The organism is Geomonas diazotrophica (assembly GCF_019063885.1).
Lineage (GTDB): Bacteria > Desulfobacterota > Desulfuromonadia > Geobacterales > Geobacteraceae > Geomonas > Geomonas diazotrophica.
On the sequence record NZ_CP077684.1, the window covers coordinates 3,344,125 to 3,459,128 of the forward strand.

Sequence of the window (115,004 nt, forward strand, 5' to 3'; positions counted from 1 at the left end):
TCTCAAAAAGAAAGGGGAGATGCCTGGGCACCTCCCCTTTCTACCGACTCGGCTCCGCCATCCCTGTTAGGGGAAGTTGATATCCACCTGGGTGGTGAAGGTGTTCTTGCCGGCAAGCTGCTGGTCGTTGTAGATGTCGTAGCCAAGGATCACGGAGACGTTCTTGGAGAAAGCCCAGGACGCGCCGACGCTGAAGGCACCTACCGTGTTCTTGCCTCCCTGGTAGTCGGCGGCCAGCCAGAGCTTGTCGGAAATCTCGCTCATGGTGCGGTCCCAGGAAAGGAGCACGCCGTCATCCTTGGGCCCGATCACCTTGTCATTGCCGAAGTAGTAGCCGGCGGAGAGGCGTCCAACGACCGGCAGGGTCTTGGCGGCCAGACCGTAGACGATGTTCTGGTCGGTACGGAAGGCGCTGTTCTTGTCGCCGTTGGTCCCGAAGCCGTAACCGCCGACGGCCAGTGCCGGGGAGAGCTCGAAGAGCGACCCTTCCGGGGTCCCTATCTTGGCGTTGAAGTAGATCGGCCTGCTGTCGTAGCCGTTCGAGCCGCTGGTGATGTAGTCCACACCGACCTCGGCCTGTATCTTTTCGAAGGGGAGCACCCCGGCGGTGACCCCGAGGTCGTAGACGTTGCCCACGCTGGAGTTGTTGGAGGTGCGGGTGTAGTTGTCGATACCGAGGTGCAGGCTCTTGAAGCCCTGGATGTCGGTGGAGGGGATCCAGATCTGGGTGGAGGGGGTCGCCATTGCGATCCCGCTGGTTGCGATGGTCAGCGCCGTTGCCATGATGATGCCTTTGATGGTTCTTTTCATGTCTTTACTCCTTTGTAATTTTTTCTTGTATTGGTGCTGCGATTGATCTTTACAAACCTGCCAGCCCTTGCGGCTGTCCCCCCCTTTCACTGGATTTTCCATAAAAAAAAGGCGCCTCTCACCCGTCGTGGAGAGGCGCCCTTGCCTGTCTGCCCGTGGTCTCGTGCACTTCGTTGTGCTTCGTGACCTATCCCATATTAGCAGGAGCTGTGCCACAACCCGCACGCCGCTCCAAAACAGCGGTAATACGGCTAGTTGAAGCTGACGGCCGCCGGCAACGGCCGAAACAACAGGCAAAATAAAGGCAGAACCGCCCAATCTTTGTGCACTGGCCGACCGCACCCCCACGCGCGGAGAGAGCGCCGCGCCAGGGGCTCCGCCGGCAATTGCCGGTGCCGGAAGATTGGTATTTCGTTACCTTTTTTTGTTTGTAAAGCCTGCGGAGAAAAGGTAGATTGTCCCGATTCGCATGCACCGGCAGACGCCGGTCGGGGGTTTTCTGCAATGGTAACGACCTTCATAATAATATTTGCCATCGGTGTCGTGGCGGGGGTGATCGGCTCGATCCTGGGCCTGGGCGGCGGGATCATCATCGTCCCGGCCCTCACCCTCATCTTCGACATGCCCATGCGCACCGCGGTCGCGGCTTCCACCGTCTCCATCATCGCCACGTCCACCGGCGCCGCAGTGGCCTTCTTGAGGGACCGCCTCACCAATACCCGGGTCGCGATCTGGCTGGAGATGGGAACCGCCACGGGGGCCCTTACCGGCGCCCTGGTGGCCGCCTTGGTGAACCAGCGCGTTTTGTTCATCCTCTTCGGCCTGCTGCTGGCCTACTCGGCCTACAACATGTTCCGCACCAGGAAGGAGCATTCCAAACCCGAGGTCGTTCCCGACGCCATTTCCAGAAGGCTCAGGCTCGGCGGCTCCTACTTCGACAAGGCGCTGGGGCACCGGGTGGACTACCAGGTAACCCGGACGCTGCCGGGGCTGATCATCATGTACTTCTCGGGGGCGGCTGCGGGGCTTTTGGGGATCGGGGCGGGGATCTTCAAGGTGCCGGCCATGGACCAGGTGATGGGGATGCCCTTCAAGGCGTCCAGCGCCACCTCCAATTTCATGATCGGGGTGACCGCCGCTTCCGGAGCGGTGGTCTACTTCGCACGCGGCGACGTGAAGCCGCTGGTGGCGGGGCCCGTGGTGCTCGGGGTGCTCCTGGGGGCGATCCTCGGGGCGCGCCTGATGCTGCGCATGAAGGCCGGCAAGATTCGCCTCTTCTTCATGCCGATCCTGGCCTACACGGCGCTCGAGATGATCTACAAGGGGGTGAAGTGGTGGTAGGAAACGATCCGGAGGAGAAAGCCGTACACCCGATCGAGCTGGTGCTGGCGAGGCTTTTGCGGCTCGGTTCTCTGGCGGCTGCGGCGCTGTTGGCAGTCGGCATCGCGGTCATGGTGCTCGGGCAGACCGAGCTCGCGCCCAAGCTGATCACCGCCGGCCTTTTGGTGCTGCTCGGGACGCCGGTCCTGCGCGTGGTCGCCGCCGCAATCATCTTCGTGAAGGAGCGGGACTGGCACTTCGCCCTGTTCTCGCTGGTGGTCCTCTGCGCCGTGGCCGCGGGGATCTACTTCGGCAAGGGGGGGTAACGGGGAGGTTAGGCGTCCCCCTCGCCTTTCGAGCCGCCCGCCAGCTTCTGGCGCGCCCTTTCGGCGATCTGCCGCCTGCGCGGCCCGCTCACCAGCTTCTCTTCCAAAAAGGCGATCATGGCGATTCCCGCCGTGACCAGCACTCCGATACCCAAAAGCTTCAAAAGAAACATCCTCTCCCCCGCTTTTCCCGTGTCTTTACGCCTGCCCAATCTGCCTGAAGCGCCGACGGTTGTCAACCTTCCCATCCCCGCATGCCACCCCATCCCCCCTAAAGGAGAGGTCAGATTGGACTGGCATAATATTACTTTTCGTGTAAAATGAGCCGCCCCTTTTTTTCATGACCTGCAATTGCCCCAATGAGGGCTGGACCAGTTTCGGGAGCCCACCCGGACTACATCAAAGGAGGAAAGACTATGAAGAGCAGCAAAGTAGCACGCAGGATCGCGATACTGGCAGCGGCCCTGTCCGCAACGATCGGCATCGCGTTCGCTTCCGGCGAAGGGAGCGGCATCACCGCCGACCAGGCGCTTCAGAAACTTATGGACGGCAACACGCGCTACGTGGAGAGCAAGATGTCGGCATCGGCGCTGTGCGACGCCACGGCCCGCGGCAAGCTGGCCAAGAGCCAGCACCCCTACGCCATCATCCTCTCCTGCTCCGACTCCCGCGTCCCCCCCGAGATCATCTTCGACCAGTCGCTGGGTGAGGTTTTCGTGGTGCGCGTTGCCGGCAACGTCGCCGACCCGCTGGTCCTGGGGAGCGTGGAGTACGCCGCCGAGCACCTCGGCTCCCCGCTCATCATGGTGCTTGGGCACGAGCGCTGCGGCGCGGTCACCGCAACGGTCGCCGGAGGCAAGCCGGAAGGGAACATCGGCGCCATCGTGAAGGAAATAGCGCCTGCCGCGAAGAAGGCCAAGACCACCTGCAAGGGCAAAACGAAGGAGGAGATCGTGGAGTGCGCGGTCGAGATCAACGCCAAGGCCGTTGCCGCCGAACTTCCCAAGAAGTCCAAGCTCCTGGCCAAGGAGCTGAAGGAAGGCAAGATCAAGATCGTCGCCGCCAAGTACGACCTGGACGACGGCAAGGTCACCCTGCTGAAGTAAGCCGCTCCGCATCGTATAAAAAAGCCGCCTCCGGGATCCCGGGGCGGCTTTTCCAGTTTCGGAACCGGCGTTTCAGGCGTCAGGCCGGCGCAGTTTCGGAATCAGGGCCGGGTCCAGTTCGGCCATCCGCTCTTCCCCCAAACCGAGGAGCGCCTCGCGCAGCACGCCCGACTCCGCCACCAGCGCCGCCACGTCGACCCCGAGGCAGCGTTCGGAGACCCTCCTCAAAAGGCCGGAGCCTCGCTGCAAGAGCCCCTCGGCCCCCTTGAAGTTGCCGTTGCGCCAGTGATACAGCGCCACCGCGACCTGCAAGAGCCCCTGGTAGAAATCCCGCAGCTCCCCCTTCTCGCCCACCCAGAGCTCTTCGAGCGTCTCATGGCACTCGAACCATTCGCCGGCGTTGAACTCGTCGATGGCCTGTTGCAGTTCCGGCGGAGCCGCCGACTGGCAGCGTTGGCTATCCGGCGCCCCCGGCGCTGTCACCGCTAGTCCACCAGGACCGGGCGCAGCCCCGGCAGAAGCTTCCTCGCCTGGCTGTCGCACCCGACACAGGAAATCCGGTCGATGTAGAGCCCGTCGGCTCCCGGGGTGCAGGAGGTGGCGGGGAGGTCCGCCTGGGTCGAGGACTTGCCGCACCCGGCTGCGCCGCCGGTGCAGATCCTGCTGATGCGCACCAGCGAGTACCTTGTCACGGTATGCTGCTGGTAGCTCTCGCCGGGGAGGAAGCCGGAACAGTCGGTGGCGGGAACGATCACCCACCACCCGACCAGCTTGCCGTTTCTGTCGTATTCCTTGTTGGAGCGGTCCACCTGGGGGTCGTACATCATCGCCTTGATGTCGCGCAGGACGGCGTCGTTGTTGCTGGCCGCGGCGAAGATGGGGAGGCCGCAGACCTCCTGTACCGGCATCTCCTGGCAGACCAGGTCGGACATGGAGTTGGTGATGGTCACCGGATGCAAAAGGGAGGTGTAGAGGTAGCGGCCGGAGAGGGAGCCGGCCGACTGGGGGTCCCAGGCGGCATGGCTCATGCGCCGCTCGGCGATGCCGCAGATCTGCGGGAAGGTGCAGGAGGGCTGGCACGCCTCGGAGCAGATGGCTATGTTGGAGCGGGTCCCGGGGACCAGCGCGGCCGTTGCCACCGGCGTGGAGCCGAAATCCTCGGTGCCGCTGATCTTGGCGATGAAGGTACCCAGGGTCCCAAGCCCGACCGAACTGCTCTCGGCGGTGCGCCTGGTCCTTACCTGCATGGCGTTCACCGGGGTGGCGCCGGGGGTGTAGCTGCGGCTGCTCATGTTCCAGAAGCCGACGGTGATGTCGTTGTCGCCGGTGAGGGCGTTGCCGTTGTTGTTCAAAAGCCCGACCAGGGCCGCGGCATCGTGCTTGCCGGTGACGAGGTCCACCGCGGCGGCCCTCGCCTGGGACTGGACCGGGTCCTCGGAGACGCCGGGCAAGCGGGCCGGGTCGGTCTGTGCCTGCAAAAGGTAGCGCTGCTTGATGCTCTGCGCCCCGGTCAGGGCCGCCATCTCGGCGGAATGCAACAGGTCCTCCTCGCTGACGTACATGTACCCGATATCGATGGCAAGACCTGTCACGACCAGGAAGACGACCAGCATGATGGTTACATAACTGGTATCGAAGGCGGACTCTTCTTCAGACACGATCATCTCCAGAGTGGGCGGGTTTATTAAGAGTGCGCCATAATAACATCATCCTTAAAAAAAGGGCCATGCAGAATTTGCATGGCCCTTCTTTTTTTCAGCCTACGCTGCAGAACACGTTAGGCGGAAACCTTGACGGTGACCTTCTCGCCTGCCATCTCGGTGGCCTCGACCTCGACCGCCTTCTTCTCACGCAGGAAGAAGGTGATCACGGTGCCCAGCGCCAGGCAGGAACCGGCCAGGATGAAGGACTTGTTCAGGCCGCCCGGCTGCGCGTTCATCATCTCGGAGACGCGCCCCATGACCAGGCCGCCGACGCCCCAGGCGGAGAACAGCACGCCGTAGTTGAGGCCGTAGTTCTTGAAGCCCCAGTAGTCCTTGGCGAAGGAGGGGAAGAGGGTCAGGTTGGAGCCGTAGTTGAAGCCGATCAGCGAGGCGAGCAGCACCAGCATGGCTGCGGAGCCGGAGCCGACCACCGGGACCGCGGCGAACATGAGGATCGCCTGGAAGCCGAGCATGAGGGTCAGGGTGGCGCGACGGCCGATCTTGTCGGAGAGGACGCCGGCCACGACGCGGCCGGAGGCGTTGCCGATGGCCATGATGGCCACCGCCACGAAGGCCATGGGGCCCATGCTCTTCTTGGCCAGCCCCGCGACGGAGCCGATCACCATGAGGCCAGCGCCCGCACCGATGAAGAAGGTTGCCCAGAGCATGTAGAACTTGGGAGAGCGCAGCATCTCGCCGACGTTTGCGTCGTGTACGGCCTTCTTCGCCGGGGCGGCCTTCTCGTCACCTTTGAGGGCCGGTTCCGCGGGAACGTAACCCTTGGGCGGGTTGGCGAGGGCGAAGGAGAGGCCGCAGACGATGACCGCGAAGCCGGCGGCGAGGATGTACATGGACTGCTGGATGCCGTAGGCGCCCAGGAGGTAGCTGGAAAGCGGCGCGATGTACACCGGGGCGAGACCGAAACCGGCGACCACGATGCCTGCGATGAGGCCGGTCTTCTTGGAGGAGAACCACTTAAGCGCCGGCGGGGTGGCGGCGGAGTAGCCGAAGCCGAAGCCCGAACCGGCCAGTACGCCAAAGCCGGTGACCCAGGCGGCGTAGCTGTTGGAGTACCCCATGAGGGAGAAGCCTGCCCCAACCAGGAGGCCGCCGATCAGGGCGGTCTTGGCCGGACCGATCTTGTCCTGGCACTTCCCCGCCAGGATCATGGAGAAGGCGAAGGCGAGACAGCAGAGAGCGTACGGATCGTTGATGGAGCCGAGGCTCCATTGGAAGGCATCGGGGCCACCCTTCTCGATGGACGCCTTGATGGCCCCCTTGAAGATACTCCAGGCATACAGCACCCCGAGCGCCAGGTTGATTCCGGTTCCAGCGAAGACTACCTGCCAGCCCTTGTTAGATGTTGGTTGTGACATGCCTTTATACCTCCATGTTGGGATTGACGACTCTTGTCACAGATCTTAGCAACTCGCATACCAATGTTTTACGATTTCGTATATTTTTACGAATCGCGCAAAATCAGCATGTTAGCGGGCGACGGGTGGGCGGATCGGTGCCGGGTGAGCCAGGCCTTTTTCGCACAACGGCGAAAGACCTCGCCGCCGATAAAACCGCCGGGTCACCCCGATGCGGCGTGATATCAGCACGTTGATCGTTGCCGCCGCGTCGCCGGAGTGCTTTCGCATAAATGCAAAAGGGCCCTCGGTGTTTTGCAAAACTGTAAATAATGGCGGATTTGTATAACAGGCGGGAAACCGGAGGTTGGCCAAAAGCAAAGGCCGGCTCGATGAAGAAGGCCGGCCTTGTCTCTTGCGGTGCGGGGACTTGCTCAGCAGAACAGGACGTTCCCCCTGCGCTCGGGGCCGCGATAGGTTCTCCCACCCATCCCTCTCACGCTGTCGACCCCGACCTGCACGCACTCGCCGTCGCTGCGCAAGAAGGATACTATCGCTGCCTGCTCTATCAATTTCTGGAGTTCCTCTGCTTTTACCAGCCCGCGTCTTTCATCAGCAAACACAACCGGAATTTTCATAGCCCCCTCCTCGATGATGGTTCAGCGAAGTTCAAGCATCGTTAGTACATTCTAGCAATGTAGACCGTGATGGCAAGGACGGCTCTGGTTAAATCAGGAGGCAACACTCATATCCCCTCCGGTCACAACGCCGCGAGTCGTCCCGAAAGCACGCGGCGACGATTTCCTCAATTCCTTCATATTTGCTTCATAATCGCCAGGTACCTTAGGTTCATACCGTAGCCGGAAGAGCTGGCCGCTAAGCCAGACCCAAAAGGAGAATCGATATGAAAAGACAGCTAAGGCAACTGGCACTATTCACCTGCATCACCGCAACTGCGGCTTTGGGTGCTCAAAGCGCGTTCGCCGGCTACGGCCCGGCTGAGGGGGAAGGCGGCAAAGGATGTTTCGAGCAGCAAAAACATGGGGGTCCTCGTGCCATGCTCAGGAAGATGGCCCGGGAGTTGGGACTCTCCGAACAGCAAAGGAACGAGGCGCGCGCCATCTTCGAGGCCGGGCGCGCCAAGAACGCCCCCCTGTTCGCCTCCCTAAGGCATGAGCGGCACGAGCTGCAGGCCCTGGTCCGCTCCGGCAGCGCCGACGAACCCGCCATCAGGGCCCAGGCGGCAAAGGTCTCGGCGCTGCAGGCGGACTTCGCGGTGCAGAGGGGGGCGCAGACCAGGCAGTTTCTCGCCCTGCTGACGCCCGAGCAGGCGGCCAAGTTCAAGGCGCTGCGCGAGGCACCCCACGGCGCCCCGGGTCACCGCGCCGGTCACGACAGGTAACCCTCCACAGGCGCTGCCGTCCGGCCGAGGCAGCGCCACTCCCCGGCTCCGGGTCTCCCTCTTCCAGTCAACCTCCCCCTCCCCTGCCGAACAAACTCCGTCGCCGCGTTGTGCATTACCCCCCAGTGGCGTAAAATATCAGCTGTTCGAAGGAGGTGTCACATGAGACGACCTAGACCCATCTTTTTAATATTGCTGCTCCTCCTCGGCGCCTGCGCCACGTATCCCGACCTGCAGCAGCAGCGCCTGGCAGCCCTGCCGCATCAGTACAAGCAATTCGACGTCCTGATGGGATGGGAGGTGCGGCCCGCCGGCGGGAGCACCGTCGTCCAGGGGGTGGTGAAGAACGTGCGCTACTTCCGGATGCGTAACCTGGAGATATGGGCGTCGCAGCTGGACGGCCGTGGCAAGGTCCTGGTGCAGGGGATGACCTTCGTCGTGCCGTCCGAACTGGGACTGGACGAAAGTGCCGATTTCACCATCAGGATCCCGGCTGCACTCGCTGCGGGGGATCGGCTCCGCATCACCTATAAGTACCTCGGCAGCGATGGAGGGAGCCATGGGCTCGGTGACGGCACCAACTGGATGCAGAGTTTCGAATCCGTCATCCCGGCAAGGTAGCCGGCTGCGTCCCGCGAGGTCGCAATAACGGTAGCTACAGCACAGGCACAGACAATGGTCGACAAACACGATGAAGACAAGACAACCGCCGTCGTACCGGAACCCTCGCAGCGGGCAAGGGACCAGTTGTTTCGCCTGGCGGCGGAACAGGTAAAGGACTACGCCCTGATCCTGCTCAACCTAAAGGGCGAGATCATCTCGTGGAACAGCGGCGCCGAGCGCATCACCCGGTACCTCGCCCACGAGATCCTGGGGAGACACTTCTCCGTGCTGCACCCCAAGGAGGAGATTCGCTCGGGTGCGCCGCAGCGGGAGCTCGCCATAACGGGCAGCATGGGGAGCGTCGAGCTGCAGGGGTGGCGTCTGCGCAAGGATGGCAGCCGTTTCTGGGCGGCCATCACGATCAACGAGCTGCGTGACACGGCCGACGAGCGCACGGGGTATGTGCTGATACTGCACGACAACACCGAGCGGCGGGCTTCCGAGGAGGCCATGGCGAAGAGCCGCACCATGCTGGAGCGTCTCTTCGAAACCGCGCCCGACGCCATCGTGGTGGTGGACGGCGGCGGCGTGATCCGGAAGGTGAACCAGCAGGCCGAAGTGACCTTCGGCTACATGCGCGAGGAGCTGGTGGGGCAGCGCATCGAACTCCTCATCCCCAAGCGTTTCCACAAACGCCACCGTCAGCACCTGCGCAACTACTTCGGCGATCCCAGGGCCCGCAAGATGGGGATCGGCCTGGAGCTGTACGGGCGCCACCAAAACGGCTCCGAGATCCCGGTGGACATCATGCTGAACCCCATCGAGGCGCAGGATGCAACCTGGGTCTTCGCCGTTATCCGGGACATCACCATTCAAAAGCAGGGGGAGGCGAAGATCATGGAACTGAACCTCGCCCTCAGGAACCAGCTGGAGCAGCTGGCGGCAACCAACCGGGAACTGGAGTCGTTCAGCTACTCGGTCTCGCACGACCTGCGCGCGCCGCTTCGGCATATCATCGGGTTCGTCGACCTGCTGAGCTCCAAGGCCGGGACGGGGCTGGACGAGAAGAGCCGCCACTACCTCGACGTCATCAGCGGCGCGGCGAAGAAGATGGGGCTTCTCATCGACGACCTGCTGGCGTTCTCCAGGATGGGGCGCAGCGAGATGATGAAAGGGTGGGTGGACCTGGGTCTGTTGGTGCGGGAAATCGTGGCAGATCTGCAGGGGGACCTGCAAGAGAGAGAGATCGAATGGGACATCGCGCCGCTTCCGGTGGTTTTGGGCGACGCCGCCATGTTGCGCCAGGTGCTGATCAACCTGATCGGCAACGCGGTGAAATTCACCCGTTCCCGTGCTGCCGCGAGGATAGCCGTCGGCGCGGTGGACCGGGAAAACGAGCAGGAAATCTACGTCAGGGATAACGGTGTCGGTTTCGACGAGGCCTACGCCAACAAGCTATTCGGGCTGTTCCAGCGGCTGCACGCCAACGAGGAATTCGAGGGAACCGGCGTCGGGCTCGCTATCGTGCAGCGCATCGTGCTCAGGCACGGCGGCAGGGTCTGGGCCGAGGGGGGCGTGGGCGCAGGCGCCTGCTTCTGGTTCTCCCTGCCCAAAAAGACAGGGTGACCCGCCCCCTAGAGCTTGTTCCTGAGCGTTTCCTTCAGTTCCAGGATCGCGAGGGTCTGCATGTACTCGCCTAGGAAGTCGATGTTTTTGAACGCCACTCCTTCGCCGAAGTAGTCGTCGATCTCATGTATCGCCTGTTTCATCAACTTCTGCCCCGGGGTCAGTCTAGCCAGATCTGGGTTCATCGTTCTCTCCGCGTTCTAGAATGAGTGTTGGGCCGATTAGACAATTCTAAATACAGCGCCCATTGTGTCAACAACTCCGACGCACGACGGGGAGGAGATTTGTCTTTACCCGTCGCCGCGAGCAGATAACTTCCGACCGACCTTCATCCATCCCTTCAATTATCCCCGACTGCCATGCCCTGGACGCCCATGACGTCACCACTGCCCCCCCCCGCGTTCTTGGCGCACAGCAGGGGATCATGCGTGGCGCCGATTTTAACCTGAGGCGGCATCATCGTCAAGGTTCAGGAACCTTCGGCGGCTCCCCTTTGGTCACCACCTCCTTGTCGAGGGTTACCTCAAGTGCAGGCGCTGATGTTGCTATCGAATCCCTGGTCTCCGGTGAATTTCAAACTTTGAACTGTTGCATAAAAAGGGGTTGCCTCGTCTAAGGCGTCGTTGCTATAGTGCGCTGGCATTTTTCAGCGGGGGTGAGGCATGTCGGATTTGGAAAACCAGATGGGGCTGTTCGAACTGGCGGGAATCGCGGAAGCTCCCGCGCCGGCCGCGTCGCCTGCACCGGCGTCCCGGCCGGAGGCCAAGACGCGCCCCAAGCAGTCCAGCCACTCCGCCGCCCCACCCGCGCCGAAGCCGGACGCGCCCAAGCCGCAGGGCGGCAAGCGGGGACGCCTCCCTAAGGGGGCGGTCAAGGCGGTCTCGGGCCTGGTGCCGGAAGGGGACGTGCGGCTCACCGCCAACATCAGGCAGGATCTGCACCTCAAGCTGAAGATCGCCTCCGCCTACCGCAGGGTCACCATTGGCGAGATCATTGAAGAACTGGTCGAGAGGTACGTCTAACTAATCCCTCCGGAGCAAAATAGCCGAACCGGCAAGCCGGTTCGGGATCCACAGCTGGAAGATTCCTCAAGATTCTACTTGTCGTGGCAGCTCTTGCAGAGCGCGCTGCCGTAGTCGCTCATCACCAGATGCCCCTTATCGGGATTCAGCGGGTCGTGGCAGGTGAGGCAACCAACCCGGCCATTGACGAAGATCATCTTGGTGTTGCTGCCGACGTCCTTGTAGCCCCGGGCCGCCGCAACATAGGCCTCGTAGGTCATGCCGAGAGGATGGTCACGGTTGGTGAGGGTACCCATCGACCTGCGGAACGACGGGCGATCCCTTACATCAACGTTAATCTGAGAAGCCAGAACACCGTCATGGCAGCTTAGGCAATTGACCGAGAAGGCATCCAGGTGCTGCAACGAGGACGGGGCGTACTTGGAGTCGGAAAGGATAGAGAGGATGCCGGTCGATCCGGTGGAGCTGTCATCGGAGTAGCCAGCAGCAACGATGTTTCCGTACATATCTTCGACAGAACTGCCGGACGTGTAGGACAAGCCGCGCACCGCATCGATCTTTACCAGGTAGTCCCTACGGGCCTGAACCGAGGTCTGCAGTTGCTGCGTGTAAGCACACCGCTCACCATTTCTGGAAACGTTGCTCCCGAAAGCGCCTGCCTCCTGAACCAGGCAGAGTACCGTCGCGGCCGCATATGCCAGCCCCACCATTCTCTGCAACGTTCTGTTTATGTTTTGTTCGGTTCTCATGGCTCACCTCCCGTTGCCACTACCCCTTTCAAGCGGGGTACCAAGAGCGGACAGAACCGTTCAAACCACACAAGTACTTACAGCTACTCGATTTTATGCTCTGTCAGTTTTCGTCACTGAAACTCTTTTTCAAAATTTGTCTGTGCGCATGTTGAACATCTGAACAGGGATAATTCCGGAATGATCAGCAGCCAATCGGACGGGGTAAGGGGAAATGGACGGGGGGGGTAAAGCGGGGAGGGGACAGGCTGGGGAGCCGGCTCAAAGCACTATAGGGGCTATCTATCGTAAAGTATTAATAGTTGAATCAATGAACGGGTTAGTATAAGATGCGGCAACCACAGTGTTTGCATAATGGAGCCGAAGTTGCCCCTATTCGTTTCCCGCCTGATAGCCGTCCTCGGCCTTTTCCTTCTGCTTTCATCTGAAGGACACGCTGCCGCAGCAAAGTACGTAAAGCCGATTGATTCTGTCAGCGTTACGCCTTTGGTGGGTGGCTATCTGTTCTCTTCGGTGCAGTCCTTGGATCCGGCCATCACCTACGGCGTGAAAGCCAGTTACGACCACGTCGGAACCGGAATTACGGACAGTATCGGCGTCGACGCCACTTTCAATTACCTTCCCACCACAACCAAGGAGCAGCACCTCAAAGCCCAGGCCTACCTGTTCCGCCTCGATGCGACGTACCCGATCGTGACCAGAAAGGCCGTGACCCCCTTCCTCGCGCTTGGTGCAGGTGGGATCTTCACCGACCGGGAAGGTGCACGCGACAAAAGTCCCTTGTTCAACTTTGGGTTCGGCCTGAAATACCAGTTGGAAGAGTACCTGGCTATCCGCGCGGATGTGCGCCAGCTCATGGTCTACCAACACGCAACCACTACCAGCAATTTCGAAATAACCACCGGCCTGACCTACTATTTCGGCAAGCAGCGCAGAAAGCCTGCGCCTCCCCCGCCGCGCAAGAACATCCCGCAGGCCCAGGAAGAGAAGCAGGCCAAGCCGACAGCGGAAACAGCCACCCCGGTCCCCCCCCCTCCATCCATTCTGGAGCTTCTTCGCGGGTCGGGTGCAGCGGCTATGGGCCTCAACCTCCTGCCGCCCAACCCCGGCGACGCGTTCGCGCCGGCCGCCTACCCCGCACCGGTCACGGCTCACAGCGCTGCCAGGCGGAGATTGCCAGACGCCGAGCCTCCCCTAGCACCAAATGCACCGCCGGCAGGGGCCGCGGCCGCACAACCGCGAACGGTCTCCCAGGCCGCGACGCCCGCCACACAGGCGCCTGCTCCCGCCCCGGCGTCGACGCAGCCGGTACCATCTCCCCAGGCACACGCTCCTAAAAGGAGCATACGGACCCTGACCATCGAGTTCTTGTTCAGCAGCCAAGCGATACGGCCGGTCTACCAGGCCAAGCTAGCGGCCTTCGCGTCGCTCATGAAATACAACGAGGAGTCCACCGCCGTCATCGAGGGACACACCGACAACGTGGGGAATGACCGGGCCAACCTCGCCCTGTCGCAGCAGCGAGCCCAGAACGTGAAGAATGAACTGGTCAAGTACGGCGTTGCTCCCGCAAAAATCACGATCAAGGGACACGGCTCACAAAAACCGGTGTCAAACAACCAAAGCGCCACAGGCCGCCACAAAAACCGCAGAGCCGTGGTAACTCTCACCCTGATCATCAACCAGTAGCGTCGCCATGACCAAACCGGCAGGTACGGCGCAGCACCCTCTCCGGCTGGGCCGGAGCAACAATACGGAGGAACCGTACATGAAGAACACTAGAAATCTGACCATCGCTGTGGGGCTGGCGATCCTGGCGACCAGCCTGGCGGCGTGTACCCTCCCCGGCCAGACGTCGAGGCCCGCAACAAAACCGGTCTCTGCAAAGGCGCCCAGCCTGCTCCGTGGGAAGGTACTCGATACTATGAATGCCGCGGGTTATACCTACGTCAACCTTGAGACGGAAGGGAAGACGCTCTGGGTGGCCGCCCCCCTGATGAGCGTGAGCATCGGGCAGCAGATCGAGCTGCTGCCAGGAGCCGAGCTGAAGAACTTCAACAGCAAGGCCCTCAACCGCACCTTCGACTCCATCATCTTCTCAGGAGGAATGGTAGCCACGGCCACGGGAGCCCCCCATGCGGCCGATCTTGAGGCAAGCAAGGAGGTCGGTAACCCCGTCATGGAGGGAAAGGTGCTGCAGACGATGAATGCTGGCGCCTACACCTACATCCTGCTGGAAAAGGAGGGGAGAAGGACCTGGTCTGCCATACCGGGCACGGAAGTCAAGGTGGGGGAGAATATCGAGCTGATACCCGGTATCGACATGGTCAACTTCAAGAGCACCACACTGAACCGGAACTTTCCCTATATCCATTTCTCCGGAGGACTGAAAAAGGAGTCCGACCAGCAGAAGTCCGCCGCCCCCCCTGCCGTCCCGGCGGCGGCCGTGCCTGAAGCCCCGCGGGCGGAGCAACGGTAACATCGAGCGTACTTCGGTTTGGGACGGGCACATCTGAACCCGACTGAAAAGCAGGTGCGTGCGTTACGGCACACCGATGGGCGAATTCAGCAGCAAGCCCCTAAACCGCACCTTCAAGTCCATCTATTTTGCCAGCGGAATTGAGGTGACCAAGAAAGCTGCGGTACCCTCGAGGCAGCACCTGCCACTACGGTACCTGCCGCCGCGGGCGGTGAGACCAACTTGCCAGTGTGCACATCCTGCACACCTGCCCAGTTTTTAAAAAGAAGAGCAAATCCAATCATTAAGCCAATCCACAGGCTACAAGCTGTTCAAGGGGCAACAGACCACCATCTCCACGAAATTACATAGATGGCTGAAAGGACGGTAGTTTGCTCTCATCACACATTGGCACCGAACTTGCGACACCCCAACCAAATCACAGCCGTGAGGAGGGTGCCATGAGACGGAAACTGTTAACCGCGTTAATCGGATCTATGTTGTACGTCAGTTCAGCTTTACCGGCCTTCGCTGATTACGCAGCGGGAGTCGTGGCCTACGCAGCGGGTAATTATGAAAAAGCTGCACGGGAGTTCAAATCAGACGAGACTGCAGGGTCATACTTCATTTTGAGCCAAATGTATGGCAGCGGGATCGGATTGAACCAGGACAAGAAAACAGCGCTGACCTACCTGCACCGAGCTGCAGAACTGGGACTTGATGTTGCACAGGCGGATCTTGGTCTTCTTTACCTGGAGGGAGCCGGGGTGCATGCAAATGAAGCCGAAGGGCTCAGGTGGTTGAGAAAGGCTGCTGCCCAAGGGCTTCCGGAAGCAGAAACGATCGTGCGGGCTTTTACCCAAGTAGAGGTTGCATCAAGGTGAGCAACAGATGACCAGGCAACCCTGCCTAGCGCATTGCATGACAGGTAATGCAGAAGTTGCTGATGGGTGAAATGCCATCGTAATTTTGAAGGAAAGCCGGCGTAAGTCCGGCATGGGGATTATGGCAGGAAACGCAAGTGAATTCCTTGCCCGGATGGTACGGGTCCGGCCATTTACGCACGGGGTGCGCGTTGTTCGAGAACCCGACTATGACGTGGGGTTTGGCAAGAATCTCCTCATGACACCCCGCACAAAGGTCGGCAGCTGATTTCCGTAGAAAGTAAGGTTGGTTCGACGCGTGGGGATCGTGGCAGATGGCACAGCTTCCGGCCGCAGTGGGCCCATGACCAAAGGGCATACTTGGCCAGGAATTCTCGTGACAGCTGTTGCAGAGCTTACCTTCCGGCTTAGGCACGGAGAGTTTCGGTTTTGCACCCCGGTCATGGCACCCAAGGCACCCGCCAACGGCGGCTGGGCCATGAACGTTGGCATACGTGGTGAGCATCTTCTTGTGGCACTGATAGCAAGGAGAATTTTCGGCACGTGTTTCCGATTCGGCAGTCTTGGAAAAATCGAGTTGATGGCAAGGTAGGCAAACCCGCTCATGCGTCTGCTCGTGAAAGGTGTACCCGCTGAACCCTTCTGGCGCCCTTGCTCCATCAGACGAGAGTTCTGAATGCAGGAACACCGTCGAAGTGCTTTCATCCACGGGCTTCCCCCCCTTAAGGGCGACCACCCTGATCTCGTTCTTACCGCTCGCAAGTTCTACGCCATCGAAGCAGGCCATGTACTGGCGGTACTGCCTCTTTGGCAGTCTGACACGCCTTCGGTTCAGGAAGATCTGTATTTCGTCCGGCCGATCCGTCGGCAACCGCACCGTGACCGCAGCAAGGGGGCCTTCCAGCACGGACTTGTCCGGTGGCGTGACGATTTTTATGTGGCTGTCACCCGGCTCGGCCACCGCAGCTCCACCCAAAAGGCAGACGCCAAGCGCAGCTGCCCCGATCAGACCAGTCAACCTTCCAAGCTTGACTGCACCAGACGCCTTAAAATCACTTGCCATGAACAATCCTGTCTAAAGCACGCGCGTAGGAGTCTGCGGCCTTTTTGGTGTCTTTCAAGTACTCAAACAGCTTACCTTGGTAAACATAGGTTCTGTAGTCGGAAGGGTTTAGTGCCTCGGCCTCCCTGAACATCGCCTCCGCCTCAGGCAGTCTCCTCTCCCGCCCCAAAGCATACCCCATGTAGTAGTAGCATGGCGAGTAGGCCTCGTGCGAGTTGCGCGCGTCCTCAAGCATGGCAAGGGCATCTGTATTCCTGCCTCGTTCCACCAGGACAAGAGCGACTTCGCAGGTGGCAACCGGGTGCTTCGGCTCTTTTGCGAGAACTGCACGATACTCGGCCTCGGCACGCACCATGTCTCCCCGGTCCTTGTACAACTTGCCAAGCCCCAGGCGCGGAAGCATGAAATTGGGATCGGCGTCGACGGCTTTGCGGAACCAATTTTCAGCCTGGCTCGCAAGGACCTTCGATTTAAGGCTGCGTATCCCCATCCCATAGAATCGGACCGCTGTCTTGTCAGGCAGGTAAGCAGGATGCGCGACTTGCTTTTGCGACGAGGGCCCGGCTATTGAAGAAACCACGAACTCTTCCAAAGCGTCGGCCCCGACCAGAGGGTATCCGGAGAGCTCGTACTTCACGACTCGTTGCTTGTCCACGATGACGGTTGTTGGCAGCGCTATTACGCCGTAATCGCTGAAGGCGGCTAGACCGGGATCCAGCAACATTGGGAAATCGAGCTTCAACCGGTCTCGGGTCTTGCCAACCGCCTGTAGCGTCCGTGGCCCGGCCTTTTGTTCATCAACATTGACTGCAATCACGCTGAAGCCGGAGGATCGGAAGCGGGAATACAATTGCTGCATCTTGGTCAGCAGGGCCTCCGACTTTTTCACAGAGGTAGACCAGAAAACGAGTGCAGTGAGGCCCTCTCCTTGCAATTCTGAGGATTTTTTATTTTTGCCTTCCAGCGTATTAAGAACAAAATCGGGCCCTTCGACCCCGACCTGCAATACAAGGAGAGAGGCATCAGCCGGCGCCGGGGAACCGCTCCAGCAACATAGCGCCATGATCAATAGGGTGAGATAACGCCTCACCACCCCGAAAATATCCGCTTGAAGATCACTGCCTACCCTGTTCATACTTCCTGATTCCTTCCTTGAACTGCTCGAGGGCCTTGCCTTCATCGCCCAGTTGCCGATACACCAGCCCAAGTTCATAGTGGGTACGCACAGGGTTGGGGTTCATAAGCAGGGCGCTGCGCAGTTCCCGCTCGGCCTCCTGCAATCTCCCCAGCCGGGCGAGCGCCATGCCGCGACCGGTTTTCGCCTCAAACGATTTGGGGACCAGAACAAGAACCTGATCAAACCTTGTCAAGGCCTCCTCGGGCTTGCCGGAAGCAACCAACAGATAGCCGAGATGAATGAGGGGCTGGGGCACTCCAGGCTGTCTTTCCACATCGGTACGGGCTGCCCTTATTTCGTCGTCTTCTCCTGCAGTTTGGGGCGCGGCAGGTTGTGCCCCATCCGCATTGGGTCCCCCCCCATGGCATACTGTCAACGCCAGCAGCAGGAAAAGAAGGCAAAAGATAACCGCCTTCTGCCCCCTGAAGGCATTTGCGGCGCGGCCAGCGCTTCTACACCTCATTTGCCTTGCACCTGCTTGTTGAGGACAGGTTTTACCCTGTCGTAACTGAACAATTGGTGGCACCCCGGCAGACAAGCCCCACCATTTGCACTCTTTTTGAAGCCGATGGGGAGTTGCCACTTTGCAAATGGCACCCCGTCGCGCACGTGTTTGGGGTTGTTTGTCGCATGCGCATCATGGCAAGCCCTGCAAGTACGGCCTTTTACCGCCTTGTTGACATGCACGAAATGAAGATTCTGGTCTCCGTTTCGAAAACCGGTAAGAGTGGTCGTCGTTTCTACACTCGCGATGGTCTTTTGGTGACACATGAAGCACAGTTTGTAATTGTCAGCGTTATATGGAGCATAGAAAAGCTGCGGGAAACTCTCCAGCAGTATCCTGAAGTTGTTTGAACCGTGCGCGTCATGGCATCCTGAGCAGTCCTTTTCCTGGATGGGCCCGTGCTTTTCGCTGCCGTTTCCAAGCAAAACACTCATATTCGCTATCTTACCATTCGCACCGTTGTACTCACGGTCATGACAGCTCATACACAGATCCATCGGCTGCCTTACTAGCTGTTTTGGAAAATCAGAGACGTGGGGATCGTGGCAGGCCAGGCATTTGCGGTCGGTCTGTACCCCTTTGTGGGGTACCGTAGCGCTGGCTATGGCCTTTTCCTTGTCCCTATGGCACTTGTAGCAGAGATCCATGTTGCCGTTTGCGCTAAGGGTAAAACGGTAGTCTGAACTATGTGGACTATGACAGTTTATGCAGGCCTCTTTGACCGGCGCGTGCATATATTTCTTGTCCTTGAATGCTTCAGCCTTATCGGTGTGGCAAGTAAAGCACAGGGAATTCCCCTCTGCTATCAAGAGCTTTCGATTTGGGCTTTGATGGGCGTAGTGACATGCATTGCAACCACCGACACCGAGGGGCCCGTGCAGATATTTTCCTGACACAATCGCCTTGGAGTGGCATAAAAAGCACAGGTTGCTCCCCTCTGCACGCAACTGGTACTTGTACGGCGACTGGTGAGGATCATGGCATTTCACGCACTCCAACATGCGCACAGGCGCATGTACCACGGTCATGGTATTGAGTTTTTCGTGGCACTCAAGGCATTGTTGGCCAGGGTTTATAATGGGCTCGAACTTGTGCTTGCCTATCTTCGTATGGCAGCCGGTGCATTCACCGACTGCAGCGGGCCCATGAACGAAGGCTGCTTTGCCCATGTTCGCGTGACACGACGAAGTGACACAGGCTTCCTTCTGCGCCGCCTCCCCTGCCCCAGCGGTAGTGACCGAAAGTGGGACAAGCAAATAGGTGACGATCCCCAGTAGAAGGACGGAAGTGGCAATTTTTTGTGGCATGGCTTCGGATCTCCTGAAACGGCCCCAACCGAAGTCGACAAGGGGTAGTCAAATTAGATGAGTAAACGCTACGATTAACATCAAAAAGGCCGACTGGGTTACCAGTCGGCCTTACTAGGAAGAGACTTCAGCAGACTTGACTGAGTTTCTGCTGCAGCATACGCCGCAACGACAGCTTATACGGCTGATTTTGCGCCGGATTTTATGCGGTGGCAGTTTTTTTGTCAAGCCAATAGTTCGACATGACAGGTCTTGCCGCTTGACGTTACAACCTCAGAGCCGATTCAGCGTTGCTATTTCTGCAGCGACGCCGATTCCAGGATGACTGCATACTTGTAGCCCGACCCAAAGTCTCTGTTTCTAGCGAAAGTTCCAGAAACCGTCACCACGTCGCCTACCTTCGGAAGCTCCTTTGTTGTCACGACGAGATCATTGTTTTTCTGTAGAGGCGTTCCCGTGCCGTCCTGCAAATGGAGCCAGTTCCACCCCATGATCCTCTGGGACACTTTCATGACCTTTCCAGTAACAACGACCGTCTTTTTGTCCAACTCCTCACTTTTCTGGTAGAGGTCGGCAATGCTGTACGCATTTGGCGCCTTAACCATTTCTACAACAATCTTCTCCTTTGCCTCAGGTACCAAACCGCTGCTCCCTGTGGATTTTTTACTAAGCAACTCGGTTTCAGCCTGCGAGAGAGGCATACCGCAAAACATGATGATCCCGAAAGTTTTATTCAAAGCCTTGCTCTCAAAGTTCATCATCGGCGTGCACCCCGTAAAGGCTAGTTGCTGCCCGACATTCACCTTGGTTACCGGACAGGCAACCCAGGCAGTTTTACCGTCCTTCTCCAAGTTGACATAGGTGTACTCGCCTGCTGTCGCCGTTTCGACGACCTTACCAGCTGCCCCGTCGGTAGTGGACATTACACCCCCTCCCCCTCCGGCCAAGCCGTCTGCGAAAACTAGAGTGGCCGGGATAACGGCCACAAGAAAAGCGGAGATGACAGTTGCGCGCTTGATCATGAAAGCTCCTTGCATTTAGGTGTTAATTGATGCACCAGGTTCCTTCCGAAAAATACCATTATCACCGCCAACTAACAAGCAGATTATGGGACAGGAGAGAGTCCCCTGATTCTCCAATGTGCACTGGCAGCTTTCGTTGCAATAGAGCACGCAGTTTCTTTGACTCTTGCAGCCAAATAAAGTAGAATCACCCGGCTCATTTATCGTCTCCCATGTGCCCATACCCAGCAGCGCTTCGCCGCCTCAGCGAGCCTGCCAACTCCAGGGCAACACCTGAGAAAGGGCTACTCTGCATGAAGAAACCCACGCTCCGAGGATACTTGTTAGCCTGCTCCGTACTTGTATTGGCTGCAGCGGCAATACCGTGCCATGCACGGGAACAGATCGGCGACCTCGGCGTCACTCCCGTTATTGGCGCCTTTGTCCCTGGCAATTTCGAATCGTTAAAGACCGGCCCTCTGGTCGGTCTCAAGGTTGACAAGCAGGTGACAGACAGCTTTGTTTTCGAGGGCGATATCAGTGCTGCCATGGCCGATTCCGGCGCCAGCGGTGTGACCAACCTGTATCTGCTTAGTCTGCAGACGGTCTATCCGATCTTGAGACGAGAGCAATTCACTCCTTTCGTCACCTTCGGCGTGGGGGGGCTCATAGCCGACAAAGGCCAATCGAGCCCATTCATAGATTTCGGCGTGGGGGCGAAATATTTTATCCGGAACAACCTGGCCCTCCGGTGCGAGATCAGGGACATCGCAGCTACCAGTTTAGGGAACAGCTTTGAATTGACCGCCGGTTTAAGCTTCATCTTTAACGAGCGCAAGAGCGCGCCGCCCACGAAGTACAGAAGGAATAACGTCCCTGCATCACTCCCCCCTGCCCTGCAGCCCCCTCCTGCCAATGTGAACGCAGCGCAGGCGCCTGTCGCCAAAGCTCCGCCCGCAGGTTTGGTTGCTGCCGTGCCCACGGCTCCAGTAGCGCCCGAGCCGCCCATACCTGCTCCGGCACCTGTCATAGCGGCTCCCGGCCCCGCTGCGGTTGCTCTGGCCCCACTCGCAACAAACACAAGTGACGGAACCAAAACCGAGCCGGTTGCTCAAGGCGCGCCCAGCCCGAGCGCGGAGGTTACCGTGCAACTGCCCGGTCCTTCAACAGAGTTGGCGAAAGCACCGATGCTGACCTTGACGATCGAGTTCGATTCTAAAAGCTATGCTATCCGCCCGAAATTTTCACCTGTGCTCGACCGCATCGCCAAATTCATGAAAAGTAATCGCCAAACAGTGGCAATCATAATTGGCCATGCCGACAGTACCGGATCGGAAAGTTTAAACCAGACTCTTTCGACAAAACGTGCAGAGCAAATAAAACGCTACCTCACACGGGCCTATGGCATCTCCGTCGCCCGGATACAGACCCAGGGGGGTGGCAATTCCAGCCCCATCGCTGATAATGCGACCGTCGAGGGACGCCAACGCAACCGGCGCGCGGTTACGACCGTCGTCGGCTCCTCTGAAGCAGCAAAGTAAACCGCTATCTCCGAGGGGGAGCATTTGCTCCCCCTCCTGCCGGGCCAACCACCTCCCGTCTCTGTAAATCACCGTCCGTCAACGATTGCTCAAATTCTGCACCGGCACCCAAAAAGTTGAACACCCGACCTAACCAGCTGAAAACAAGCAATAACTTTTTCCCACCAAGGCGTTCGTGTACCCCGGTCGAACAGCCTTAACTGAAACACGCTTTCAACCAACGCCGCATAACTAAGATTTTTATCATATGTTTTCGACTAGTTAGCACTAAATAACCTAACGCATGGCATATGGCTTCAGATTTGTACTAGGTACTACAACCTATGCAAGGAGGAGCAGAGCCATGACGACCCAAAGCCAGAACAGCACATTCGGTAAGCGCTCGAGAATCCCTCTTCTCATGATAACTGCTCTCGTCATCAGCCTTAGCAGCGCGCACGCTGCCTCGTTTGCTAAAGGGGAGTCTTTCCATAAGGGTGGTACCGGTGAATGCAACGGCTGCCACGCCACAGGCGCTTCCGAAATCGCACTAAGGAAGAATCGGTCTGCCATCGATCTTCTCGGCTCCGATGCAAGCTCCACCTGCCTGAGGTGCCATGAAGCCTCCGATGGAAGTTTCACCCCCCAGGGGCACTACATTGCAACCAGCGGCCTGCAACTAGGCGAAGGGATGGCGCCTGTGGAACTTACCCCGGCGGGTGACTTCGGCTGGCTTAAGAAGAACTACCGGTGGAGGGGCGAAAACGGCAGGATGGAAGAAAGCCAGGGACAGCGCCATGGGCATAACATCGTGGCCGCAGATTACGGCTACACGGCAGACTCCAAAATAACCATGGCTCCCGGCGGAAACTACCCATCTCAGAAGCTTTCCTGCACCAGCTGCCACGATCCTCACGGCAACTACCGTCGTGCGGCAGACGGAACCATCAGCAATGCTGGGCTTCCGATCATCGCCTCCGGTTCCTACACAACGAGCCCCGAACCCGGCCCCAACGGCACCGTCAGTACCTACAGGATGCTGGCCGGCAAAGGATATCAAGACAAGGGGGGAGCAGGCTTGGAATTCAGGGCGGATCCTCCCGCAGCGATCGCCCCTGTCTCCTACAACCGCGATGAGTCCGTCAACGACACCCGGGTCGCGTACGGCGCCGGCATGTCGGAATGGTGCAGCAACTGCCACGACAGGATGCACGCAGACAATTCCGGTCGCGCCTCGCAACACCCTTCCGGCAAAAACGCAAGACTGGGTGCAGAATCTGCGAGCAACTACAACTCCTACGTGGCATCCGGCAACCTCAACGGTTCGATGACCACAGCCTACAACTCCCTGGTACCTTTTGAAATGGGGACCGACGACTACCAGACTCTCAAAGCGACAGCAAACAGCAACGGTTCCAACAGAAGTGGTGCCAACATGGATTCCAACGTCATGTGCCTCTCCTGCCACAGGGCCCACGCCTCCGGGTTCGACAGCATGACCCGCTGGAACGTCTCCGCCACCTTCATCGTGTACAACGGTGCCTACCCCGGTACCGATAACGGCGCCCCCGAGAGCATCGCTCAGGGCAGGACTTCAGGCGAGGTGAAAAAGGCTATGTACGGCAAAAAAGCCCTTTCCTTTGCCTCCTATCAGCGCAGTCTCTGCAACAAATGCCACGCTAAAGATTAACTCCTCTACAAAGGTCATGACAGCGCCCCGGGCCAAGGAAGCGGTACCGGGGCGTTGTTGTTTGGACGAGGGTGGCGTAAACAGGAAATTTAAGGCTGTGCAAATTCCACCATCGGTGCTATAAAATCGACGGTTGTGAAATTCTGTATGAGGAGAAGATTGACCATGATGAAAAAACTCTTCGGCCTGCTAATGCTGGCTCAACTGGTTTTTGCCGCAAGTTCCTTCGCAGGAAACATTTTCAACGGTTACGAAGAAATCAAGTGGGGAACGTTGTTCCACAAGGTTATGGATGCGTATCCGAAGGGCAAACTTGGTGAATATAACAAGGAAATGATCTACACTCAGGACAAACCAAACGACACCATCGCCTCCAGGCTTTTCGCGTTCAAGGAAGGGCTTTTAACCAGCGTATCGGTTACCTTTGAAGCGAAGTACGTGAAGGAAACCGGGATCGAGAACCTCAAGCAAAAGTACATCAAGCTGTACGGTAAAGGTAAAGCGTCCAAGCCCAGTTCACACATGTCTTCAATCGCGTGGGAGAACAAGCAGACCAAGATATCCTTCCTCTACGTTCCCAACCGGCCGGAAATGACCGTCTTGCAGTTCGAGAAGAAATGACCTGTTTCCAGACGCTGGAGTCTCCCACCATGTATGAATGGTGGAGAGACTCCAGCGTTACTTCGCTGTTTGCGCCGAAATGTTACCGTCTGCACACTGCCGCAAATTCTTCTAGTATCCAGCTCCCGATGCCGTGTAAGCTCCGGCTCTCTTTTCCCTTTCCCCACCGCCTCCTCACTCCAAGGGCATCTTCATTTTCCCGGGATGACCGTTCAACCTTCTGACATTGTTGTGAGTCGCAGCAGGCATTTATCCAACGCCAAGGCGTACCCGCAAACGAAGGCAACATCCGTCTTGGGCCAATAACACAAAAACCCCTCCCGCAGTTTGAACTGCAAGAGGGGTTAATGTCAGCACGTGGGCATAATGTGCGGCGTCGTCTAATTCGAACTCTTCTCAAGCCTTTTCACGGCATCCTTTGCCGGGACAAACCCTTTGAAGGCAGCCTTTTTAAACCATTTAATCGCTGTGGCATCGTCCTTTTCGACTCCGACACCGTTGGAGTACATGACCCCCAGGCGGTACATCGCCTTGACGGATCCTTTTTCGGCAGCCTTGGTGTACCACTCAACGGCCTTCGCGCTGTCGTTGGGCACTCCCTCGGCATGGTCGTAGAGGTAGCCAACCATGTACAAAGAGGCGGCATCCTCTTCATACATGAAATTTTTCATCGCTCGCGCGTAGTCCTTCATCAAGTAGGCTTCCATGCCCTCGTTGTAGGTGGCGTAAACAGGAACAGCATAGAGTGATACTGCACAAAACAGAACTATGATCCCATGAACCATATTACGTCTCTTCATCTACGTCTCCTTCAGCACTGTTCTGTTGGTAAATAACAGACAGATAAAGCTGAACATACTTATTGTTTAATGAACTTGTCATCTTCGAGAAGAATGACCTTTTTACTTTCGAATTTGCCCGTTACCACCTTCGAGACAGGATGTGGAAACTTGAAAGAAATAGCAGTCTTGTCCTTAACTTCCCAGGTAAAAGGGATGCTTATCGCTTGCGGGGCTCCTTCAGGCAGACTCATAACACCAGTTTTATCCGCCTTGAAGGTAAGACTGCCCGTGGCACCTACCCATTTTCCGGGAAGATTGTCCTCCGGTTTAGAACAAGACACCAGGAAGACCAAGGTGCAAAGAGTCAGTGTCAAGAGCGATAATCGTTTCACGAAACCTCCGTTTGGCAAAGAAGCCTATTTTGCATTCTCAAAAATTTGAACACGCGAATTGCCCCGGTCCGCAATGAACACTTCGCCGTTTTTGGTGAAACAGACCTGGGCAGGGTAGTAAAGCTGACCGGTGCGCCATCCAAGGGCGAGCTGGCGACCGAGAAAACTGCCGTCCGGGCCGATGGTGATGATGGCCCCCCCGTCCTGGTCGACGAGGTATATATCTCCGCTTCTGCTGCTGGCAGTGATGTAGTTCGCGAAGTTCATGAAGTCGTGCAGGTCCTTGGTCAAAGGCGCAAAGGCAGCGTCCTTGCGTGATACGTACAGAACCGATTTGACGGCATCAAGAAGAATAACATCTCCGGCGATGGTGATCGCAAGGTCAGAGATCAGCCCGTATTCTTTAGGAAACGCGATTTGGCTGAGCACTTTACCGGTGCTGTCTACCTTCAGCACCCGCTCGCCCAAAATGTCGAGCAGGAACAGGTTGTTTGCACTGTCGACCTTGAAGCTCCTGGTCACATACTTGGCAGGACCGGTAACTCCGACCGGCTCGACAAAACCAGCGAAGCTGCCGTCCGAGTTTAATCTGCCCACCTTGTGGAGTTTGCCGTCAAGAACGAAAACATCACCCTTCGGGCCGTATTGCACCCGAACCGGCGCGCCGATCTGGTCAACCTTGAGGACCGCCCCCCCCTTCAGGTTTTTTTCCTGGAAGGTGTAGCGGAGCAGACGGGAATTCCCCGTGTCAGCGACAATCACGTCACCCTGGTCGTTGCATGCGACCCCCTCTGGCGTTTTTACCGCCCCGTCCTTCTCATCGGTGCTGATGGAACCCAGGTACCGCAGCTTTAAACTATCGGCGGCGCCGGCGGCCGCCGGAACGACGAGAACAAGGGCTAACGCAAGATGTACAAGATATCGCATGATCCTACCTCCGGAATTTTTCATGGCACTGGACGCAAAGGTCTGTCACCGTTTTAAACGGCAGCATTCCTTTGAATTCGGTACCGTGCGAGCGGTGACAACTCAGACAGTCAAGGTTGCGATTCTTGTTCCTGGGATCCTTGAACTTATCGCCGATAGGGTGGGTCGAATGCTTCATCCAGTCATGGCAGGTACCACATCCGTCCACGACCGACTCCTGCTTCATCAACAGCGGTGCATTGGAGGCATGCGGGTCGTGACAGGCGGCACACTCACCCCCCTTCACGGGCTCGTGCTTTGTCACCGACATTTCCTGCCTCTTGATCGTATCGGCATGGCACTTGCCGCACAGCTGGATCGGGGCCTCCCTCAGCAGCCCCTTCTCCTTGCCGGCGTGGGGATTGTGACAGCTCAGGCACGCCTGCTTGGTGAGCAGGGGGGAGTGAATCCTGTTTTTCCCGAACGCGGTGTTGTACATCTCGTTGTGGCACCCCTTGCAGAGCTCAGCCCCTTCACGCTTGGTTTTCAAGGCGTTAGGAGACGTGGCTTCCTCGTGGCACTGGTTACACATCATGGCGGAAACCGGCTTATGAACGTTGTTGTAGAGAATCCCCTTCCTGTCTGAACCATGGGGGTCATGGCAGTAGACGCAGTTGGAGTTGGCCACAGGGTAGTTCATGTGTTTCTTGACGAAAATGGGCTGATCGGTTTTGTGGCAACCGGCACAAAGCGCCGTGATTCTCTCCTTCAGGAGCGAAGCCTCTTTTGCTGAGCCGTGCGGGGCATGGCAGATGAGGCAATCCTTTTTGACAGGCGCGTGCTGGACCTTTGCCTTGGCGATACGCCCGCTGAGTGACTTGTGACAATCCAGGCAGAGCTCGTTGCCTGGCTTCAGCAGGTTGTTTTTGACCATTGAAGAATGCGGGTCGTGGCACTTCAGGCACTCTCCGTCAGCGACCACCTTGTGGACGCTTTTGGCGTCTTTGGGCGCGACGCTTGGGTGACACGTCGAACAGATCTTTTTCGGTTCCGCGCTCAGCAGTTTTTTGAAATCGGAGGTGTGGGGGTTGTGGCACCCCGTGCAGTCACCTTTTTTCACGGGCGTGTGCACGTTTGGCTTTTTCAATTTCTCTTCGAAACCAGGATGGCAATCCTGGCACAGTTTGCCGAACGCGCCGGGCTTCAACCTGTATTTAGCAGTATTGTCCTGGGCCTGAGCCGCTGTACTCACCAACAGCAAGCCCAGAGCGCAAAACAGACCAAGCATTTTATAACGCTTTAACATTAGATAGCTCCTCTACTGTTTTATATGACAGTCATCACAGGTTCTACCCGCGAACGGCGGATGCACCACACTCTTGAAGAACTTGGGGTCCTTTGACCCGTGGGGGTCGTGACAGGTCATACAATCCATGTCCGACGCCTTGATGCCAAGGTGCGCCTTGATGAAGCCGGGCTTCCCGGGCTCATGGCACTCGGCGCACATCGTCTGCAACGGTTCGACGATCAGCTTTTTCTCCTTGGAAAGATGTGGCAGATGGCACGTGGAGCAGTCCTTCTGCGCCGGAGAATGCGGCTTTTCCGTGTTGACTTTCGTCTTGACCGCCTTGTGGCAGTTGAAACAGAGGTCGGGGCTTTGCGCGAGCAACAGCTTGTTCAGTTTCGCCTTGTGCGGGCTGTGGCACTTGGTGCAGTCACCATCGGCATAAGGTGCGTGGGTAGACTTTGCGTCCTTGGCATTTTTGTTAAGGTCGCTGTGGCAGGTTGCGCAGAGCACCGCCTCGTTCTTGATCACCATGCCACGTATATTGCTGGCATGCGCGTCATGGCAGGAAAGGCATTCACCTTCAGCGAAGGGAACGTGGTTGGTTCCGGGATTCACCGGCTTCATCAGTTCGCTGTGGCACTTGACGCAAAGTTTCGACCCCTGGGCGGAGAGCAGTTTTTTGTTGTCCGAGCTGTGAGCCTTGTGGCAAGCACCGCAGGTGGCGTCGAGAACCGGTTTGTGCGTGTAGTTCTTCTTGAAATTCGACTCCGCATCACTGTGGCAACCGAAGCAGACGTTGTCCATCCTGTCCTTCAACATACCCGGGAAGTTGGAGCCGTGCGGATCGTGGCAGGAGACACACTCACCTCCGGCGAAGGGGGGATGGACTTCCTTGCTCTTCATCGCGTCCTTTACTTTGGCGTGGCACGAGTAGCAGAGGTCGGCCCCTTCAGCGATAAGAAGCTTTTTCTTGGTAGAGGCATGGGCCTTGTGGCAGGAAAGACAGCCCTTCCCTTGGCTCACGGCGGCATGCTTGCTGGTCATGGGACCCGACAGCTGCTTGTGGCAGGTTAGGCAGAGCTTGTTTCCTTCCTGTACCAGCAGCTTGGACGCCTGCGCCGCATGCGGATCATGGCACATGAGACAGTTCCCGTCTTTGAACGGGAGGTGCTCCACCATGCCTCCGCCAGTGAGGGCGGCCATATCGTGGCACTGCTTGCACAACTCAGCTTTTTTCGCTGTCACCTCAAAAGGCTTGGGCGAGGACGCAGGCGAATGGCAGCCGTCGCAGCCGCCGCCGGAGATGGGCGGGTGCGCACTCACCTTCAGCAGTTTGGCCTGCTCGGCGGAGTGAGGATCATGGCACATGGTGCACTTCTTCTGCTCTACCGCGTAGTTCCCGTGCGCCTTTTTGAAGGCGCCCCCCCCCTTGTCATGGCAGCCAAGGCAGAGCGCTGGTTCCTCGCTGGTCAAGAGGTTGGCATACACGGAACTGTGCGCGACATGGCAGGCACGACACCCCTTCTCCTGGAGAGGCTTGTGAACCACTTTCTTCTCGAATGCCGCTTTCTTGTGGCACTGGTAACACGCCTCGTTGCCGGCACCCTTCAGGAAGAACTTGGCGTCGCTCCCGTGGGGGTTGTGGCAGGTCGTGCACTTGCCGGTCTTGATCGGTGTGTGGACCTTTGGCTTGTCCAGCCCGATCTTGTCAGGTGCATGGCAACCGGTGCACAGGGCGTTCCCGTCCTTTTTCAGGATAAGCTGGGGAACGATGCCATGACGGAGGTGACAGTCCTCACACTTTTTGTCCTTGACCATCGAGTGGCTGTACTTGACGGAAGCGTACTTGTCCTCGAATTTTTTGTGACAGTCTGAGCACTCCTTTTTCGCGAATTTCATCGCGGCCTCAGCACTACCAACGCAACTCAAACAGATAACCGCTAACAGCGCTACCAACAGATAAATCGGTCGCCTGTTGTTCCTCGTCATTGCCATGACCATACTGTCCCCTTCGCTACGTTTTTTAGCTGATAAAAAAACCCTGAATGCTATTTCTGGTCGAGATAAATTTTAACGGGATATGCCTCGCGCAGCTTCGCGAACCATTTCTCGATCTGTTGGTTGAGGTGCTCGTACGAGATCTTTTCACCAATGGCATTCTTCACCAGTTCAAAATCCTGGGCTGCCGGGGGCGTAAACTCTTTAACGTAGATCACATAGACATACCCTTCGGGGCTCTCGTAGAGCTTGTAATCATCCTTGCGCGCACCGGTCAAGACCTTTTGCATCGGCTCCGGCAAACCAGGAACCGCCAGCATCTGGTCTTCGAATACCAACAGACCCCGCGCCTCCTTGGGCACCTGACCTTCGGCATTGGATTTCATCCACCCGAAGTCGACCCCGCTGCGCAGTTTGTCAGCCGCGTTCTGGGCGAGTTGCTTGTTGGTGAACGCGACCCCGTCCAGAAGAATCATCGCGGGAGTCTGGTAGTCAGCCAGGTGGGCCTGGTAGTAATCCTTGGCATCTTTGAGGGTAATGGAAACTTCAGGTTTCACCGCCTTTTCCACGAAGGTGGTGAAAAGGACCTTATCCTGGTAAGCCTGGATCCGCTTCAGGTATTCCTCCGACTTGTCGAGCCCCTTGTCCAGCGAAACCCGGCGGAAAAGGCGCACCGACTCGAGCTCGTCCAGGGCCAGAAGCTTTTCGCGGTTGAGCTTCTTTTCCTTGATGGCATTCTCGATGCCGTGGAAAAACTTCATCTGCAGGGCCTCAGCGAGGTCCGCGACGGTGATCGGCTTTTCACCCTTTATGGTCATCACCACCCGCTTGTCCTTGAGGTAGTGGTCAAAGCCGGGTTTCGCTGCATCGAAATCAAGGCTCTTGATAAGCTTCGTGTTTTCCTTCGCGTACTGCTTCAGCAACTCGGCCTTGTACCCCTTCAGGCTTTCCAGTCTCTGTTGGGCGAGCACCTTGTTCTTGGCGATCTCTTTCTTTTCAGGGCTCTCCACGTAGCGGACGTCTTCGACCTTGATGACCAGGTAGCCATTGGTAATTTCGATGACCGGGGTCAGGGTGCCGGGCTTGGCATCGACGAGCGCTTCGCTGATAACCGGCCCAACCGTTTCATTGGTCGCGAACAATTCCTCGTTGCGGCCAACCGGTTCGGCCTTTGCTTCATTGAATGCCTTTGCTCTGAGGTCCTCGAACTTCTTGCCGGCCTTCACATCCTGCAGGAATTTTTTAGCATCCGCTTCCTTCTTGAAGAGAGCGGTCTTCATCTTCATTTCCTTGATGGCCTGACGGTATTCCTTCTCCACCCGCTTCTCGTCGGGCTTTATGTCCTTGACCCGGTCCTGGAACAGCACCTGGCGCAGTTGCTGCTCCGCGTACTTGTCCAGGTCTTCCTTCACCTCGGGCAGCTTGTCCAATTCCATGCTTTTGGCTTCCTGGACCACGAGTCTTATGTTAATCAGGCGCTGCAGGGGTTCCATGAAGATCTTCTTGGAGGAGACCACATGCTCGTCCTTGACCTTTTCGTGCACGGCCATAAGTGCCTGCTGCAGGTCTCCGACGGTGATCTTGTCCTCGCCGACCACCGCGAGCGGCGTGTCGAAGAAATGGGGGGAATAGAGCGGGACGTTCAAACGCAAGGTCGTATCATCGACCTTGACGAACTCGCTGGCGACGGCTTTATCCTGTGACGTTACGCCTTCCTTCGTTCCGACCGGGTTCGCCGGCTGCTGTCCGCCTGCAGCCTGGACGGGGGGGACGGTATTTTGCTGCCCTTCGTTGGCGGAACCGGGAACTCCCGTTAAAAGTACCACACCGGCGACGGCCGTTACGGCTCCTCTCATCAGCACCTTAGTTTTCATTGTTCCCTCTCTTCGTTAGTTCCTGAAAATTACTTTCTTGCGACGGGCGTTTCAAGCAGCCGATTCTAGTGTAATAGACTTTAAAGGTCAAGTATGTTAGGGGGGACATCCGCCCCTTACTCAAGGCTTTTGAAGCACCTTGCGGACCACGGCCTCAGCCATCTTCCCGGCCATCACCGAAGCGCTCGGTTCCCAGCCGACATCATAAAAAAAGACGCCATCGAATCCGCTGTTGTAGCTCTTGGACTTGAACACCGTCCGGCGGTCGTTCTTGTCTATGAGCGTGACACCGAAATCCACTTTAGAGGCACCGTTCCTGCCGCGAACGTCCTGGTACTCGAAAATCGTCCCTGAAAGGAGAAAATCAGTACCAAGCACGTAGGTGAGGACGTCGGCGTCGCGAACTGAAACACCCTCGTGCATGATCATGCGCATCCCCAGCATGGCCTGACGAACGACTCCCGGCTCAACCGGATGCATGCCTTGGGTACGGAACAACTGGCGCACGAAGTTGATCTGGCTGATGTCACCGGCCCGCTTTAGCTGGGTTTCGTTGTAAAACGGCACGGCGGCGATGGACACCGTGGTCCCTTTAGGCGCTGGCCAGGCGTTGTACAACAGCTTCGGATCGTATTTTTTTACGCTCTGCACGGGCTGCGTGCCCCCCCCCCCGGCAAGCCAGGTAGCAAGGGATGACTGCAGGCGGGACAGCGCCATGTCTTCTACCACGGCGAAATCCGATATGAGGCCGAGCCCGAGGATGCCGGGCTTCTCGTCGCCGCTGATGGCAACGGAGTCCATCCAGAGGATCTCGGGGTTATCCCCGGCTGACACGAGCCGTGCATGCAGTGCGACCTTGGGCGGGTCAGCCTGGTTGTAGTACTCAAGCGCGGTAACCAGGATCGCGGAGACGTTGGCCTCCTCCTTGAAGGCCTTCCCGGTGGCGGCATCGACGCCACCCAGGTAGCGTATCCGATGCTTGGTGAGGACGTCCTCCATCCGTGCATCGGTCAGGACAGGCAGATCGAGGTCCTGCAGTTTGCCGAGCCAGTGCTTGCGGATAGCGGCGGCAGGTGCAGGTCCGCCGGTCATGTTGTCCACAGGGAAAACGGCGATGGCATCAAACTGTGGGAGAGGGTGCTCACCCCCCCCTGCCGTTTCGTGCACCGTGGCGCAGGCGCACAGAGACAGCACCAACATGGCTAAACAGAGCCATCTACTGGAAAAGTTTATGGATGACATCGTTGACAGCCTTTTCCGTGATGACGTTCATCGGTTGCCCCCCCCCACCAAACAGCCTGTCAGCAATGCTGATTCCGCCTTGGGTGGTATCGGCGGACCACACGACCTTCCCCGTCTGTCCCTCGGAGAACTGCATGCTCATGGAGATGACGTTTGCGACCGCCGTGCCGGATCGCAATTCTCCATACTCCCTGACCGATCCGGTCAGCACGGCATCCGCCTTGGTCGACTTGCAGAACTTGACGATCTCGTCGGAGGTCGGGTTGGAAGGGTTCGCTATGCCGGTGCTTATGATGCCGCGCATGACCTCGCCGGGCGGCAGGATGTAGATACCGCTGCTGGCCATGAGCGCGGTCGACAGGACATCCCGCACACGATCAGGCGCCTGCGCCTCCTTGGTCAGGTTGGCAAGCGGCAGCACCGCAATGGTTTTCACCGAGCCGAAGTCCATGCTCTGGTCCTGGTAGACGCCGGCCTTCCCTGCACACCCAGACAGCGCGCCGGTCAGCCCTGCCAACAGTAAAACGAAGAAAAATCTGCGAGAGAAAATACCTGGCATGTCCGTATCCCCTGTGTACGTATTAAAAAGATATCCGCAACTGGTTGCTCCAGGAGGTGTTCTGCGTTGTGCCCGAACTCGCTCCGGAACTGCGTTCCCTGCTTACAGCGGAGGTCAAAGTGGAACCCGGCCTGATATTCCAGGTGAGGCTGGGCGATGCGCTACGGGTGATTTCATTGCCGGAGGAGCTTAAAGCTTCATTATAGGCAAAACTGAATTGCAGATCGCCGCCACGGAAGGGAGACCAACTCACCGCATAGTTCGTGAACGTGGTATTGTCACGATCATTTTCCATCGAAAGTGAATAGCTCCCGGATACATACAGTGTTTCGAACGGTCTGTAGGACGCGTTCACCGTCGCGGTCCTGGCGAAGCTGTTCTTGTCCGGCAGCCCCCCACCCGTCACCCGACCGCTTTGGTCGAGGTAAGACAGGCCCAGGGTCAGATTTCTGTTGGGCACGAGGTCAAGGCCGAAGGTAATGTTGACACCTTCGGAAACTTGGCCGTTGGCTCGCGTAGCCGTGCTGTAACCACCCGACATGTTGACGGCGACCCCGGTGTAGAGTTGAGCCGAGTTGTTCAGGTAGACGGAATTCGCGGTCGTAGTGCTGCCGCCCATGAACTCTGCCCTGCCGCTGTAGACCAGCGAGTGGTTAAGGGTGGGCAACGGTGACGCCACGACGCTTACGCTATACGAGAGCGCATTGCGTATCGGGCCAGAAGCGGGTTGATCAAATTCCTCCGACACCCGGCAGGTGCCGGCCCAGACATCGTTGAAGCGCTGAAAGGCGGAAATGCCATTCATGACCAGCAAGGAGACAGAAACCCCTTGCTGGTCGACCTGCGAGTGGGACACGATCGCACCGAAATCGTAGGTAACCGCGGGGAGGTCCCATAGACGGGCACGCATGTTGAGATCGAGAACGCCGCCGGTACTGCGTGACGACGCCGAGCGCCCCTGTGAGGCCTGCAGTGTTCTGAACGACACGATACTGGAGGCGACGATACTGCTTGAATTTATATCCGTGGGGAAGGCCGCCGCGGAGAGTTGCACCGGCGTCTCTACAACCTTTATATGTCTCAGATTCAACTGTTGAAACTTGATCACAAAGCCGACCTGTTCGGAGCCCGGGTCCGCCGGGTTGTGGCCAGCCTGGACTGATACAACCAGACCCGCGGGCACGCTCCAGGATATGCCGTCCTCACTGGTATAGACCTGCCAGGAGAACTGGTTTTCGAGTGCTTGCAGGCTCTCAAGCCTCGGTATGGTACCGGATTGGGTCGCGCTCGTGACCGGAATGAAGAGCGTGCTGACATCGGTTGGATTGGTAAACGACATTCCGATGTTGTTCTGGGTGGTGATCGCCGGTGGTAGCTGGTTTTGAGGCAGGACAAGGTTCAGGGGCTGAAAGCTCCCCAACTGTCCAAGATCTGCCGTAGGATTGACCGGGTTGGTCACCAGGGTCTGCATCTGGCCTACCTGGGAAATGTAAAGCGTCGCGCTGCTGTTCCCTTTCGACGTAATCGTCGAAGTCTGGTTCCCTATGTTATAGCTCACCTGGTAGGTAAGACGGCGGTCCGCAGTCTCGCCGGAGGTAGCGATTCGGGCGTTGTTGGAAAGCCCTTCACTTTGGGACTGGAGCAGCAGGTCCTGTTGCTTGGAGTAGCTGCCTCCGTAATTGAGTTCGATCTTTCCCTTCGTGGTGAAATTGGTCCCCCAGGTGTAGCTATCCGTTTCGATGTTCTGCGCCATGCGCTTCTCATCGTAGATGTACCGCTTGGTGAAGGTCGCATCCAACGTGGGCAGTTGGGAGGGACGCAGACCAACATTGAAGGAATACTGGTCGTAAATCTGTTTTGGCGAGGAAACACCGTTGCTTTTGGATGACTCCTCGCGCCTGCGGTACCCTACCCCTGAACTGACGAAGGGGTTTTTCAACGCTAGTTCCAGGTAGGGGCTGAGGGACCAGGCCTCGGTTTTCGTTCTGACGCCGTCACTTGTGCCGTTTTGGGCCGAATCCTGGAAGAGACCGCCGCCGGACAGCACGAGGGAGGGGAAAATCGACCGGTCAAAGCCCAGGCTGTACCTCTGAGCAAAGGCCTCGCTGCGGGCACGGGACTCATCCCCAGTCGCCACCGTATTGCGGTATAGGGAGCCGCCGTAATTGTATTCAAGAAAACCGTGTATGGAGTCCGCCTGCGCCGCTTCCGCCCCCAAAAGCATGAGCAGAACTGTTAACGACGACGTGCCGACCTTTAGCCTCGACAACTGCACCCGTTGTTACCTCTCACCCATGATGGCCGACCAGGAAGGATCCACGCCGGTGTCGCTGATGTAGCGACTCTTTTTGCTGACCAAGTTAACACTCTGGACCGCGTTACGGTCGGAAAGTACGAGCAGCAGATCGTTCTGGTCCACGTCGATAGACATATAGGAGGCCGTGCCGGCAACGGTGATGAAGTCCATGGGCAGGTAGGAAAACGGGTCGTAGATATCGACCCGGTTGCTCCCTTTCATCGACACGAACAGGCGATCGGTGGCACGGTCAACCTTCAGGCTGCTCACGCCGATACCGAGGTAGAGGCGCTTCACGACCGAAAGCGATGCGACGTCGAAGACCAGGACGTTGGGCGACCACTGGTGAAAGACGAAGAGCCGGTCTCCCTTCCGGCTGAAGTCGCCGCGAACCGGCACCGATTCCGTCGCCACAGTAGCGAGGAGCGTGCGCGCGGCGACGTCTATGACGCTGATGGTGCTGGACAGGCCGTTGAAGACGTAGGCGCGCGTCCCAGCGGGATCCAGGATGATACTGCGGGGACCGTTGCCGACTGCGAGCCGGTGCGACTCGAAATTGGACAGCGGATCGACGAAACTGACCGAGTTGGTACCGGAATTGACCACGATCAGCGTTTTGCCGTCGGGGGTCAGGGCGGCTTCACAAGGGCGGTCCCCGGCGTTCTGCTTGAGGTGGTTCACCACTTCATGCGAGCGCAGGTCGATCACGTCGACCCTGTCCTCGCCAGAAAGTACCACGAACGCCCGGAGTCTCGCCTTGTCGAAAACCACGTTGCACGGGCCGGAGCCCGTCGCAACCACCTTGTGCACCTCGCCCGACCTCTTGTCGAAGACGGTGATGTTGTTCGAGCCGTAGTTGGTCGTGTACCCGACCAGGTCGGTCAAGGGGGCGCTGGGGAGGGAGGCCGCGAAAACAGGGGTGAAAGGCGCCGCAGCGGGGAGGGACTCCCTGGTCCTGAAGGCGAGGGTGAAAACCACGGCTTTGCCGCGCTTGATCTCAAATGGGAAAGGACGGACCTCGCTCTTCGCTGCGGTCTCCACTTCATGTTCCCCTGTTTCGGAAGTGACGTAGGCGCGCTCTGCCGTAAAGTAAAAACCGTTGTAGGTTCCCGGCGGGAGCTCAGCCGTTGCCAATAGCCGTTGCCGGTTCGCGGTCTCCGACTGGAAACCGGGATTCACGACCGTCAAGGGGTACTCAGCCCCGCTGTCTTTCACCGCGACCACCCGGTTGAGCGAGAACCGCAGCTTGGCTGCGTCCTGGGGATAGGGGTCTGCATACAGGTACACTTCCCCGTTGTCAGACAGCGGAGGTTTCACCTGCGAAAGGGGCGCCGTACATGCCGACGCGCAAAGCGACAGTAAAACCAACAGAACTTTGAGGATCATCGCGTCACCATGGAAATACTACTGCGGCAATGTTACGTGGCATTTGTAGCAAAGCGGCTGCTGGTTAGGGGCGAAAAAGGTAGCAGGGATCTGGTAGTACGCCTGCCGTGCCTCCGCCTCGCTGCGCCCCTGGCCGTAGGGCTGGTACAACTGCCCCTCCTGGGAATATTTGCCGGCGTACTCGATTTGCGTGCTCTTGGAGTTCCACCTGACGGCACCATCCCAACCGCTTGCATGTGCCCGGTGGCAAGAGAGGCACATGACGGCAGGTGTTCCGTCGGCGGTGTCGGGTCCCTTGGTCGGCGTGACACTGAGTATGGTGCGCAGGGTGGCGTAGTTGTTGGTCCCGATTTCAAACGGAACGAGCGACAGGTACGCCGTGCCCGCGGTGCCGGTGAGATCGCCGGTTTTCACATAGCTGTCGTAATAGTTCACCATGTCCGGCCCCAGAACCCCACTGGAGGTCCCCGTGGCGACACCGGACGTGGGATGCTGGAAGGAGACGGTGCCGTTGTGAATCTTGTCGGTGTGACAGTTGCGGCACCAGTCGGATATGCCGGCACCATAGGCAATCCGTGTCTGAGTGGTATCCTCGGAGCGGTTAGCGACAAGAGGTGCCAGGACGGCTGGCGGACCGTAAATGAAGGCTTGTCCGGCACCGAGGGCCTTGGTGTAGTAACCGGATCCCGCGAGCAGACGATAGGTGCCAACCGAGGCCGCCGCGTCCGGCTCCGGGCTGGTGAGGAAGGAACCCGAGGCCTTGATGGGAGCACCGGACGTGCTGACGGACCCGTCCAGGTTCCTGCGGTACCTGCCGTGCGGATCGTGACAGCTGATGCAGGACAGGGCCTGCGAGGGGTATGATCCTCCAGGTGCGGTGATGTTGGTCATCTCCGGCTGGTAATTGAAATCCTGCGCCACGATGTTGTGCCCGTGCCGCTCCCCGAGACTCTGGCTCATGGGGGAGGTCATGTCCGCGTACCAGCTGAAGCTCTTTTTCAGCCAGGCGAAGTCACCTCCGGGCGAGAGTTGTTTAGGTGGGGTGCCGGGCGGGATCTCTCCGTCGGGAGTGCTCACATGGTAGGTTGTGGGGCCGCTGTCGCCGTTTGCCTGGTGACAGAGCAGGCAGGTCGAACTGGCGTCGCTCCCCTTGAGCAGGGACGCCCCGCCGCCTATCTGCACAACCCCATCCTTGGAGCCATGCATGGAGTGGCACCCTTCGCATTCGCCCGCGCCCCCGGAGTGGAACGCCAGGGCCCGGGGCTGCACCAGGGTCATGGTCGCCAAAGCACACATGACGGGAAAAATGGCTGAAACCCACGATGTCTTCACGAATTGTCCTCTATCGCAGGCGTGCCTTGCCATGCGCGTGTGATCAGAACGTGACTATTCCAGACCTACATCCGAGCCACCAAGTAGGGAATTGCTTTTCGCCGGCACAGAATACTGCTATTACCAGGAGAAGTAAACAATATTTTACACTTAGCGATTGCTCCAATCGCAATATTCAAATGTATTTGACAGGATGAATGGATAAAAACAAAGAGAAGAAACAACCTTCATGGGACAAAGAAAGGGCCGGCAAGAAGCCGGCCCTCGATTAACATAACAGGTAGCAGGGAATTAGTCTTTAGCGTGGCACTTGTTGCAGTAGTTACGTGCCCACGGTCCGAAGAGGGTAGCCGGACGGCCGTTGTAAGCGTTGGTCTGCTGAACGGTGTTGTAGCCGGTGTTGATCTTGTTCTCGGTGGTGCTGGTGTCGTACATACCGGCGTTGCTTGCGTCAGCAACGGTCATGAACTCGTTGCCCAGGTAGTAGCGAGCCATGCTCTCGAAGCCGGAAGCGTGAGCGCGGTGGCAGGAGAGGCAGAGCACGTTGTTGCTGGTGGTCGGTGCAACCGGGGTAGCCTGGAAAGCCTTAAGAGCGGCGTAATCAGAAGTGGTGGCACCGCCGCCTACTTCGAACGGAGCCAGGGCGCTGTAGCCTGCGCCGGTGCCGCTCATGATACCGGAGGAAACGTATGCAGCGTAGTTGGCTGCGATCGGTGCGGTCAGCTTGGCGCCGTTGCCTGCCGGGTGAACCAGCCCTTTGACGCCGCTGTTGTAGGTGTCAAGGTGCATTGCGGTGTGGCAGTTTGCGCACCACTCGGACATACCGGAGCCGTAAGCGACGCGGTCAGCGGTACCCTGGATGGTGGTGTTAACAGCGTTGTAGGTGGACGGCGCGACTGCGGACGGCGGATTCGCGGTAAAGGCGAAGGAGCCGGTCAGTGACTTGGGCTGGTAGCCGATGCCGCCGAGGATGCGGTATGCGCCTGCCGCGGAAACGTTGGCAATCGGGTCTGCGCTGCTGGTGTAGGAGCCGGATGCGAAGATCGGCAGACCGGTGCTGGCGTAGGTGCCGTCAGCAAAACGACGGTAGCGGCCGTGGGGATCGTGGCAGCTGGAGCAGGCCAGGTTGCTTGCCGGGTAGGTACCACCCGGTGCGGCGGTCAGGTCCTTGTCCTGGGTGTAGCCGAAGTCAACCGCGATAATGTTGTGGCCGTGACGGTCGCCGTCCCAAGTGGTTGCAGTCTTGCGGATGGAGCCGGTCATGGTCTTCTTCAGCCAGGCGAAGTCGCCGCCCGGGGTCATCTCTACCGGGGTGGTGGAGTCGAGCTGGGTGACGCCAGCGGTGGAGATGTGGTAGCCGGTCGGAGCGGTGTCAGCAGACTGGTGGCAGTTGAGGCAGGCGCCGGACTGGTCCTGAGCCTTGAGGAGGAACGGGCCGGACTGGTACTGTGCCATACCGGTCACGTTTGCGGAACCTTCAAACGAGTTGTGCATGGAGTGGCAACCTTCGCACTCGGCGACGCCGCCGGAGTGGAAAGCGAGTGCGCTACCAGCGGTAGCGAACGTGAAGAGTGCTGCTGCGGTGACTACTTTCGTCAGTTTCATGTCTCTCTCCTTTTTTTGTTTACTGCATTGAAATGTACTGCCGTGAAACAACCGATTTGTCTTCTACATCTTATTCTGCCTTTTCACTTCACATCGTCTTGTACTCACATATAGCAGCGACCATGCCAATTCGGATTTTTTTCTTCATATTGCGATAAAACGGGCACTTGCGACCGCTACGTCACTTTCCACCCCGCGGGCATCTGGCCTTTACACCTGCCTTTTAGCGATATGCCCGGTCATTTCACCGCCAAACCGTTTTGCAGTCCGCCTTCTCCCGGTGCGCAGAAAAGAAAAGGCATCCACCTCAGGGTGAATGCCTCCGATAATAGTGGTAGCAACGGCTGCTGCCCGGAACGCCTACTGGTAGGTAAGCTGATAGATATTGACTCCCCTGCGCCGCATCTGGCTCACGTAGACGCGGCCGGCTGCCGTATCCACTGTTATTTCATTGGGAACGATGACGTTGCTCGGCCTGGTGCCGCGGAAACCGAACTCCCGCAGGAACTGGAAGTCTTTGCTGAAGATCATGATGACGCCGCGGAGCTTGTCCGTCACCAGGATGTTGCCGAAGCGGTCCTCGGCGATACCACCGGGCACGCCGAACTTGCCCGCGCCGCTGCCCCGCTTGCCGTACTCCTTGATGGTGCCGTCCGGGGACTGGATAACCGCCCGCCCCAGTGCGCCGACTACGAAGAGCATGTTGCGGTTGTTGTCCACCATGAACCCTTCAATACCATTTTCCATGCGCTGCCTGTCGTTGAACTGGTACAGTGTCGCGATGTCGTAACCGCGCAGGAAACGCCCCTCGGGGTCCAGGATGGCCACGTACATCCCCCCCTGGTCCGCCAGGTAGACTTCCCCCGCACGATATACCATGCGCCCGGGGCGAAACGCCTCGAACTCCGGCGGAAGGTTTCGCAGCGGGAAGCTCCTCTGCGGCTCTCCGCGGTAGTTGCACTGCACGATGCGGTACTCGTTTTCCTTGTGGGACAGAAGCAGAATCCGCCCCTGCTCGTCTACGGCCGCATCGTAGACCCCGCCCAACTCACGATCGTAATCGAAATGATAAATCAACATGCCGCTGGAATTGAAGATATCGACACCGCCACCGGCAACCACGTAGACCTCGCCGCGGGCTTCGTCAGCAAATGTTCTGGCACCGCTGTATGGCATGACGCCGTTGAAATCCGACAGGCTGTAGAGATAGGTCGCGGTTACCGATTCGGCGTTGGCCACGGCAGCAGGGAGCAACGAGGACATGGTGAATTGAAGGAAAAACGCCAGCCCGATCTTAAGTCTCATGGTGTTCTCCGTGTTGGCAAAGTGCCAGGGTGTCGGGATTTTCCCGTAGCAGCCCGATAAAGTCAATACCCGGATTTGATTGCCTGTCTGTCCGCGCCTACTTGTGGCCCAGTCGCGCCAGCCAGTCACGTGCCGCGGATGTGCCCGGTGAAACCTGCAGCACCTTCTGGAAATCGGCGGCGGCTTCATCCGGCCTGTTCAACTTCGCAAGAACCACCCCTCTGTTGAAATGGGCCTCGACCGAGTCCGGATCCAGTTCGATGGCGCCATTAAACTGCTCCAGAGCCTCGGCAAGACGCCCTTCCTTGGCAAGCCCCACCCCCATGTTTATCGCGGCCCCGGTCGAAACCGGGCCCAATTCTTTCGCCATCTGCTTGTGCTGCATGGCCTCGGCCGTCCGGCCCGCCTGTAAAAGCGCGGCGGCAAGGTCGATATGGGGTTCCTGGCGGTTCGGGTCGATTTGCAGCGACTGTTCCAGGGCGGCAATGGCCTCGGCCTGACGCCCGAGTCCGGCCAGTGTTTTCCCGAGACCGGCCCAGGCAATGGCATGATCGGGGACCACCGCCAGCGCTTTTTGATAGTAACCGAGTGCCTCGGGATACCTCCCCCAGCGGACACAGATGGCGCCAAGGTTGGTATAGGCCGTTGCCGAACCGGGATAGATCTCGAGGGTCTCTTTGAACAGCCGGTAGGCACCCGCATGGTCGCCACGCTCGTCAAGCGCTATGCCGTAGTTGTTGGTGATGAGGTAGTTGTCCCTGGTGACGGCGAGCGTGTGACGGCAGATAGTGAGGCTGTTTTTCCAGTAGTCGAGTTGAAGCCAGGTGAGTGCGGCCAGTGTAATGAGCACGGCCGCTCCGCCACCGGCAAGGATAGCCTCACGCTGACGCCATCCACTGCTGACATCGGTCACCAGCCAGCAGAGTGCGATGAAAAGACCGATGAGGGGGATGTAGGTATACCTGTCCGCCATGGACTGGCCTCCCACCTGAATCAGGCCGATAACCGGGAGCAGCGTGACCAGGTACCACAGCCACCCCGTCACGAGATACGGGACCCGGCGCCCGAAACGCACCACCAGTAGCGAAATGGCGCAAAGCAACAGAAAGGAACCAAGTACCAGCCAAAGGGGTACAGACTTAGGGAAAGGATACAGGATGCCAAGGTCGCTCGGCCAAAACATCAGGCCGATATATTTTATATAGGCGACAATAGCGTTCTCGACACGAAGCAGGATAGGAGCCTTGTCGAGCGTCGCCATGGCCCCCCCCTTGTGCTGGCCGTAGATGGTTACGGCGGCGGAAAGGAGGGTGAGCAGTAAAAACGGTATCTTCTCCTTGATCAGGGTCAGGTAGCGCGACGGGGGGGGGGCGACATCCGGGGACGCGGGGGCCAGCCGGTTCAGGGGCCAGTAATCCAGTAGCAGAAGGATGACCGGGAACGTGACCAGCATGGGTTTCGCCATGAGCCCGAGAAGAAAAAGAAGGAGGGCCCCGAGGTAGCCAGCGATGCGCCTGCTTTTCACGTAGCTTACATAACAGTGCGAGGCCAGGAGCATCAGAACGCAACTCAGAACGTCCTTACGTTCGGCAACCCACGCAACGGACTCGACATGCAGCGGGTGCAGGGCAAACAGCGCCGCGACGTAAAAACTGGGCCAGGCGGCGTCAGTCAGCCTGACGAGCAGCAGGAACAATAAAAGGGCAGCCACGGCGTGCAGTACGACGCTGACCAAATGATGCCCAGCGGGCTTGAGGCCGAACAATTGCACATCTGTCATGTGCGAGAGCCAGGTCACGGGGTGCCAGTTGGACATGGTGGTCGAGGTGAATGCCCAGACGAAACCGGCGGAAGTCAGCCCGTGCTTCACGACGGGGTTGTTGGTGACGTAGCCCGGGTCGTCGAGGTTGATAAATTCGTGTGTGGCTGTCTTGGCGAAGACGGCCAGGGTGATGATAATCAACACCAATGAAAAAATGCATCTTATACGCATAGAGGTCCCCATATCCTAGGTGACTATCATTTCGAATTTCTGGTCTCAGCCAGCAACAAGCGTGTAAGCAGATCCCCGTCCTTTTTTTGGAGTGGCTCTGCACCATACTTTGCCCATACGGCAGCGGCCCCGGCCGCGTTTCCTTGGGCGACCTCGCCAAGCATGGCGCACTGAACCAGAAACTGCAGGGCGCCAGGGGCAAGATTCCTGGAATCCGCAAGCAGCAGGCGAGCGGTTTGCGACATGGCTGCAGGATCGCGGCGCCCCACAGCCTTCAAGACCCCAAGGGTCTGTCGCACCGCGACAGGCAGATCTGCGGAGTGGGGCGAAGCTTCCAACCTGCTCCAGATGTCATCCAGTTCCCGTGCTGTCAGATACGGGGCCACGCTCGCCCCCACCGTAAGCAGCGCTCCTACCGTCCGAGCATGGTCCGGCATCTTTTCGCCCACCTTGAAGAGCTGATAGACCTCCTGCGCCGCCTGTTTCACCTCGGGGGACACGATATCGTAAGGATCCTTCAGCTGCCCACTGGCGAAAAAGTCGCGCAGGATCATCGCACCGTATGCCGCCTGGCTGTTGCGCGAATGTTCCGACGGGATCACCGACGTTTGGGTCCGGGGCAGGCTGCCGCCCCCCAGCATTTCAAAAGTCGGCAACGGCGCAGTTCCCGCAGTCACCAGTTCCTGGGCCGAACGCCTCAAAAACCGCGTTTTGGCGGCATTCTGGTCGATCACCGGGCGGTAATCTGAATTTGCCGGAATTTCATAGGTAGCCAACACCTTCTCGAAGAAACGTTTGTTTCCGACCTTGCGAACACTGAGGTCCTGCGGGTCGAGAACGTGAATCCTGGCGAGCGCCTTTTTCAGCGGGGGGGGGACGAATATCCGGGGCGAAGGGGAATCCAGCTTCCGGTCTGACGCAAGGATAACCAGGTCAAAATCATTGGCGGCGTAAACGACATAGTCGTTGAAGTTTCCGGATACCGCCTTGAGGACAGACATCACCAGATTCGTATCAATCTCATACATTTGAACCCACTGAACAAAGATGCCGTTCTTCTCAAGATGCCTCTTGGCCAATGCGTAGAATTCCGTTGAGAACAGGCCGGAAACGCCGCTGACCCAGGGGTTTGAGGGTTCAGAGACGATGATGTCGTACTTCTTGCCCCAGGTTGAGAAGTACGTTTTGGCATCGTCCACGATGATCCGGCTGCGAGGATCGCTATAGACGCGACCCACCAGGGGCTTAAAGAGGCTGGCGCCGCGGATCATTTTTTCTTCTATCTCAATGGTATCAACGGATCGCAGGTCCGGATTGCACAGCAGGGTCTCTGAGGTAAGGCCCGAACCCAAGCCGATAGCGGCTACGGTCCTGGCCTCCGTGTTGAACGCCATCGGCAAGGCCCCTAAAAGCACTGCGGTAGCCTCATCACTGGTAGAGAAATTGCCGCTCCCCATGAAGATCGAGGCGTCCGTTTTCCCGTTCGTGTTTATGGCGAGTGAGCCGTCCTGATCCTTGACCAGGCTGATACTCGCAGTCTTTCCGTCCTCGTAGAACACAAGCTGAGTGTTGTTCCGATTAAGCATGGTGCCGTAGCGATAGACCCCCGATGACATCTTGTAGGGGTCAAGATGAAGTAGAAAGGGAACCGCTACAAGTGCTCCAGCGCTGGCCATCGTGACAGCCATCGCAACTCCCTTTTCCCCGGAAGCGGCGAACTGCCAAAACAGCATGACTCCCATCGCGATATCAAGCCCGGCTCCAAAAGTGATCAGGCCTTTGAGCCCCAGCATGGGCAGACCGATGTGGATGGCGAAAAAGACACCGATGATCGCGCCAATGGTATTGGCGGCGTACACGGCGCCTATACTCCGCTCCCCCCCTCCGCTACCGAGCAGGATAAAGGTTATCAGGGGCAGGGTCATGCCGGCACAGAACGTGGCCGGCAGCATGACGCAAAGGGCGATCCCGCTGCTGAAAAGGTTGAACAGGAGATACCCGGCATCGGTCTTGGGCAAGGCCTTGACCCCCCAGGCCATCACCTCGAAGCTGTTGCCATAAAGACAGAGGGTCAATAGGGCCAGCCCCCCCATGATGACCTGGACCCAGCCAAGGAAGCGACAAGGGGCAGCCAAGGTGTCGATCCGGCGCTGCAACCAGCAACCGCCAAGGGCGAGCCCGAGAATGAACGCGCACAGCATCAGTTCGAAGGCATGAGTGGAGGTCCCCATAACGAGACTAAGCATCCGGATCCATCCGATCTCATAGATGAACGAGGCGGTCCCGGTTACAAGCGATACCAGCAAGAAGAGTGCGGACAAACGGGATGCGGCCTCTGCAGGCGTCGCTGTTGAGGCGGGACGGTCCGGCGCCGCGCCAGCGCTCCCCCGCAGCATGAACCAGACGGTGGCAGCGAGAATAATGTTGATGATGCCACCCGCCGCCACTGTCCAGGGAAGACCGAAGGCCTTTATGAGATAGAACCCGGTTGCCAACACCCCGGCAGCGGCACCTATGCTGTTTGAGAAATAAAGCATGCCAAGCGATCGCCCCGGTTTTTCCGGAAACATTCTCAGGATCGCCGCGCTCATCAGGGGGAATGTCATGCCCAGCAGAATTGATTGGGGAAGAATAAGGAGCGCCGAGAGCACCCATTTGAAAAGGCTGATCGCGGTCGGACTGCCGAGAAAGGGAATGATGCTTGTGTAGGCGAGACTGATTACGGCTGTGAAGATCAGGTGAAAAAAGAGCGCGCACACGCCGATGACGGCCTCGGTGGTCGCGTACCACAGCATGAGATTGTGCCAGCGTGTTGAATACCGGCTGCAGATCCAGGAACCGATAGCCATCCCGCCCATGAAAATGGCCAGCACCAAGCTCTGGGCATACGCCGCATGCCCGAGAAAAAGCTTGAGATAATGAGTCCAAATGGACTCGTAGATCAAACCGGAAAAACCCGACAAGCCAAATATCAAGAAATAAGCGGTGCTCTTGTTACGCATCATCTAGTCAGTACCTCACAAATATTGCATCACCGCTGCGGTGCATCCCGAAACAAGATGTTCTCCTCGATCCAACCCCGATAAGGAGCCAGGCTCGTGTACAGCCCTATGTCTTCGCATATCTTGTGATTGAACTTTCCACCTTCCGCACGCTGTACCGCCTGGGACTGGATTCCGATCACGGCATAACGAGCCTTGCCATCAGAGAGGGCCACTCTGAACAACGGACTACCCGAATCACCGCTACACGGCCCCGCACGCAAGTCATGCAGCTCGATGAGCTTTCCTTTGGCGAGGAGCTTGGAGGGGGCGACCTCAAGCTTGCGCAGAACACCGGGGTCGTTGCCCTGGTACGTGGAAACACCGTACCCCGCAGCGATGTAGTTTGCCTTACCATCGATGAAATGATCAGGTTCGCTCGCGATAGCGGCGGGGACATACCCCAGTGGGGCGGGACCTGACAACCGAACAAGCGCGAGGTCGAAGCTGCTGTTGCTGCGGTTTTGCTCAGGATCGTAGGCAGGAGGAATCCTGATCGCCGCCACGTCCAGCGCAACCCCCCCGCGCCCCGGGATCAGGTCCCGACCGAAAACGACAACGAAATCAGAGGGGGTGCGCGAGGCATCGAAACAGTGAGCTGCCGTCAGCGCAACATCGGGCGCAATGAGGACACCGGTGCACACGCCGTCAGTTGCGGGGTTGATGATGCCGACCAGGTGTCTGCTGAAGGCATCTTCGAGTGAGACCTGGGTCCCCCCTACGATGGCAGAGGCGCGTCCCGGCAAAAAAAGAAGCAGCAGAACGCAGCATACTACAGTGAGGTTCAACTTCACCATCATATGGCACCCCAAAAAAGATCGTACTACCCCTTAACAGTTGACATAAGGCTTTTCACCTTCTTTTCGACCTCACCCTTGTACTCAAGGTAGGTGAGAGGCACGGTTCGCAGGAAGTGTTGATAGTGCTGGAGCGCCTCGCGGAGCTGCCCCCTTTTTTCACAGATCTTGCCGAGATTGAGATGCGCCATCGCCTTATCCGGATCGGTCTCTCCCGGAGGTGCGGCTAGCGCGGCAAGGTAATATCTTTCTGCCGTTCCCAGATCGCCCCGCACGGCGGCGAGCGTCCCCATTTGTACCATTGCCTCGGCGTGCTGCGGGTTGAGCCTGAGAGTCGTCTCCCACTCCCGTTGCGCCGCTGCGATGTCGCCGTGTTCCAGATAGGAGGTTCCCAGGTTGTAGTGTGCGCCAGGAGAGGCGGGGTCGTTGCGCACGCCGCTGGAAAAGAGGCTGAGGTTGTCCTTCCAGTCCAGATTGCGCTGGAAAGTCAGCACCGAAGCGGCGACCAGCACGATCGCCGTGGCCGGTATGAGCCAGCGCCGCCCCCCCTCCCTCACGTTACCGGCGCGCCAGAGAAGCCCGACCCAGATGAAGAAGCCGGCAGCCGGCATGTAGAGGTACCGCTCGGTTATGAAGTCGCTCGGGATGGGCACGATGTTGGAGATGGGTATGTAGTTTATAACCATCCAGCCGAAGGCGAAGATCGCGACCCGGTTACCGCTGCGGAAAATGTACACCACGACCGCCAACAGTAGCAGCAGCAGCGGGAGGTACCAGGCCGGCGAGAAAATACCCCCCTGCGGCACCTTGTGAAAGAGGGTGAGATCGGCAGGGAACAGCAGCAACGCTATATACTGCGGGATGATGTGGTAGTTGATGGCGAGGCGCGAGAACAACCCTTCGGCGGGGACCGGAGTCCCCACGATCCCCTGCAGGGAATAGGCGCGCATCGCGAAGTAGAGGAGCGTAAGGGCGCCGTAAGGCGCCAGCAGGATGATCCTGTCCTTCCAGTTAAGGGGGCGCTCGGATTCCTGCAGCCGCATGAATGTGGCGACAAAGAGAACGGCGGACATCATGATGCCGGTCTCCTTGCTGAGCAGGGAGCAGAAGTAAAGGAGCGACGAGAACCAAAGAAGCTTTTTCCCCTCGGCGCGCCCCTGGAGGTAGGACAGGAAGGAAGCAAGCCCGAAAAAGAGCGCCATGAGGGTGTTGCGGGCGGAGATGAAGTTGACCGCCTCGGCGTTGGCAGGATGTACGGCAAAAAGAAGCGCCGCAGCCAGCGCGGCGAGGCGATCCCGCAGCAACAGGCGCAGCACCAGGAACAGCAGCACGACATTGCCGAGGTGAATGAATATGTTCACGGCGTGGTACCAGGCCGGCCTCATCCCCGCGAGCTGGAAATCGAACAGGTAGGTGGCCCGATTGAGCGGGCGGTAGTACGGCTTGATCAGGTCCGGGGCGAAGAGGACGTCCGGTATGTTGGAGAGGCTGAGCGTCTGCGGGTTGTTGACGATGATCACCTCATCGTCCATCACGAAGCCGTTGGAGAAGCTCACCCCGTACACCGACAAGGTGACCACAGCCAGGATGACAATAGAGAGCAGGGTCGTGCGCAGGGTGTCTCCTTTGCTGCTGGCCGCCGTCATGATGCCACCTCCTGATGCCGGTCAAGACGGGTGCGCTGTGCCACGACGATCAGTGAGCCGCCGCGGTGCAGCATGGTGCTTGCAATCAACATCGGCAGGGCCAGAGCGGTGAAAATGGTGCCGAGCAGCAACGAGACGATGCGCGCCACCGCCCCGCTGTGAACCTTTTTCCCGGCGATCTGGTTGAAAAACAGGTCCGGCTCAGACTGGATGCAGTTAAGCGCGCTTTGCGACCATCCGAGCAGGTCGTATTCGAGTTCCTGGTGCCATCGTTGCCGAACCTCAAACCCGGCGGCGCGGAGGCAGCCCGTAAGGGCACGATCAGTGAAATGGAACAGGTGGCGCGGCACATCGGCGTGCAGCCATTTCGGCCCGAACAGTCTGGCTTGTAGTCCCCCGAAGTCCGGGACGGCGATGATGAGCCGGCCGTCCGGCTTCAGCAGTCGGTCCGCCTGGGTCAGCGTCCAGCGCACGTCCCGCATGTGTTCCAGGGTGTGCCACATGGTTATGCAGTCAAAAAGACCGGCCCCGGAAATCCTGTCGAGCGAATCCTCCACTTCAAAACCGGCACGCCTCGCCGGCTCGGGGTTGAGCTCTGTACCGGCAACCCGCCAACCGGCGGAAGTCGCCTCGAGGAGAAAGGCTCCGTCACCGCAACCAATATCGAGCAGACGCCCCGGCGCACCGGATACGGCACTCCGGAGAAAGCGAAGTCGCCTGCGGGTACAGTAACGGGCGGTGAACCCGTGGCGATTACCATAGTAGGGATACGAATAGTACCGACCGAGGTCCTCGGGCTGGGGGGAGGTGTGTCCAAGGCCGCACTCCGCACAGGACTCGATGGCGAACGTCTCTTTGGTTATCGGGTCCCGTACCAGCGGGTACTGGGTTTTCAGGGGCGCGCCACACGTGTTGCATTTCATTTGCATCGTCATTGTAAAGTTCCTTGGCTGGAGCGGCTACCGCGCCGCTTGCCCTCGTGCAAGAAGGTCCTGCGTGAGCCGCATCTGCGACTGGTAAACGGGATTGTCCGGTTTCAGGCGAGCCGCGGCGATGAAGCTTTCCAGGGCTTCTTGCAGTCGCCCCTGCTGAGCAAGCGCGATGCCGAGATTGTAGCGAGGCTTGTCGAATTCCGGGTTTAGCTGGACCGCTGTGGAAAATTCCACTACGGCCTCCGCGGTCATACCTTTCATGCCGTAAACGGTCCCCAGGTTGTTGTGGGTCAAAGCGGCGGAAGCTCGGGCCCGGGGTGTCAGCACCGATCCCGATGAACTCTGCAGTTGCAGGGATTCCTTGAATTCCCCGAGCGCCTCGTCCAATGCGCCGCGTTGCAGCAAACCTTCGCCGTAGCCATCGTGCGCCGTGGCCGAGCGGGGGGCTTTCTGCACCGTGTCTTTCCACAGGGTATAGCTGCTTTGCCAAACCTGGACCCTTTGGTACGAGACAAAGGCCAGACAGGCCAAAGCGACCACAGCGCCGCATGCAGCCGCTACCCTGAAAGGAGATCGCGACGCCGTCCAACTTACCTCACCTACCGTTGCCAGGGCAATGCACGGGGCTGCCCCGAGAAGCGGAAAGTAAAGATACCGGTCGTTCATGAGAGTAACGATCGGGACGATTTGGGCCACTGGGAGCAGACCCAGAATGAAAAGGCTGTACCAGAAAAAGAGGTCACGCCTTGAGCGCCAGAGCACAGCTCCGATACAAGCCACGCCCAGGCATACCATGGCCGCCCCGAAAACCGCACCATCCACGGATGTCTTGATCGCGGGAGAATAGATCGCGCTCAGTCCGGAGGGCCATACCAGCATTCTGAGGTAGCTGGCGAAGACGGGAAGCATAGTGAGGAAGGTGGCGAAAGCACTTCCACCGTGGTAGGAAGTGCGACCGGCGCCAAGGTCGCTCATGCTGCTCTGCTGCGTGACAAGGGTCATGGCGACAATGGCCGCAGCCGCAATCACGAAGGGAACTTTATCCCGATAGGATGCTACACCTTTTGGGGCCAGACAGATATCGTAGAGCAAAAGCATCAGCGGGAAGATTACGGCTACAGATTTAGATAGGAGGGCGCAGACAAAAAGGGCCAGACAGGCGCCGTACCAAAGCCCCTTTTTCGCGCGATTCTCGTCCTTGTAGGAAAGGTAGCAGTGAAAGGCCAGGAGGTAGAACAGCATCGCCAGCAGGTTTTTTCGCTCCGAGACCCATGCCACGGATTCCACTTGAACCGGGTGCACCAGGAAGATCAGGGCAGCCACCACGACCCAAGGTTTAGCCCAGGCGATGCGGCACAGCAGCAAGTAGAAAATGACGCCATTAACGGTATGGAGCAGCACGTTGGCGCCGATGAACCCAGCGGGGTTGAGCCCCCACAGCTCGTAGTCGATCATGTACGAGATGATATGGAGCGGAGCGTAGTTGCCAGCGTGCACCCGAGTGAAGGCCTCGCGTAGGTGCGCCGGCGTTATTCCCCGTATTGCCTGGTTTTCAAGGACATATTGCAGGTCATCCCAGTTGGTCAGAAAATGATGCTGGAGGGCCTGGAAGTACACCAGCAAAGAGGCAGTCACCAAGAGTACGATCTGCAGCCAAAAACACGCCGTTGTCTTCGCGGTTACCGTGGGTGAATCAAGAGCCTCAGGTGGCATGATTTCGCAGTGTTCAGTGGTCATAGATGCGGTGTAGATTATCGTAAAAATGACGTGACAGGCAAGACGTTTATGCCGGCCGCCCAAAAATGCTTTGCTAATCCCTGTGCGTGGATTAGAATGGGGGCCGCTCAGTTCGCCATCGAACACAGATGCAATGCCAAGGGCCGGGGAGATGCAATTTTATGAGACTGTCTGTTGTCATACCTGTTTACAACGAGAAGGAAACCATTCGGGAAATCTATCAGGCGGTACACGCCGTCCCCTTTGACTTGGAAGTGATCCTGGTTGATGACTACTCCACAGACGGGACCCGCTCTATCCTTCGTGAGTTGGAAGGCCCTGACACAAAGGTGCTATACCACGAACAGAACATGGGCAAGGGGGCCGCACTGAGAACGGGATTCCAGAACGTGAGTGGGGACATCGTCATAATTCAGGATGCTGACCTCGAATACGACCCTCAGGAATATCCGAGGCTTCTGCAGCCGATCCTAGACGGGAAAGCCGACGTGGTTTACGGGTCGCGCTTTGTAACCGGCGAATACCGCAGGGTGCTGTTTTTCTGGCATATGCTCGGCAACAAGTTCCTCACCTTGCTTTCAAACATGATGACTAACCTCAACCTGACGGACATGGAGACCTGCTACAAGGTATTCCGCAGGGAAGTGCTGCAAGGCATCACCATCGAGGAAAACCGGTTCGGCTTCGAACCGGAGATTACCGCCAAGGTCGCCAAACAAAAAGTGCGTATCTACGAGGTCGGCATCTCCTACTCTGGAAGGACCTATCAGGAGGGTAAGAAGATCGGCTGGAAAGACGGCATTTCCGCCTTGAAGTGCATCCTGAAATACAACCTTTTCAGGTAGCGGTTTCACTGGCGGGTTTGCATCCCCACAGTCGGCGGAACTCCAAGACACCCAAAATTGCGCACAACGCGAGCCCAATCAAACTTACCACGCCGCCGGCCTTTACCTCTGCAGGATCGTAGGTCATCTCCAGAACATGCTTCCCGGCTGGCCACTTCATCGCCCCCGAGATAATCGGCACGGAAATGTCTACCGCGACAGGAGAGACTGAACGTTGAGGCAAGTACAAATGCCCCCGCCACCGCAACTGCCTCAGGGCCTCTACGACGAGGGGCCGAATGGGCTGAAATAGCATCGAAGTGTCGCGCCAGACCAGCGTGTGACCTTCCAACAGGTAGCGGGCCAGCGGCGCCAGGGCACCCAGGCAGACCAGCGCGAACGACAGCAGTTTCCGTCTTTCTGGGGAAGTGGTATGCGGAATCATTGAGGCTCACCCAAGCTATGGTCAGGGCTCGGCGTCGATGAGCTCAACATCGAAGACCAGGTCTGCATTGGGCGGAATCTTCCCCCCGGCCCCCTTCTCACCGTACCCCAGCTTGGCGGGGATTATGAGGCGGCGCTTGCCGCCGACCTTCATGGAGGCGAGCCCCTCGTCCCAACCTTTAATAACCTCACCCGTACCAAGGGTGAACATGATGGGTTTTTCACGGTCCAGAGAGCTATCGAATTTCGTGCCGTCCTGGAGCCACCCCGTATAGTGCACGCGAACCTTCTTCCCCTTCTGCGGGACTCTGCCGGTTCCAGGTTGAAGGTCCAAATATTTCAGTCCAGATCGTGCTTTCACCAGCTTCGGGGCTTTCAGTGTCTTTTGCAGCCCGGAGAGGAATTCCTTTTTATCCTTTTCCTGGCCGGTGTCGTTGAAGGCCTTTATGTCTATAGTGGTCTTGTCAAGGATGGGGTAAAAAACGCGGGAGGGGAGTATCTCGCGCTTAAGCAGCTGCATCTTTTCGCTGTAGGGGCGCCCGTCTATTATTTTGCCGGCTTCTTCCTCCCCTACGCCAGGCAAAGACATGAGCTGCTCCTTTGTCGCCAGATTGAGATCGATGAGACCTGCCTGGGAAGCGGGTTTTGCCGGAGCTGCGATCACAGGGGCCGGCAAAAAACCGAGAATTTGACACGCGAGCACGCCGCCGCAAAAAACTAACATCACGGGATTTTTCATTATCTCTCCTGGCCATCTCACTTCTGTTTTACAAATTTCCCGCCTTCCAGGGAAAAGGTGCGGTCGTCGATGAGTCGCCCCACATAGGTCTGGCCGACCGGCGCCCCTATATCGAGCTGAACCAAGTCGTCGCCCTGCATTTTCCAGACAAGGGGAACATCGCTGGGCAGCTTCGAGCCAGCGGGTGGGCTGATAGTTCCTTTGTGGTCCTTCTTCAATACGATTGTGCCGGTTGGACCAGCCCAGCTGCCAGGCACTTTGGATTCGGCACTGCAGCCAGCGGCGATTGCCGTGGCGAGGACCAGCCACAGGTGGAATACGAGCTTACGCATCATGTGAGAGTCTTCCCGTTACCTTTGGTTAAGTCGCCTTATTGCTTCGCGTGCCTCAGCACTGCCGCCTGCCGCCGCTTTCTCGAACAGTGCCAGGGCGGCATCCCGGTCGATCCGTCCGACCTCTCCACTGATCAGCATCACGCCCAGGTTGTACTGCCCTTGCACGCTTCCCCCCTTGGCCGCCCGCTCATACCAAGCCGCAGCTGCATGGCGGCTTTGGCTGACACACCACCCGTTGTCATAGAAGAAACCGAGCATTGCCTGCGCCTCGGGGTCTCCCCTGCGGGCGCCGAAATCAAAAAGGCGTAGAGCCTTGCAGTGATCAACAGGAACGCCATCGCCTGAGAAATACATCGTGCCGAGGTTGTACGCAGCGGCAACGGAACCAAGGACCACGGCTTCCATATACAGGCGTGCAGCCTCTGGCTTGTCCGCACTAACTGCATCACCGCTGTAGTGGCGTTCAGCGAGCGCGGTGAGAGCCTCCACGTACCCGGAAGATGCGGCCTGACGCAGCCATTTCAGTCCGGCCTCCAGATCACTGCCACCACCGCTGCGGGCGAGGTACAACAGGTAGAGCTGGTACTGAGCCGGAGCGTATCCGTTGCCAGCCGCCTCAAGCAACCAGCGCTCCCCCTCCTTGAGATCCAGGGCCGCTCCATCTCCCGAGAGATACATCGTTGCCAGCTTCGTCTGACTGTAGGGGTCGCCCTTCTCGGCAGCCGCCCGGTAAAATCTACCTCTTATCCCCAGTGAAGATCTGGACTTAGCGAACCCGCCGCTGGTCGCTTCCTCATAGTAACGACGCGCAGCCAAAGGGTCTTTCGCCTCGCCCTGCCCCAGTTCGGCCATCCGCCCGAGATAGAAGAGCGACTCGGGGCTGCCATCAGCCACGAATTCGCTACGCGCCGAGCGGTAATCTCCGCGGCTGTAGGCCGCGACACCCTCCTCAAAAGAGGCACTGCAGGGGGTGAGCATTGCCAACAGGACCAAGGCGGAAACGGATACGGTCCGGCCGATCATTCCGGTGAAGGCCGCGGGCACGGTCAAAGCCCCAATGCTTTCAACGCGGTGACGGCATCCGGATTCCCCTGGGCCGCCGCTTTCCTCAACCATTCGACGCCTGTGGCCTGGTTGCGCTGGACACCAGTCCCCTTGAGGAAGCACTCTCCGATCTGGAATTGAGCCTCTCCGTGCCCCGCCACAGCCGCCTTGCTCAGCCAGAGGGCCCCCTCGACGTCGTCTCGTGCGACACCATCCCCGGAAACCAGCATGGCCCCAAGGCGGAATTGCGCCTGGGCATTTCCCTGCTCCGCAGCCCTACGGAACCATTTAGCGGCCTCGCGATGGTCTTGTTTCACCTCTTCGCCGTAGAAGTATGCTGTAGCGAGGTTGTACTGGGCCATTACATGGCCACGTTCGGCGTCACTGCGGTACCACCGGATCTTCATGCTCTCAACCTGCCGCCTCAAGCGGTCGAGGTCATGCTGTGCCTCCTCGCTCCCCTGTTCGGCAGCCTTCGCATACCAGGTCACCGCTTCGTCCAGATCCTGGGCGACCCCTTCCCCCATCTCATATAACTGGGCGAGGTTGACCTGTGCTTCCATAAGCCCCTGCTCCGCAGCCTTGCGAAACCACAAGCTCGCCTGCCTCAAATCCTTGTCAACGCCCTCACCCCGGTAGTACATGACTCCAATGCTGTTCAAAGAGCGTGGACTGCCGTCTGCCATGTAGAGGGAAAGGGCCGCAGCATAGTCTTCCCTCTCCAACGCCCTCTCCGCCGCCTCGAAATCGGCGAAGACCGGCTTTGTCGACAGGGCGAAAAGCAAACCCGCAACGATGACGCCACATCTGATGTGTCTCATACGTCACTCCTTCGATCACGATATTTTCCAAGGCAAGGCGGTACAGGCATGAAGTAGCCTAAGCAGGCGCCGTGCGGGAGTTTACGCCAACCACGGCCCTTTTACAATTCAATTTTTTGTGCTATACAGACTCGCCACCCCTCCAGAAACTGCCTTACAAGGATTACCCATGTCGACTGAATTCCGCAAGAATGTCTTCATTTTTGTCAGTTTCACCATCATCGCTCTGGCAGCCTATGCCAACACCTTTCATGTCCCATTCCAGTTCGACGACGATGCCTATGTAGTCAACAACCCGATAATCAGGGACTTCCGTTCCTTCCTCTCTCCACACCAGATAACGGCTGGGACATCTCTGTCGCCGGAAGGAATTCCTCCAGCCCTGCGTTTCGCCTTCATGACCCGGATGCTTGGCTACCTGTCTCTTGCGGTCAACTACCACCTGCACGGTCTGGAGGTGTTCGGGTATCACGCCGTTAACCTGACGCTACACATACTCAACGCGTTCCTGGTATATCTGGTGCTAAGCCGCGCCTTTGGCGGCCGGAGGGAGCAGGACGCCCCACGCGGCGCGGCATTTTCAAAGGTCGCGCTTTTCGCATCATTAATCTTTCTATGCCATCCGATCCAGACCCACGCGGTCACCTACGTAACCTCCCGCTTTGTCTTGCTGGCTGCCTTCTTCTCTTTGTGCTCACTGTACAGCTATACGACCTCGCGCCACGCTGTAACGGGGAAAAAGTCGACCGTACTGCTCGTGGTGTCGGTCGTCTCCGCAGCCCTCGCCATGCTTTGCAAGGAATTCACCTTCACGCTGCCCTTTCTGATTCTGCTCTTTGAATACACCTTTTACCCCGGCTCGATCTCGACGCATATAAAAAAAGCAGCCCCATTGGCCCTTACCCTACCGATCATCCCGGCGCTCGTTTTCCTGCAACGGGGCCAACTGGGGGCCGTTGACAGCACGATGCGCACTATCACGGCGGCTGACTCATCGGGCATATCACGCATGGACTACCTGCTGACACAGTCCCGGGTCATCGTCCGCTATCTCGAGCTGCTCCTCTTTCCAGTCGGGCAAAACGTCGACCACGATTTCGCTATCCAGCACTCGATCAGTTCCCCTGCCGTCGCGGTTTCGCTGCTGCTGATCGCCGCGTTGCTCGCATTGGCCGCAACGGGGCCGCTCAGGCGCAAAGCTGCCCCCCCCGTCATCGCCTTTGGCCTTGCCTGGTTCTTTATCGGTCTCTCCATCGAGTCGAGCATCATCCCTCTTGGAGAAATCTCAGCCGAATACCGGGTATACCTCCCCAGCATGGGAATCATACTCATCTTCGCCCATGGCGCCAAGACCATAGCGGAAAGACTCTCCCTTGGCAAGGTCAGCAGCGGGCTCCTCGCCGCAGCGATTATCCTTGGGTTGGCGGTCGCGACCGGCGCGCGCAATACGGTATGGCAAAGCGAAATAAGTCTTTGGAGCGATGCCGCCAAGAAGAGCCCGGGCAAGGTGAGACCCCACCAGAATCTCGCATTGTATTACGCTAGAGCAGGTAACCTTGAGGGAGCCCGGCAGGAGTTGCAAAAGGCGATCAGCATAAACCCGAATGACTTCGAGTTGCATAACAACCTTGGGGTGATCTTGAAGCAGCAGGGAAAGAATGACGAGGCAATACGCGAATACCAAACCGTGCTCGCACTTCAGCCGGGGGACGTCATGGCGCGGTTCAACCTCGGAAACGTCTACCTCGTGCAGAAGCGGTACGACAAGGCCCTGGAGCTTTACCGGAGCTGCCTCCAGTCGATCCCGGAGTACGACGAACTCCACAACAACCTCGGCATAGTCTATGGGAAACTCGGACAGCGGGAACAGTCGATAAAAGCGTTCGAAGAGGCTCTTCGACTAAACCCCTCTAACATTAATGCCAAGCGCAACCTTGACCTTGCCAGGAAGGTAACGACACCGCCACCGGCCGGTCGGTGAGGATGGCCGGCCGCCCCCAAGGGGCGGCCCGAACCGCTCATTGGCATTAGGGGAAAAGAGGCGACTTTAAAAGCCCAAGCTTCTGGAGCCTGAATTGTAAAGAGGTTTTCAGTACGCCAAGGCCGTAGATGACGCTACGCTTGAAGTTGATGGAGGAGGCATCCTCGAAGTACTTGGTTGGGCAGGTTACTTCGCCGATCCGATACCCGCTCCAGATAATCTGCGCCAGCATCTGGTTGTCGAAAACGAAGTCGTCGGAGTTGGCGCCAAGCGGCAGTTTTTCAAGGATGTCGCGCGAGAAGGCGCGGTACCCAGTATGATACTCCGAGAGCTTGTGCCCGAGCATGAGGTTCTCGAACAGGGTGAGGAAACGGTTGGCCACGTATTTATAGAATGGCATGCCGCCTTCCAGGGCCCCGGTCCCGAGGATGCGAGACGCCAGAACTGCATCGAACTCGTCATAGGCAATCATGGATGCCATGGCGGGAATGAGCTTGGGTGTGTACTGGTAATCCGGATGCACCATGATGACAATATCTGCCCCCAGTTCCAGCGCCGCCTTGTAGCAACTCTTCTGATTCCCCCCGTATCCTTTATTGGTGGCGTGAACGATGGTGTGCAGGCCGATCAGCCTTGCGATCTCGGACGTGCGATCGCGGCTGGCATCATCGACGAGAACGACCTCATCAACGATTTCCTGGGGTATCTCGCGGTAGGTCATTTCAAGGGTTTTCTCTGCGTTATAAGCGGGCATAACCACCACAATTTTCTTACCATTCAACATATCAAATCCCCTTCTGTATCACGCGGTCTGACTGCTGCGGGCCATAATAGCAGGCGGATAAAGGCCTGCCTAGCGAAAATTGCTCACCGTTACGGGGAGCCGAATTAGATTGAACCGGTGCGGCAATTTAGTTATAGTATCGACCAAAACACGAATAGGGGCCCAAGGGGGTGACCATGCGGACCACAGCTTTCCATACCTTGATTTTGCTGGCGATATTTTTTGCTGTGCCTGCAGTCGGCCTGTGCGAACCTCCAAAAGACCGTATCGCCATAATCGAACAACTGCAATCGGGGAAAGCGAAGGTTTCATTCGACAAGAAATCAATCGTTGATGAAAGCGGGGAAGCCCTGGCAAAGGAAACCACAAACGCGGTTCAGAAACCGCTCCCCCTGCCGGAACCCGTACTTCCCGACCTAGCTGCGACAGGGACATCGTCAGAGACCCCTGCGCCGAAACCACCAAAAATTGTATTCTGCAACAGGAAGTGCGGCTTCATCGAGAAGCGCTGCTACTTGGACAATGAGGGGAATACCATCTGCATCAATACCTGTGAAAAGGAATCCCTCATCTGCGAATAAAGCACGTGCCGCCTAAGGAGTAATTTTTTGTTTTTGAAGATCGGGGCATCACACCCAGAGGCAGGAGATGCCCGCACCCCACAAAATAAGGAGAGAAAAAAATGAAGGTTTTTACTAAGGCAGTCGCTCTGGGAGTCGTTCTTGCGTTGCCGCTCGCAGTTTATGCCGCAGATACCAAAGCTACCCCCTCCGCGAAGATGTACAAGGTGAGCGAGGTCTTCAAGAACAAAGCGACCCTTAATAAGCAGCAGGTGTCGGTGAAAGGTAAGGTCGTAAAGACCTCCGCAGGTATAATGGGCAAGAACTGGATCCACATCCAGGACGGTTCCGGCAGCGCTGCGGCGAAGGACAACGACCTGACCGTGACCACTAACCAGGACCTCCCTGCCACCGGAACGGTGGTTACCGTAACCGGTACAATGGTCAAAGACAAAGACTTCGGCAGTGGCTACTTTTACCCCGCAATCATCGAGAGCGCAACGTTCAAGTAAGAAAGAGCGGCCAAAGCCCGATATTAAAGTCGGGCTTTGGTCCACCCGCATCCAGCCTAAGCGTGTAAATTACCTCCCATTTCTTTCCCTTTGCTACAATCCAATTCTTGACAAACCAAGTCGCCGTAAGCTATAGATAATTCGCTGATATGCTGTCCGATGACAGAGCGCCCGGGATGATATTCTATGCGATGGATTTTATTTTTTTTCATGGTCTTTACCGCGGTGGTCACCTCCCATGCTTTTGGGTCGGACGTCTTCGATGTGGTGTTCAAGGCAGAGCACGGCGGCGATGTCGTTTTCAGCCATGAAATCCACACCAAAACGGCGTTGGTCAACGACAACTGCAAGGTTTGTCACGAAAAGCTCTACAGGACCAAGAGCACACGCCCGGTAACCATGGCCGAAATGGAGAAGGGTAAATCGTGCGGAGCTTGCCACGGAAAAGTCGCCTTCCCCCTTGCCGCCTGTGGCCGCTGCCATTCGATCCGCCCCATCACCTTCACTGTTCCGGTGGTGGGAGACGTAAACTTCCTGCATGCGCCGCATACCAAAACCCTTTCATGCTATGCATGTCATACCCGCCTCTTTAAAACCGGACGCAACCCGAAGGTAACCATGGCTCAGATGGAGCAAGGCAAATCCTGCGGGGCTTGTCACAGAGGGGGAAAAATCTTTCCCCTTGTCCAATGCTATCGGTGTCACCTTGCCGGGGATCTCCTGATGAAAGTGCAGGGAGCCGGGCCGGTAACGTTCAGCCATGGGTATCACATCAAGACCTACAAATGCACTGACTGCCATCAAAAAATCTTCCCGCTCAACTACGTTACGCCGCGCGTCTCCATGTACGAGATGAACGCCGGCAAATCCTGTGGTGCCTGCCACAATGACTACACCGCCTTTACCACCGAAGAAAACTGCGTTCGCTGCCATGATATGTAACTCACTTTTCCGTGCCCGATCAATGGGCAAAGGTGCAACTATTTTGAAAGCCACAATAGTACTGTCATTAATAGTGGTGACTTCAGTCTTTTTTGCACCTGGAGCAAGAGCCGACGCAGAAAATTCCTGCCAGCCGGTTAACGACTCAGTTCAACTTCAATTTCGCAAAACAATAATTCCCTCTTCACACAACGACCAGGCCGCAGACGGTACCCAGCAAGGGGCATACTACTCCGAGCTTTCTGAAGCAGGCGATGCCGCGGTTGCGAACAACCTGGGAGTCGACCGGATGAAGGGGCAGCACATCACCCTCAATTTCACCGAAGGTTTCAACAATTTCTGCATTGCGGCGCGGCAGTCCAATATGGAGGCACAATATAACCTCGGGGTAGCGTACCTGACAGGAAAAGGGGTCCGAAAAGACATGGTGAATGCCGCCCTTTGGTTTCAAAAGGCCGCATTACAGGGGGACACGGAGGCGCAATACATAGCCGGGATCATGTACGAGTACGGGTGCGGCTTCAAGCAGAACTATGCCGAAGCAACCAAATGGTACAGGAAAGCCTCTGAAAAATGGCATATCCAGGCACAGGAATGCCTGACCAGGCTGTACCTGGCCGGAAAGGCTTTGCCAGTCGATTCTAGGGTTGCAAACCGGTGGCAGGCACTGGCTCGTTCTAAAGGCTCCGCAGCTGCTGCCTTCGAGACGGCCACGGAAATTTCAGGTAAAGCTAACGACTGCAATAAGTCTGAGATTGCTGTGTTGTTACGGGCAGCCGCCGAACTAGGTCATGTGCAAGCTGCATATTTGCTTGGAAGCCTTTTTGACAAGCATCACAATGGCCATGACAACACCCAGGAGGCGCTTAAGTGGTACCAAATCGGGGCCAGACAAGGACACGTCCAATCTCAGTACGACCTGGGGCTGCTTTACAGCCATGCAGACAGCGGAGCTTTGGACCTGGTCAAGGCATATGTATGGCTGGACTTCGCGGCATTGAACGGAATGGCTGATGCGGCCGCGAAACGAGACTCCATCACCAAGACAATGAGCCGGACAGAGTTCTATGCAGCACAACGTCTTAAACGCGAAATGATCCAGTTCAGGGAACTCCAGCCCAAGCGGGAAACCAGACAAGTCCCTCTGCAGTAAAACCTATTCTTTGTAGTCAAGACGGCGGCTTTTACGTCATTAAAACTAGTCTTAACAATCTCTTCATCACTGCCGCAACCAGTAGAATCGAGACTTTGTTTTCTGCAGGAACTCCACCGACATCTCTTAGCTCATGGGGTATCCCCGGCCCATCCCGTACGCCACGCCCACACCACTCTAACCTGAGGTACAGATGAAGAACACTCACCAGTCCCCACTGTTCCGGTTAGCACCGATGCTCATTATAGTTTTTGCCACGTTGGCCGTCTATCTACCGATTCTGCACCATAATTTCCAGATCTTCTGGGATGACGCCATGTACGTTACCCAAAATGAAGCTGCCAAAGGCCTTTCGCTGGCGCATGTTCTAACGGCTTTCACCACCAATTACGCGGGCAACTTTGCTCCGGTTCACATCATTTCCTACATGCTTGATTACTCAATATGGGGGAGCAATCCAAAGGGATATTTTCTAAGCAACATCATCATCCACATCATGAACGGAATTTTGCTGTACCGTTTACTTGCCAACATGAACTGGCATAAACCGGCAGCATTGCTTTCAGTTTTTATCTTTCTGCTGCATCCAGTACAAGTTGAATCTGTAGCCTGGATTTCCGAAAGAAAAAATCTGCTTGCGATGTTCTTCTCGCTTCTTTCTTTTACAAGCTACATCGAGGCCAGAAAACATGAGAAGGTTTACGTAAGCAAAGCCTACTGGATCAGTCTCGCCTGTTTCATCCTGGCTCTTCTTTCCAAGTCGGTGGCAGTGATCATGCCTTGCATCTTCATGCTTTATGACATTTGCACCATACAGCAATCATCATGGCGCAAAACCTTACAGGATAAGGCGCCTTTTCTTGTTGCTGCCACGGCAATGGCATGGATCACGATTCAATACCAGGCACATGGGGACATCCCTGGGGTAGGAGGGGGCAGAGTTGGGTACCATGGGGGATCTGCTTTAGTCACCGGCCTCACCATGCTGACAGTGCTCCCGCAATATCTCAAGCTGTTGTTTTGGCCAACCGGATTGAGCGCAGTATACGACCCTGTATTAAGAGTGCACCTGGACTCGGCGGTACTACTCGGGGGAACAATTTGTGCCCTTTTGGCATGTATCGGCATTTTTCTCTTTTTGCGTTCTCGAGATCTCTTTTTCTGGTACGCAGTTTTTTTCATCGGGCTCCTGCCTGTCTCACAGATCATTCCACTTACAACCCTGATGAACGACAGGTATCTGTACTTCCCAATGCTGGGTGCAGCCCCGCTGCTAGGCAGACTGATCATCAGTAGCAAGTTGCCTCGCCAGGCTGCTATTCCGATGGCGGCGACCATCACCGCGATTCTGGTCCTCCTGACATCTGCAAGAATTAAAGTGTGGCAGAATGATCTGACCCTATGGACAGATACTGCCGACAAAGCTCCAAAACACCCTGTGGCCCTGTATGGAAAGGCTCAAGCGCTGCAAAACGCTGGTAACCTGGATGCAGCTCTGCCCCTGTACCTGGACGTGCTAAAAGTTGCCCCCCGGCATGCGGACACCCTACTGCACCTGGCTGCGCTGTACAAGGCAAAGAACTTGCCACTTCAAAGCCGGCAGTACCTTCTCAAGTTAGCCAGTTACTATCCCAACTTTGCGCAGGCTTTTTTAGATTTAGGTATGAATTACTATGAAACAGGAGAACTCGAGGAATCAAAGAGGAACCTGGAGAGAGCACTTGTGTTGCAGCCAAATTCGATACAAGCCCTGAAATATCTCGGAATTATTTGTTTGAGAACGAGGCAATTTCATGACGCAGAGAGGCATCTTTCACTTGCATTGTCACAAAACCCGGCCGATGCGGTGACAGCCTATAACCTTGCCTGCGTTAAGGCGCAACAAGGAAAACCTGAAGAAGCCATCCTATACCTTAGCAAGGCAGTCAATCACGGCTTTTCGAGTCCGGACGCTATAGAGACTGACCAGGACCTTGACCCCATACGCTCATCTCCGGGTTTCCAAGAGCTGTTGCATTCATTAAGAAAATGATACGTCGTCAATCGGCTTCTCGACATCCGTGATTGGGACGGGCAGCGTCCTGAGATCAACTGGTAGTTCTGGAGAACCCTGGTGAGCAGAGTGATGCGGAATGACCCCCCTGACAACCCGCCTACAGGCTTAGTTTAGACGCAGAGAAGGGCAGCCGGGGAAAAGGCTGCCCTTCTTTTTTTCAGCTGGGGACGGCAGTGTTACTAGTGGCAACCAAAGCACCACGATTTGAAGGTCGCCTGGACCTGCACCACCCCGTCGGCATGGAGGCTCGGATTGGTGATGGTATCGCCGATGCCGTTGCCTGGGCTCGAGGCATCCGGATGGCAGAACTGGCACTGGTTGGCCTCCCCTGTGGGGCCCTGATTGGCATGCTTGCCACTGTGCCAGGCGTTGCTCCCGTTGGAACCGTTTCGCGGCGGATCGTCGTGACAGGCTGAGCAACCGGCGGGACCCGTCGAGTACCAGGAGGGGCTGGCATGTGGGACTCCGCCGCCGTAGGTGAGGGTCGTGAGTACATAGGCGTCGGCCCCCCAATCATATGTATAGTAGCTAAAGGTGCCAGACACGTTGTGACATGCCACGTTGAGACAGGTCTTGGCGCTCGCGTCGTAGCTGGGCGCAGGTTTGCCCGCCGCATAGGCCGGGCCGCTCTTGTCGAAAACCAGTCGGCCACCCACCTTGTGACACACCGAGCAGGCGAACGTGTAATGACCGGCTACCGCCAGTCCCGGCGCGCCATGGGCACCGGTCGGAGTGCATGAAGGATCTCCATCCACGCAGACCTCTTCCTGGACCATCAGGGCAGCCGTTTTGGGAACCGCGTTGGCTTTCTTTTCGTAATAGCTGTCCACGGTGCTGTCATGTGGTACCCACATCTTGCCATCGTATATGAACTCTTTTCCGATCGTGGTATCGAAATAGATCATACCGAACACGGCCTGAGGAGGAGGGGCGGGTAGCCTCTGCTGCGCCCTCACGGGGAGCTTGCTGACGTCCACGACGGTGGTAGCCGGTATCGCCTTTTCGGTAGAGGCCGTATCGGTAGTCACCTGAGTGACGTTGGATACATCGCCACAGCCGGAGACCAGCAACAGGGCCAACGCGAAAACGTAACGAGTGCGCTTAAGGCTAGTCGGATTCACACATTTGCTGGACATGAGTCCTCCTTTTTGCAGCGTGTTCCGCAGAGGTGCGGTTGCCGCCGTTGAGGGTTTGCCCCCTCTAACGACACTCCGATGCAAGTTCTCCTAAAAATCCATACGGCGATGCTTCGCCCATTGAAAAAAGATCCACGGAAAACCGGTTTAAAAAATCGGGCCACGCTGCTTCAATGGCAGTCGAAACAGGCGGAGGTGAACGTTGCCGAAACGTCAGCGACGCCGTTTGCGTGCAAGGACTTGTTGGTTATCGTGTCGCCGATACCGTTACCCGGACTGGAGGCGTCAGGGTGGCAGAACTGGCACTGGTTGCGTTCCCCAGTCGGACCTTGGTTACCATGGTAACCGCTGTGCCAGGTGTTGCTGCCAGTGGAACCGCTGCGGGGCGGATCATCATGGCAGGCGGTGCACCCGGCAGCTCCGGTGGAGAACCACGATGACGTCGGACGGGGGGTCAAACCGCCGTAGGTAACTGTTACCAGATCATACTGATCACTCCCCCAATTGTAGCTATAGTAGCTGAACGAACCGCTCACGACGTGACACGCCACGTTGGAGCAGGTCCTGGTCGAGGTGTTGTAGGTAGGAGCGGGAAGCCCGGACGCGAAGGCCGGGCCGTTCTTTGCAAACGAGACAACCCCGCCAACCTTGTGGCAGACCGCGCACCCGTAGGCGTAATGCCCGGCAGGGGTTGTGCCGGGGCCACCGTGGGCGCCGGAAGGGGTGCACGCGGGGTCGCCGTCGGTGCAAACGTCTTCCTGGACCATGGACGCCGCAGTTTTCGCGGTCGTTTTGGTGTCGCTGGCCGCAGCGTTTTGTGCGGCGTAGAAGCTGTCCACGGTTTTGTCGTGCGGGACCCAGAGTTTCCCGTCGAAGATGCGTTCTTTCCCGGTGCTCGCATCGATATAGATCATCCCGAAAACGGCTACCGCGGGCGGGGCCGAAAGCCGTTGTTTTGCGTGGGAGGGCAGGGTTCCAACTTCGTCCTTGGTGGCCACCCTGGTGGTCACCTTGCTTACCGTGACGGATTGACCGTCAGTCGATCCGGTAAGGGAGGCAGTCCCCTGATCGCAACCGGCGACCATAAGAACAGTCAAAGCTAAAGCTCCAAGAACAAGCTCCATGGGGAGACGCCTGACGGACATGATGCCCCTCCTTTGCATAAAATTATATTTGGTCAGTTCAGCAGGTTGTAGGGAAGGTGAGCGTTATTCCCTGTGGATAAAACTTTGGCGCTCAGGCTTCACAACATCTTTTTAACTAAAAAATCTAATGGCCTCATATATCACAACAGCCGTAAACTGTCAAAAAACATTTATAATTTCATAAATTATTTTTCTGACATTAGTGAGAGGGGACTGTCGTGATACAGCCATTGACGAGAGTGGCGAGAGAACTATGGGCACGGTCGTTACAACTTTGTTTGTGCTGGGGCGGGGTTCGAATTTTTATATATGGCCAATTACTGGAAGGGTTAGGTGGGGCTGCCGCCCCACCCGAAACTGGAGGAGAGATTGTACCTTAGGTAGATCCCATACATTTATCGCGGGAGCGATGCTATCTGATTGGTCTCCATCAGTTCCAGCTTTTTTGCACGGTGCAGGAAAGCTGCCGACTCCTCTCTACTTTGCGTAACCCCCCACCCCATCCCATACATGAGACTTAAGTAAAAGTTCGCCTTGGCGGAATCGCACTTTTTGAATTCTACGACAGCTTCAGCATACCGTTGCTGACGAAAAGCGCTCAAAGCAGAGTCGAAATCTGCTAAGGCTGGTTGAACTGTAACCAGAAAAAAAAACACCAACAAAAAGAGTCTGTTCCGAATTTTCATGGTCGACCTCCAACGTGAATTTCGTCAGTCCGGCGTTGCAATGACATGAGCAATGGATGTGCCAAGCAGCAACCGGGCGTAAGACCCCGATTTATAGTTCTTTTCCCTGTCGTATTTCCCGTGGTGACCCATCAGCAATTGAACACCTACTGACCAGTCAGAAGGTAACCCGCTACTTTAACTGAGAAAAAATCCGAACAGGGGGATGCGCAGAGTTAGAACAGCATAGGGCACACCGTTGGCGAGGTGACAGGCAAAACCTTTCGGTGCAGTGGGAGAGGGCGAGCAAAGTCCCCTTAACTTACGTGGAGAAAAACGGAGAATGCCCTTTCTGCCAAACAGGGCTGCGGGGAGAAGACGAAGCTGTCCTCTGTGGGCCGGTGAGGATCATCTATTAAGCAAGAAACAACGCCTGGAGTCACAGACTTCCTCAAGAGTACTAATGATCACTCGTCCCTGGGAAAGCCGAACTCTGCGATTCGGTAAGACTAGCGCAGGACACCGTGGCACGAACTCTTCATTGACAGCCCCGACCGGACCTGAAAGCGGTTTAGGGGCAAAGACATAGGGGTACGAAAAGGAAACGCGTCTTCTGTGGGGACGCGCTTACCTGAGGAAATATTTCACATCCCCGTCGTGGGGATCGTGGCAATCGGTGCAGGCCATTCCGTTGTCGACCACCTTCTGGTGCATGGCTTCGGCTATCCGCTTCTCCTTGTGGCAGACGAAACAGAGCTTCTTCTTCTCCACCTTGAGCAGCGCCTGCTCGCGCGAGGAGTGCGGGTCGTGACACTGTAGGCACGCGCCGGTAGCGACCGGGCCGTGCACGAAGTACTTTTTCTTGATGTCTGGGTGGCAGACGAAACAGAGCCGGTCCGGTGGCTCTATCAGCCCCTTGTCCGTGCTCCCGTCGTGACAGTCGTAACAGCGCGCCTCCTTATAAGGAGGGTGACTGCTGACCATATCCTTCTTGATCCCGCCTGCTGTGCTCTGCACGGCAGAGTGTTCCCCAGGCGCATCCTTCTTGGTGAGTTCCTGACAGTACTGGTCCGCCGGCGGCATACTGGGGGCGCCATCCAGAATCGTGGTGCTGATCTTGTGCACCGTGATGGGATCGCACCCGTGCAACACCCCGATGACGCAGGTGATCATTACGAATTTGGTACCTAGAGCCCTTGCCATTGACACTCCGATTTTCAACCTGCGATAACGACGCCTGCAACTTCCCAGTGCCATCTTGGCCTCTAAAGGGATTCGATGTCCCGTTTGAGACAGGCTGTGCCCGGCGCCCCTTGGGAAACGGCGCAGCCTGCCGCTGCCCCGGCCGGGCCGGGAGGCTATGGCTACCTGTAGACTTCAGCCTTGACCCTGTCGTACTTGAATTCCCTGTGGCAGCCGGGAGCGCAGCTCCCGCCCGTTGGGGTGATCGCGAAATGCAGGGGGATTTTCCACCCCCCGAACTGCGCCCCTTCCTTGTTGATCAGTTTCACCCCGTCGCTTGCGTGCGGCTCGTGGCAGATGCGGCAGGTGCGCCCCTTGCGCGCCACCACGTGGAGATAGTGCAGGTTGCGGTTGCCATTTCTGAACTTGGTGTAGATGGTGGTCTCCGGGAACCTGAGCAGGTTCCTTTCGTGGCACCTCAGGCAGGCGTCGTAGGCCCCGTCTTTATAGGAGAAGTAAAGGTCTTCCGGATAGTTCCCCTTGAGAAGTCGGAAATAGTTGGACCCGTGCGGGTCGTGACAAGCCCTGCAGTCTCCCTTTTGCAACGGGCCGTGCAGAAAGGGCTTACCCTCGATCTGCCGGCTGATGTTCTTGAGTGGGGGCGTCCCCAGCGTATCGGTACCGTGGCAGCCAAGGCAAAGCGCCTTCTGGTCCGCCAGGAGCATCCCTTTTGCCTTGCCGTAGTGCGAGGAGTGGCAATTGGGGCACCCCCCCTCCTGGAGCATCGGCTTGTGCGGCACCTTGGCCAAGGCGACGACCTTGCCGACGTTCTTGTGGCACCCGGTGCAGAGATCGGGAAGCTTGTTCTTGACGAACATCTGGTAGGGCGACCCGTGCGGATCGTGGCAGGCAGTACAGGTATCCTTGGCCACCGGCGGATGCACCACCGTGGCCTGCCGCATCCGCGTGCCGAAGTCGGCATGGCAGTTGAGGCAAACGTCACGCACCTTCCCCTTCAGGAGGGCCTTCTCCCCGGAGTCGTGAGGATCATGACAGGTGTTGCAGAAACCGAGCGCCACCGGCCCGTGCAGGTACTTCTCTTTGAAGGGCTTTGCGTCGTGGCAGTTTAGGCAAAGCGCCGTGCGGTCCTCCCCCACCTCGAGCAGAAAGCGCTGCGCCGCGCCGTGTGGCTCGTGGCAACCGAGGCACTCCCCCTCCTTGACCGGGGCGTGGACCATCGCCTTCTTACCAATGCCGTCATGGCAATCCCGGCACAGCCCTTCACTTTTGGCAGCCAGTTCGAAGCTCTTCCCCCCCTTCACGGGATGCTCATTCCCCTTCGACGTGTGACAGGCGGAACAGTCTCCATCCCTGACGGGGACGTGGGCATATTGGAGCGCGGCAAGGGAAGCATGACATTGGGTCGCCGTACAGGTTGCGCCAAGAGCCGGGCTGCAGCAGAAAAGGGCGAGGGCAGCTAACGCCGTTGAGGCAAAAGACAACATCGTCATTTTGAAAGCATCCTGATCCTGATCGTAGTTGGGGATAAAGAGGCACTTTAACGGCGCCTGTGCCTACGGAAAGCCTACGCGCTTCCATGCGGTTACCCTCAATTTCCGCACAGACTGCCAGCGTACACATATCAGGAAATACAAATATCAGGATCTGCAAAAGTTTTCAACAGTTAAAGACCTCCCCGCCTCGCCCCGGGGGCGTCACCGTGACGTAGCGGGCAGGAGTTTGACGGGAAGAGCGGGGAAATGGAGGCGAGGTTACCCCTCTGGGTAGTCGGAGAGGGCGAGGAAGGTTTCCTTGAGCTCGAAAGAGAAGATGGAGAACATCCTCTCGGCGAGGCGGGTGGTGAGCACCGGCGGGAACAGCGGCACGGCCAGGCGGTAGATCAGGTCCAGCATCCCGTCGTGGGGGTTCTCCTCCAGGAACAGGGCGCCGTACTGCAGGACGGGCGCAAAGAGGAGCGCTTCCTCCATGACCGCGTCGTCCTCGCTGAAATACGGGAGGATCATCTCCAGCGAGAAGCAAAGCCCGGAACCGCCGGCGTCTTCGGTGATGCTCAGCAACAGTTCGTCCTGCGGCGAGCCGTACTCCAGCGCCTCGGGGGAGACGTCCCCCGCGGGGAGCACCATCACCTTGCCGTGCACCGGATCGATCCCGTAGGGAGCGCCGCGGTTGGCAAGGAAGCGTTCCAACTGCTGGTACCCCTTGGTCTGCAGCCTACCCATGCCGCGGTAGAAGGCGGAACGGAACAGGTCCCGGTTCGCGATCAACTCCTCGAGCGGAACGAACTCCTGCTCGGCAGCCGAAGGCCTGGAACTCCTGTTTTCCGCGTTATTCACCACGAGCCTGAGGTGCGACCTCTTGCGCTCGTCCTTGTCCTTGCTCACGTGATACCCCCTGATGCTGCCTGCTCTTCTGTAATACACCGCCGGGAAGACGGGTGTCAACCAGCAAAACCGGCGCGGGTCGACGGCTTGGCCGCGCCACAACGGAAAGAACCGCCGCCGGCCGCTCGGCGCGCCCCCAAGAGCGCTCGCGGCGGCCTCTCCCTTCCCTTGACGTGGAGGGGGGCTCCGCCGGGGGCGCGGCGCCCGCGGAGCGGGCACAAGAAAACGCCGGGGCGCGGCCATGCGCGTTCCCGGCGTTTCACGTACCTGGGTTCTATCCGCCCGCGCCGCCTAGAAGAAGCGGGCACCCGCCTTGAGATCGTTGACGGAGATGGTCACCTTGCCTCCGTCGACCTTGGCGGCAAGGTAGGAGGGATTGCAGCCGCCGCCCGAAGCCGCGCCGATGCGGTTGATGGCGAACTTCTGGTTGCAGTTGAGGCAGTTCATCTTGTCGCCCTGCTGCTCGTACCCCTTCTTCTCGCGGTAGCAGACGTCGCAGGCGTCGAAGGCGACGTGAAGCTGGCCGTCGCTTCCCTTGACGATGAAGAAGTTGATCTCTTTCCCGGCATCGGCGAACTTGTAGAAATGCGCCTTGCCGTCGCTCACCTTGGCGACGGGAATGGTGACGCTGCCGGCCGCCGGCTTCACCTTCTCGTATTTCCCCATCCCGGGAAGGTTGAAAGCGAAGGCAACGCTCGCCATGGCCACGAGGGCGATGGCGACCAGAAGGAGGGCCTTGAATCCTTTTTTGCTCGACTGAACCATGTGTTGCTCCTTTTCGGGCCTGACGGGCAGGCTGTTGCTTAATCGCGCCACGCGGGCGTGGCGAAAACTGTTCATTGGGCGGCGCCACAGCCGCGCGAGCCGCAGCACCCTCCGACGGGCGCCTTGCCGCCGATGTCCCGACCGACCGCGCTGCGAAACTGCTGCGGCGTGACGACCTGGGCCACCTGGGAAGGGAAACCGCTCTTCTGCACGGCCTGGGCGAGTTTCTCGGGCGCGGTCTGCTTCGAGTCGTAGCCGGCCACCACCAGACCCGACTCGAAATCCACCTCCGCCGCCGCCACCCCCCTTTGGGACTGCAGGGCCTCGGTGATCTTCTTGACGCAGGCGCCGCAGGTCATCCCCGAGGTACGCAGCACCACCACCTGGTCGGCGGTCGCCCCGACCCGCACGTAAAAGGCGAAAACGGCCAGGACGGTCACCACGGCCAGGACGAGCGCGCTGTTAAGGATCTTGTTTCTCATCACGTTGCCCCCGGTTCGGCGCGGGGCGCAGCGTGCGCCCTCCTGCCCGAACGCACAACGCTATTACAAGGAACGTGCCAGGCAACCGGAGGCGGGGTAACTACCCGGCATCATTGCACCGGGTTTCCCTCCCGGGGAGCCGGTTCGGGCGGCCCTGTGGAATATCCGGCAGGCGCAGTAGGATTTTCCACAGTGTCAACCGGAGACGGGGAGGCGCACCCTGAAGGTGGCCCCCCTCCCCGGCTCGCTCTCCACCTCGAGGCTCCCGCCGTGCCCCTCGACGATCTTCTTGGTGATCGAGAGTCCCAGGCCGGTGCCGCTCCCCTTGGTGGTGAAGAAGGGCTCGAAGATCTGGGCGATGGCATCGGGTGCGATTCCCGCGCCCTGGTCGGCGATACGTATCTCGATGCTGCCTCCCTTGCGGTCGAAGGAAGTGGAGACCCGCACCGTCCCCCCCTCCGGGGAGGCCTGGATCGCGTTCAACATGATGTTCAGGAAGGCCTGGCGCAGCTTCTCCGGGTCCGCCACCAGCCGCGGCAGGGTTTCGCGGGAGAGGTCGAGACTCACCCCGCAGCCGCGCGCCTGGGCCGACAGCAGGGTCACCATGTTGCCGAGCTCCTCGTTGACGTCGCACTCTCTCTTGTCGGCCGGCTCGGGACGCGCCATGCGCAGGAAATCCTCCACCACCCGGTTCAGCCTGTCCGACTCCTTGACCAGGATCTCCAGGAATTCGCCGCGCCGAGAGGCGGGGGGGGCCTCCTCCATCAGGATCTCCGCCGTGCCACGGATCGAGGCGAGCGGGTTTCTAATCTCGTGGGCCAGTATTGCGGAGAGCTCGCCCAGGGCCGACAGGCGCTCGGCGCGCCGCAGTTGTTCCTCGATCCTGATGATCAGCTCCGACTGGGTCTTGAGCTGCCGGTAGGAATCCTCGAGCCCCTGGGCGGTCCGTTCCAGCTCCTCGCGCCGGCAACGCTCCTGCTGCGAGAGAAAGCCGGTGATCCCCCCTACCACGTTGTAGAGGATTACCTCCAGGTACTTCTCCATCTCCATGGCGATGTGCCCCCCCCACTGGAACAGGATGTGCGGGGCGTAGGCCACAGTCACCAGGATGGCGCAGCCGATGCCCCCGCGGAACCCGAACCAGTAGGCGGCAAGGATTATGGGGATGTAGTACAGGCGCTGGAAGATGTCGTGCAGCATCCCCAACCTGAGCGGTGTCAGGTAGTGCAACAGGCTGATCGCCACCACGCAGGCGAACAGGGCGCCTCCCTTGATCAGGCCGGCAGGCCGGCTGGCCGGTGACACCCTACTCCTCCACCCACCCGATGCACGACACCGGGCAGAGCTCTACGGCCTGCGTCTGGATCACATCCTCCGCGGCGCCGGCAGGGTTGTAACACTCCGACTTGCCGTGCGCATCGAAGCGGAACACCTGCGGACAGTTGGCGATGCAGATGCCGCAGCTGATGCATTGTTCATTGTCCACCCATGGTCTTCTTGCCACCGACTCCCCCTTTTCATCCTCGAGGTTGGCCCGGCGGGATACCGGACCACCGGTCACTATAGCGCAGATGCCGGCCAACTTCCCAACGAAAAATGGCAGATGGGAAACTTGACAATCGCACCGGCCACCGGAGAATCGTTAGATTATTTTAAAAATATGCAAAAGGGGGACGGCATGCGCGCACGGCCAGACATGACCGGCAGGATCTGCCTTGTGACCGGGGCCAGTTCCGGGATCGGGAGAGCCACCGCGCTCGCCCTGGCCCGGGCGGGGGCAACGCTGATCGGGGTGGGACGGGACCGGGTGCGCTGCGAAAAGAGCGCGGAAGCGATCAAGCGGGAAAGCGGCAACTACCAGGTAGAGTTCTGGCAGGCGGACCTTTCCATCCAGGAGGAGGTCCGCGCGGTCGCCCGCCGTTTCCAAGCGGTCTATCCGCGCCTGGACCTCCTGGTAAACAACGCCGGGGGGAGATTCGCCCGGCGTCTCACCACGCCCGAGGGGCTGGAGATGACCTTCGCCCTCAACCACCTGGGGTACTTCCTGTTGACCCTGCTCCTTTTGGAACGGCTGCGCCTGGGGGAGCGGCCCAGGGTGGTCAACGTGGTCTCCGCCGCCCATCGCGGCTGCCCCGGGATCGATTTCGACGACTTGAACCTGGAGCGGGGGTACGACGGCAGGAGGGCCTATGCCCAGTCCAAGCTGGCGAACCTGCTGTTCACCTATGAGCTGGCCCGGCGGCTGGAGGGAAGCGGGATCACGGCCAACGCGGCCGCCCCCGGCAACGTGCTGACCCGCTTCTCGATGAACAACGGCCTGGGGAGCTGGCTCTCCCATGTCGCCGGCTCCTTGAAAAGCGGCGGGCTGGTCGGGCCGCGCCGGGGGGCGCGCACCGTGCTCCACCTCGCCTGCGCCGGCGAGGTGGCAGGCAGAAGCGGCGGCTACTGGGCCGCCGAGAGGGAGGGGTCTTCCTCGCCCGCCTCTTACGACCTGGCCGCGGCGGAGCGCCTTTGGCGGGCGAGCCTGGAGCTCACCGGGCTTGCCGGCCAGGCGCGGGAAGGGAGGCTGCCATGAAAACTCTGCCCACGCTGACCTTGATCCTCGCGCTCCCGGCAATGGCCGCAAGCGCAGACGCCGACGACACCTACTACCCCTACCCGTTCTACGATGAGTACTACCGGCAACTGGAGGAGCAGCCTCCACCGGCTCCCGCGCCGCAGGGGGGAGAGCCGGTCCGTCCGGTGCCGTCGACGGCAAGGCGCCCTCCCCTGTTCCTCTTCCCCGCGGAACTGGGGTTCGGGGCGGCAGTGGGGAGCGCCGGGGACCTCTTTTACCTTGGCGGGTCGTACCTGAAGGCGAGCGACGGGGCCTGGTACCGGTCCGGCTCCTGGCGCGGTCCCTGGAGCCGGGTGCCGCGCGGCAAACTCCCCCCCGAACTCTCCAGGCACACGCTCGCCCAGATGCGCGTGCTGCGCAACCGGGAATTCCGCCGCTTCTGGGAGCAAAAGGGGAGCTACCGCGGGCGGGTGTTCCGCCCCGGCGAGGAGCCGGCAAAGCCGGCGGGTAAGCGGCCTAACTAGGCCACGATGCTGCCGCCTCAGGTGAATCCGGAGCCGACCGTGCAGGCGTAGCAGTGATCGGCGGAGGGAATCGGTGTCCCCGGGGGGGGGAGTTCGGTGAGGGCAGAGATGAGACGTTCCCCGCCGCCGTGGAAGATCCCCTGGGCCAGGTGGAAATCGCAGTCGTAGAGCCGCCCGCACCAGTCCACGGAAAGCTGGCTGCGGCACATGAGCCCGGCCACGGCACAGGGGTTGAAGCCCACGGAGAGCTTCTCCAGGTAACCGTCCAGGTTCCCCGAGCGCTCCAGGAAGCGGCGGAACCGCCCCAGCGGGACATTGGCGAAGGTGTAGAGGTTGTGGAAACTCACGCCATGTTTGCGGGCGAGGTCGCGCCGGAACTTCTCCTGGGCCTGGAGCTGCGGCGGCGGCAGGAAAGCCCCGGAGGGGTTGCTGACCAGGTCGAGCTCCAGGGGGCTTCCCGGCAGGCCGTACCCCAGGGTGTTCAGCCTCTTCAGTGCCCGGATGCTCCTCTCCCACACTCCCGCACCGCGCTGGGCCTCGGTCTGGGCCTGGTTGCCGGCCGGTAGCGACGCAACCAGCACCACCTTCAATTCGCGGTACAGCTGCAAAAGTTCCTCGCCCCGCTCTCCCTCCAGCGACACGAGGTTGCTGCGCAGGATGAGCCTCTGTGTCTCCGGCGCCAACCCCCGCACCAGGTAGGGGAGGTCCCGGACCAATTCCGGCGCGCCCCCGGTCAGGTCTATGCTGTCGAACCTGAAGCGGCGGGCACAGGCGATCACCTCCGCCATGACCGACCGCGGCATCATCTCGCTGCGTGCCGGCCCCGCCTCCAGGTGGCAGTGGCCGCAGGCGAGGTCACAGGCAAGCCCGAGGTTCACCTGCAGCGCCGTGGTCCGCTCACGGGTGAGCGACAGGTCATGGCGCGCCAGACGCTCCCCGAAACTCTCTCCCAGCCTCCCTGTCGCCACGTCCATTCCCGCCTCCTAAAGCGAAAGCTTCTCGGCGATCTTGCGCATCTGCACGCCGTGCACCAGGGAGGCGCCGCCGCGAATCGCGGTCACTACGTGCAACGCCTCGGTCATCTCGCCCAGGTGCGACCCCTTTTCCAGGCAGGCCCTGGTGTAGGCGTCGATGCAGTAGGGGCATTGCACGGTGTGGGCTACGGCAAGTGCGATGAGCGCCTTTTCCCGTTCGGTCAGCTCTCCCTCGGCGAACACCTCGTTGTAATAGTCGAAGAACTTGCCGGCCAGCTCCGGCGCGTCCTTGCCGACCTCGGCAAAGCTCCCCAAGTCCTTGGGATCGTAGTAGGTTTCCATCCGTTCTCCTTTTAGAAGGTGTCACCGGCGACGACGGCATCCGCACTCCCCCCGGCGAGGGCGCCAGCATACCGGAAAGTCCGCCGGGGGTAAAGGGGAAAGCGCCGACGCGCTCATTAGTAAAAGAAGACGCAGGGAAACGGGAACCCGTGCCGCGCCGGCCGCGGCGCCGGCGCTCTCACGGTGAACGGGACCACCACCTCACCTTCATGAAAAAGTCGCTTGAAATGGTGCAAGCTGTCATTATACTTGTGCCGAATCGACAGACATAAGCAGGGAGGAAGCATGGAGAACGAGGGAAGAAGGAAGTTTCTCGGGGTCTGCGTGGCCGGGGCCACGGCCGCCGCCGCGGTTGCCGCGGGATATCCGGTTTTCCGCTACCTGGCGCCCAGGTCGGGCCAGGGGGGGGCTGCCAAGCTGGTGATCCCGGTTGGGGAGCTCAAGGAGGGGGACGCCAAGTTTTTCGAGTTCGCCGGCTCCTCGGCCGTGCTGATCAAGACGAAGAGCGGCGAACTGGTCGCCCTCTCCGCGGTCTGCACCCACTTGGGCTGCATCGTGCAGTGGGTGAAGGAGAAGCAGCAGTTCCTCTGTCCCTGCCACGGCGGCCAGTTCTCCACCGACGGCACGGTGCTGGGAGGCCCCCCGCCGCGCCCGCTCGCCAAGATCCCGCTCACCGTCACCGAAGGCAACATCACCATCGGCTAACCCCCCACGGAGGCAAACGTCCATGCTAAAGAGGCTGTACCGCTGGCTCGACCTGCGCATCGGGGTCGGCGAGATCGTGGAGAAGGAGCTGACCGGCTACCTGCTGCCGCGCAACATCAACGAGTGGTATTCATTGGGAAGCGTGCTACTGGTGATCTTCGCCCTGCAGGTGATCACCGGGATGCTGCTCATGATCTACTACGTCCCCGACGCCGACAAGGCCTTCAAGAGCGTCACCTTCATCATGAACGAGGTCCCCTACGGCTGGCTGATCCGCCTGTGCCACGCGGTGGGTTCCAACATGATGGTGGCGGTGCTGATCCTGCATATGCTCTCCACCCTGCTCATGGGAAGCTACAAGGCGCCGCGCGAGCTGAACTGGGTCACCGGCTTCACCCTGCTCGCCCTGGTGCAGGGGATCTCGCTCACCGGCTACCTGGCCCCCTGGAGCCAGCTCTCCTTCTGGGCCACAACGGTCGCCACCAACAGCGCCAGCGCCATCCCGGTCGTGGGTCCCTACCTGGTGGAATTTCTGCGCGGCGGCAAGCTGGTCGGCCCGCCGACCCTGGGGCGCTTCTTCGCCCTGCACGCCGCCGTCCTTCCCGTGGTGATCGCCGCCGTCATCGGGGCGCACCTGTTCCTTCTGAAGCGTACCGGCGTCTCGGCGCCCCCCTTCGGCAGGGAGGGTACGGCGACCCCCTTCGAGGCGCAACAGTACCACTACCAGGGTCACCCGGGGGGGATCCCCTTCTTCCCCAATTACGCGCTGCAGGACCTGGCCTCGATCTCGATCTACTTCGCCGTCTTTCTTGCGGTGGTCTTCTTCTGGCCCGGCATGCCCTTCACCCCGGACGCCTTCGTGCCGGCCGACCCGTTCAAGACCCCGGCCCACATCAAGCCGGAGTGGTACTTCCTGGCCAACTACCAGACCCTGAAGATCTTCCCGAGCGAGCTTTTGGGGCTCTCGGTGCAGGCGGCGGCGATGACCTTCCTGGCGCTGCTCCCTTTCATCGACCGCTCTCCGGAGCGGCATCCGCTGAAGCGGCCGGTATTCCTGACCCTGGTGATAGCGGGCATCCTGCTCTGGATCGCTCTTAGCGTATGGGGGCACCTGTCATGATTCGCAAAAACACCCTGGCCATCCTGCTCCTCGCCTCGCTCGCCTTCCTGAAGCCGGTCCTGGCCGCGCCGGTGGAGCAACCGGAGACGGTCTGCATCCAGTGTCACGGCACGCTGCCGGACCGACTGGGGGCGCCGGTCAAGCTCTGGCGCAGCAGCATCCACGCCGACAACGGCATCTCCTGCAACGGCTGCCACGGCGGCGACCCCAAGGACGCGGCCAACGCCATGACCCCGCAGCGCGGCTTCCTGGGTGCACCGAAGGAGAAGGATATCCCGGCCTTCTGCGGGCGCTGCCATCCCGGCGTCTACAAGGATTACCTCTCCAGCGCGCACGGCAGGGCCCTCGGCGCCGGCGGCCCCACCTGCGTCACCTGCCACGGCAACCACCAGGTGGTGAAGGCGTCGCTGGCCCTCATCAACGAGAAGAGCTGCACCCGCTGCCACAGCTTCGACAGGGCCAAGGCGATCCGGGACGCCATGCAGCAGACCGAAGGGTACATCGACGACATCTCGCGCAGGATCGCGGATTTCCAGGTAAGCGGCGTGGACACCGAGAAGATGGGCAAGTCGCTGTTCTCGGTCAGAAACCGCTTCCACACGCTTTTTCACGACGTGGACGTGGCCCGGGTGAAGGGGGAGTCTGCCGCCATCAACAAGGAGCTGGGAAAACTGGATGCGGCCTTGAAGGAGATCGAGCAGTCGCATCAGAAAAGGCGGGTGGCGGGAGGGATCGCGGTCGGCTTCATGGTCCTGCTCGCGCTCCTGTTCCACCTGATGAAGAAGAGTTACGACTAGAGCTTTTTGAGGCCGAAGAGGAACTTCTGGTACTGGACCTGGCCGTTTTCGGTGAGCGGCTGGGTGATCCGGGCCAGGGGTTCCGCCGCCGGGGGGCCGTAGAGGACGCCGGGGGGGACGTTCCTGGTGATGACGCTCCCCGCGACCACCACGGCCCCCTCGCCTATGGTGACCCCCTCCAGTATGGTGCAGTTGGGGCCGATGAAGACGTCGTTTCCGATCACCACCCCCGTCCTGGCATCCTCGGGGGAGCGGTCGCCGAGGTAGAAGTGGGCGAAGACGGTGCAGCCCAGGCCGATGGTGACGTTGTCGCCGATCTCGATCTTTTCCGGGTGCTGGTCGTCCAGGTAGACCAGCTGGCTGATCCAGACGTTTTTTCCCATGCGCACGCCGCGCACCTTGTGCAGCCAGGGACGCAGCGAGTACCCCCCCGGGGAAATCATCGCGAGCTTCCCCAGTATCCTCTGCATGATCCTGCCGCTCATCGTCCCTCGCATCGCTTCCCTACCCTTCGCTGCCGGCGCAGGAAGCCCCGTTGCGCTTCCCTTCAACGAACGCCGCCACCCGCTGCACCGAGTCGAGGTTCTCCGGGATCAGTTCATCGTCCGCCACGGCGACCTGGTAACGCTCCTGCAGGTACGCCACCAGTTGCAGGATCCCTGTCGAATCGATGATCCCCTCTCTGATGAAGGAGCTGTCATCGGTGAGCCCGCCGGCATCTCCGAAGAGGAAATTCTCGACAACGAAATTTCTGATCTCGTCCTTTAGGTTCATCTGTCGCCTCCTTTGCCTAAGCTGTCACTCCCACTCCACCTCTTCCACCAGAAGCGGCGGGAGGTGCAGGTAGCGCGTGGTCTTTCGCTTCGTGTCGATGTCCCGGTACACCATCCGCACCTGTTGCGGTTCGAGCCCCAGGACCGGGGCGGCGCTTTCCGCCGTGACGTCGTGGTTGCGGGCGTAGAGACAGAGGTCCATCATCTGGTAGGGGAGCGAAAAGTAGAACTCGTCCTGCCCCTGCGCCAGGGAATAGGTGTCCGTGGTCGGCTTTCTGCTGCGGATGTCCTCGGGGATCCCCAGGAATTCCGCGAGCTGGTACACCTGGGACTTGTACAAGTGGGCGATCGGCTTGATATCGGCGGCGCCGTCACCGAGCTTCACGAAGAACCCCTGGTCGTACTCCAGACGGTTCGGCGTGCCGGCGACGGCGTAGTTGAGCCTGTCTGCATGGTAGTACTCCAGCATCTTTCTGATGCGCTGCTTGAAGTTGGTGGCCGCCACGATCTCCAGGTAGGGCTGCAGGGGGAGACGCACCGTAGACTGCACCTTCTGGGCGTCCTGGGTGACCAGGTAGAACGAGGTGAAGCGGGGCTGGTTTGCCACCCCGGAGATGACGATCTTGGAGGCCCAGCCGTCACCGTACTCCGGCACCACCATCCTCACCGCGTTGTCGTACTTCTCGTAGAATCCCACCGACTGCAGGATCCCGGAGATGTCCTCCACCCGGGTCGGGATGCCGAGCGCGGCGGCGACCTTGCCGCTCAGCGCCAGGGTCTCCCGTGCCGAATGCCGCTCGGGCATCTCCAGGCCGATCACCCGTCCCCTCCCGAGCGCCCGCACGGCCAGCGCCGCGGTCACGCTGCTGTCGATCCCGCCGGAGAGGGCTACCACCACCCCTCCCCGTTTCACCTGGTTGCGCATCAGTTCCCTGATCCTGGCGCAGATCCGGTCGGTCTCCCGTTGCGGGTCGAGCCGGAGCACCTGGGCGGAAAATCCTGTTGTCGTTGTCATAGGGCACCTTCTTTCATGACCACGCACCGGGTGGCGTGCGGCATGGATTGACGTTTTAGCGACTGCGGTCCGCGGCAGGCCGCCTCAGGAGCACAGGCTCAGGCAGGAGGCGCGGTCGATCTTGCCGCTTGGGTATTTTGGGAGTGCCGCGACCAGCCGTACCTCCCCAGGGACCTTATGCCTGGGAAGCCGGGCGTGGCAAAAGGAGAGCAGGGTCCGGTCGCTGGGATCGCTTCCCAGGGGAACCGCCAGTGCCACCAGCTTCTTGCCCAACAGCGGGTCGTCCAGGCCGAGCACCACCACCTCCAGCAGGAAGCCGCTGGACATGAGCACCTCCTCGACCTCCTGCGGGTCGATCCGGTGCCCCCCCACCTTGAGCAGGTGGTCCTTCCTTCCCGTGACGTACAGGTAGCCGTCGGCATCGCGGTAACCAAGGTCGCCGGTGTGGTAGCCGTTGCGGTCCAGCACCCGGGCGGTCGCCTCGGGATCGTTCCAGTAGCTGAGCATGATGTTGGGCCCCGACGCCACCAGCTCGCCGCATTCCCCCTGGGCGAGTTCCTCCCCCTGGGGGTTCAGCACCCGTACCGTCACGCCCGGGATTGCCTTTCCTATGGATGCGAGCTTTTCCGGAAGCCTTTCCGGCTCAACGTAGGTCAGCCGTGCCGCCGCCTCGGTGGCGCCGTACATGATGAAAAGCCTGGTGTGCGGGGGGAGTACCTGCAGCAGCCGCTCCTTGATCTCGCGCGGCATGTGCCCGCCGGCCTGGGTGCAGTAGCGCAAGCTCGGGAGCCGGTCCCGGAAGGACGCCAGCGGTGAGCGGTGCAACAGGTAGGCGTAGGTCGATGGGACGCCGGAAAAACCGGTCACCCCCTCTTCGGCCATCTGCCTGATCACCGACGCGGTGTAGGCGAAGTTGTTGTTGATCACCACCGTCCCCCCGACGGCAATGTGGGTGTTGAGCAGCGATTTTCCCATGACGTAGAAAAACGGGAGCACCACCATCTGGATGTCGCTCTCGGTGAGGTGCAGGTACTCCACGATGGAGCGGGTATTACTCACGATGTTGCGGTGGGAAAGCATCACTCCCTTCGGCTGCCCCGTGGACCCCGAGGTGTAGATGATGCTGGCGAGGGACTCTGCGGAAACGGCGCGGGTCCCGGCGGGAAGCTCCTCCCCCCCGAGGGCCTCGTCCCACCCCCAGACCAGGCGCGGTTCGCACACCGGGAAAGAGGCGTCGGCCGCCAGCACGAAGCGGACCGAGGGGGGCGCCAGGGGGAGTTGCTGCAACAGGAAGCCGCCCCCCTGCTCCAGGATGATCCCCACCGGTTGCAACTCCTCGAGCAGGCGGCTCAGCGTCTCCTGCCCGGTCTCCACGTTCAGCGGCACCGCGACCGCTCCCCCCTTCAGGACGCCGTAATAGCTCGCCACGTACTTCACGCCGTTACTCAACAGGATCACGACCCGGTCTCCCGGGAGCACTCCCCGCTGCACCAGGAAGGCGGCCAGGCGGCTCGCGGCCCGGTTCAACAGCCGATAGCTGACCCGCTCGCCCTCATGGACCAGGGCTACCTTGTCCGGCCGCGCGGCGGCGCTCGATTCGAGAAAGCTATGCACACCCTGCAATTCCATGGTCTCTCCCGTCAGGGGCGGTCGGTGCAGTAGCGCCACTCCCGCTCCTCCATCTTCCTCTCCGCACCGTACCGCACCAGGTCCGGGGTCAGTCTCCGCGCCCCCTGGTAGGAGGCGGATGCCAGGAACTGCCGGTGCAGGATTTCGGTGGAGATGACCCCCATCAGGGCCATGTTGGCGAACTCCCCGAGCGTACCCGGCGGGGTCTCACGCACCCGCTGGTAAAGACGTGCCACCTTGTCGGGATCGAAGTACCCACTGGCCTTCAGACTCTCCCCCGACAACAGGTCGTCGACATAGTCGGCAGGGGATGCCGCGGAAAAGAGTGCGCTCACCGGCGCCCGGTAGGGGTGTTTCGCCCTGCTGGCTATCCGCTGCGGCAGCAAGTTACGGCAGGCCCTGCGCAGTAAATACTTCTCCTGCAGCCCCCTCATCTTCCAGTGGGGCGGAAGCCGGAAGGCGAAGTCGATCACCCGGTAGTCCAGGAAGGGGTGGCGCATCTCCACCGAGTGCGCCATGGCGACCCGGTCCCCCTGCGAGGAGAGGAGAAAACCGGCCAGGAAGAGCTCGATCTCCAGCACCTGCGCCCGGCACAAGAGATCCCGGCCGGCGAAGCTCTCCGGCAGCCAGCGGGCCAGTTCCTCGCGCGGGTCGTAGCCGGAGAGGCAGCTGCGGTATTCGGGGGACAGGAAGGCGAGGTTGCGCATCCCTCCCCCCCAGCGCACCGCATGGGAGAAGAAGGGATCCTGCAGTTGCCCGGGGGAAACGGCGAAAAACTCCTGTAAAAAGGAACTGCCGCGCGAGGGATTGTTGAAGATGTAGGGGTAGAGCCGCTCCAAAAGCCGCGGCCGCCGCGGGGAGTCGGGGCGTCTCCCCCAGTAATCCCTCACCTTCGCCTCTTTGTACGTCGACGCCAGGCTTCCCGATGGCTCGCGCGTCAACGCCATCATCCCTCCTCTCGCGCTGGACGGCCCCGTCCTTTCCATCCGGCGCTTCGGCCGCGATCCCCTGACCATGCGGGAACTGATCCAGTTGGAGACGCTGGATGAACGGATGGCGGAGTTGCTGGAGGGTGCGGTGCAGACCAGGCTGAACATCCTGATCTCCGGCGGAACCGGGACCGGCAAGACCACCCTCCTGAATGTCCTTTCCGCCTTCATCCCCGCCGATGAACGGCTGGTCACCATAGAGGATTCGGCGGAACTGCACCTGAAACAGGAACACGTGGTCCGCCTGGAAACCAGGCCCCCAAACCTGGAGGGAAGGGGCGAGGTGACCTCCCGCGAGCTTCTGCGCAACGCGCTCAGGATGAGGCCGGACCGCATCATCATCGGCGAGGTGCGCGGCGCCGAAGCCCTGGACCTTTTGCAGGCGATGAACACCGGCCACGACGGCTCCCTTTCCACGGTCCACGCCAACACCACCCGAGACGCCCTTTCCCGCCTGGAAACCATGGTGCTCATGTCCGGCCTGGACCTTCCGGAACGGGCAGTGAAGGAGCAGATGGCATCGGCACTGAACATCGTGCTGCAGTTGGTCAGGTTCTCCGACGGCACCCGCAAGGTGACCAAGCTCTCGGAGATCACCGGCATGGAGGGGGGCACCATCATGATGCACGACGTCATGGTGTTCCATCAGAGGGGGATCGACCCGGAGGGGCGGGTCTTGGGTGAATTCCGCGCCACCGGCGTGAGGCCCCTTTTCGCCGAGCGTTTCAGACTGTTCGGACACCAACTTCCCGAGATGATGTTCCGGGACTAGGAGCCGACCATGCTTGTTCCTATCGTGGCACTGGTCTTTCTCACCACCCTCTGCGCCAGCAGCGCCATCTCCCTGTACATCCTGCAGCGCAACGCCTCCGCCAGGACGCAACTCAGAAGGAGGCTGCAGCAGATGGCGCGCGGGACCACCGGGGAGATCCAGCCCGAATTGCGCGAGGCCCTGGCCAGGAAGGCGCGCCAGGCGGGAGAGCTCATGACCCGTCTGCCGCAAGCGCGCCAGATGGGAAGAAGGCTGGAGCAGGCCGGCATCGACATCCCCCCCGCCCTGCTGGCAACAGCGGTCGTGTCCGCGGCGGTGCTCCTTGCCGCCGTGACGGCTCTGGAGACGGGGTCTTTGCCTGCGGCCTTGCCCGCCGCCGCCGTGCCGCTGCTGTCCGCCGAGGTCGTGATCAGGGTGAAGACCTCGCGCAGGATCGCCAGGTTCACCGAGCTTTTCCCGGACGCGCTGGGCATGATCGCCCGATCCCTCAGGGCCGGCCAATCGTTGACCACCGCCATCCAACTGGTGGGGGAGGAGGTGCCGGAGCCGACGGGGACGCTCTTTAGGATCGCGTATGAACAGCAACAACTCGGGCTTAGGCTGGTCGACGCCCTGGCCACCATGAACCAGCGGATCGAGAGCATGGACCTCAGGTTCTTCACCACCGTGGTGGCCATCAACTCCGACATCGGGGGGAACCTCTCGGAACTTCTGGACAAGCTGGCGGTCACCATCAAGGAAAGACTGAAGATCCGCAGGCAGGTACGGGTCTACACGGCCCAGGGGAGGCTCTCGGGCTACGTGCTGGGGGCGCTGCCGCTGGTGGCGTTCGTAAGCTTCACCTTGCTCAGCCCGGAATACGAGAAGGAACTGCTCAAGGAACCGCTGGGGCTTTACATCCTCGCCTTCGCCACGCTGCTGCAGTTGGTCGGCTTGGTCATCATCAGGAAGATCATCAGAATCCAGATCTGAGGTACGCCATGCTCTACCTGATCGCCTTCACGGTATTCTGCTCGGTGCTGTTGCTGTCGGTGGCCCTGTCCCGGTTTCTGCTGTCGAAAAGGAGCCCGGTGGCGCAGCGCCTGGCCGCTTTCTTCCCGACGGACAAGCCTCTGCACCTCATGCCGGAAGTGGAGTCCGGCACCTGGGCCTACAAACTGCGGCGCATCGGCGAGCGGGTGAAACTCCCGAAGCAGGAACACTCCCGCTACAAAAAGGCGCTGGTGGCGGCGGGGTTCCACCGCGACAGCGTGCATGTCTTTCTCGGGAGCAAGCTCCTCTTAGCCGTACTGCTGCCGCTCCCCTACCTCCTCTTCATAGCGGCACCCAGGCATGCCTACTTCGACAGCGCCGGCATCGCTGTCTTATTGGCCTGCGCCATCATCGGCTACCTCTTGCCCAGCTACTGGCTCTCCGTAAAGGTCAGGAACCGCCAGTTGGTGATCTTCCACACCCTGCCCGACGTGCTGGACCTGGTTACCCTCTGCGTGGAGGCCGGCCTCAGCATGGATGCCGCCCTGCTGCGCGCCTCGGATGCCCCGCAGTTCGAAGAGAACCCGCTGGCCCAGGAGATCCGCCAGGTAACCATGGAAACCAGGGCCGGCAAGTCGCGAGTCGAGGCGCTCAAGGATATGGCGGAACGAACCATGGTAGACGACATGAGATCCTTCACCGCCACGCTCTCACAGACCGAGCGGTTCGGGACCAGCCTGAGCCAGGCCCTGCGCTCCTTCTCCGACGACTTGAGAACAAAACGGAGGCAAGCCGCCGAGGAGGCCGCCGCCAAGACCACCGTGAAGCTCATCTTCCCGCTCGTCTTCGCCATCTTCCCGGCCCTGCTGGTGGTGGTACTGGGCCCGGCGGTGGTCCAGATCGCAAGGGTGTTCAAGTAGTGGCAGTCAGGGCAGCACCACGGAGGAAATTCGCGTCCAAGGAGGTGATCCCATGAAAGTCGACTTCAACACGTTCATCCTGCTGGTAATTTCCGTACAACTGGCACTGAGCTATGCAAGAGCCAGGAAGTAGACGCACACCCCTTGCCGGCATGCGGTACGCCGGCGAGGGCCTCTCCCGAACCCTTTTCCCCAGCGACGGTCGCAGCAAACGCGATCGATACGCCCTTTGGGCCTGATGTGCCGGCCGGTACCCGACCTGGATGAACAATCGCCACCTGACACAGTGCCTGGTTCCCTCGATCGCCGATCTGCTCCTGGCGACGGTGCTCTGCACGCTGTTCTTCACCACCCCGTCACAGCTGCTGCTCGATGGGGACACCGGCTACCACATCCGCGCCGGGGAAGAGATCCTCAGGGCCAGGGCCGTCCCCCTTTTCGACATGTTCTCGCAACACGCCCCGCCACTTCCCTGGACGGCGCACGAATGGCTCGCGGAGGTCATCATGGCGCTGCTGCACCAGGCATGCGGGATGAGCGGGGTGGTCGCGCTGTATGCGCTGCTGCTGGCGGCAACCTTCCGGCTGCTGTTCAGGGCCCTCATGAGCTACCACGCGGGGGTTCTCCCGGCGACGGCGGTCACGCTGGCCACCCTCATCTGCTCAAAGCTGCACTGGCTGGCGCGGCCGCACCTCTTCACCTTCTTGTTGCTGGTTGTCTTTCACTACCTGCTGGAGGCCTGGCGTAGGAGGGGGGGCAGGTCGCTGTGGCTGCTGCCTCCCCTTATGCTGCTGTGGGCCAACCTGCACGGCGGCTTCGCCGCGGGACTCCTGCTGCTTGCGGCCTACCTGGCCGGAACGGCGGCTGGGATGGCCGGCGGCACACCTGAGACGCGGCGCGCCGCGCGGAGGAAGACCGGGGAGCTTGGTGCCGCATTTTTGGGGTGCCTGGCCGCGGCGCTACTCAACCCATACGGCTGGCGCCTGCTGCTGTTCCCGCTCAGGCTGGTCTCGGACCGTTACCTCATGGAGCACGTCGCCGAGTTTCTCCCCCCCTCCATCCACGGCTGGCTCCCCTTCAACTGCATGCTGCTGCTCCTGATCGCCCTCTTCGCGCTGTCACGAAAAAAGACCGAGCCGACGGAGCTGCTGCTGGTCCTGGGGTTCGGTTACATGGCCCTCACCTCGGCGCGCTACATCCCTTTGTTCAACCTGGCCACCGCTCCGGCGCTGGCAGCCCGGCTCGGGGAGTTGGGTCAGGAAGGTGGCGGCAGGTGGGTGCGCTTCTTAAAGGGGCTCTCCACCCGTCTCGCCCGCCTGGAGCGCCGCGCCCTGCCCGTATGGGGAGCAGCTGCCGTGGCTGTGGTTACCGCAGCAACTGCCGGAGGGCTCTTCCGCCATTCCTTCGACCGCCGGCTGATGCCGGTGGACGCCTGCGAGTTCGTGTTGCGCAAGGGGATCAAGGGTAAGGTGTTCAACAGCGACGAGTTCGGGGACTACCTCATCTACCGCGGCTATCCGGCCTGCCGGGTCTTCATCGACGGGAGGCTGGACATGTACGGAGCGCAGCGGCTCAAGGAGTACAACGAGGTGATCGATTTCCGGCCTGGATGGGACCGGGTGCTGGAGCGTTACGGCATCAGCTGGATCATCTTCGAGACAGATTCCAGGTTCGCCAGATTCCTGCAGCAAAGAGGCGAATGGCAACTGATCTACGCGGACGAGGTTGCCACGGTCTTCGAGAAAAAACCCGCCCCCCACTAGCCGTCCCACTAGCCGCTCCCTGCCCGTGCGCCCCCCTCCCCCCGTCGGCCAGAGCCATCGAGGCCACCCCCACGTTTCCCCTCCCTTTCGGTAAAGAAAAAGGACGTAAGGAAATACCTAGCACCATGCAAAACAACTAAAGTAGACGCCATCCTTGCCGATACGCTCACTATCCATATAACAACGGTTGTTTATTTTCACTATGACATTTTGCAACAAACAAAACCCCTTGAAAGGTCAAAACAAAGTGGGTAAAAAAGTTTTTGTTAATAATATAAACATCACACTGGAAGGCCCCCTGATCGTGGAGCGCGCGCAGGAGTTGCACCAGTTGCTCGTGGAGCGTCTCGACGGGGTGACGGAGAAGTGCCAGCAGGCGACCATCGATCTTTCCGGGGTAAGCGACATCGATGCCTGCGGCTGCCAATTGCTCGCGCTTTTCATGGAAAGCCTGAAACGCCGCGGCGCCACCCCCGTCCTCGCCCCAGCGCCCGCCGGAGTCACGGAACGGATCCACGCCCTCGGCTTCCGGGATCTTCTGGCGCTGCCGCCCGAGCGGTGAACCGGGCGGCGGCCAACAGCAAAGGAACTGGCATGACAACTCCCACAGGGGAAAAAAGCAGCGTGGACCTCAACCGCTTCAACGAGGTCTTCTTCGAGGAATGCGCCGAGAACCTGGCCGAGATGGAGCAGATCCTGATCTCGCTCGGAGACCGGGAACCGGACCACGAAGAGATGAACGCGATCTTCCGCGCCGCCCATTCCATCAAGGGTGGAGCCGGGATCTTCGGTTTCCAGGACATGACCGTGGTGACCCACGTCATGGAGTCGCTTCTGGACCGGCTGAGAAACCGCGAGACCCCGTTCGTCCCCGCCATGATCGACCTCTTTCTGGAAGCAGGAGACGCCATCGCCATGCAGCTTGCCTGGCACCGCGAGGGAAAGGCGGTGGACCAGGAGGCGATCGACCGGGTGCGGGCCAAACTGCAGCAGGCCATCGAAGCGGGGGCCCCGGCCCTGGAGCCGCCGGTGGAGCCGGAACAGGGCTCCCCTGCCCCGCACGAGGAAGAGCTGCTGCCGCGCCGCTGCCGGCTCGCCTTCACCCCCGACCCCGAGATCTTCGCGAGGGGGATCCGGATGGAGAGCATCATCTCCGAACTCACCGAACTGGCCGAACCGGGAGAGTTTGCCTGCAGCGCGCGGCTCATGGAACTCCCCGACCTGCCCGAGCTGGACCCGGAGCGCTGCATCACCTGCTGGGAGTTCACGCTGCTCACCCGGGCGAGCCGGGAGCAGGTCCTCGACGTGTTCATGTTCGTGGCGGACGAGGAGCAGCTCACCATCGAGGAGGAACCCGTGGACCGGCGCGGCCCGGCTGAAGAGCCGGCCCCAGAGGAGACGCTGCTCGCTCCCGCCGGCAGACGCGCCTATGACGGCAGCGAGGCCGCCCCGGGGGCCTTCGGCAGGCGCGGAGGCGAGGCCGAGTCCTCCATCAGGGTCAACGTCACCAAGGTGGACCAGCTGGTAAACGAGGTCGGGGAACTCCTGATCACCCAGGCTATGCTGAGCCAGATCGTGGCGGGACTCGATCCCGTCCTGCACCAGGCGCTGCAGCGGGGGCTCACCCAACTGGAGCGCAACACCCGCGACCTGCAGGCAAGCGTGATGTCGATCCGCCTGGTGCCGATCAGCATCGTGTTCAATCGTTTCCCGCGCCTGGTGCGCGAGCTGGCGGCCAAACTCGGCAAGCAGGTCGAACTGAAGACAGTCGGCGAGAGCACGGAACTGGACCGGGGGCTGATCGAGAGGATCGCCGACCCGTTGGGGCACCTTGTGCGCAACGCGCTGGACCACGGGCTGGAAAGCCCGGAACGGCGCGTTTCCTGCGACAAGAACCCGGTCGGCACGCTGCAGCTTTCCGCTTCCCAGGTGGGCGGAAGGATCGTGGTGGACGTGACCGACGACGGCGCCGGGCTGAACCGGGGCAAGATCCTCGCCAAGGCCGTGGAGTGCGGCATCCCCTGCTCCGAAAGCATGAGCGACGAGGAAGTCTGGCAGCTCATCTTCGCGCCGGGGTTCTCCACCGCGAGCGAGGTGACCGACCTCTCCGGCCGCGGGGTGGGGATGGACGTTGTCCTCAAGAACGTCCAGGCGATCGGCGGCCGGGTGCAGATCGCCTCGGAGGCGGGACGGGGGGCGCGCTTCACCATCAGCCTCCCGCTCACCCTGGCCATCCTGGAGGGGCTCTCGGTCGCAGTCGGGGCGGAAAAGTTCATCATCCCCCTCAACGTGGTGCTCGAGTCGCTGCAGCCCACCGCGGAGCAGTTGAAGAGCGTGAACGGGAGGGAGGTGGTCCAGGTGCGGGGGGAATACCTCCCCATACTCAAACTGCACCGGATCTTCAACCTGGAGGCGGAGGTGACCGAGCCGCAGCGGGGCATCCTGGTGCTGGTGGATGCCGACGGAGAAAGGGGGGCCATCATGGTCGACGCCCTCTTGGACGAGCAGCAGGTCGTAGTGAAGAGTATCGAAACCAACTACCGAAGGGTCGAAGGGAGCGCGGGGGCCACGATCCTGGGGGACGGCCGCGTGGCGCTCATCCTCGACATCCCCGAACTTTTTACCATGCACAAGAGGTTGTAGCAGCGGAAAGGAGGCAACACCATCATGCAGACGGCACAGGGCAACGCGGTGCAACAACTGGCGGCGGAGGCGGCTTCGGAGTACCTCACCTTCACCCTGGGAAGCGAAAGCTACGGCATCGACATCCTGAAGGTGCAGGAGATCAGGGGGTACGACTGCGTCACGCGCATCGCCAACACTCCCCCCTTCATCAAGGGGGTCATCAACCTGCGCGGGGTGATCGTCCCCATCATCGACCTGCGCATCAAGTTCAACGTGGGCGAGGCGACCTACCACGAGTTCACCGTGGTGATCATCATCAACGTGCTGAACAAGGTGGTGGGGATCGTGGTGGACGGCGTCTCCGACGTGGTGGCGCTCCCCGCGCAGAGCATCAAGCCCCCTCCCGAGTTGGGGGCGTCGCTGGACACCCGCTACATCACCGGACTTGGGACGTTGAACGACGAGATGCTGATCCTGGTGGACATAGAAAAGCTGATCGGTAGCGACGAGCTGCAGATCGTCGAAAGTACCGTGGAAGACACTCAGAAAGGGGCGGTGAACCAATGAAAATTTCCCGATTCAAAGACTGGAAGATCCTGACCAAGATCCTGAGCATCTCGGTAGCCACCATCGTCATGATGGCGCTCGGCGTGATGTTCTACGTGCTCCCCTTCGTGCAGAACAAGCTCATGGACGAGAAGATCCAGGCCACCAAGGCGGTGGTCGACGTGGCCTACGACGTCCTGACCGCGAATCAGAACGCGGTGAAGGAGGGGAGGAAAACCCTTCAGCAGGCGCAGGCCGACGCCCTGAAGCAGATCTCCGAGATGAGGTACCATGGCAACGAGTACTTCTGGGTCAACGACCTCGACACCAAGGTGCTCATGCACCCGATCAAGCCGGAGCTGGTGGGGAAGACCCAGTACGAAAACAAGGATCCCAACGGCAAAAGGCTCTACGTCGAGTTCGTCAACATCTGCAAGGAGAAGGGCGAAGGGGTGGTCGACTACATGTGGGCCAAGCCCGGCTCCACGGTACCGGTGCCGAAGATCTCCTACGTCATGCTGATGAAGGAGTGGGGCTGGATCGTGGGTAGCGGTATCTACGTCGACAACGTGACCGCCGAGATGAACAAGATGAAGTGGCAGATCATCGGCGGCACCGCGCTCCTTGCCGTTGTCATCTTCCTCTTCGCCTGGTTCGTGGCGCGCAGGATCAAGGAGGCTCTCGACCAGGCCATCGGCGCGTCCAAGCGCATCGCCTCGGGCGATCTCACCGCCCATATCACCGTGGACAGCAAGGACGAGACCGGCGAGCTCCTCGCCTCGCTCAAGGAGATGAACGACGGGCTCGCGCACATCGTGGGCGACGTGAGAAACGGGGCCGAATCGATCGCCACGGCAACCGAGGAAATCGCGGCGGGGAACGCCGACCTCTCCCAGCGTACCGAGGAGCAGGCGAGCGCCCTGGAGGAAACCGCCTCCAGCATGGAGGAGCTCACCTCCACCGTGAAGCAAAACGCCGACAACGCCCAGGCCGCGAACCAGCTCGCCATCAACGCCAGCGGCGTGGCGGTCAAGGGTGGCGACGTGATCAACCGGGTGGTGCGCACCATGGAGAGCATCACCGACAGCTCCAAGAAGATCTCGGACATCATCGGCGTGATCGACGGCATCGCCTTCCAGACCAACATCCTGGCCCTGAACGCCGCGGTGGAGGCGGCGCGCGCCGGCGAGCAGGGGAGAGGTTTCGCCGTGGTCGCAGCCGAGGTCAGGAGTCTCGCGCAGAGAAGCGCGGCAGCGGCCAAGGAGATCAAGGCCCTCATCGAGGACTCGGTCGCCAAGGTGCAGGACGGCAGCAGGCTGGTAGAGGAGGCCGGGCGCACCACTCAGGACATCGTCACCAGCATCAAGAGGGTGACCGACATCATGGCGGAGATATCCGCGGCATCGCTGGAGCAGTCCAGCGGCATCGAGCAGGTGAACACGGCCATCACCCAGATGGACGACGTGACCCAGCAGAACGCGGCCCTCGTCGAGGAGGCGGCCGCCGCCGCGGAATCGCTCGAAGAGCAGGCCCAGCAGCTGGTAGCGGTGGTGGCGCGCTTCACCCTGGAGCAGGGGCAAAAGACGTCATCCCCCCCCGCGGCCGAGAAGCGCAGGCTGACCCACGCCGCGGCAAGGCCCAAGGCCCCGGAGAAGAAGGCGAAACCCGTATCGGTGGCGGCAGGAGCAAAAGCGCAGGAACAACGTCCCTCCCGGTCCTCCGAGGCCGCCGAGCTGGACGATGATTGGAAGGAGTTCTGAGAACCGGTGCGCGCACGGAGCCGGCGCGCCCCCTGACGGGGGGGGGAGGCGCCGCGCCTCCCGGCGCTGCCGACCAGGGATGGGGCAACTTCCAGTACCGCTTCACCGAGGACGACTTCGCCCGGGTGCGCGGCTTCATCTACCGCAACGCGGGGATCTCCCTTGCCCCCGGCAAGATGGACATGGTCTACAGCCGGCTGGCGCGCCGGCTGCGGGCCAGGGGGATGGAAAGCTTCTCGCAGTACCTGGACCTCGTTGAAAGCGGCGACCTCCAGGAGGTGGAAGCCTTCATCAACGCCCTGACCACCAACATGACCTCCTTCTTCCGGGAGCCGCACCACTTCCGGCTTCTTGCCGAGCGCCTGCGCCAGCACCGGGACCGGAAGCAGGTGAGCATCTGGAGCTGCGCCTCCTCCAGCGGCGAGGAGCCCTACTCCATAGCGATGACGGCCCTGGATGCGCTGCCGGCGGGCTCCGGCCTGAGCATACTGGCCACCGACATCGACACCAACGTGCTGAGCAGGGGGAGCGAGGGGGTCTACCCGGTGGACCAGCTGCCCAAGATCCCGGAACCGTACCGGAAACGCTTCTTCCTCAGGGGGGAAGGGAGCAACGAGGGGTTCATTCGGGTGAAGGAGGAGCTGCGCCGCGCGGTGACCTTCAGGAGGCTGAACCTGCTGGATGCGCAGTGGCCCATGCGGGGGAAATTCGACTTCGTCTTCTGCCGCAACGTCATGATCTATTTCGACAGGCCCACGCAGCTCGCCGTATTGGAGCGGATCTCCCGGGTCTTGCACCCGGACGGGCTTTTATTCGTGGGACACTCGGAGAGCCTGCATCACGCCCAGGAGCTGTTCCGCGTCTGCGGCAACACCACCTACGCCTTGAGGAGCTGACAGTGCCGCAGAAAGGGAAGCCGGGAAGGGCGAAGACGGAGCCGCCGGACCGGGAAGGGCTGGGGAGACCCAGCTACTACGACCCCGAGTTCGAAACGGTCGCGGTGAAGATCGTGGCGGGGGAATTCTTCGCTACCGGCGAGGACGTAGCCATCGCCACCCTGCTCGGCTCCTGCGTCGCGGTCTGCCTCTACGACATCGAGCTCGGCATCGGCGGCATGAACCACTTCATGCTGCCCGAGCTGGCGGGCGAGGGGGGGACTGAGTTCTGTACCGGCGTCTGCGACCTCAACTCCAAAAGCTGCGCCCGCTATGGCTCCTGCGCCATGCGGCGCCTGCTGCAGCAACTGGAACTCCTGGGTGCCGACCGCAAGCGGCTGGCCGCGAAGATCTTCGGCGCGGGGCGGGTCATGGACAGCAGCACCGACATCGGCGGCCACAACGCCGCCTTCGCAGTCGATTACCTGAAGAAACACGGGATCCCGATCATCGCCTCAGACCTGGGGGAGTGCTGCCCCAGGAAGGTGATGTTCTTTCCCAAAACCGGCCGCGCCCTCGTGAAGAGGATGCGCGCCCTGCGCGCAGGAAGACACTGAAAATGCCCATCAAGGTGCTGGTAATAGACGACTCTGCCCTGGTTCGGTCCCTCTTGACCGAGATCATCAACGCCACCCCCGACCTCAGGGTTGTGGGAACCGCACCGGACCCACTGGCGGCCCGGCAGCGCATCAAGGAACTGAACCCCGACGTGCTCACCCTGGACGTGGAAATGCCCAAGATGGACGGCCTCGCCTTCCTGGAAAAACTGATGAGGCTGCGCCCCATGCCGGTGGTCATGGTTTCCTCGTTGACAGAAAAGAGCTCGGCGGTGACGCTGAAGGCGCTGGAGCTTGGTGCATTCGACTTCATCACCAAGCCGAAGATAGACATCCGCAGCGGGCTTATGGAGTACGCCGAGGAGCTTGCCGAGAAGATCCGCTGCGCGAGGCTCTCCTTCAAGAGAAGGGGAAGCGTCCCCGGGGTCGCCCCGCCGGTGGAGGCGAAGCTGAGCGCCGACGCGGTCCTGCCCAACCGCCGCCAGCACTTCTCGACCACGGAGAAGGTGGTGGCCGTGGGCTCCTCGACCGGAGGCACCGAGGCGCTCAAGACCTTCCTCACCGCGCTCCCGGCGGACTGCCCCGGCATCCTGATCACCCAGCACATGCCGGAGACCTTCACCCGGACCTTCGCCGCGCGGCTGGACGGCCTGTGCGCCCTGGCGGTCAAGGAGGCCGAGCACGGGGACCGGGTGCTCCCGGGACACGCCTACATCGCGCCGGGCAACCGGCACATGCTGCTCTCCAGGAGCGGGGCAAACTACACCATCGCCCTGGACGACGGGCCGCCGGTCTCCCGGCACCGTCCCTCGGTCGACGTGCTGTTCCGCTCCACCGCCAACTGCGCCGCGGACAACAGCCTCGGCATCATCCTGACCGGCATGGGAGACGACGGCGCCGCAGGGATGCTGGAGATGCACAACGCCGGCGCGAGAACGCTGGCACAGGACGAGGAAAGCTGCGTCGTCTTCGGCATGCCCCGCGAGGCGATCGCCCGGGGAGGGGTAGACGAGGTGGTCCCCCTCTCCGAGATGGCGGGGCGCCTCATCGGCTGGCTTGCCTCGCACGGCAAACGCAGCTTCAGGGTTTAAAGCAGGGCAAGGCGCCGGGGGAAGATGTGAAGCAGCTCAAGATCGCTACCGACAAGTTTTCCATACTGCTTCTGGCCAGCGCGATCGTCGTCGCGGTGGTGATGATCACCGCCAATCACATCATGCTGGACCAGATCAAGGATGAGGCGGTGCGCCAGGCCAGCCGGCAGCAGGAAAGCAGCATGCTGGTGTTCTGGGAGCTGATGGACCGCCACGGTCGGCACTTCCATATCGAGAACGGCAAGCTCATCCTCGGGGACTACTACACCCTCAACGGCGACAACGAGATGCCGGACAAGATCTTTGCCATGACCGGCAGCAGGGCCACCATCTTCCAGGGGGACACCCGGGTGGCCACCAACGTCATGAAGGAGGACGGGACCCGGGCCATAGGGACGAGGCTCACCGGGCCCGCCTACGACGCCATCTTCAGGCGGGGGGACCGTTACCGCGGCGAGGCCGACATCCTGGGGATACCCTACTTCACCGCCTACGACCCCGTCCACGACCTCAAAGGCAAGGTAATCGGGGCCCTGTTCGTGGGGGTGAAGCAGAGCGAGTACCTGGCACGCTACGACCGGATCAACCTCAAGATCAGCGCCATCAACATCTCGCTGGCGGCCATCTTCGTGATCTGCGCCCTGATCCTGGGACTCGAGCGCAGGCGCTCGGAGAACGAGATCAAGAGGCAGCTGGGCTTCCAGCAGCTCCTGCTGGATACCATCCCGAGCCCCATCTTCTCCAAGGATGCCCGGGGGCACTACAACCTGTGCAACAAGGCGTTCCAGTTCTACGTGGGGCTGAGCAGCGACCGGCTCATCGGCAAGTCCGCCTTCGACCTCTGGGACAGGGAGCTCGCCCGGAAATACACGGACATGGACCGGGAGATCCTGGAGACCACGGGAACGCAGGTCTACGAGTCCCAGGTGCGCTACGCGGACGGAACGCTGCACGACGTCATCTTCCACAAGGCGGCGGTCAGGGACGACCAGGGCAACGCCGCGGGGCTGGTGGGGGTCATCCTCGACATCACCGAGCGCAAGGCCGCCGAGCAGGAGAGCCGCAAGCTCGAGGCGCAGATGCACCATTCGCGCATGATCGAGTCCATGATGATCCAGCTGAACCACGACCTGAACACGCCGCTTACCCCGCTCTTCGCCCTGATCCCCATGATCCGCGCCAAGGTGAGCGACCCGGGCGTGGAGAGGATGCTGGAAATCTGCCAGCAGTGCGTGAACCAGATCCAGGGGCTCGCGGGAAAGGCACTCGACCTGGTGCGGATCTCCTCGAATCCGCCCCGGCTCATCCCGGTGAGTCTCTCCGCCGCGGCCGAGAGCGCCCTGAGCGAACTCTCCCCCGCTCTGGCACAGCGCGGGGTGATCTGCTGCAACGCCATCGACCCGGAGCTCCAGGTACTTGGATCGGCGGAACAGCTCACGCTGCTGTTCAAGAACCTGCTCAGCAACGCCGCGCGCTACGCCGCCCAGAACGGGAAGGTGATCATCTCGGCCCTCGACAAGGGGGAGGAGGTCGAGGTGTCGGTCCAGGACGACGGCACAGGGCTGGACCACGAGCAGCTGACCCGGGTCTTCGACGAGTTCTACAAGGCGGACACCGCGCGCCACGACCTGAACACGCAGGGGCTCGGGCTCGCGATCTGCCGCAGGATCGTCACCAACCACGAGGGAAAGCTCTGGGCGGCGAGCCCGGGAGCGGGCTGCGGCACCACCATGTTCTTCACCTTGAAGCGGGCGGGGAACCAGCCCCCCGCGGCGCACGAAGGCGCGCTGTTCCAGGAAAGCCGTAAAGAGAGCAACCAGATATGAGACACTTCTCCATAGCAGAGCTCAAGACCCGCATCGGCATAACCGTCGCGGCCGTAATCGCCGCGGTGATCGGCATCTTCGCCTTGGGCGAGAGCGGGTCCCTGGTCGGTGAGCCGTTGCAGCAGTCCATGCTGATCCTCGTTCTCTGCGTGGTGATTGCGGCACTTACCCGTATCCTGTTCTCCCACCTGGCTCACCTGGAGGAAACCGAGCGCATCGTCCAAGGGCAACAGGCGGAGCTGGCGCTCAAAGCGGCCCAGATCGAGGCCGCCAACGATTGCATCGTGCAGACCGACGAGCAGGGACGGCTGCTCTACTTCAACCAGGCGCTCTGCCGGCTGACCGGGTACGCACCGGAAGAGCTGGTCGGGCTCCGCCTGCAGCAGCTGGAACCGCCCGAATTCGCCGCCAGCGAGGAGCCGACCATCGCCAGGCTCAAGGAAAGCGGCGAGGCCAGCTTCGAGAGCGCCTACCTCGCCAAGGACGGGTCCGAGATCCCGATAGAGGTCCGGGCACGGGTCATGGAGAGCGAAGGTCGGACGCTGATCTTGAGCATCGCGCGGGACATCACCCAGAGAAAGCACGCCGAACAGCGGGAGCGCAGCCGCCTCAAGGCGCTGGAACGGATCGCCAGCGACGCGGAGCTGGAGGAGCTGCTGACCGACGTGGTGCAGTTCGTCGAGGATTGCCTTCCCGGCTCGCTCTGCTCCATACTCCTCGTCGACGAATCGGGCACCAGGCTGCGCCACGGCTGCGCCCCCTCGCTACCCGCCGAGTACAACCAGGCGGTGGACGGCATAAAGATCGGCAAGGGGAAGGGCTCCTGCGGCACCGCGGCCTTCCTGCGGCAGCGCGTAGTGGTCGAGGATCTCGCCCCCCATCCCTACTGGCACAACTTCCAGCCGGCGCGGGAAGCCGGCCTCAGGTCCTGCTGGTCCGAGCCGGTCTTCGCCAGCAACGGCACCCTCCTGGGAACCCTCGCGGTGTACCACCGGGAGCCGCGCGCGCCCGGGAACGAGGATCTCCAGTTGCTGGAGTCGGCGGCCCACCTGGCCGGCATCGCCATCAGTCGGGTCCGGGCCGACGAGGGGCGTCACGTACTGGAAGAGCAGCTGCGCCACAGCCAGAAGATCGAGGCGGTGGGACAGCTGGCCGCCGGCGTCGCCCACGACTTCAACAACCTGCTCACGCCGATCATCGTCTATGCCGACATGCTGCTCAGGATCTCTCCCGAGGGGAGCCCCCAGACGCGCATGATCCAGTCCATGAGCTCGGCGGCCCACAAGGCGAGCGACCTGACCCAGAAGCTCCTCTCCTTCGGACGCAAGCAGATGCTGCACATGAACCTTCTGGACCTGAACGAGGTGATCACGTCGTTCAGGGAGATCATGCGCGCCACCGTCAGGGACAACATCGAGATCGACCTGCTGCTCTCCCCCGGCGCCGCCAAGGTCCAGGCAGATCGCGGCCAGTTGGAGCAGGTCCTCTTGAACCTCGTCTTGAACGCGCAGGACGCCATCGAAGGGGGCGGCTCCATCTGCATCGAGACCGGCCACCTGATACTGGACGACGAGTTCCACCGGCAGCATCCGGTCGCCAAGCCGGGGCACTACATCCTGCTCGCCTTCAGCGACGACGGCTGCGGCATGACCGAGGAGACGCTGCGGCACATGTACGAGCCGTTCTTCACCACCAAGGAGAGCGGCCGCGGCACCGGCCTCGGTCTCGCCACGGTCTACGGCGTCATCAAGCATCACGGCGGCTGCATCGACGTGAAGAGCCGCCCGGGGCAGGGCACGAGGTTCGCGATCTACCTCCCCGCCAGCGCGAGTTCCGCCGAGCCCATCATGCGCCCTCCCGCCGGGGTAGCCCCCCCCGAGCATGACAGCAGCGAGAGGACCATCCTGCTGGTCGAGGACAACCAGATGATCCGCGAGGTCGCCGCCGACCTGCTCGCCTCCTTCGGCTACCGGGTCCTGGTGGCGGAGACCCCGTCCCGGGCGCTGGAGCTGGCGGAGGCGGAGGAACAGGGGATCGACCTGCTGGCGACGGACGTGGTCATGCCGGAAATGACCGGGCCCGAGCTGTACGAGAAACTGCAGGAGCGCTACCCCGCGCTCCCCGTGCTCTACATTTCGGGATACACCAACGCCATGGCGCCACAGGAAGAAAACCTGCGCCAAGAGGCGATCTTCCTGGCCAAGCCCTTCACCCTGGAGCAGTTCATGGCCCGGATCAACGAGATGCTGTACCAAGTGAAACCGCCCCAGGGCGAGCCCCCGCCGCTGGACCACCGCACCATGGCCCAGCTCCTCGAAGCACAGCAAGGCGCGCCCGCGCCGGAACATAAGGAACCACAGCCATGAACAGACGGGTAATGATCGTAGACGACAACGAGTACGTCAGGGCATCGGTGGACATCATCTGCGAATCCGCACGGCTCGAATTGGCCAGCGCGGCTAGCGGTCCCGAGTGCCTGGAGCAACTGGAGGCGGGATTCCGGGGGGTCATCCTCATGGACATCATGATGCCGGACATGGACGGTTGGGACACCATCAGGGAGATCGTGGACCGGGGGTTGTACCCGGGCAACGTCATCGTCATGTTGACCGGGATGGGCGAGCCCGACTCGAAGATGGAGGGGCTGCAGGAGTACGTCTCGGACTACATGACCAAGCCCTTCACCCCGGACGAGTTGCTGGATTCCATCGAGTACTACCTCACCCTGCTGAACACGCCGGTCGACCATGACTAGCAGGAATCTGGTGGTCATAGGCGTCTCCACCGGAGGGCCGCTGACGCTCAAGGCGCTGTTCAGGGAACTGCCGCCGCTGAACGCAGCCTTTCTCATCGTGCTGCACATCACGCCGGAGATGGACTACCGCATTGCGCAGGGACTGGCAACGGCCGCCTCGATGCCGGTGAAGCTCGCCGAAGACGGCGAGTTCCTGAAAAGCGGCCACGTCTACATGGCGCCGGGGGGGCTCCACCTCCAGTTGACGGGAAACAACCGGGTGGTCCTGTGCGAGGGCCCCAGGGTCAACTACGTGCAGCCGGCCGCGGACGTCACCATGCTCTCCTTGGGCAGGCCGCTGAAAGGCAAGTTGATCGGCATCGTGCTGACCGGCATGGGGCGCGACGGCGCCGACGGGATCAGGCACATCCACGAGATCGGCGGCATCACCATCGCCCAGGACCAGCAGTCATCCACCATCTACGGCATGCCCAAGGCTGCTGCCCAGACCGGGGCGGTCGATTACGTCCTTCCCCCTAAGAAGATAGCGGGCAAGCTGATGGAGTTGCTGGAGCCGATGTAAAGGGGGGCTACCGCCGCTCCCCCCTCCCGCTCCCCCGGGGCATGCTCCAGCAGGAAGTCGACGAAGGCGCGGTTGGCCAGCGAGAGATAGGTGTCCTTCTTCCAGGCGATGAGCAGGTTGAGGTGCAACGGAGGATCGAAGGAGACCGCGGCGAGATCGGTGTCTTCGGCCACCACCATCTTGAGGAAGATGGAGATCCCGGTACCGTTGCGCACCAGCGACTTAACCAGGGAGAAGAGGTTGGTCTCGAAGATTATCCTCGGCGCACTGCCGGTCCCCTTGAGCGCCTCCAGGAAGAACTCCCTGATGTAGTACCCCTCCTTGTAGAAGACCAGCGGCTCTCCGATGAACTCCGCGAGCGTCACGGCCTGCCGTCCGGCAAAGGGATGGTCCAGCGGCACGCAGACAACGATCTCCTCGCGCAGGAAACGGCGCACCTCCAGGGTGGCGGGAAAGGCGGCGCTCCCCCCGCCGGCAACCACCCCCATGTCCAGCTCCCCATCCCCTATCATCTTCTGGATCCTCCCCGAGCCCTCCCCGAGCACCGAGATGCTCAGTTGCGGATAGCTCCTCTTGAAGTCCCGGAAGATGTCGGGAAAGAAGTAGGCGCTTATCATCGGGGTGATGCCGATCCTCACCTCTCCCCTGCTGAGCCCCTTCAGTTCGGCCATCTCCAGCTCGGCGCCGCGCAGGTCATCCATGATCCGCCTGGCGTGCGACAGGAAGATCTCCCCCTCCGCCGTCAGCGAGACCTTCTTGTCCTGGCGGTTGAAAAGGACCAGGTCCAGTTCCTCCTCCAGCTTCTTCACCGCCATGCTGACCGCGGGCTGCGCGATGCGCAGCGACTCCGCCGCCTTGGTGAAGTTGCTAAGCCGCGCCACCTCGAGGAAATACCTCAACTGCCTGATGTCCATGCCGCCCCCAATCGATAAAAAATAACTATCGAAGCGATAAGCATTATATATTTTTCTTATGATACGGCAAGGGGTATAGTTGCTTCGGAAGCGGCGGACAACAACAGGGGAAAACAATGGGATCCATCAAAAGCGGCACCAAACGATACCGGCAGATCAACTGGGCCTTTTTCTTCGCGGGCTTCGTCACCTTCATCACGCTGTACGACCTGCAGCCGCTGTTGCCGGTGTTCACCCGGGAGTTCGGCGTCAGCGCCATGTTCGCCAGCCTGCCGCTTTCCGTGACCTCCTGCGCCCTCGCCGTCTCGATGCTTTTCGCCGGGACCATCTCCGAGACGCTGGGGCGGAAAACCGTGATGGTCGCCTCGCTGGTAACCACCTCCGTTTTGGCCTACCTGACCGCCCATACCCAGAGCCTCGAGCAGCTGGTCGTGGTGAGGTTCCTGCAAGGGATCGCCCTGGCCGGGCTTCCGGCCGTGGCCCTGGCCTATCTGAGCGAGGAGATCGCCCCGGCTTCGCTCACCTCAGCCATCGGGCTCTACATAAGCGGCAACGCCATCGGCGGCATGACCGGCAGGATCTTCACCGCCACCATGGCGGAGGCGACCTCCTGGCGCACGGCCCTTGCCGTCATCGGCGCAGTCTGCTTCGTGCTGAGCCTCTATTTCGCCAAGAGCCTCCCCCCCTCGGAGAACTTCAAGAAGCGACCCTTTGCCGTGCGTTACCTGTTCAGCTCCCTGTACCGGCAGTTGCAGGACCCGGGGCTGCTCTGCCTGTACGGGATCTCCTTCCTGATCATGGGGAGCTTCGTGACCCTGTACAACTACATCACCTTCCGGCTTTTGGGTGCGCCGTACCACCTCCCGGCCTCGCTGGTGAGTCTTATCTTCCTGGTCTACATGCTCGGTTCCTTCAGCTCTTCCATGATCGGGGTGCAGGTGGAGCGCTTCGGACGTGGCCGGATGCTCTTTCTCACCATAGGCACCATGGTCGCGGGGGCCTTGTGCACGGTGAGCCGCGACCTGGGCACCATCGTTACCGGGATCGCCATTTTCACCTGCGGCTTCTTCGGCGCCCACACCATCGCCTCCAGCTGGGTGGGGAGCCGCGCCAAGAACGCACGTGCGCAGGCTGCCTCCCTCTATCTCTTTTTCTACTACCTCGGGTCCAGCGTCTCCGGCACCGTCGGCGGACTGTTCTGGAGCGCTTTTGGGTGGCAGGGCGTGGTGCTCCTGATCTTGGGACTCCTTGGGGGTGGGCTGGCACTTTTGAAGTTTCTCACCACCTGCGCCGAGACCGAATGCCCCGCCCGCAACGCCGTTGCCTCACTCGACGTTTTGCGCAGTTAACCTCTCAAGTTCCAGGCGTGCTCGCCGATAAAATCCTCAGAAGTCAGGAGGAGCAAAGCATGCCGGAACTTATTCGTGTAGCAGACGGGGTGTCCATTCCCCTGGAAATGTTAGGGACCTGGGACCGGGTTTCCGAACTGGCGTCGAAATACGGCCGCGTCTTCGAAGCCGATTTGGGGCGGCTGGGATTCAACCTGCGCCCCATCTACCATCTCAACAACTACATCGGCGGCGAGCAGGCCATAGCCTTTGGCACCGCCACCTCATCGAGGTTGCAGTTCGTGCTCCGTCCCGACATCTACAAGGCCATGGTAGGCAGCATAGTCCACTGATGTCCAATGCAGCGGGGTAAGCGACGACGCTCCCCGCCTGCCTCCGCAGTGCTGCAGCACATCCGCCCGCCGCCGCGCCACGCTCCCCCTTCAGCACCGCCCTTCCCGCTCTTCCCGCCCTTCCCGCCCTTCCCATCCTTCCCATCCTTCCCATCCTTCCCGTCCTTCCCATCCTTCCCATCCTTCCCGTCCTTCCCATCCTTCCCATTGGCTCCCATTGGCTCCCGTTGGCTCCCGTTGGCTCCCCCAAAGCCCCCATCCCCCGCCACAAGACAAAAAAGATCCCCAAAACCACAAACCCGTTTTTTATGACTTAGGTCAAGGTCGCCACCGTCAATAGCCGCTAGAGTCACATCATCGAAGCGGCACAAAGGAGCCGATGACTGCCACGGGGACCGCTTCGACAGATCAAGCTCACTCGGGAGAACGGATGAAGACCTTTTTGAAGAACCTTTTCGGTATGGGAAACTCAACTCAAAACAACGCTAAGGAGGAAGTGATGGACAACATGTTTTGCTACCAGTGTGAACAGGCCGCCAACGGCGGTTGCTCCAAAGTAGGCGTCTGCGGCAAGAAACCGGAAGTAGCTGCTCTGCAGGACCTGCTGGTGTACAACCTGAAAGGGATCGCCTTCTGGGCCAACCTCGCCCGCGATAAAGGCGCCAAGGACGCAGCCATCGACCGCTTCATGCTGGACGGCCTCTTCACCACGGTGACCAACGTCGACTTCGACGCCGAGGAGATCGCCAAGCTGGTGCGCGAAGCAGCCACCCTGCGCAACCAGGCACAGGCACTGTACGAGAAGGCCAACGGCGCCCCGTACGCCGGCACCGTACCCGAGGCGGCGCAGCCGTTCCACGCCGGCACCACTTCCGAGCTGGTCGAACTGGGTGCAAAACACGGCGTCAAGAGCGACGAGGTCGACGCCGACGTGAAGTCCGTAAGGGAAATCCTCATCTACGGCATGAAAGGCTACGCGGCGTACGCTCACCACGCCCTGGTGATCGGCCTCGAGAGCGAAGAGGTCTACGCCTTCACCCACAAGGCGCTGGCAGCGACCCTCGACCTCAAACTCGGCCTCATGGACTACGTCGGCCTCGCCATGGAATGCGGCAAGATCAACCTGGTCACCATGGAGCTGCTCGACAAGGCCAACACCGACAGCTTTGGCCACCCGGTACCGACCCCGGTACAGCTCGGCACCAAGGCGGGCAAGGCGATCCTCGTTTCCGGCCACGACCTGCGCATGCTGGAAGAGCTCCTGAAGCAGACCGAAGGCAAAGGGATCAACATCTACACCCACGGCGAGATGCTCCCCGCCCACGGCTACCCGGGCCTCAAGAAGTACGCCCACCTGGCCGGCAACTTCGGCGGTGCATGGCAGGACCAGGCCAAGGAGTTCGTGGACTTCCCCGGCGCCATCATCTTCAACACCAACTGCATCCAGCGCCCGGCCGAGAGCTACAAAGACCGTCTCTTCACCTGGGGCCTGGTCCAGTGGCCGGACGTCAAGAACATCAACGGCTGGGACTTCTCCCCGGTAATCGAGAAGGCGCTCGCACTCCCCGGCTTCGAAGAGGCCCCGGGCAAGGAGATCCTCACCGGCTTCGGGCACAACGCGGTGCTCGGCGTGGCCGACAAGGTCATCGACGCGGTGAAGGCAGGGCAGATCCGTCACTTCTTCCTGATCGGCGGCTGCGACGGCGCCAAGACCGGCCGTAACTACTACACCGAGTTCGCCGAGCAGGTGCCGAGCGACTGCGTCATCCTGACCCTGGCCTGCGGCAAGTACCGCTTCAACAAGCTCGACTTCGGCGACATCGGCGGCATCCCGCGCCTTCTGGACATCGGCCAGTGCAACGACGCCTACTCCGCGATCCAGATCGCCGTGGCACTTGCCGGCGCCTTCAACTGCGGCGTCAACGACCTGCCGCTCTCCTTCATCCTCTCCTGGTACGAGCAGAAGGCGGTGGCGATCCTCCTCACCCTGCTCCACCTGGGCGTGAAGAACATCAAGCTGGGACCGAGCCTGCCGGCCTTCATCACCCCGAACGTGCTGAACTTCCTGGTCGAGAACTTCAACATCGGCCCGATCGGCACCGCAGAAGGCGACCTGAAGCAGATCCTCGGGTAAGCCAACCCCCGCGGCACAGACAGCAGCAAACGAAAAAAGGCGGTCCCGGGTTCAACACCGGGGCCGCCTTTTTATTTGTTTGTCATGGTTGCTGGACGAAGCTCCTCCCCCTCCGGGGGGAAGGACTCTGCTACGTATCTTTTTTATCGTTCTCGGGGATGGCCTCGGTCACACTCTCGCAGATGATCTTCTTGCTCCCCTGCATGTCCGAGTATTTGAACCCGCCGCCGAGCGTGGTCGGTGAGCAGACGTTATCGGGTGAATTGGCGTTGACCAGGCAGATCGCGCAGGTCACGGTCGGGTTGTCGGTGAGTTTTTCCACCTCTTCAACCAGACCTTTACTGTGCAGGTAGCAGATGTGGTGCTCATGATCGCCCGCACAGACACATGTTGCTTTAGGTTCCATCGTTTCCCCCTCGGGTATCACCCGGTTGCGGCCGGCTGTCAGCACCGGCACATCGAATATGCTATCTCTTTTCCCTCTCTCCGTCATCCGGCAGCGTTCCTGACTGCGGATCACTTCTGCATCGGTTTTTTCTTCTGCTTGAGCGCGTCCTTCAGTCGCTGCTGTGCCTGGGCAATCAGCATCTGGTGCGTCCCCTCGCCGCTTTCTCCCTCCGCGGGCTGACGCTGCACATAGCTGCCGTCGGACTGCATGTCCCAGGCGGAACGGTGGTCCGCATCGTAGCAGTCAAGGACGGTGCGCAGCTCGGTGGTCAGCTCAGGCGCCGTGACCGGGCAGAGGACTTCCACCCGCGCCTCGAGGTTGCGCTTCATGGCATCGGCGGAAGAGATGAAGTACTCCTCCGTGCCTCCGTTTCTGAAGTAGTAGATCCGGGAATGTTCGAGGAAGCGCCCGACGATGCTGGCCACGCGGATGTTGTCCGACAGCCCCGGGATGCCGGGGCGCAGCCGGCAGGTGTCCCGCACGTACAGGTCGACCTTCACCCCCGCCATCGAGGCACGGTAAAGCGCCTTGACGATGTCGCCGTCCTCCAGCGCGTTCATCTTGAACCTGATCAGCCCGCCGCCGGTTTGCCGGTGCAGCTCCACCTCCCGCTCGATGCGCGTGAGGAGAGCCTTCTTCAGGAGCTTAGGCGCCGGCATGACCGCACGGTAGTTGCGCTTCGCCGTGAACCCGGTCGTGAGGTAGTTGAAGAGCTCAGTGACGTCCTGGGCAATGACATCGTCGCAGGTGATGATGCCCGTGTCGCTGTAGATGCGGGCGGTCTCGGTGTGGTAGTTCCCCGTACCGATGTGGACGTAGCGCCTGAGTCCCTGGAAGTCCTGGCGCACCACCAGGATCACCTTGCAGTGGGTCTTGAGGCCGACCACACCGTAGGTGACATGGATCCCCGCCTCTTCCATCACCTCGGCCAGGTGGATGTTGGTTGCCTCGTCGAAGCGCGCCTTCAGTTCCACGACCACCGCCACCTGCTTGCCGTTCTGCGCCGCCTGCACCAGCGCGTCGATGATGCGCCCCTGGATCGAGGTGCGGTACAGGGTCATCTTGATGGCGCGCACCTTGGGATCGTTGGCCGCCTCACGCAGGAAACGCTCCACCGAGGTGGAGAAGGAGACGTACGGGTGCTGCAAAAGGATCGCTCCCAGATCGCGGATGGTATGAAAGATGTTCCTCTCCGCGGGGAGTTGCGGGTGGTCGATCGGGTGGTGCGGAGGGTCGTGCAGCCGCGGGTAATCGAGCTTTGAGATCTCGAAGAGGTCGCGCAGGGCGAGCATCCCCGATACCTCCAGGACATCGTTTTCCTCGTCCAGTTCCAGCTCTGCCGCCAGGCGCCCGCGGTGCAGCGGCTCCATCCCCTCCCCCACCTCGAGCCGAACGATGGGAGCGAACTTGCGCTCCTTAAGCTCCGACTCGATCATCGACATCAGGTCGTCTGCCTCTTCCTCGTCCTTCTCGGTGTTGGCGTTGCGGGTGACCCGGAAGATCTCGCAGGAAACGATCAGCATGCCGGGGAAGAGCATGTCCAGGTTGTTCATCATCACCTGCTCGATCGGGATGAAGTGATCTCCCTTACCCACCCGGATGAACCGTGACGTCCCCAGCCCGATCGGCACCTTGACCCGTGCCAGGGTGTGCTCTCGCGACTTCGGGTAGCGCAGCGTCACCAGGAGGTTGAGCGAAAGGTTGGAGATGAACGGGAAAGGATGGGCAGGATCTATGGATTGCGGCGTCAACAGCGGGTAGATGTTGGTGTAGTAGTGCTCGCGCAGTTGCTTCTTCTCTTTGGGGGTCAGGGTGTCGTAGCTCTCGATGACGATCCCCTTGGCCTCCAGGAGTTCCCTCACCTGGCGGAAGGCTTCCCTTTTGGCGGCCTCGATCTCGCGGACCGAGGCATTGCACTCGATTACCTGCTGGCGCGGCGTCCGGCCGTCCAGGGTCAGCTCGTGCAGCCCCGCGCCGATCTGCTGCTTCAAACCGCCGATCCTCTTCATGGCGAATTCGTCGAGGTTGGAGCTGACGATGGCGATGAACTTGAGCCGCTCCAGCAGCGGGGTGCGCTCGTCCACCGCCTCGTGCAGCACCCGGCGGTTGAACTCGAGCCAGGTGAGCTCACGGTTCAGGTACCAGCGACTCTCGCCCAGGTCGAATTCGGACTGCTCAACGCCGGCCGGGCTCTTCGGTTTGGGCGGCTGTTTGGCACCCGGCTTCGTTGCCTTGGCGGCCTTGGGCTTGGTACCTCCGGGCTTGCTCGCCTTGGCAGCTTTCGTCGCTTTGGCGGCCTTGGCATCCTTGGCCGGTTTGATTTCTTTGGCAATCTTGCTGCTTTTGACGTCCTTGGGGACTTTCCCCTTGGAGACCTTATCGCTCTTTGACTTTCCTGCCTTGCCCCCTTTTTCCTGCTTCAGCGCCTTCTGCTTCACCCCTTTGGGCCGCTGCGGGTCGCCGGCGGCACTGGGACTCGGGGCGGCAAGCACAGTCACATTACCTTCAATGAAATGAAGATTACTCTCTAAAGGATGGTCCGAGGCCTCGGCTGCCTGGCCCGGATTCATTTGCGGGATCTCAAGCACATTCTGCAGGACGGGCTCTGGCTCATTCACCAGGTGAAAGGCATCCTCTTCTTGCTCGGTTTTCAGGGGTACGACAAGTTTGGTCTCCATGACCTTGGTCTCCAGAGCTGTAGAATAATAATATTCTTACATTATTATCCGACGAAGGCAACCGTCGCCCGCTTTTGAGTATGGCTGACAGAGAAAGGCCCCCGCCGGTCCTGTTGCGCTTGCCGGTACGGGGGCCTTTCCTGTTGCCTATGCTGCCTATTGTTATTCCGCAGGCGGGATTTTTCGCGCCCGCGCCGCCCTCTTTCTCAATATCTTCATAACCTCAGTCGAGTTCAGCTCTTTTTCCTTCTGTTTGCGCCGCTCCACGATGACCACAACCGGTGCGTTCTCTTCCTTGCCATCCTTTTCGCCCATGGTCCACCTCCAGCTGCGCGGCTTCGCGCCCCAGCATCCGGCCAATGACGAACATTTTATCTTCATTGCCTCACCTTGCCAGCGGTCCCATGTCGATTTGCTTATCGCAGGCCGACCTCTATAATCCTTAGGTCGAGCCAACGCCCCTTCCTCAAGGAAGCCGATGAAGATACTCCTTTTGGCAATGCCGGACGCCGCCAACAACTTCCATCGCATCATCAAGGTTCCCAACCTGGGCCTCTGCTCGATTGCGGCCCACCTCGCGCTGCACGAGGTGAAGGTCGTGGACCTGGTGCTGGTGCATCGGAACATCCAGACCTGGCTGCAGCAGTTCCTGCACGAGTTCAGGCCGGACGTGGTCGGCATCAGCAGCATGAGTTTCCAGTACGAAAGCGCCCTCAGGGTGATGTCGATCTGCCGTGCCCGTCTTCCCCAGGCCAAACTGGTGCTGGGCGGCTACCACGCCACGCTCTCCTACCGGGAGCTGACCTGCGGCACGCCTCCCTTCGATTTCCTGGTGCGCGGCGAAGGGGAGCAATCCTTCCCGGCTCTTTTGGAGGCGCTGGACGGGCAGCGCTCCTTCTTCGACGTCCCGGGATTATCCTGGGCGCGCCATGGCAGTTTCATCCACAACCCGACCGCTCCCCTGCTGGACCTGGACCGGTTGCCGCTGCCCAATCGCAGCGCCCGGGTCCTGGACGGCTTCACCTATTTCAATCGCAAGCTCGACTGCGCCGAAACCTCGCGCGGCTGCACCATGACCTGCACCTTCTGCTCGATCACCGGAATGTACGGCACCAGCTTCCGCTGCCACCGGGTCGAGCGGGTGATCGAGGACCTGAAGGAGCTGCAACAAAGGGGAACCCGGACCGTGCTGCTGGTGGACGACAACATCACCCTGGACAGCCGCCGGTTCACCGGTCTTGCCCGCGCCATAGTCGAGCACGGGCTGAACGGCATGGAGTACCTGGTCCAGGCCTCGGTGGCCGGGATGGTGGCCGATCCCGAACTGATACCGGCGTTGGCCCGCGCCAACTTCGCCATGGTCTTTCTGGGCATCGAATCGGTGCTCCCGCAAAACCTGGCTTTCTTTCAGAAGGGTGATATCCGGGAGAAAACGGAGCGGGCGGTGCGCCTGCTGCGGGAGCATGGCATCGGCGTGATGGGGGGATTCATCATCGGCAACCCGGACGACGGTCCGGAGGAGATCCGGGAGGTCTTCCGCGCCTCGCGCAGGCTGGCGATCGACCTTCCCTACGTACAATGCGTGACGCCGTATCCCGGAACGAGGATCAGGGAGGAACTGTTGGAGGCGGGCCTCGTGACCAATCCCGACCGGCTGAGCAGGTACACCGGGTTCATGTGCAACGTGAAGACGAAGCGGCTCAGCACGGGGCAGTTGAACCGGATCATGAACTGGGAGAACCTGAAGGCCTTTTGCAGCCCCTCCATGTTCATCGGCAACTACTTTGTCAGAAAGCGCGAGAAAGGCGGGCTGAAGGTGCTCTTGAACAACCTGGACCTGATCAGGGGATTTTTCACCGGCGACCAGTTCCGCTCCCGGCACAGGTTTTAACTTCAGTTCTACGTTCTGTGTTCTACGTTAATTCCCCCGGCCCCTCCCTTCAGATTCTCCTCAACAGGCACGCGTGCGCCGAAAGTCCCGCACCGTAGGCCAGCATCACGCACCACTCGCCGGAAGGCATCCCCTCCCGCAGCATCTCGTCCAGAACGAACCACACCGTCGGCGAAGACATGTTGCCGTACTGGGAGAGCACCTTCCTGGTCGCCCGGAGCCGGTCTTCCGGGATCCCCACCTCGTCCCGCACCGCATTGATCACCTTCTCTCCGCCCGTGTGCAGCGCCCACCCGATATCGTTTCTGTTAAGGGTGGAGCCGGCGAGCAGATCGTCCACCACCTCGGCCGCGGCCTTGCCGACCAGCCTCGGGAGGTCGGTCGACAACTGGTTGTGCAACTGCCCCCCCTTGTGCACGAAGCGTATCGCCTCCCGCTGTTCCGGCACGTAGCGCCCTGCCGAACCGTGCAGTTCGAACCCCTCCGGCCTTTCCCACAGCACCGCGGCTGCGGCACCGTCTCCGAAGAGCGCGTTGGAGAGGATCAGGCTCAGGTCGTTGCCCATCTGGAACGCGGCACTGCAGATTTCGACCGCGACGCTCACCACCACCCCGCCCGTCATCCTCAGCATCGACTCGGCCACCTGGAGATTGGGAATGGCACCGCCGCAGCCACTGCCGACGAGATCGTACAGCCTGGTACGGGGGTCCAGTCCCAAACGCTGCGCCAGGTAGGTCGAGATGCCCGGGCAGATGTACCCGGTGCAGGTATTGACGACCAGGCCTTTCACCTGTTGAACGGACAATCCCACCTTTTCCAGCGCGAGGGCCACCGCCTGTGCTGCCAGGTTCACCGACTCTTCCGTGAAGCGGGCCACCCTCTGGTCCTGGGTTTCGTCGAAGATGCGCACGGGATCGTCCACGGCGAAATGCCGCTTCTCTATGCTCGGGTGCTCGAAGGTCGCCCGGATCAGCCCCATGCTTCTCGGCGTGAGCGTTTCCTTGAAATGCTCACGAACCAGGTCGGCGGCAAACCTCTGGGAGGCGCTGAAGCGCGGCACGGCCGATGCTATCGAGGCGACGTAGGTTCTTCCTGATGGGGGCTGCCCCCCGGTTAGTGCGTCGGTCATTCTCCCCTCCTGCCAGCAATACCCCAGAGTGAACCGGAGTACATGTCATGGAAAGCGTCATGGTAAAGCTGCAACAGCTCCTGCCGGTACCTTTCATCCACCCGTACCGCCTCTCGTGTCCAGCGTTCACAGTAGCCGCACCGGGAGCAATCGCTGCTCCGGCAGTCGATCCCCCTCATCCCCTCCAGGAAGCCGTCCAGAAGCCGGTTGTCGATATGAACCGGGTCCCAGTCAAGCCCGGCCACCAGGCCGCGCTTCTCGGCCAGCCGTTTCAAGCGGAGCAGGCCGGCCTGCCTGACCGCCAGCGGCCTGAAGAAGAACCTGGCGAACCTTCTGAGATCCCACAGGCTCCCCCCCTTCGACGAGCCCGTCTTGTAGCCGTAGGGCTGGATCAGGTCCAGCAGGTTGCCATCGAAACGCCCCTCGGCATAGGCCCGCACCCGGCGGGCCAGCACCTCGGTCGGCGCACCGCGCTCCAGTATCTTGAAGGAGTGGAACCCGAGGTCGGTATAGGCTTTGATGTCCTCGGGTCTTATGAACTCCGAGCGCAGGTAGTGCGACGGGTCGGCCAGCTTGAGCGCGGAGCATTTGAGAGCGCAGTAGTCGATCATGAAACCGCGGCTCGCGTGTCCCTTCTGCGAGGCGTGCGAGAGGTTCACCATATGCTGCCCCGAGAGGGGACAGAAGATGAGGCAGTTGGAGTTGGCGATCAACTGCAGTTCCAGCCCGACCGCCTGCCGGATCGAGCGCAGCATGGCGAAGTCGCGGTTGACCGCGATCGACTCCAGGGTGATGCAGTCCGCCCCGAGATCCTCCCAGAACCTCGCCTTCGCCACGCAGTCCACCCGGGCGTACACGCCCACCCGTACCTTGAGCCGCGGGTGACGCTTCTTGATGATGGGGAGCAGGAATGGGAGAGAAACCGTCACCGAGGTTACGCCGCACTCCTCCACAAACTCGAGCAGACGCTCCAACTCGGCCTGCCCCTTCCGGATGAACTCGCGGTTGTCCATGCAGGCGGGGTTCACCAGGTAGTTGAATCCGATGCCGCGCCGGGCGGCGTCCTGCACATGCGCCCTGAACTGCGTCTTGCCCAGGGGCGCCAACATGAATGACGCCCTGCCTCCCCCAACGCTGTCGCAAGGGAGCTTCCCGAACAGCTCGACAACCGGGTATCCCTCCAGGGCCGGCAGAAGATCGGGCTCGAAATTGGTAGCGACGGAAAACTTCATGCGATCTCCCCGGAAACGACCAGCAGCCAGAAGGGCTCCCGGCGAATCGTGATGGAGGTGGCTCCGGCTTGCAGCGCCGATTTGCGGAGCTCATCCGCGGTGAACGCCTTCAGGACCGAGAGAGGGCCGTCGTAGCGGGTCATGCGGTTGCGGGTGAAGATCCTGGTGAGCAGGTAGATGAGGACGTAGGCGATCCAGCTCCTGCGCAGATCCATGACGATGAAGCCTCGCCGCGCCACCCGGAGCATCTCCTGCAGCGCCGCTACCACTTCCGGCTCCTTCATGTGATGCAGGGTCTTGCTGCAGAGCACCAGGTCGAAGCTCTGGTCCCGAAAAGGAAGCTGCAGCGCGTCGGCCACCAGCAGCTTGATCTCCGGGTAGCCCGTGGCGTGTCGGCGCGCGATGTCTATGGTCCGGCTGTTGAGATCGACGCCAGTGACCTGGATGTCGATCCCTTTCTTTCTGGCCCACTCCACGATGGCAACCGGCAGGTCGGCCGAACCGGTAGCGACATCGAGCACGGAGAGGTGCCGCTGCCCCTGCACCTTCGCTGAAAGATGCTTCAGAAGCGCCCGGGTGTCGCCCAGGTAGCGGTTCACGATCCTTATGTCGGAGAGGCTTCCCTCCAGTTCCTCAAGGGTGCAGACCTCCGGGGGAAGGTCGAGAAACTCGAGGCTGGTCCTCTTGCGGGGGATAAATGGCATAGGGCTCGCGGGCTGCACATGGTTTATTTGGGCCACCTGGGGCTGGTCAACTCGATGCGCCAAACGGGACCGCCCGTGGCGAGCGGACCTTCGAATTTCACGAAGGCCGGGACCTCGTCCATGACGGTCCAGATGTGGTTGTCAGGAGGGCTCTTGCCCAGGAGCGCGGCAGGGAGCCTCAGCAGGCCGAGGTGCGGCTTGAGGACATAGTGGACGGCAGTCTTCTCGACGTCGCCGATCTGGATCTTGGTGCTGCCCGCCGGCGCCATCTCCAGCTCTACCACCCTGGGGGTCGGGGTGAAAGCGATCATGTGGATCGTTTCCCTGCTCCCCTTGGTGAGATTCTTCATCACGGTGGGAAGCATGCCGTTATAGACGTCGGGGGGGAGCTCCAACTCGCCCTCGAGCAGCTTCTTGTGCCCGTCTTTCCCCTTCACCTTGACCCGATATTTGCCGGTGGCGCGTTCCAGGGTGACATCGAGGTCGTTCCCGAACGCCTTCCCCTTCTGGATCAGCCGGTAGCTCTTCAACAGGAATTTGTGCTGCTGCGAGAAGACCACCGTCTCATCGTGCAGTGAGCCGTCCCTGAAATAGAGGACGACGCGGGTCTTCATCTCACCTCCGTTGGGGATCTGCAGAAAATCACCGGCCGCTAGCCGCTGTCCGGCAGAATCGTTCAACTCCAGGAAGCCCCGCGCCATCCCCTCGGTGAAATGGACCGCGACAGGTGCCCCGTACGCTGGACCGCAGGAGAGGACCAGCAGCAACATGGACAGCAGGCAGCAAAGAAACGACGACAAGGATGACTCGTCACGAACGGGTCGCATATACTCCCCCCTTGGCAGGTGCTGACCGGTCTCGGCACTATGGTGCCCCCTCCGGATACGGATCGTTTTTGCGGAAGATCGGGCTGCCGCCCCGCAGTAAAACATCCCGGATTCGTAACATACTATTGCCGCCGCGCCGGGACGCCCCCCTGCCGCCGCCATCCACCGAGCGCCCCTTTGGCATATCCTGCATAACGCCAGAAGGGGGTCGGCAGCCCGATCGCGGTACCGATGCGGCGCAGGGCGCCCAGTACGGGGGCCTGGGTGTCGGTGAGGTGGATGCAGCGGCCATGACGCACCCCGCGGTCCAGCAGCGCCCGGGCTCGTTCCGGTGTGAGCTTCGGGGAGAAATAGAAGGACGGCATCAATAGGTCGTCATCCGCCTGGACCGCTCCCTCCCCCAAGGCAAGCCGGTGCAGCCCCGTCCCCGGGTAGATACGTATCCCGGTGGTGATGAAGGCGCCATCCTTCTTGCCGACATGGCGGTTCAGGAAAGCCACCGTCTGCCCCAGGGTCTCCTCGTCTTCCTGGGGGCCGCCGATGAGAAAGCACCAGAGTACCCGCAGGCGCGAGCGGCCCAACAGTTCCGCGGCGCGGTTGACGTCGTCCTCGTCGAATCCCTTCTGCAAGGCGGCAAGGGTTGCTCCCGCCGCGCTTTCGGGTGTGATCACCAGCGACGTCATGCCGGCCCGCCCCATCAGCCGCAGTTGCGCCTCCGTCAGTCCTTTGGGCGAGAGGGAGGACGCGCAGAAGCGGGCTTTCACCCCGCGCCGCAGCACCTCTTCCAGCAGCAGTTCCAGGTACCCCTCCGGCTCGTTGAAGATGCTGTCCACGAACTCGAACTCCCTGGTCGGGGTTTGCCGCATCGCCTCGACGATCTCGTCGACCACCGCACGCGGATCCCGCACCCGCCAGGATTCCCCTTCTATCTGGCGGTAGGTGCAGTAAAGGCAGCGCTGGGCACAGCCCCGCTTGCCTTGGACCGGGAGTACCGGCTCCTGTGCCAGGTACATCCGGGCATCGACCCATCCGTGCAGCCGCGGCATCACGAAATCATCGCGCCCCCCCTGGGCTGGCACGCATCGCTCCTGTGGCGCCCCCCTCCTGCAGACCACCCCGGGCACCCGCGCGACTGCGTCTGCGTCGCGCGCGCTGAAGAACTCCACCGCCGCCCGTTCTCCCTCTCCCACTACGGCGTAATCGAGTTCCAGGTACCTTAGGACCGGATACGGCAGGATGCTCACCCCGGCGCCGCCGATAAGGACCCGGGCCTCGGACCGCGCCTTTATCACGCGCACCAACTCCCGCACCTCCGGGAGGTACGACTTTGGTGCCAGGAGGTTGCAGTTGTCCAGATTCCTGACAGAAAGGGCAATCCCGTCCGGTGCAAACTCGGTGAGGGCAGCCTCGACAGCCACAATGGGGTTCCGCACGAAGCAAAGATCCAGGAACCGGACCTGAAAGCCCGCCAACCGCAGCGCTTCGGCCACCCAGGCGGCCCCGAGCGGCGCCACCGGCTGCGGTGC

Annotated in this window: 108 protein-coding genes (1 of these 108 running past the window's edge); 44 read left to right on the top strand and 64 right to left on the bottom strand. The window is 60.2% G+C overall.

The window, feature by feature from the left end:
• Positions 1-66 precede the first annotated feature (66 nt).
• Positions 67-810 carry a hypothetical protein gene (locus KP003_RS14455; protein WP_217299794.1) on the bottom strand — a complete coding sequence of 248 codons (744 nt, stop codon included), beginning with the start codon at positions 808-810 and terminating at the stop codon, positions 67-69.
• A gap of 504 nt (positions 811-1,314) precedes the next feature.
• Between KP003_RS14455 and KP003_RS14460 the strand changes: the two genes are divergently transcribed.
• Positions 1,315-2,151 (top strand): sulfite exporter TauE/SafE family protein, encoded by an 837-nt coding sequence (locus tag KP003_RS14460; protein ID WP_216788911.1) that lies wholly within the window; start codon positions 1,315-1,317, stop codon positions 2,149-2,151.
• The gene (locus tag KP003_RS14465) at positions 2,145-2,456 is read left to right on the top strand and encodes a DUF1634 domain-containing protein (protein WP_239027542.1); all 312 of its coding nucleotides are present in this window, start codon (positions 2,145-2,147) and stop codon (positions 2,454-2,456) included. Before KP003_RS14460 ends, KP003_RS14465 begins: the two co-directional genes overlap by 7 nt.
• A gap of 8 nt (positions 2,457-2,464) precedes the next feature.
• Here the strand turns inward: KP003_RS14465 and KP003_RS14470 are convergent, their stop codons facing one another.
• Positions 2,465-2,629 (bottom strand): hypothetical protein, encoded by a 165-nt coding sequence (locus tag KP003_RS14470; RefSeq protein ID WP_216499658.1) that lies wholly within the window; start codon positions 2,627-2,629, stop codon positions 2,465-2,467.
• Positions 2,630-2,872: 243 nt separating this feature from the next.
• Between KP003_RS14470 and KP003_RS14475 the strand changes: the two genes are divergently transcribed.
• Complete coding sequence (locus tag KP003_RS14475) at positions 2,873-3,562, top strand: carbonic anhydrase (protein ID WP_216499657.1); 690 nt, start codon at positions 2,873-2,875, stop codon at positions 3,560-3,562.
• Positions 3,563-3,634: 72 nt separating this feature from the next.
• On the opposite strand, the gene KP003_RS14480 is transcribed toward KP003_RS14475, so the two are convergent.
• The 4 genes from KP003_RS14480 to KP003_RS14495 form a co-directional block, all read right to left on the bottom strand.
• A complete protein-coding gene (locus KP003_RS14480) occupies positions 3,635-4,045 on the bottom strand; it encodes a DUF309 domain-containing protein (RefSeq protein WP_216788914.1) in 411 nt (136 codons plus the stop codon).
• A gap of 2 nt (positions 4,046-4,047) precedes the next feature.
• Positions 4,048-5,226, bottom strand: a complete 1,179-nt coding sequence (locus KP003_RS14485) for a pilus assembly protein TadG-related protein (RefSeq protein WP_216788916.1) — start codon at positions 5,224-5,226, stop codon at positions 4,048-4,050.
• Between the two features lie 113 nt (positions 5,227-5,339).
• Complete coding sequence (locus KP003_RS14490; RefSeq protein ID WP_216499654.1) at positions 5,340-6,641, bottom strand: L-lactate MFS transporter; 1,302 nt, start codon at positions 6,639-6,641, stop codon at positions 5,340-5,342.
• Between the two features lie 413 nt (positions 6,642-7,054).
• Entirely contained in the window at positions 7,055-7,258 is a 204-nt protein-coding gene (locus KP003_RS14495) for a GSU3473 family protein (RefSeq protein WP_216499653.1), read from the bottom strand.
• 266 nt (positions 7,259-7,524) lie between these two features.
• Between KP003_RS14495 and KP003_RS14500 the strand changes: the two genes are divergently transcribed.
• From KP003_RS14500 to KP003_RS14510, 3 genes are all read left to right on the top strand, one after another.
• Entirely contained in the window at positions 7,525-8,022 is a 498-nt protein-coding gene (locus KP003_RS14500; RefSeq protein ID WP_216499652.1) for a Spy/CpxP family protein refolding chaperone, read from the top strand.
• Between the two features lie 162 nt (positions 8,023-8,184).
• Positions 8,185-8,643: a hypothetical protein gene (locus tag KP003_RS14505; protein ID WP_216499651.1), complete on the top strand. Its 459-nt coding sequence runs from the start codon at positions 8,185-8,187 to the stop codon at positions 8,641-8,643.
• A 54-nt stretch (positions 8,644-8,697) separates the two neighbouring features.
• Positions 8,698-10,251 (top strand): sensor histidine kinase, encoded by a 1,554-nt coding sequence (locus tag KP003_RS14510; RefSeq protein WP_216499650.1) that lies wholly within the window; start codon positions 8,698-8,700, stop codon positions 10,249-10,251.
• Positions 10,252-10,259: 8 nt separating this feature from the next.
• Here KP003_RS14510 and KP003_RS14515 read toward each other — a convergent pair whose 3' ends face one another.
• Positions 10,260-10,436, bottom strand: a complete 177-nt coding sequence (locus KP003_RS14515) for a hypothetical protein (RefSeq protein WP_183348221.1) — start codon at positions 10,434-10,436, stop codon at positions 10,260-10,262.
• A 477-nt stretch (positions 10,437-10,913) separates the two neighbouring features.
• On the opposite strand from KP003_RS14515, the gene KP003_RS14520 reads away from it, so the two are divergent.
• On the top strand, positions 10,914-11,273 hold the full coding sequence (locus KP003_RS14520) for a hypothetical protein (RefSeq protein ID WP_217299795.1): 360 nt from the start codon (positions 10,914-10,916) through the stop codon (positions 11,271-11,273).
• Positions 11,274-11,347: 74 nt separating this feature from the next.
• Here KP003_RS14520 and KP003_RS14525 read toward each other — a convergent pair whose 3' ends face one another.
• Positions 11,348-12,022 carry a cytochrome c3 family protein gene (locus KP003_RS14525; RefSeq protein WP_216788922.1) on the bottom strand — a complete coding sequence of 225 codons (675 nt, stop codon included), beginning with the start codon at positions 12,020-12,022 and terminating at the stop codon, positions 11,348-11,350.
• A 522-nt stretch (positions 12,023-12,544) separates the two neighbouring features.
• Between KP003_RS14525 and KP003_RS21515 the strand changes: the two genes are divergently transcribed.
• The 3 genes from KP003_RS21515 to KP003_RS14540 all read left to right on the top strand — a co-directional run bounded on the left by KP003_RS21515 (position 12,545) and on the right by KP003_RS14540 (position 15,364).
• Positions 12,545-13,711, top strand: coding sequence for an OmpA family protein (locus KP003_RS21515; protein ID WP_217299796.1), 1,167 nt, complete (start codon positions 12,545-12,547; stop codon positions 13,709-13,711).
• Positions 13,712-13,790: 79 nt separating this feature from the next.
• Positions 13,791-14,501 (top strand): hypothetical protein, encoded by a 711-nt coding sequence (locus tag KP003_RS14535; RefSeq protein ID WP_217299797.1) that lies wholly within the window; start codon positions 13,791-13,793, stop codon positions 14,499-14,501.
• Between the two features lie 440 nt (positions 14,502-14,941).
• A complete protein-coding gene (locus tag KP003_RS14540; RefSeq protein WP_216788927.1) occupies positions 14,942-15,364 on the top strand; it encodes a tetratricopeptide repeat protein in 423 nt (140 codons plus the stop codon).
• Positions 15,365-15,389: 25 nt separating this feature from the next.
• Here the strand turns inward: KP003_RS14540 and KP003_RS14545 are convergent, their stop codons facing one another.
• The 5 genes from KP003_RS14545 to KP003_RS14565 all read right to left on the bottom strand — a co-directional run bounded on the left by KP003_RS14545 (position 15,390) and on the right by KP003_RS14565 (position 20,438).
• Positions 15,390-16,427 carry a cytochrome c3 family protein gene (locus KP003_RS14545; RefSeq protein ID WP_216788929.1) on the bottom strand — a complete coding sequence of 346 codons (1,038 nt, stop codon included), beginning with the start codon at positions 16,425-16,427 and terminating at the stop codon, positions 15,390-15,392.
• Complete coding sequence (locus tag KP003_RS14550) at positions 16,417-17,562, bottom strand: redoxin domain-containing protein (protein ID WP_216788931.1); 1,146 nt, start codon at positions 17,560-17,562, stop codon at positions 16,417-16,419. The genes KP003_RS14545 and KP003_RS14550 overlap by 11 nt, the downstream gene beginning before the upstream one ends.
• Positions 17,543-17,797: a tetratricopeptide repeat protein gene (locus tag KP003_RS14555; RefSeq protein ID WP_216788933.1), complete on the bottom strand. Its 255-nt coding sequence runs from the start codon at positions 17,795-17,797 to the stop codon at positions 17,543-17,545. The genes KP003_RS14550 and KP003_RS14555 overlap by 20 nt, the downstream gene beginning before the upstream one ends.
• A gap of 266 nt (positions 17,798-18,063) precedes the next feature.
• On the bottom strand, positions 18,064-19,416 hold the full coding sequence (locus tag KP003_RS14560; RefSeq protein ID WP_216499641.1) for a cytochrome c3 family protein: 1,353 nt from the start codon (positions 19,414-19,416) through the stop codon (positions 18,064-18,066).
• Between the two features lie 293 nt (positions 19,417-19,709).
• On the bottom strand, positions 19,710-20,438 hold the full coding sequence (locus tag KP003_RS14565; protein ID WP_216499640.1) for an OB-fold nucleic acid binding domain-containing protein: 729 nt from the start codon (positions 20,436-20,438) through the stop codon (positions 19,710-19,712).
• A gap of 293 nt (positions 20,439-20,731) precedes the next feature.
• Between KP003_RS14565 and KP003_RS14570 the strand changes: the two genes are divergently transcribed.
• From KP003_RS14570 to KP003_RS14580, 3 genes are all read left to right on the top strand, one after another.
• Positions 20,732-21,958, top strand: coding sequence for an OmpA family protein (locus KP003_RS14570; RefSeq protein WP_217299798.1), 1,227 nt, complete (start codon positions 20,732-20,734; stop codon positions 21,956-21,958).
• A gap of 670 nt (positions 21,959-22,628) precedes the next feature.
• Complete coding sequence (locus KP003_RS14575) at positions 22,629-23,627, top strand: cytochrome C (RefSeq protein ID WP_239027544.1); 999 nt, start codon at positions 22,629-22,631, stop codon at positions 23,625-23,627.
• Between the two features lie 165 nt (positions 23,628-23,792).
• The gene (locus KP003_RS14580) at positions 23,793-24,248 is read left to right on the top strand and encodes a hypothetical protein (RefSeq protein ID WP_217299800.1); all 456 of its coding nucleotides are present in this window, start codon (positions 23,793-23,795) and stop codon (positions 24,246-24,248) included.
• A 380-nt stretch (positions 24,249-24,628) separates the two neighbouring features.
• On the opposite strand, the gene KP003_RS14585 is transcribed toward KP003_RS14580, so the two are convergent.
• From KP003_RS14585 to KP003_RS14675, 19 genes are all read right to left on the bottom strand, one after another.
• Positions 24,629-25,048 carry a tetratricopeptide repeat protein gene (locus KP003_RS14585; protein ID WP_217299801.1) on the bottom strand — a complete coding sequence of 140 codons (420 nt, stop codon included), beginning with the start codon at positions 25,046-25,048 and terminating at the stop codon, positions 24,629-24,631.
• 59 nt (positions 25,049-25,107) lie between these two features.
• Complete coding sequence (locus KP003_RS14590) at positions 25,108-25,422, bottom strand: hypothetical protein (protein ID WP_217299802.1); 315 nt, start codon at positions 25,420-25,422, stop codon at positions 25,108-25,110.
• A gap of 24 nt (positions 25,423-25,446) precedes the next feature.
• Positions 25,447-26,349, bottom strand: coding sequence for an NHL repeat-containing protein (locus KP003_RS14595; RefSeq protein WP_217299803.1), 903 nt, complete (start codon positions 26,347-26,349; stop codon positions 25,447-25,449).
• A gap of 4 nt (positions 26,350-26,353) precedes the next feature.
• Positions 26,354-27,448, bottom strand: coding sequence for a cytochrome c3 family protein (locus tag KP003_RS14600; RefSeq protein WP_239027545.1), 1,095 nt, complete (start codon positions 27,446-27,448; stop codon positions 26,354-26,356).
• A gap of 198 nt (positions 27,449-27,646) precedes the next feature.
• A complete protein-coding gene (locus tag KP003_RS14605; protein WP_239027546.1) occupies positions 27,647-29,515 on the bottom strand; it encodes a cytochrome c3 family protein in 1,869 nt (622 codons plus the stop codon).
• Positions 29,516-29,664: 149 nt separating this feature from the next.
• Positions 29,665-31,488 (bottom strand): peptidylprolyl isomerase, encoded by a 1,824-nt coding sequence (locus KP003_RS14610; protein WP_217299806.1) that lies wholly within the window; start codon positions 31,486-31,488, stop codon positions 29,665-29,667.
• A gap of 120 nt (positions 31,489-31,608) precedes the next feature.
• Entirely contained in the window at positions 31,609-32,682 is a 1,074-nt protein-coding gene (locus tag KP003_RS14615) for a hypothetical protein (protein ID WP_217299807.1), read from the bottom strand.
• A gap of 22 nt (positions 32,683-32,704) precedes the next feature.
• The gene (locus KP003_RS14620) at positions 32,705-33,289 is read right to left on the bottom strand and encodes a GNA1162 family protein (protein ID WP_216499629.1); all 585 of its coding nucleotides are present in this window, start codon (positions 33,287-33,289) and stop codon (positions 32,705-32,707) included.
• Between the two features lie 22 nt (positions 33,290-33,311).
• A complete protein-coding gene (locus KP003_RS14625) occupies positions 33,312-35,558 on the bottom strand; it encodes a hypothetical protein (protein ID WP_217299808.1) in 2,247 nt (748 codons plus the stop codon).
• A gap of 12 nt (positions 35,559-35,570) precedes the next feature.
• Positions 35,571-36,872: a YncE family protein gene (locus KP003_RS14630; RefSeq protein ID WP_217299809.1), complete on the bottom strand. Its 1,302-nt coding sequence runs from the start codon at positions 36,870-36,872 to the stop codon at positions 35,571-35,573.
• A gap of 117 nt (positions 36,873-36,989) precedes the next feature.
• Positions 36,990-38,303 (bottom strand): cytochrome c3 family protein, encoded by a 1,314-nt coding sequence (locus tag KP003_RS14635; protein ID WP_239027547.1) that lies wholly within the window; start codon positions 38,301-38,303, stop codon positions 36,990-36,992.
• Positions 38,304-38,594: 291 nt separating this feature from the next.
• Entirely contained in the window at positions 38,595-39,908 is a 1,314-nt protein-coding gene (locus KP003_RS14640; protein WP_217299810.1) for a cytochrome C, read from the bottom strand.
• A 360-nt stretch (positions 39,909-40,268) separates the two neighbouring features.
• The gene (locus KP003_RS14645) at positions 40,269-41,213 is read right to left on the bottom strand and encodes an NHL repeat-containing protein (RefSeq protein ID WP_217299811.1); all 945 of its coding nucleotides are present in this window, start codon (positions 41,211-41,213) and stop codon (positions 40,269-40,271) included.
• A gap of 97 nt (positions 41,214-41,310) precedes the next feature.
• Positions 41,311-43,179, bottom strand: a complete 1,869-nt coding sequence (locus KP003_RS14650) for a tetratricopeptide repeat protein (RefSeq protein ID WP_239027670.1) — start codon at positions 43,177-43,179, stop codon at positions 41,311-41,313.
• A 53-nt stretch (positions 43,180-43,232) separates the two neighbouring features.
• Positions 43,233-46,211 carry a fused MFS/spermidine synthase gene (locus KP003_RS14655; protein ID WP_217299813.1) on the bottom strand — a complete coding sequence of 993 codons (2,979 nt, stop codon included), beginning with the start codon at positions 46,209-46,211 and terminating at the stop codon, positions 43,233-43,235.
• 26 nt (positions 46,212-46,237) lie between these two features.
• The gene (locus tag KP003_RS14660) at positions 46,238-47,047 is read right to left on the bottom strand and encodes a S1 family peptidase (protein WP_217299814.1); all 810 of its coding nucleotides are present in this window, start codon (positions 47,045-47,047) and stop codon (positions 46,238-46,240) included.
• 23 nt (positions 47,048-47,070) lie between these two features.
• Complete coding sequence (locus tag KP003_RS14665) at positions 47,071-48,690, bottom strand: tetratricopeptide repeat protein (protein WP_217299815.1); 1,620 nt, start codon at positions 48,688-48,690, stop codon at positions 47,071-47,073.
• Positions 48,687-49,625, bottom strand: coding sequence for a class I SAM-dependent methyltransferase (locus KP003_RS14670; protein ID WP_216788987.1), 939 nt, complete (start codon positions 49,623-49,625; stop codon positions 48,687-48,689). Before KP003_RS14670 ends, KP003_RS14665 begins: the two co-directional genes overlap by 4 nt.
• A gap of 24 nt (positions 49,626-49,649) precedes the next feature.
• The gene (locus KP003_RS14675; RefSeq protein WP_239027671.1) at positions 49,650-51,239 is read right to left on the bottom strand and encodes a tetratricopeptide repeat protein; all 1,590 of its coding nucleotides are present in this window, start codon (positions 51,237-51,239) and stop codon (positions 49,650-49,652) included.
• 281 nt (positions 51,240-51,520) lie between these two features.
• On the opposite strand from KP003_RS14675, the gene KP003_RS14680 reads away from it, so the two are divergent.
• On the top strand, positions 51,521-52,204 hold the full coding sequence (locus tag KP003_RS14680) for a glycosyltransferase family 2 protein (protein WP_216788990.1): 684 nt from the start codon (positions 51,521-51,523) through the stop codon (positions 52,202-52,204).
• Here the strand turns inward: KP003_RS14680 and KP003_RS14685 are convergent.
• From KP003_RS14685 to KP003_RS14705, 5 genes are read right to left on the bottom strand one after another with little or no spacing between them, the layout of a single operon-like run.
• Positions 52,197-52,628, bottom strand: coding sequence for a hypothetical protein (locus KP003_RS14685; protein ID WP_217299817.1), 432 nt, complete (start codon positions 52,626-52,628; stop codon positions 52,197-52,199). The two genes, KP003_RS14680 and KP003_RS14685, sit on opposite strands and share 8 nt — an antisense overlap.
• A gap of 21 nt (positions 52,629-52,649) precedes the next feature.
• The gene (locus KP003_RS21730) at positions 52,650-53,366 is read right to left on the bottom strand and encodes an FKBP-type peptidyl-prolyl cis-trans isomerase (protein WP_217299818.1); all 717 of its coding nucleotides are present in this window, start codon (positions 53,364-53,366) and stop codon (positions 52,650-52,652) included.
• Between the two features lie 17 nt (positions 53,367-53,383).
• Positions 53,384-53,701, bottom strand: a complete 318-nt coding sequence (locus KP003_RS14695; RefSeq protein WP_217299819.1) for a hypothetical protein — start codon at positions 53,699-53,701, stop codon at positions 53,384-53,386.
• 15 nt (positions 53,702-53,716) lie between these two features.
• A complete protein-coding gene (locus tag KP003_RS14700) occupies positions 53,717-54,817 on the bottom strand; it encodes an SEL1-like repeat protein (RefSeq protein WP_217299820.1) in 1,101 nt (366 codons plus the stop codon).
• Positions 54,748-55,566, bottom strand: coding sequence for a tetratricopeptide repeat protein (locus KP003_RS14705; protein ID WP_217299821.1), 819 nt, complete (start codon positions 55,564-55,566; stop codon positions 54,748-54,750). Before KP003_RS14705 ends, KP003_RS14700 begins: the two co-directional genes overlap by 70 nt.
• A 169-nt stretch (positions 55,567-55,735) precedes the next feature.
• On the opposite strand from KP003_RS14705, the gene KP003_RS14710 reads away from it, so the two are divergent.
• Positions 55,736-57,547, top strand: coding sequence for a tetratricopeptide repeat protein (locus KP003_RS14710; RefSeq protein WP_217299822.1), 1,812 nt, complete (start codon positions 55,736-55,738; stop codon positions 57,545-57,547).
• Between the two features lie 46 nt (positions 57,548-57,593).
• On the opposite strand, the gene KP003_RS14715 is transcribed toward KP003_RS14710, so the two are convergent.
• Entirely contained in the window at positions 57,594-58,331 is a 738-nt protein-coding gene (locus KP003_RS14715; protein WP_217299823.1) for a glycosyltransferase family 2 protein, read from the bottom strand.
• 176 nt (positions 58,332-58,507) lie between these two features.
• Here KP003_RS14715 and KP003_RS14720 point away from each other — a divergent pair, with 176 nt between their 5' ends.
• The 5 genes from KP003_RS14720 (at position 58,508) to KP003_RS14740 (ending at position 63,530) form a co-directional block, all read left to right on the top strand.
• On the top strand, positions 58,508-58,912 hold the full coding sequence (locus KP003_RS14720) for a hypothetical protein (protein ID WP_217299824.1): 405 nt from the start codon (positions 58,508-58,510) through the stop codon (positions 58,910-58,912).
• A gap of 101 nt (positions 58,913-59,013) precedes the next feature.
• On the top strand, positions 59,014-59,403 hold the full coding sequence (locus KP003_RS14725; protein WP_217299825.1) for a hypothetical protein: 390 nt from the start codon (positions 59,014-59,016) through the stop codon (positions 59,401-59,403).
• A gap of 186 nt (positions 59,404-59,589) precedes the next feature.
• Positions 59,590-60,345 carry a cytochrome c3 family protein gene (locus tag KP003_RS14730; protein WP_217299826.1) on the top strand — a complete coding sequence of 252 codons (756 nt, stop codon included), beginning with the start codon at positions 59,590-59,592 and terminating at the stop codon, positions 60,343-60,345.
• A gap of 22 nt (positions 60,346-60,367) precedes the next feature.
• Entirely contained in the window at positions 60,368-61,498 is a 1,131-nt protein-coding gene (locus KP003_RS14735; protein ID WP_216499608.1) for a tetratricopeptide repeat protein, read from the top strand.
• Positions 61,499-61,691: 193 nt separating this feature from the next.
• Positions 61,692-63,530: a tetratricopeptide repeat protein gene (locus KP003_RS14740; protein ID WP_216499607.1), complete on the top strand. Its 1,839-nt coding sequence runs from the start codon at positions 61,692-61,694 to the stop codon at positions 63,528-63,530.
• A gap of 203 nt (positions 63,531-63,733) precedes the next feature.
• On the opposite strand, the gene KP003_RS14745 is transcribed toward KP003_RS14740, so the two are convergent.
• From KP003_RS14745 to KP003_RS14790, 10 genes are all read right to left on the bottom strand, one after another.
• Positions 63,734-64,690 carry a cytochrome C gene (locus KP003_RS14745; protein WP_216789011.1) on the bottom strand — a complete coding sequence of 319 codons (957 nt, stop codon included), beginning with the start codon at positions 64,688-64,690 and terminating at the stop codon, positions 63,734-63,736.
• Between the two features lie 170 nt (positions 64,691-64,860).
• Positions 64,861-65,835 (bottom strand): cytochrome C, encoded by a 975-nt coding sequence (locus KP003_RS14750; protein WP_217299827.1) that lies wholly within the window; start codon positions 65,833-65,835, stop codon positions 64,861-64,863.
• Positions 65,836-66,230: 395 nt separating this feature from the next.
• Complete coding sequence (locus tag KP003_RS14755) at positions 66,231-66,521, bottom strand: hypothetical protein (RefSeq protein WP_217299828.1); 291 nt, start codon at positions 66,519-66,521, stop codon at positions 66,231-66,233.
• A gap of 606 nt (positions 66,522-67,127) precedes the next feature.
• On the bottom strand, positions 67,128-67,703 hold the full coding sequence (locus tag KP003_RS14760; RefSeq protein WP_217299829.1) for a cytochrome c3 family protein: 576 nt from the start codon (positions 67,701-67,703) through the stop codon (positions 67,128-67,130).
• Positions 67,704-67,864: 161 nt separating this feature from the next.
• Positions 67,865-69,193: a cytochrome c3 family protein gene (locus KP003_RS14765; protein ID WP_217299830.1), complete on the bottom strand. Its 1,329-nt coding sequence runs from the start codon at positions 69,191-69,193 to the stop codon at positions 67,865-67,867.
• A gap of 261 nt (positions 69,194-69,454) precedes the next feature.
• A complete protein-coding gene (locus KP003_RS14770) occupies positions 69,455-70,084 on the bottom strand; it encodes a hypothetical protein (protein ID WP_216499601.1) in 630 nt (209 codons plus the stop codon).
• 291 nt (positions 70,085-70,375) lie between these two features.
• Positions 70,376-70,849 carry a DUF2318 domain-containing protein gene (locus KP003_RS14775; RefSeq protein WP_216499600.1) on the bottom strand — a complete coding sequence of 158 codons (474 nt, stop codon included), beginning with the start codon at positions 70,847-70,849 and terminating at the stop codon, positions 70,376-70,378.
• Between the two features lie 71 nt (positions 70,850-70,920).
• Positions 70,921-71,331 (bottom strand): heavy-metal-associated domain-containing protein, encoded by a 411-nt coding sequence (locus KP003_RS14780; RefSeq protein ID WP_216789018.1) that lies wholly within the window; start codon positions 71,329-71,331, stop codon positions 70,921-70,923.
• 195 nt (positions 71,332-71,526) lie between these two features.
• Positions 71,527-72,636, bottom strand: a complete 1,110-nt coding sequence (locus KP003_RS14785; RefSeq protein WP_239027548.1) for a two-component system sensor histidine kinase NtrB — start codon at positions 72,634-72,636, stop codon at positions 71,527-71,529.
• A gap of 1 nt (position 72,637) precedes the next feature.
• The gene (locus tag KP003_RS14790; protein ID WP_217299831.1) at positions 72,638-72,835 is read right to left on the bottom strand and encodes a ferredoxin; all 198 of its coding nucleotides are present in this window, start codon (positions 72,833-72,835) and stop codon (positions 72,638-72,640) included.
• Between the two features lie 174 nt (positions 72,836-73,009).
• Between KP003_RS14790 and KP003_RS14795 the strand changes: the two genes are divergently transcribed.
• Together KP003_RS14795 and KP003_RS14800 are read left to right on the top strand one after the other, a co-directional pair.
• Positions 73,010-73,906 carry an SDR family NAD(P)-dependent oxidoreductase gene (locus KP003_RS14795; RefSeq protein ID WP_216789022.1) on the top strand — a complete coding sequence of 299 codons (897 nt, stop codon included), beginning with the start codon at positions 73,010-73,012 and terminating at the stop codon, positions 73,904-73,906.
• The gene (locus KP003_RS14800; protein WP_216789024.1) at positions 73,903-74,412 is read left to right on the top strand and encodes a hypothetical protein; all 510 of its coding nucleotides are present in this window, start codon (positions 73,903-73,905) and stop codon (positions 74,410-74,412) included. The genes KP003_RS14795 and KP003_RS14800 overlap by 4 nt, the downstream gene beginning before the upstream one ends.
• Before the next feature lie 17 nt (positions 74,413-74,429).
• Here the strand turns inward: KP003_RS14800 and arsS are convergent, their stop codons facing one another.
• Together arsS and KP003_RS14810 are read right to left on the bottom strand one after the other, a co-directional pair.
• Positions 74,430-75,386 (bottom strand): arsenosugar biosynthesis radical SAM (seleno)protein ArsS, encoded by a 957-nt coding sequence (gene arsS / locus KP003_RS14805; RefSeq protein ID WP_217299832.1) that lies wholly within the window; start codon positions 75,384-75,386, stop codon positions 74,430-74,432.
• Between the two features lie 9 nt (positions 75,387-75,395).
• Positions 75,396-75,728, bottom strand: a complete 333-nt coding sequence (locus KP003_RS14810) for an arsenosugar biosynthesis-associated peroxidase-like protein (protein WP_216789028.1) — start codon at positions 75,726-75,728, stop codon at positions 75,396-75,398.
• 285 nt (positions 75,729-76,013) lie between these two features.
• Here KP003_RS14810 and KP003_RS14815 point away from each other — a divergent pair, with 285 nt between their 5' ends.
• Genes KP003_RS14815 through KP003_RS14825 form a run of 3 tightly spaced genes read left to right on the top strand, consistent with a single transcriptional unit; the run spans position 76,014 to position 78,350 of the window.
• Entirely contained in the window at positions 76,014-76,433 is a 420-nt protein-coding gene (locus KP003_RS14815; protein ID WP_216789030.1) for a QcrA and Rieske domain-containing protein, read from the top strand.
• 22 nt (positions 76,434-76,455) lie between these two features.
• Positions 76,456-77,553, top strand: coding sequence for a cytochrome b (locus KP003_RS14820; RefSeq protein ID WP_216499593.1), 1,098 nt, complete (start codon positions 76,456-76,458; stop codon positions 77,551-77,553).
• Positions 77,550-78,350 (top strand): cytochrome c3 family protein, encoded by an 801-nt coding sequence (locus tag KP003_RS14825; protein WP_216789033.1) that lies wholly within the window; start codon positions 77,550-77,552, stop codon positions 78,348-78,350. The genes KP003_RS14820 and KP003_RS14825 overlap by 4 nt, the downstream gene beginning before the upstream one ends.
• Here the strand turns inward: KP003_RS14825 and KP003_RS14830 are convergent.
• The 5 genes from KP003_RS14830 to KP003_RS14850 form a co-directional block, all read right to left on the bottom strand.
• Positions 78,347-78,835: an acyltransferase gene (locus KP003_RS14830; RefSeq protein ID WP_216789034.1), complete on the bottom strand. Its 489-nt coding sequence runs from the start codon at positions 78,833-78,835 to the stop codon at positions 78,347-78,349. The genes KP003_RS14825 and KP003_RS14830 overlap by 4 nt on opposite strands.
• 19 nt (positions 78,836-78,854) lie before the next feature.
• Positions 78,855-79,124, bottom strand: coding sequence for an acyl carrier protein (locus tag KP003_RS14835; protein WP_217299833.1), 270 nt, complete (start codon positions 79,122-79,124; stop codon positions 78,855-78,857).
• Between the two features lie 24 nt (positions 79,125-79,148).
• Positions 79,149-80,138, bottom strand: coding sequence for an NAD(+) synthase (gene nadE / locus KP003_RS14840; RefSeq protein WP_216499589.1), 990 nt, complete (start codon positions 80,136-80,138; stop codon positions 79,149-79,151).
• Between the two features lie 84 nt (positions 80,139-80,222).
• The gene (locus KP003_RS14845) at positions 80,223-81,767 is read right to left on the bottom strand and encodes a class I adenylate-forming enzyme family protein (RefSeq protein WP_217299834.1); all 1,545 of its coding nucleotides are present in this window, start codon (positions 81,765-81,767) and stop codon (positions 80,223-80,225) included.
• A gap of 11 nt (positions 81,768-81,778) precedes the next feature.
• Positions 81,779-82,714 carry an asparagine synthase-related protein gene (locus tag KP003_RS14850; RefSeq protein WP_302467697.1) on the bottom strand — a complete coding sequence of 312 codons (936 nt, stop codon included), beginning with the start codon at positions 82,712-82,714 and terminating at the stop codon, positions 81,779-81,781.
• Between KP003_RS14850 and KP003_RS14855 the strand changes: the two genes are divergently transcribed.
• The 15 genes from KP003_RS14855 to KP003_RS14925 all read left to right on the top strand — a co-directional run bounded on the left by KP003_RS14855 (position 82,668) and on the right by KP003_RS14925 (position 99,840).
• Entirely contained in the window at positions 82,668-83,528 is an 861-nt protein-coding gene (locus KP003_RS14855; RefSeq protein WP_302467698.1) for a TadA family conjugal transfer-associated ATPase, read from the top strand. The two genes, KP003_RS14850 and KP003_RS14855, sit on opposite strands and share 47 nt — an antisense overlap.
• 9 nt (positions 83,529-83,537) lie before the next feature.
• A complete protein-coding gene (locus KP003_RS14860) occupies positions 83,538-84,500 on the top strand; it encodes a type II secretion system F family protein (RefSeq protein ID WP_216499586.1) in 963 nt (320 codons plus the stop codon).
• A gap of 8 nt (positions 84,501-84,508) precedes the next feature.
• A complete protein-coding gene (locus KP003_RS14865; RefSeq protein ID WP_217299835.1) occupies positions 84,509-85,420 on the top strand; it encodes a type II secretion system F family protein in 912 nt (303 codons plus the stop codon).
• A gap of 263 nt (positions 85,421-85,683) precedes the next feature.
• Entirely contained in the window at positions 85,684-87,183 is a 1,500-nt protein-coding gene (locus KP003_RS14870) for a hypothetical protein (RefSeq protein WP_217299836.1), read from the top strand.
• Positions 87,184-87,487: 304 nt separating this feature from the next.
• Positions 87,488-87,745 carry an STAS domain-containing protein gene (locus KP003_RS14875; protein WP_216789048.1) on the top strand — a complete coding sequence of 86 codons (258 nt, stop codon included), beginning with the start codon at positions 87,488-87,490 and terminating at the stop codon, positions 87,743-87,745.
• A gap of 32 nt (positions 87,746-87,777) precedes the next feature.
• A complete protein-coding gene (locus KP003_RS14880; protein WP_217299837.1) occupies positions 87,778-89,826 on the top strand; it encodes a chemotaxis protein CheW in 2,049 nt (682 codons plus the stop codon).
• A gap of 24 nt (positions 89,827-89,850) precedes the next feature.
• Positions 89,851-90,375, top strand: coding sequence for a chemotaxis protein CheW (locus KP003_RS14885; protein ID WP_217299838.1), 525 nt, complete (start codon positions 89,851-89,853; stop codon positions 90,373-90,375).
• A complete protein-coding gene (locus KP003_RS14890; protein ID WP_217299839.1) occupies positions 90,372-92,114 on the top strand; it encodes a methyl-accepting chemotaxis protein in 1,743 nt (580 codons plus the stop codon). Before KP003_RS14885 ends, KP003_RS14890 begins: the two co-directional genes overlap by 4 nt.
• On the top strand, positions 92,099-93,010 hold the full coding sequence (locus KP003_RS14895; protein ID WP_239027549.1) for a CheR family methyltransferase: 912 nt from the start codon (positions 92,099-92,101) through the stop codon (positions 93,008-93,010). Before KP003_RS14890 ends, KP003_RS14895 begins: the two co-directional genes overlap by 16 nt.
• Before the next feature lie 59 nt (positions 93,011-93,069).
• Positions 93,070-93,606 carry a histidine kinase gene (locus KP003_RS14900; protein ID WP_217300707.1) on the top strand — a complete coding sequence of 179 codons (537 nt, stop codon included), beginning with the start codon at positions 93,070-93,072 and terminating at the stop codon, positions 93,604-93,606.
• A 2-nt stretch (positions 93,607-93,608) separates the two neighbouring features.
• A complete protein-coding gene (locus KP003_RS14905; RefSeq protein WP_217299840.1) occupies positions 93,609-94,697 on the top strand; it encodes a protein-glutamate methylesterase/protein-glutamine glutaminase in 1,089 nt (362 codons plus the stop codon).
• A 26-nt stretch (positions 94,698-94,723) separates the two neighbouring features.
• Positions 94,724-96,523, top strand: a complete 1,800-nt coding sequence (locus KP003_RS14910) for a cache domain-containing protein (protein WP_217299841.1) — start codon at positions 94,724-94,726, stop codon at positions 96,521-96,523.
• Positions 96,520-98,889 carry a PAS domain S-box protein gene (locus tag KP003_RS14915; protein WP_217299842.1) on the top strand — a complete coding sequence of 790 codons (2,370 nt, stop codon included), beginning with the start codon at positions 96,520-96,522 and terminating at the stop codon, positions 98,887-98,889. The genes KP003_RS14910 and KP003_RS14915 overlap by 4 nt, the downstream gene beginning before the upstream one ends.
• Entirely contained in the window at positions 98,886-99,278 is a 393-nt protein-coding gene (locus tag KP003_RS14920; RefSeq protein ID WP_216499576.1) for a response regulator, read from the top strand. Before KP003_RS14915 ends, KP003_RS14920 begins: the two co-directional genes overlap by 4 nt.
• Positions 99,271-99,840: a CheB methylesterase domain-containing protein gene (locus tag KP003_RS14925; protein ID WP_216499575.1), complete on the top strand. Its 570-nt coding sequence runs from the start codon at positions 99,271-99,273 to the stop codon at positions 99,838-99,840. Before KP003_RS14920 ends, KP003_RS14925 begins: the two co-directional genes overlap by 8 nt.
• Here KP003_RS14925 and KP003_RS14930 read toward each other — a convergent pair.
• The gene (locus tag KP003_RS14930) at positions 99,780-100,754 is read right to left on the bottom strand and encodes a LysR family transcriptional regulator (RefSeq protein ID WP_239027551.1); all 975 of its coding nucleotides are present in this window, start codon (positions 100,752-100,754) and stop codon (positions 99,780-99,782) included. The two genes, KP003_RS14925 and KP003_RS14930, sit on opposite strands and share 61 nt — an antisense overlap.
• 116 nt (positions 100,755-100,870) lie before the next feature.
• On the opposite strand from KP003_RS14930, the gene KP003_RS14935 reads away from it, so the two are divergent.
• The 3 genes from KP003_RS14935 to hcp all read left to right on the top strand — a co-directional run bounded on the left by KP003_RS14935 (position 100,871) and on the right by hcp (position 104,569).
• Positions 100,871-102,103: an MFS transporter gene (locus KP003_RS14935; RefSeq protein WP_217299843.1), complete on the top strand. Its 1,233-nt coding sequence runs from the start codon at positions 100,871-100,873 to the stop codon at positions 102,101-102,103.
• 59 nt (positions 102,104-102,162) lie between these two features.
• Positions 102,163-102,435: a hypothetical protein gene (locus tag KP003_RS14940; RefSeq protein WP_216499572.1), complete on the top strand. Its 273-nt coding sequence runs from the start codon at positions 102,163-102,165 to the stop codon at positions 102,433-102,435.
• Positions 102,436-102,934: 499 nt separating this feature from the next.
• A complete protein-coding gene (gene hcp / locus KP003_RS14945) occupies positions 102,935-104,569 on the top strand; it encodes a hydroxylamine reductase (RefSeq protein WP_302467699.1) in 1,635 nt (544 codons plus the stop codon).
• A gap of 130 nt (positions 104,570-104,699) precedes the next feature.
• On the opposite strand, the gene KP003_RS14950 is transcribed toward hcp, so the two are convergent.
• The 3 genes from KP003_RS14950 to KP003_RS14960 all read right to left on the bottom strand — a co-directional run bounded on the left by KP003_RS14950 (position 104,700) and on the right by KP003_RS14960 (position 108,010).
• Positions 104,700-104,975 (bottom strand): hypothetical protein, encoded by a 276-nt coding sequence (locus tag KP003_RS14950; RefSeq protein ID WP_217299844.1) that lies wholly within the window; start codon positions 104,973-104,975, stop codon positions 104,700-104,702.
• A 110-nt stretch (positions 104,976-105,085) separates the two neighbouring features.
• A complete protein-coding gene (gene ppk1 / locus KP003_RS14955) occupies positions 105,086-107,695 on the bottom strand; it encodes a polyphosphate kinase 1 (protein ID WP_239027552.1) in 2,610 nt (869 codons plus the stop codon).
• A 162-nt stretch (positions 107,696-107,857) separates the two neighbouring features.
• Positions 107,858-108,010: a hypothetical protein gene (locus KP003_RS14960; protein WP_217299845.1), complete on the bottom strand. Its 153-nt coding sequence runs from the start codon at positions 108,008-108,010 to the stop codon at positions 107,858-107,860.
• A 163-nt stretch (positions 108,011-108,173) separates the two neighbouring features.
• Between KP003_RS14960 and KP003_RS14965 the strand changes: the two genes are divergently transcribed.
• Positions 108,174-109,586: a B12-binding domain-containing radical SAM protein gene (locus KP003_RS14965; RefSeq protein ID WP_217299846.1), complete on the top strand. Its 1,413-nt coding sequence runs from the start codon at positions 108,174-108,176 to the stop codon at positions 109,584-109,586.
• 49 nt (positions 109,587-109,635) lie between these two features.
• Here KP003_RS14965 and KP003_RS14970 read toward each other — a convergent pair whose 3' ends face one another.
• From KP003_RS14970 to KP003_RS14990, 5 genes are all read right to left on the bottom strand, one after another.
• Positions 109,636-110,715 carry a type III polyketide synthase gene (locus KP003_RS14970; RefSeq protein WP_217299847.1) on the bottom strand — a complete coding sequence of 360 codons (1,080 nt, stop codon included), beginning with the start codon at positions 110,713-110,715 and terminating at the stop codon, positions 109,636-109,638.
• Positions 110,712-111,947, bottom strand: coding sequence for a U32 family peptidase (locus tag KP003_RS14975; RefSeq protein WP_217299848.1), 1,236 nt, complete (start codon positions 111,945-111,947; stop codon positions 110,712-110,714). Before KP003_RS14975 ends, KP003_RS14970 begins: the two co-directional genes overlap by 4 nt.
• Positions 111,944-112,651, bottom strand: a complete 708-nt coding sequence (locus KP003_RS14980; RefSeq protein WP_216499564.1) for a methyltransferase domain-containing protein — start codon at positions 112,649-112,651, stop codon at positions 111,944-111,946. The genes KP003_RS14975 and KP003_RS14980 overlap by 4 nt, the downstream gene beginning before the upstream one ends.
• Before the next feature lie 23 nt (positions 112,652-112,674).
• Complete coding sequence (locus KP003_RS14985) at positions 112,675-113,478, bottom strand: hypothetical protein (RefSeq protein WP_239027553.1); 804 nt, start codon at positions 113,476-113,478, stop codon at positions 112,675-112,677.
• Positions 113,479-113,600: 122 nt separating this feature from the next.
• Positions 113,601-115,004 carry the 3' portion of a B12-binding domain-containing radical SAM protein gene (locus KP003_RS14990; RefSeq protein WP_239027554.1) on the bottom strand. The gene runs 42 nt beyond the window's last position, so only the last 1,404 of its 1,446 coding nucleotides appear in the window; its start codon lies beyond the right edge, outside the window; it ends in the stop codon at positions 113,601-113,603.

Bases quoted from the DNA above. Each gene is read 5' to 3' on its own strand.
- KP003_RS14515 (WP_183348221.1), bottom strand. From the start codon at position 10,436: ATGAACCCAGATCTGGCTAGACTGACCCCGGGGCAGAAGTTGATGAAA.
- KP003_RS14645 (WP_217299811.1), bottom strand. From the start codon at position 41,213: ATGAGACTTAAGATCGGGCTGGCGTTTTTCCTTCAATTCACCATGTCC.
- KP003_RS14520 (WP_217299795.1), top strand. From the start codon at position 10,914: ATGTCGGATTTGGAAAACCAGATGGGGCTGTTCGAACTGGCGGGAATC.
- KP003_RS14760 (WP_217299829.1), bottom strand. From the start codon at position 67,703: ATGGCAAGGGCTCTAGGTACCAAATTCGTAATGATCACCTGCGTCATC.
- KP003_RS14685 (WP_217299817.1), bottom strand. From the start codon at position 52,628: ATGATTCCGCATACCACTTCCCCAGAAAGACGGAAACTGCTGTCGTTC.
- KP003_RS14660 (WP_217299814.1), bottom strand. From the start codon at position 47,047: ATGATGGTGAAGTTGAACCTCACTGTAGTATGCTGCGTTCTGCTGCTT.
- KP003_RS14960 (WP_217299845.1), bottom strand. From the start codon at position 108,010: ATGGGCGAAAAGGATGGCAAGGAAGAGAACGCACCGGTTGTGGTCATC.
- KP003_RS14940 (WP_216499572.1), top strand. From the start codon at position 102,163: ATGCCGGAACTTATTCGTGTAGCAGACGGGGTGTCCATTCCCCTGGAA.
- KP003_RS14865 (WP_217299835.1), top strand. From the start codon at position 84,509: ATGCTCTACCTGATCGCCTTCACGGTATTCTGCTCGGTGCTGTTGCTG.
- KP003_RS14740 (WP_216499607.1), top strand. From the start codon at position 61,692: ATGAAGAACACTCACCAGTCCCCACTGTTCCGGTTAGCACCGATGCTC.
- KP003_RS14585 (WP_217299801.1), bottom strand. From the start codon at position 25,048: ATGAAGAGACGTAATATGGTTCATGGGATCATAGTTCTGTTTTGTGCA.
- KP003_RS14720 (WP_217299824.1), top strand. From the start codon at position 58,508: ATGCGGACCACAGCTTTCCATACCTTGATTTTGCTGGCGATATTTTTT.
- KP003_RS14830 (WP_216789034.1), bottom strand. From the start codon at position 78,835: ATGAGCGGCAGGATCATGCAGAGGATACTGGGGAAGCTCGCGATGATT.
- KP003_RS14490 (WP_216499654.1), bottom strand. From the start codon at position 6,641: ATGTCACAACCAACATCTAACAAGGGCTGGCAGGTAGTCTTCGCTGGA.
- KP003_RS14835 (WP_217299833.1), bottom strand. From the start codon at position 79,124: ATGAACCTAAAGGACGAGATCAGAAATTTCGTTGTCGAGAATTTCCTC.
- KP003_RS14715 (WP_217299823.1), bottom strand. From the start codon at position 58,331: ATGTTGAATGGTAAGAAAATTGTGGTGGTTATGCCCGCTTATAACGCA.
- KP003_RS14735 (WP_216499608.1), top strand. From the start codon at position 60,368: ATGGGCAAAGGTGCAACTATTTTGAAAGCCACAATAGTACTGTCATTA.
- KP003_RS14775 (WP_216499600.1), bottom strand. From the start codon at position 70,849: ATGGTTCAGTCGAGCAAAAAAGGATTCAAGGCCCTCCTTCTGGTCGCC.
- KP003_RS14580 (WP_217299800.1), top strand. From the start codon at position 23,793: ATGATGAAAAAACTCTTCGGCCTGCTAATGCTGGCTCAACTGGTTTTT.
- KP003_RS14825 (WP_216789033.1), top strand. From the start codon at position 77,550: ATGATTCGCAAAAACACCCTGGCCATCCTGCTCCTCGCCTCGCTCGCC.
- KP003_RS14565 (WP_216499640.1), bottom strand. From the start codon at position 20,438: ATGATCAAGCGCGCAACTGTCATCTCCGCTTTTCTTGTGGCCGTTATC.
- KP003_RS14640 (WP_217299810.1), bottom strand. From the start codon at position 39,908: ATGAAACTGACGAAAGTAGTCACCGCAGCAGCACTCTTCACGTTCGCT.
- KP003_RS14620 (WP_216499629.1), bottom strand. From the start codon at position 33,289: ATGCCAGGTATTTTCTCTCGCAGATTTTTCTTCGTTTTACTGTTGGCA.
- KP003_RS14780 (WP_216789018.1), bottom strand. From the start codon at position 71,331: ATGAGAAACAAGATCCTTAACAGCGCGCTCGTCCTGGCCGTGGTGACC.
- KP003_RS14575 (WP_239027544.1), top strand. From the start codon at position 22,629: ATGGCGCCTGTGGAACTTACCCCGGCGGGTGACTTCGGCTGGCTTAAG.
- KP003_RS14845 (WP_217299834.1), bottom strand. From the start codon at position 81,767: ATGGAATTGCAGGGTGTGCATAGCTTTCTCGAATCGAGCGCCGCCGCG.
- KP003_RS14930 (WP_239027551.1), bottom strand. From the start codon at position 100,754: ATGGACATCAGGCAGTTGAGGTATTTCCTCGAGGTGGCGCGGCTTAGC.
- KP003_RS14700 (WP_217299820.1), bottom strand. From the start codon at position 54,817: ATGGTTGAGGAAAGCGGCGGCCCAGGGGAATCCGGATGCCGTCACCGC.
- hcp (WP_302467699.1), top strand. From the start codon at position 102,935: ATGGACAACATGTTTTGCTACCAGTGTGAACAGGCCGCCAACGGCGGT.
- KP003_RS14920 (WP_216499576.1), top strand. From the start codon at position 98,886: ATGAACAGACGGGTAATGATCGTAGACGACAACGAGTACGTCAGGGCA.
- KP003_RS14705 (WP_217299821.1), bottom strand. From the start codon at position 55,566: ATGAGACACATCAGATGTGGCGTCATCGTTGCGGGTTTGCTTTTCGCC.
- KP003_RS14695 (WP_217299819.1), bottom strand. From the start codon at position 53,701: ATGATGCGTAAGCTCGTATTCCACCTGTGGCTGGTCCTCGCCACGGCA.
- KP003_RS14470 (WP_216499658.1), bottom strand. From the start codon at position 2,629: ATGTTTCTTTTGAAGCTTTTGGGTATCGGAGTGCTGGTCACGGCGGGA.
- KP003_RS14915 (WP_217299842.1), top strand. From the start codon at position 96,520: ATGAGACACTTCTCCATAGCAGAGCTCAAGACCCGCATCGGCATAACC.
- KP003_RS14485 (WP_216788916.1), bottom strand. From the start codon at position 5,226: ATGATCGTGTCTGAAGAAGAGTCCGCCTTCGATACCAGTTATGTAACC.
- KP003_RS14545 (WP_216788929.1), bottom strand. From the start codon at position 16,427: ATGGCAAGTGATTTTAAGGCGTCTGGTGCAGTCAAGCTTGGAAGGTTG.
- KP003_RS14710 (WP_217299822.1), top strand. From the start codon at position 55,736: ATGTCGACTGAATTCCGCAAGAATGTCTTCATTTTTGTCAGTTTCACC.
- KP003_RS14975 (WP_217299848.1), bottom strand. From the start codon at position 111,947: ATGAAGTTTTCCGTCGCTACCAATTTCGAGCCCGATCTTCTGCCGGCC.
- arsS (WP_217299832.1), bottom strand. From the start codon at position 75,386: ATGGACGTGGCGACAGGGAGGCTGGGAGAGAGTTTCGGGGAGCGTCTG.
- KP003_RS14950 (WP_217299844.1), bottom strand. From the start codon at position 104,975: ATGGAACCTAAAGCAACATGTGTCTGTGCGGGCGATCATGAGCACCAC.
- KP003_RS14815 (WP_216789030.1), top strand. From the start codon at position 76,014: ATGGAGAACGAGGGAAGAAGGAAGTTTCTCGGGGTCTGCGTGGCCGGG.
- KP003_RS14500 (WP_216499652.1), top strand. From the start codon at position 7,525: ATGAAAAGACAGCTAAGGCAACTGGCACTATTCACCTGCATCACCGCA.
- KP003_RS14905 (WP_217299840.1), top strand. From the start codon at position 93,609: ATGCCCATCAAGGTGCTGGTAATAGACGACTCTGCCCTGGTTCGGTCC.
- KP003_RS14665 (WP_217299815.1), bottom strand. From the start codon at position 48,690: ATGACGGCGGCCAGCAGCAAAGGAGACACCCTGCGCACGACCCTGCTC.
- KP003_RS14540 (WP_216788927.1), top strand. From the start codon at position 14,942: ATGAGACGGAAACTGTTAACCGCGTTAATCGGATCTATGTTGTACGTC.
- KP003_RS14810 (WP_216789028.1), bottom strand. From the start codon at position 75,728: ATGGAAACCTACTACGATCCCAAGGACTTGGGGAGCTTTGCCGAGGTC.
- KP003_RS14860 (WP_216499586.1), top strand. From the start codon at position 83,538: ATGCTTGTTCCTATCGTGGCACTGGTCTTTCTCACCACCCTCTGCGCC.
- KP003_RS14880 (WP_217299837.1), top strand. From the start codon at position 87,778: ATGACAACTCCCACAGGGGAAAAAAGCAGCGTGGACCTCAACCGCTTC.
- nadE (WP_216499589.1), bottom strand. From the start codon at position 80,138: ATGACAACGACAACAGGATTTTCCGCCCAGGTGCTCCGGCTCGACCCG.
- KP003_RS14890 (WP_217299839.1), top strand. From the start codon at position 90,372: ATGAAAATTTCCCGATTCAAAGACTGGAAGATCCTGACCAAGATCCTG.
- KP003_RS14570 (WP_217299798.1), top strand. From the start codon at position 20,732: ATGAAGAAACCCACGCTCCGAGGATACTTGTTAGCCTGCTCCGTACTT.
- KP003_RS14680 (WP_216788990.1), top strand. From the start codon at position 51,521: ATGAGACTGTCTGTTGTCATACCTGTTTACAACGAGAAGGAAACCATT.
- KP003_RS14765 (WP_217299830.1), bottom strand. From the start codon at position 69,193: ATGACGATGTTGTCTTTTGCCTCAACGGCGTTAGCTGCCCTCGCCCTT.
- KP003_RS14610 (WP_217299806.1), bottom strand. From the start codon at position 31,488: ATGAAAACTAAGGTGCTGATGAGAGGAGCCGTAACGGCCGTCGCCGGT.
- KP003_RS14505 (WP_216499651.1), top strand. From the start codon at position 8,185: ATGAGACGACCTAGACCCATCTTTTTAATATTGCTGCTCCTCCTCGGC.
- KP003_RS14730 (WP_217299826.1), top strand. From the start codon at position 59,590: ATGCGATGGATTTTATTTTTTTTCATGGTCTTTACCGCGGTGGTCACC.
- KP003_RS21730 (WP_217299818.1), bottom strand. From the start codon at position 53,366: ATGAAAAATCCCGTGATGTTAGTTTTTTGCGGCGGCGTGCTCGCGTGT.
- ppk1 (WP_239027552.1), bottom strand. From the start codon at position 107,695: ATGGAGACCAAACTTGTCGTACCCCTGAAAACCGAGCAAGAAGAGGAT.
- KP003_RS14795 (WP_216789022.1), top strand. From the start codon at position 73,010: ATGCGCGCACGGCCAGACATGACCGGCAGGATCTGCCTTGTGACCGGG.
- KP003_RS14850 (WP_302467697.1), bottom strand. From the start codon at position 82,714: ATGGCGTTGACGCGCGAGCCATCGGGAAGCCTGGCGTCGACGTACAAA.
- KP003_RS14800 (WP_216789024.1), top strand. From the start codon at position 73,903: ATGAAAACTCTGCCCACGCTGACCTTGATCCTCGCGCTCCCGGCAATG.
- KP003_RS14670 (WP_216788987.1), bottom strand. From the start codon at position 49,625: ATGACGATGCAAATGAAATGCAACACGTGTGGCGCGCCCCTGAAAACC.
- KP003_RS14510 (WP_216499650.1), top strand. From the start codon at position 8,698: ATGGTCGACAAACACGATGAAGACAAGACAACCGCCGTCGTACCGGAA.
- KP003_RS14455 (WP_217299794.1), bottom strand. From the start codon at position 810: ATGAAAAGAACCATCAAAGGCATCATCATGGCAACGGCGCTGACCATC.
- KP003_RS14750 (WP_217299827.1), bottom strand. From the start codon at position 65,835: ATGTCCGTCAGGCGTCTCCCCATGGAGCTTGTTCTTGGAGCTTTAGCT.
- KP003_RS14965 (WP_217299846.1), top strand. From the start codon at position 108,174: ATGAAGATACTCCTTTTGGCAATGCCGGACGCCGCCAACAACTTCCAT.
- KP003_RS14605 (WP_239027546.1), bottom strand. From the start codon at position 29,515: ATGAAATTCGCGAAAAAGGAGTGCTCAGACTGTCACAAAAAATTCGAG.
- KP003_RS14985 (WP_239027553.1), bottom strand. From the start codon at position 113,478: ATGCGACCCGTTCGTGACGAGTCATCCTTGTCGTCGTTTCTTTGCTGC.
- KP003_RS14655 (WP_217299813.1), bottom strand. From the start codon at position 46,211: ATGATGCGTAACAAGAGCACCGCTTATTTCTTGATATTTGGCTTGTCG.
- KP003_RS14980 (WP_216499564.1), bottom strand. From the start codon at position 112,651: ATGCCATTTATCCCCCGCAAGAGGACCAGCCTCGAGTTTCTCGACCTT.
- KP003_RS14595 (WP_217299803.1), bottom strand. From the start codon at position 26,349: ATGCGATATCTTGTACATCTTGCGTTAGCCCTTGTTCTCGTCGTTCCG.
- KP003_RS14535 (WP_217299797.1), top strand. From the start codon at position 13,791: ATGAAGAACACTAGAAATCTGACCATCGCTGTGGGGCTGGCGATCCTG.
- KP003_RS14745 (WP_216789011.1), bottom strand. From the start codon at position 64,690: ATGTCCAGCAAATGTGTGAATCCGACTAGCCTTAAGCGCACTCGTTAC.
- KP003_RS14525 (WP_216788922.1), bottom strand. From the start codon at position 12,022: ATGAGAACCGAACAAAACATAAACAGAACGTTGCAGAGAATGGTGGGG.
- KP003_RS14970 (WP_217299847.1), bottom strand. From the start codon at position 110,715: ATGACCGACGCACTAACCGGGGGGCAGCCCCCATCAGGAAGAACCTAC.
- KP003_RS14820 (WP_216499593.1), top strand. From the start codon at position 76,456: ATGCTAAAGAGGCTGTACCGCTGGCTCGACCTGCGCATCGGGGTCGGC.
- KP003_RS14475 (WP_216499657.1), top strand. From the start codon at position 2,873: ATGAAGAGCAGCAAAGTAGCACGCAGGATCGCGATACTGGCAGCGGCC.
- KP003_RS14550 (WP_216788931.1), bottom strand. From the start codon at position 17,562: ATGAACAGGGTAGGCAGTGATCTTCAAGCGGATATTTTCGGGGTGGTG.
- KP003_RS14725 (WP_217299825.1), top strand. From the start codon at position 59,014: ATGAAGGTTTTTACTAAGGCAGTCGCTCTGGGAGTCGTTCTTGCGTTG.
- KP003_RS14495 (WP_216499653.1), bottom strand. From the start codon at position 7,258: ATGAAAATTCCGGTTGTGTTTGCTGATGAAAGACGCGGGCTGGTAAAA.
- KP003_RS14460 (WP_216788911.1), top strand. From the start codon at position 1,315: ATGGTAACGACCTTCATAATAATATTTGCCATCGGTGTCGTGGCGGGG.
- KP003_RS14755 (WP_217299828.1), bottom strand. From the start codon at position 66,521: ATGAAAATTCGGAACAGACTCTTTTTGTTGGTGTTTTTTTTTCTGGTT.
- KP003_RS14870 (WP_217299836.1), top strand. From the start codon at position 85,684: ATGAACAATCGCCACCTGACACAGTGCCTGGTTCCCTCGATCGCCGAT.
- KP003_RS14935 (WP_217299843.1), top strand. From the start codon at position 100,871: ATGGGATCCATCAAAAGCGGCACCAAACGATACCGGCAGATCAACTGG.
- KP003_RS14925 (WP_216499575.1), top strand. From the start codon at position 99,271: ATGACTAGCAGGAATCTGGTGGTCATAGGCGTCTCCACCGGAGGGCCG.
- KP003_RS14885 (WP_217299838.1), top strand. From the start codon at position 89,851: ATGCAGACGGCACAGGGCAACGCGGTGCAACAACTGGCGGCGGAGGCG.
- KP003_RS14560 (WP_216499641.1), bottom strand. From the start codon at position 19,416: ATGCCACAAAAAATTGCCACTTCCGTCCTTCTACTGGGGATCGTCACC.